Here is a 114,096-nt window from a genome sequence, read left to right on the forward strand (position 1 = left end):
ACATCACCGACCCCGTCGCCAACATCACCGCCGCGGCCAACTACGCCGCCCACCGCTACGGCTCCATCGACAACGTCAACTCCGCCTACTGAGCCCAAGCACCCCAGCACCACAGGGCCGGTGCCCGCAGCAACACCCGCTGCCGGCACCGGCCTTCGGCGTATCCGACGCCGTGCTCGTCGGCCAGCGGCGCGGCGAACGCCCGTCGTCTTCCGTTCCGTGATCGTTCAACCAACCGTCCCTTACCGCGTCGTGTGCCGTCCCTAGGGTCCTTGAGGGTTTCGAAGGGAAGGGGCTCATGGACACACGTCTCGCCATCCGGGCGCGCGGGATCACCAGGTGTTTCGGTGAGGTCGTCGCACTCGACGGCATCGATCTGGATGTGGAGCAGGGGGAGATCCACGGTCTGGTCGGACCGAACGGCGCCGGGAAGACAACGTTGTTCGGCCTCCTGCTGGGCCTGGCGGTAGCCGACAGCGGCAGCCTCGAGATCCTCGGCACACCGGTCGGGCGGGCGCTCGCCGCTCCCGACGGTGTCGCCGGATTCGTGGACGGACCCGGTCTCTACCCCTCGCTGACGGCACGGCAGAACCTCGCCGCGCTGGCCGCTCTGCGCGGCCACGGCACGCGGACGAGCGAGATCGACGACGTGCTCGACCAGGTCGGGCTCACCGATGTCGCCGACGACCGGGCCCGCGGATTCTCCCTGGGCATGCGTCAGCGGCTCGGACTCGCCGCCGCCCTGCTCACCCGGCCCCGGCTGCTCGTCCTCGACGAACCCTCCAACGGCCTCGACCCGGCCGGCAAGAAGCACGTCCACGGTGTCCTCACCCGGCTCGCGGCGGACGGAACCAGCGTCGTGCTCTCCAGCCACCGCATGGACGACCTGGAGGCGCTGTGCTCCGAGGTCACCATCATCGCCACCGGACGGATCGTGTTCTCCGGTCCGCTGAGCAAGCTGGCCGCCGAGAACCGTGAACTCGACTACCGGCTGCGCACCTCCGACCCGGAGGCCGCCCGCCGGCTGGCCGCCGACACGGCCGGGATCCGGCTCTCCGACGACGCCGGGCCACGGCGGGACGCCGAGGCGCTCGTCGTGCGCGCGCTGGTGCCCGCCCTCGACGACCTGGTGGTGCGGCTCGTGCGCGGAGGTATCGCGTTGCGCGAGCTCGCGCCCGTGGTCTCGCCGCTCGAGGCGGCGTTCCTCGCCCTCACCGAGCAGCGGGAGGACGCCCGATGACCGCGACCGTCGCCGTCGACCACCCCGCCGGCGCCCGCCCCGTCCGCGTCTCGGTGGCGCGCGGCTACCGCTTCGAACTGGTCAAGCTGGTCTCGCAGTGGCGGATCCGGCTGGCCGTCCTCGCCTGCTGGCTCGCGCCGGGCCTGTTCGTCGCAGCGGTGAGCCGGCAGAGCACACTGCCCACGGACACCCTCTTCGGCCGCTGGATGCACGCCACGGGATGGGCCGGACCGCTGGTGATGCTCGGTTTCGCGGGCACCTGGGCGCTGCCCCTGCTGACCTCACTGGTCGCCGGGGACGTGTTCGCCTCCGAGGACCGGCTGGGCACCTGGCGCCACCTGCTCGTGGCGGTCCGCTCCCCCCGGCGGATCTTCGCGGCGAAGGCACTGGCCAGCCTCACCCTCATCCTGCTGCTCGTGGCCGGGCTGGCCTGTTCGAGCGCGGCCGGCGGGCTGGCGACGGTCGGCAACCGGCCGTTGGTGGGCCTCGACGGCCATCTGCTGACGCCGTCGGACGCCGCGGCGCGGGTCCTGCTCGCCTGGCTCTGCGTCCTCGCCCCGACCCTGGCCCTCGCCGCGATCGGACTGCTCGGGTCCGTCGTGCTGGGGCGGTCGCCGATGGGACTGCTGCTGCCCGCGCTCGTCGCGCTGGCGATGCAGCTCGCGCAGATGCTGCCGCTCCCCGTCGCGGTCCGGCTCGCCCTGCCCGGCTACGCCTTCATCTCCTGGAACGGCCTGTTCACCGGCCCGGCGCAGCTCGACCCGCTGCTGATCGGGATCGCCGTCGGCCTGGTGTGGGCGGTGACCGCGACCGTGCTGGCCTATCTGCTGTTCCTGCGGCGCGACTTCACCAACCCGACCGACGACGGCTCGGGGCGCCGTGCCGTCACCGCGGCGGTCCTGCCGCTGGCCGGGCTGGTCGCCGCGGGTGTCGCGGTCGTCGCCACGTCGACGACGGCCACGGCCACGGGCTCCGGGATCACGCAGGACAAGGTGCAGCGCTCGGTCGCCACGGCGTTCGCCCACCTCTACCGCATGCAGACCGAGCAGCTCCACCGTCCTGCCGTCACCGAAGCGCAGTTGAGGGCCACGGCGGCGTGCACCAAGGGCAGCGTCAGGGTCGCCGCCGAGGGCCCCGGCAACGACTGGCGCTGCGTCGTCTCCTGGCACCTCCCCGGCGTCGAGGCCACCGGGACGGCCGTCTACCAACTCGACGTCACCGCAGACGGGCGGTTCGTGGCCGACGGCGACGGACCGAAGGAAGTCAACGGCTACTTCCTCGTGCGGACCCCGAACGGGGACGCGCCGAACCCACTTTGGCAGTTCGACGGCAACGTCGAACTTCTTCGCACCACGAAGGGATGACTCCATGCAGGTAACACGCCAGCGCCGGACTGTCGGGAGGGACCTCCTCGGCAGACGCATCGGCCGCCGGAGCACCCTCACGGCGACCGCCACCGCGGTCGTGCTCGCGGTCACCGCCGGTATCGGTTACGCCCAGACGCGGCAGTTCGGCACCGACCAGGTCGGTCAGAGCACCGACCGGGGCCAGGTCGTCTCCAGCGACCAGTACATCGCCCCGTACGGCGACCGACTCGTCATCGACAACGGCAAGATCATGTCGTCCTCGGTCAGCCCGGACGGCACCCACCTCGCGGCCTCGGTCACCGACGGCGGCGCCGCCCTGGCCATCGTCGACGTCAAGAGCTGGAAGGTGCAGCAGGTCGTCGGCACCGCCGCGTCGTCGACCCCGCGCCTGGCCGGCAACTCCGTGGGCCAGGAAGGCCCCACCTACTCCCCCGACGGCAAGCAGCTGTGGCTGGGCCAGACCGACGGCTACACCAGGTTCACGGTCAACCCGGACGGCACCGTCACCAACCCGACCTCGATCACCATCCCGGCCGACGGGTCCAAGCACGCGCTGGTCGGCGAGGCGGTGTTCTCCGCCGACGGCTCCACCGTGTACTCCGCGGTCAACGGCCAGAACCGGGTGGTCGCCATCGACGCGGCGACCGGGGCCGTCAAGCAGAGCTGGGCCGTGGGCAACGCCCCGCGCGACATGGTGCAGGTCGGCAACCGGCTCTACGTCAGCAACGAGGGCGGCCGTCCGGCCAAGTCGGGCGACACCACCATGAACTCGTACGGCACCCAGGTGCCGGCCGACCCGAAGACCGGCGCCACCACCACCGGCACGGTCAGCGTCATCGACCTGGCGAACCCGCAGGCCGCGCCGACGAGCATCGACGTCGGTCTGCACCCCACCGCCCTGTACGCCAAGGGCAAGGCGCTGTTCGTCACCAACACCGCCACCAACAACGTGTCGGTCATCGACACCGGCAAGAACAAGGTCGTGCAGACCATCAACACCCAGCCGTGGCCGGAGGCGTCGGTGGGCTACGAGCCCAACGCGGTCACGCTCACCGACGACGGACGCCTGCTGGTGACGCTCGGCCGCGCCAACGCCGTCGCCGTCTACCGGTACAAGAGCCCGCAGGAGCCGGTCGGTTACGTCGGCCTGCTCCCGACGGACTACTTCCCCGCGGAGATCACCACGGTCGGCAAGGAGGTGCTGGTCTCCAACACCCGTGGCATCGACGCCCGCCGGCCCACCACCAGTGGCGGCCACGGCACCCACGACACGACGTCGAGCGTGCAGCGGTTCACGCTGCCGGACGACAGTGTCATCAGGTCCCAGACGGCCAAGGTCTTCCAGCAGAACGGCTGGAGTGCCGGCTCGGTCAAGCTGGCCAAGGGCAGGAGCAAGGCCAAGCCGGTACCGGTCCCGCAGCGGATCGGTGACCCGTCGACGATCAAGCACGTCTTCCTGATCGTCAAGGAGAACCGGACCTACGACCAGGTCCTCGGCGACATCCCGCAGGGCAACGGCGACGCGTCGCTGACGCAGTTCGGCGAGAACGTGACGCCGAACCAGCACGCCATGGCCGAGCAGTTCGGGCTGTACGACAACACGTACGACATCGGCACGAACTCCGCCGAGGGCCACAACTGGCTGATGCAGGCCGACGATCCGGAGTACACCGAGTCCTCCGCCGGTGAGTACGCGCGCAGCTACGACACCGAGAACGACGCGCTCGGCCACCAGAAGTCCGGCTTCATCTGGACCGGTGCGCAGGCGGCCGGGAAGACCGTGCGGGACTTCGGCGAGTTCCAGTCGCTGGAGACCAAGCCGTCCGGCGCCACCTGGCAGAACCTGTACTGCGACGCCAAGGACATGGCGGCGACCGGGCAGAAGACCGCCTACCCGATACAGACGGGCTCGGCGATCCCCTCGCTCAACGACGTGTCGGTGCCCGGGTTCCCGATGTTCGACACCAGTGTCCCGGACGTCTACAAGTACGAGATCTGGAAGCAGGACTTCGAGAAGAACGGCCCGGCGAACCTGAACATGTTCTGGTTCTCCAACGACCACACGGGTGGTCCCGCGAGCGCCGCCGCCCAGGTCGCGGACAACGACCTCGCGGTCGGCAAGGTGGTCGACGAGATCTCGCACAGCAAGTACTGGAAGGACTCGGCGATCTTCGTCGTCGAGGACGACTCCCAGGCGGGCCTCGACCACGTCGACGGCCACCGTGCCCCGATCCAGATCATCAGCCCCTGGGCCCAGCACGGCACCGTCGACAGCCACTACTACTCGCAGATCACGATGATCCGCACCATCGAGCAGATCCTCGGGATCCACCCGATGAACCAGAAGGACAGCGCGGCCACCTCGATGGCCGGGGCGTTCACCAGGAAGCCGGACTACACGCCGTTCAAGGCGCTGCCCAACCGGACCTCGCTGACGGACGGTCTGAAGACCCCGCCGTCCTGTGGTGTGGACACCCCGGCACCGCAGGACCCCAAGGCGGCGGCCGTGCCGTCGTCGACGGTGCCGGCGGACAAGAAGCAGCTCGCCGCGGAGTGGGACCAGTGGAAGTCGAAGCAGCGGCTGACCGGGCCGGGCGCCGTGCCGGACTACGCCAACCCGGCGCAGATGAACCACTTCACGTGGTACCAGACGCACAACTGGAAGAAGCCCTACCCCGGCGAGGACCGGATCTTCGCGCCCGACGACGTGCCGGGCGCCTACATCCCGTCCTCGGAGTCGGACGGCTGACGTAGGAGCATCACCTCACGGTACGGGCCCCTGGCCGGCATCACCGCCGGCCAGGGGCCCGCCCGTCCTGTCCGCCGTCCGCGGCATCCGCCGGTCAGGTCATCAGGCCCGCCGCGACGGTCGCACCCAGTTCCCAGCACGCCTCGGTGTCGCTCTTGTCCGGCTCGCCGGTCACCGTCACCGCGTCCGCCGCCCGTCGCCAGCCCAGGCCGGTCGTGATCGACTCGATTCCCCGTACCGCACCCGTCACGTCGTTGCCCCCGTGGACGTAGAAGCCGAACGGCCGGCCGCGCGTGGTGTCCAGGCACGGGTAGTAGATCTGGTCGAAGAAGTGCTTGAGGGCACCGGACATGTAGCCGAGGTTCGCCGGTGTGCCCAGCAGACAGGCGTCCGCGGCCAGTACGTCGGAGGCCGTCGCGGCCAGCGCGGCCCGCCGCACCACCCGTACGCCCTCGATCTCCGGCGCCGTCGCCCCGGCGACGACGGCCTCGAACAGCGCCTGGCAGTTCGGCGACGGCGTATGGTGCACGATCAGCAAGGTAGCCACACCCCGAACCCTGCCCCGACGCCCCTCGCCCCCGCAACATCGCCGTCCGGGCCGGCTGCTCTGTCAGACGCAGGCTCTACAGTGCCGCCATGGTCCTCGCACTGCCCGATGGGTTGCCTCCCGGCCGGACCCTGGCCCGCGGCCGGATGCGGGTATGGGTCTCCGACGAGTTCCCCGAAGACGTCGAACGGCTGTGGTCCCGTCTGCTGGACGAGCAGCCGGCCACCGGGCTGGTCCCGCTTCTGTGGGCCGGGCCCCCGGGAGAGCCACTGGGCCTGGAACAGCTGGACCGGGTCGACGCCCTCTGCTTGGAGGACGTGCTGGCGGCGGACTTCGCCGAGTACCGGCGCAGGAGGCTCCCCTTCTGGACGGACCCGACGCCGCCCCCGGTTCCCGAGGGCATCGAACCGTGGCCGCACGACCCGGGACCGCCGTTCGGCCACTGGCCGGGCCTGGCGCCACCGATGCCCGTGACGCCCGCCGGCCCGACGCCCGAGGAGGCCTCGGCGAGCACCCTCGCCCGGCTCATCGACACGCGCCGGTTCGGGCTGGACCGATCCCGCCTCGTACTCGTCCCCGCCCCCCGCGGCAGTGACGCCGTGGCCTTGCTCGGTCTGGACGCGAAAGCGCCACTGCCCTTGCTCTGTGCCCTGCTGCGCAGCTGGGAGGGCCGGTACGGCGCCCGGGTGGTGGGCGTGTTCGGCGGCGAGCTCCACCTCTCGGTCGCACGCCCACCCGTCGAAGCGCCCCACACGGAACTGCTCGCCCTCGAACACGTGCTGTCGACGGCGCACAACATCGTCGACGACCCACCCACACCGTTCCCCGACTACGCCGCGAGCCTGACGGGACGGACGCACTGGTCGTTCTGGTGGGACTAGGGCCTGTCCGGCGGATCAAGGCGCAGGTAAGCGGCGGCGCCGATCGACCCGGGTGAGCGGGGGCTGGTGGGTCCAGATGCAAGGCGGAGGAGGGCGGCGACGCGATGGGGGTGCCCCCGCGCGAGCTCGTTCGAGCGTGGGGGAGTCGGCAACCGACGACAACGCCGCTGGGGGTCCCCCCACGCCGTCAAGGCAGTGGGGGAGGGCGTGCCGGCCCCCGCGTCTGCGCCATGATCCGCCGGACAGGCCCTAGGTGTGTGAGGTCCGCGGGGCATGTGAGGTCGCGGGCCGTGCGAGGTCCGCGGGGTGTGAGCTCCGCGTCACCTCTCGCCGTGTTTGGCGGTGCGTCCTCGGGCTGCCGTAAGATTCCCCGTTCGAAAGCGGGCGCGAGTCGGAGCGCCGCGTGAGCGATCAGGGAACGGCAGCGCGATGACGGTGACAGACGACGGCTCCATGGCCACGGACGAGGTGGTGTACGCGCCCGGCGGCGAGTCCGCGCACGGGCCCGGCATCGACCCCGAGCGCCTCGCCGTCTGCCTCGACGTGCTCAAGGAGCTGGACCGGCTCGAGGTCGACCACCCCGACGCCGTCACGGTGCGCCGGGCCACCTCGCACATCTACCGCGTGGTCAAGCAGCGCCGCCGCCAGGAGCGCCGCGCCGCCAAGACCGCGCACGACCGCGCCGTCACCGAGGCCACCGCCACCGGCTCCGCCGAGCGCATCGACGACGAGACCGAGGGCATCCTGCCGTCCTCCAAGGTCGAGGCGGGCAGGATCGCGGGCATACTCCAGCGCCCCCGCTCCTGCTACACCTGCAAGCAGCGCTACGTCGAGGTCGACTACTTCTACCACCAGCTCTGCCAGGCGTGCGCCGCCGAGAACCGCGCCAAGCGGGACGCCCGCGCCGACCTCACCGGCAAGCGCGCCCTGCTCACCGGCGGCCGGGCCAAGATCGGCATGTACATCGCGCTGCGCCTGCTGCGCGACGGCGCGCACACCACCATCACCACGCGCTTCCCCAAGGACGCCATCCGCCGCTTCAAGGCCATGGAGGACTCGGCGGACTGGCTGCACCGGCTGGAGGTCGTCGGGATCGACCTGCGCGACCCGGCGCAGGCCGTGGCCCTGGCCGAGCAGGTCACCGAGGCCGGCCCGCTCGACATCCTGATCAACAACGCGACGCAGACCGTACGCCGCCTGCCCTCCGCCTACGCGGCACTGGTCGAGGGCGAGACCGCCCCGCTGCCCGCCGGTGAGCTCCCCGCCCACCATGTCATCGGCGCCTTCAACTCCGGCGCCGTCGACGGCATCGCCGCGCTGCCCCTCGGCACCAGCGGCCTGGACGCCCAGAAGGTCGCCGACCTCGCCCTGGTCGCCGGCAACGCCAGCGTCGCCCGGCACCTCGACGGCACCGCCATCGACGCCGGCGGCCTCGTCCCGGACGTCGTCGACACCAACACCTGGGTGCAGACCATCGACCAGATCTCGCCGGTCGAGCTGCTCGAGACCCAGCTGTGCAACTACACCTCGCCGTTCATCCTGATCAGCGCCCTGCGCCCGGCCATGGCCGACGCCGCGAGGAAGGCGGCGAGCGGACGCGCGTACGTCGTCAACGTCTCGGCGATGGAGGGCGTCTTCAGCCGCGGCTACAAGGGGGCGGGGCATCCGAACACCAACGCCGCGAAGGCCGCGATGAACATGGTGACGCGGACCAGCGCCCAGGAGATGTTCGACACCGACGGCATCCTCATGACCTCCGTCGACACCGGCTGGATCACCGACGAGCGCCCGCACTACGACAAGCTGCGACTCGCCGAGGCCGGCTTCCACGCCCCGCTCGACCTGGTGGACGGCGCCGCCCGCGTCTACGACCCGATCGTGCGCGGCGAGGCGGGCGAGGACCTGTACGGCGTCTTCCTGAAGGACTACGCGCCCGGCAAGTGGTGAGCCGGGACCGTACGTGACTCGACGTGACGAGGCCTGACCTGCCGGGACCTGGTCCGGCCTGTACGGCGGCCGGACGGTGCCGGACCGGTCCGGTGTCAGTCGACCGCGCCCAGGCGGGTGTTGCGGGCCGCGACCAGTTCCAGGAGGGTCCGCCAGTCCTCGAGGACACCGGCGTTGGAGCCGTCGGTGCGCGCCTCCTCGCGCGCCTGGCGCAGGGTGAGGGCGTCCTCGTCGACCGGGTGGGCGCGGCGGCCCTCACCGGCCACCGCCTGCCGCCCAACCAGACGGGCGACGCGCTCGCCCAGCAGACCCCGCACCGCGTCGGCCGCGCGGGCGGCCACGGCCGCCCCGTCCTCGGCCCCGCCCCCACCCGGGGCACCGGTCGCGGAGCCGGCTTCGGGGGCCGTGGGAGCCAGCAGCCGCCCGATGCCGTGGACCAGGCCCGCCACCTGGAGCTCCTTGTCGGCCGGACGGCGCCGGCGCAGCAGTGCGGCGGTCCGCAGCGCGTGGTCGTGGAGATCGACGCGGCGGCCGTCGCGGCCGAGGCGATCGGGCGCGGCGGCGCCCCGGCAGGCGTACAACAGGTCCATCAGCTCCTCGACGCTGCGCAGCTCCATGCGTCAGTCCTCCCGCGAGACAGCCGTTGCGGTACGTCAGCAGACCATGGCCGGCTTGCGGTGGGGCCAACGGGATCTGAACTGAGCGACGCACACCGAACGGGTGAGTTCTCGACCATGTATGGTGCGACAAATCGGTTCATAAACTATCCAATGAACACGCTTGACTCCAGATAGTTACCTGGACTTTGCAGCCCTATCGAGCGGGGGGCCGCTCATTTGGTTAATCTGGAGTAGGCGGACAGCACCAAGGGGTTCCATCCAGCACCCATGGTCCGTCCCGGGGCGAGCGGGTGCACAACGGCCTGCCCGAACCCCAGTTGCCACGGCGCCACCGCGTCCGATCTGTCCTTGAGCCAGACCCGAGCGGACGTCGGGCGCCGGAGCGAAGACTGGCGTCAGACGCCCCGAGGGTGACCGACACATAAGGAGTGCGCGGTGACACCGGAAAAGACGAATCGCGAAGAAGGCCCCAAGGAACGCACGGAGCGCCGCACGCGGCGCCCCGGGGATCTCGGCAGTCTCGACGTGTGGGCCCGGTCCGCCCCCATCCGTCTGGCCGGGTACGAGGACGACCTCGCCGAGCCGCACATCCTGCCCAGCGTGGACTGACCTTCCTGGAGCCCGCCGACGCGATCGCCCACAGCGTGGGCGTGCGAGACTCGCGCCCATGCTGATCAGGGAAGCCGTCGCCGAGGACTGGCCGCGCATCTGGCCGTTCTGGCACCGCATCGTCGCCGCCGCCGAGACGTACGCATGGGACCCGGACACCTCCGAGGAGGACGCCCGGGTCCTGTGGATGAGCCCCGCCAAGCGGGTGTTCGTCGCCGAGGACGACACCGGCACGGTCGTGGGCTCCGCCTATGTCACCCCCAACTACGGTGGTCCGGCTGCCCGGGTCGCCAACGCGGGCTTCATGGCCGACCCCGACCGGGCCGGCCAGGGCATCGGCCGCGCCCTCGCCGAGCACGTCCTGACGGCCGCCAAGGCCGACGGCTACCGGGGCATGGTCTTCAACGCCGTCGTCGAGACCAACCCGGCCGTGGCGCTGTGGACCTCCCTCGGCTTCACCGTGCTCGGTACGGTCCCGCGGGCGTACGAGCACCCGCGGCACGGCCTGGTCGGCCTGCACATCATGTACAAGTCCCTGTAGCGCCGGACCCCCGGAGGGCCCCGCCGGAGGCCTGGCCCGGCCCCGGCCCCCTGGACTCCCGCCCGCCCCTGGACTCCCGGCCCCCTGTGGCCCCCGGGCCCCTGTGGCCCCCGCCCCGACGGCCCGGAGCGGCCCCTGTGGCTACCCGAGGTCCAGGCCGGCCGTTCTGGGCCAGGGGTGCGACCGCTCGATCCGCTCCGCCAGGTCCAGCAGGACGGCCTCGGAGCCCGGACGGCCCACCAGCTGCACGGCGCAGGGCGCGCCGGAGGGCAGTGTGCCGAACGGGACCGCCATCGCCGGCCAGCCGGTCAGGTTCCACGGCGGGGTCATCGGCGAGTAGGCGGTGTTGGCGAGCACATTGCGCAGCCAGCCCCGCTCGTGCCACGGCACCGATCGCGGGGAGCGGCGGGCCAGCGCCGGGGTGAGCAGCACGTCGTGCTCGGCGAAGAACGGCTCCAGCCGCTCGCGCAGCCGCTCGCGTGCGGTGCCCGTGCGCACGCCGTCGACGAACCGCCGCCCCACGGCCGCGTGCACGCGGGTGCGCCGGGTCAGCCGCCGCGGGTCCAGGCCCGCCGCGTCCACGGCCGTGCCGGCCGTCCAGTGCCGTACGGCCGTGACGCCGAGCGACATCGGGTACGGCGGGTCGGCGCGCCGCACCCGGTGCCCGGCTCCGGCCAGCAGCCGTGCCGCCTCCCGGACCGCGTCGGTGTACGGCCTGCTCACCGTGACCCCGGCCAGCGGGCTGCGCACGGACACGGCGATCGCGCGTGCCGCGTCCTGCGCACCGGGTGCCGCCTCGTCGCTCACCCCGCCGTCCGCCAGGACCGAGAGCATCAGGCGGGCGTCCCGGACCGTCGTCGCGAGCGGGCCGTTCTCCGACATGCCGAACCAGTCGCCGTCGCCGATGCCCGCCGGCACCACGCCATGCCCCGGCTTGATCGTGACCAGACCGCAGTTGGCGGCCGGGATGCGCAGGGAACCCATGCCGTCGTTGCCGAGGGCGATCGGCACCATCCCGGCGGCGACCGCAGCCGCGCTGCCGCCCGACGAACCGCCCGCCGTGCGCGAGGTGTCCCACGGGTTGCGGGCGGTGCCGTGCACGCCCTCCGTGGTGCCGAAGACGCACAGCTCGGGCACGTTGGTCAGGCCCACCACCACCGCGCCCGCCGCACGCAGCCGGGCCACGGTGACGTGGTCGGCGGCGGCGGGCGTCTCCGGGGTCGCGGCCGAGCCGAGGCGGGTGGACTCGCCGCGCACCGCGAGGTTGTCCTTCACGGCCACCGGTACGCCGGCCAGGGGCAGTCCGTCCAGGTCGGGCCGGGCCGCGACCTCGTCGGCCTCGGCCAGTGCCGCCTCGGCACGGACGGTACGGAAGGCACCGATCCGGCGGTCCAGGCGCTCGATGCGGGCGAGGTGCTCGGCCATCACCTCGCGGGGCGTGGCCCGCTTCTCGCGTACGGCGGCGGCGATCTCGGCGGCACTCAGGCCGACCCAGCTGGTCACGGGCGCTCCTCGGGAGGGGGCGGGCATGGTCGTACTCACGAGTACGTTGGGGGGAACTGTGCCCGCAGACAGCCCCTCCCGTCGAGAGGCCGGGGCACGTCGGTCCGGTCGGTGACCCGACTTCGTCGGCCGGTGGAGAGCTTCTTGCGTGTATGCGGCTCGCCCCGGCGGGTCTATGGTCGGAAGGACAGGACGAGTACGAGGGGAAGTAGTCGGCGATGGCGCAGGACGAGGCCGTGATCGGCTGCACGGGGGAGCTTCTCATCGGTACGCGTGGATCCGCCGGTCCCGGCGAGATCCTGGTGCGGGTCAGAGGCGGTTCCGAGACCTTCCTCGCCTGGTCGCAGGAACCGCTGCCGATCGGTGCGACCGTACTGGTGGTCGAATCCCGTGGATGTCGTGAGGTCGACGTCATCGAGTGGTCCGACCCGTTGGACAGGTTGCGCGAGGATTCGGCCGACGCTGGCTAAGGAGAACAAGCCCATGTTCGGTTACCGCGTTCCCGCCCCCGACGAGGCGATGCTGATCTCCGGAGGCAGGCGGGGACTGGGGGGCGCGCCGTTCCGGGTGGTGACGGGGCACGGCAAGTTCGTGCTGCCCGTCTTCCGCAAGGTCCGCTTCCTCACCCTGTCCATGTGCGAGTCCGAGGTCGTCGAGACCTGCGTCACCAAGCAGGGAATCGCGCTGCACGTCCGCGCCGTCATCGCGTTCAAGGTCGGCAACGACAACGAGAGCATCATCAACGCCGGGCAGCGGTTCCTCTCCGACCAGGACCAGATGTCGGTCCTGACCGGCCGGATCTTCGCCGGTCACCTGCGCGCCATCATCGGCTCGATGACCGTGGAGGAGATCGTCACCGAACGCCAGAAGCTCGCCGCCGAGGTGCTGGACACCTCCAAGACGGAGATGGCGAAGATCGGCCTGATCGTGGACTCGCTGCAGATCCAGTCGATCGACGACGGCGACACCGGCTACATCGACGCGATGTCCGCCCCGCACAAGGCGGCCATCCAGCGGCAGGCCCAGATCGCCCAGGCCCAGGCCAACCAGGCCGCCGCCGAGGCGGAGCAGGAAGCGGCGCGCAGGCAGGCCGAGTACGCCCGTCAGACGGCCGTGGTGAAGGCGGAGTACTCGGCGGAGGTGGACCGGGCCCAGGCGCACGCGGCCCAGGCCGGCCCGCTGGCGCGGGCGCACGCTCAGCAGGAGGTGCTCGCCGCCCAGACGGAACTGGCGCAGCGGCAGGCCAAGCTGCGCCAGCAGGAGTTGGTGGCCGAGGTCGTGAAGCCCGCGGAGGCCGAGGCCGAGCGGGTCAGGATCCTCGCCGCCGCGGAGGCGCAGCGGATGAAGGTCCAGGCCGAGGCCGCGGCGTCGTACGACCGGGTCGCGCTCGACCGGATGCTGATCGACCAGCTCCCGCTGATCGTCAAGGAGGCGGCGGGCGGCCTCTCCGGTGCCAACGTCAACGTCCTCAACGGCGCGGACGGGCTCGGCGAGATCGCGGCCGGTCTGGTCGCCCAGGGCCTGACGATCCTGGACTCGGTCCGGCAGAACCTCAACGGCCACGACGGCCAGAACCCCGGCGGGCGCCCCGAGGAGGGCAACGGCCGGCTCGAGCTGCGGGGCCCGGACACGGCGAAGCCGGACACCGACGAGAAGCAGCCGGGCGACGACTCGGCCGCCGGGGACCGGCCGCAGCCTCGGACGCCGTGAGTTCCGGACCGGGCGCGGACCGGGGCTTTTCGTGCGGCGCAGGCGCAGTGCCGCCCGAGGTCGTGCGGCGCACGCGCAGTGCCGCACGAGGTGTTCGGCATGAGGCGGACGCCTTGCGTCGGCGGTGCCGCGTGGGGTGTCCGCGCGGCGTGAGCACCCGGCACGTACCCGTGTCGGACACGGTGGCGGTGCCCGTGACACGGTGGGCACCCCGCGCCGGGGCGCACGGCCCCGTGAGTTTCACGCGTCCCGCGCCGCCCCCGTGCTCTCCCGCTCGATCAGGCGGGGCACCGGCACCCGGACCGTACGGGCCGGGCCGCCGTCCAGCAGGGCGGTCAGCTCCCGGGCCGCCGTACGGCCGAACTCCATGCTGTCCCGGGACAGGGCCGACAGCCACGGCCTGACCATCCGGCACAGGGCGGAGTCCTCCCAGGACACCACCGAAACGTCCGCGGGGACCGAGAAGCCGAGTTCGGCCGCGACGGCGACACCGGCCAGGGCCATCACGTCGTTGTCGTAGATCAGGGCCGTCGGGGGAGCGGCCGAGCGCAGGACCTGGCGGGTGACGGCGGCGCCCTCGGCGTCCGAGTAGTCGGTGGTCACCGACTCGACCCCGGTCAGTCCGCGGCGCTCGGCCTCGGCGCGCAGCGTGCGGATCCGGCGCTCGGTGTGGGCGAGGCCCGCCAGCCCGGCGATGTGCACGATCCGCCGGTGGCCGAGCCCGTACAGCCCGTCCACCACGGACGCCATCGCGCCCGCGTCGTCCGCCCACACCGTGGACAGCCCGGGGTGCCGCTCGTCCGGGGCGCCGCCGATCACCACGGCGGGCAGGCCCAGTTCGTCCAGCAGGTCCGGACGCGGGTCGTCGGTGCGCGGGTCCACCACCAGCACGCCGTCGACCCGGTGCTCGGCCCACCATCTGCGGTACACCGCGCACTCGTCGGCGACGTCCTCCACCACCTGGAACAACAGGCCCAGATGGCGCTCGGCGAGCACCTCCTGGATGCCGGAGACCAGTTGCAGGAAGAAGGAGTCCACGCCGAGCGTGTCCGCGGGGCGGGCCAGTACGAAGCCGACGGTGGCCGCGCCCTCCCCGGACAGCGCGCGGGCCGCCGTACTGGGCCGCCAGCCCAGCTGTTCGGCGACCCGGCGCACCCGGGCGCGGGTCGCCTCCGACACCCCGGGCCGGTCGTTGAGCGCGAAGGAGACGGCGCTCTCGGAGACACCGGCGCGGCGCGCGATGTCCTTCATGGTCGGCCGGCGTGCCGGGGACCGCTTGGCCGGCATGTTCCCCCTCATTTCTCAGCGGTGACGCGGTGGTGGAACAGTGATCGCTAAAGCGCTTGAGTGCCAGCACTCTAAAGCGCATTAGTCCTCGCTGGCAACTCTCCTCCTCCGCCCCTGTGACCTGCACTAATGTTCTTCTGGTCACTTTAGCGGCGCCGATTCCATTGACTTTCCGTGAACTCCGCGTGCATGGTCACTGCCGACACCCGTCGTCGACGCCGCAAGGGAGCCGTGTCACCGTGCCCATATCCCGCAGAGCACTCGCCGCCGCCGCTGTCACCGCCCTCGTCCTGCCGCTGAGCGCGTGCGGTTCGGGCGGCGACGGCGGCGGCTCGACGGACGCCTCCGGCAAGGTCGAGGGCGACATCACCTTCCAGACCTGGAACCTGCGCGCCAACTTCAAGGACTACTTCGAGGGCCTGATCGCCGACTTCGAGAAGAAGTACCCGGGCACCCATGTGAAGTGGGTGGACCAGCCCGCCGAGGGCTACGCCGACAAGATCAGCGCGGACGCGGCCGGCGGCACCCTGCCCGACGTCGTCAACGTCTCCCCGGATCTGGTCGCCCCGCTCGCCAAGGCGGGCCTCGCCCTCGACCTGGACAAGGCCGCCGCCAAGTACAAGGCGGAGTACCTGCCCGGTGCCTGGGCCGGCCACCAGATCCCGGGCATGAGCGGCACGTACGCCTTCCCCTGGTACCTGAACACCGGCCCGCTGTTCTACAACAAGACCCTGTTCGAGAAGGCCGGGCTCGACCCGAACAAGCCGCCGAAGACCTACGACGAGCTCTTCACCGACGCCCTGCGGATGGCGGACAAGTCCGGGGGCAAGGTCGCCACCCTCGCCAACATCCCCACCATCGAGGACTTCGGCCGCTACGGCGTCCCTCTGATGAACAAGGAAGGCACCGCCTTCACCTTCAACGACCCCAAGGGCGTCGAACTCCTCACCAAGTACAAGCAGTTGTACGACGCCAAGGCCCTCGACCCGCAGGCGCTGACCGCCACCCCCGAGTCGTCCGGCAAGAAGTTCCTCACCGGCGCCGTCGCCATGAACCCCGGCAGCGCCCTGGACCTGGACAACTTCAAGAAGCAGGCACCGAACCTGTACAAGAACATCGGCATCACCGACCAGATCACCAGCACCGGCCACGTCAACATGTACGTGATGGGCGTGATGGTCAACTCCAGGACCAAGCACACGCCCGCCGCGGTCGCCTTCGCGCACTACGTCACCGACGCCGAGCACCAGATGTCGTTCGCCAAGAAGGTCGCCATCTTTCCGAGCACCGCCGGGTCCCTCGACGACCCGTACTTCACCAAGGAGGACGGCACCGACGAGACCCGGGTGCGCATCGCCGCCGCCAAGTCGCTGAAGAGCGCGGTCAACTACACGCCCGTTCTGTTCAGCGACCAGATGAAGACCGCGCTGCGCAACGAGGTCGCCAAGGCGCTCCAGGGCAAGCAGAGCCCCAAGGCGGCTCTTGACAACGCTGTCAAAGCCTGTGACCAGCTTCTGAAGCAGCAGGGGTAACGCACCATGGCCACCTCGACCGTCTCCCGGACGCGCCCGTCGCGTCCGGCCCGGCACCCCGGGCGTCCGGCGAACCGGGTGCGGCGCCAGCTTCCCACCAGCCCCTGGCTGTTCGCGGCCCCCGGACTGCTGGTCACCGGCGCCTTCATCCTCTACCCGTTCGCCTCCACGGTGATCAACGCCTTCACCGACCGCCGCACCCTGATCCCGGGCCGGTTCGTCGGCCTCGCCAACTTCCGTGAGCTGCTGCACGACGACATGTTCTGGACCGGGCTGCGCAACAGCGCGCTCTACGTCCTCGGCGTCGTCCCGGCGCTGGTGATCCTGCCGCTGCTGCTCGCCCTGCTGGTGCAGAAGAACGTCCCCGGCATCACCTTCTTCCGGTCCGCCTTCTACACCCCGGTCGTCGCCTCGATCGTCGTGGTCGGCCTGATCTGGGTGTGGCTGCTGGACGAGCGGGGCCTGGTGAACTCGCTGCTGGAGACGGTCGGGGTGGGCAAGGTCGGCTTCCTCAGCGACCAGTGGCTGCTCCTGCTGAGCGCCATGGCCGTCACGGTCTGGAGGGGCCTCGGCTACTACATGATCATCTACCTGGCGGCGCTCGCCAACGTGCCGCGCGAGCTGCACGAGGCCGCCGCCGTGGACGGAGCGGGCGCGGTGCGCCGCTTCTTCACCGTCACCGTCCCGGCCGTCCGCTCCACCATGGTCCTGGTCGCCGCGCTCGCCTCGGTCTCCGCCTTCAAGGTGTTCTCCGAGGTGTACCTGATGGCCGGGCCGAGCGGAGGCCCGGCCGGTGAGGACACCACCCTGGTGATGCTCGTGCAGCGCACCGGCACCGGCCTGACCGGCCGGGTCGGCTACGCCTCCGCCATCTCGCTGGTCGTCTTCGTCGTCACCGTCGTCCTGATGCTGCTCGTGCTGCGCGCCGACCGGAGGGAGGACTCGTGAGCCTCGTCCAGAAGACCCCGGCCACCAGGACACCGGCCCCTGCCCGGCGGCCCCGCTTCACCGACGGCAACGGCCGCCGCATCCGGGCGTGGGAACTGGTCCTGCGCTACGTGCTGCTGCTCGCCGTTCTCGCCCTGACCGTCGGCCCGTTCCTGTGGCAGCTGTCCACCTCGCTCAAGGGGCCGACCGAGGACATCTTCAGCTCCCCGCCGAAGTTCCTGCCCAGCCACCCCACCCTGCACAACTACGAGCGGGTGTCCCGGACCATCCCGGTCTGGGACTACGCCCTGAACTCGCTGAAGGTCGCCGCGGCCAACGTCGTCACCAACTGCGTCGGCTCCGCCCTCGCCGGCTACGCCCTGGCCCGGCTGCGCTACCGGGGCCGCCGCGCGACCACCGTCGTCTTCGTGCTCGCGATGCTCGTTCCCGCGGAGAGCATCATCATCGCCCAGTTCACCACCATGCGCGACCTCGGTCTGAACAACACGCTCGTCGGCGTGGTCCTGCCCGGCGCCGTCGCCGCCATGAACGTCCTGCTGATGCGCAACGCCTTCCTCAACCTTCCCTACGAGATCGAGGAGGCCGCCTACGTCGACGGCGCCAACGTCTGGCAGCGGTTCCTGCGCATCGCCCTGCCGTCGGTCAAGGGCACCCTCGCCGTCGTGGCGATCTTCGCCTTCATGGGCGCCTGGGACGACTTCCTGTGGCCGCTGATCGTGCTCAGCGACCCCGCCAAGTTCACCCTGACCATCGGCCTCAACTACCTGCACGGCACCTTCGCCAACGACGAACGCCTCGTCGCCGCCGGCACGATCATCGCCGTGGCCCCGCTGATCGCGCTCTTCGCCTGCCTCCAGCGCTACTTCTTCCGCGGCGTCGGCGAGGGCGCCGTCAAGGGCTGACCACCGAGAACCACCCGGCCGTCAGCAGGGCCGGCCCCCGTACCCCACCCCGCAAGGACCCCGCATGCCTTCTGCCGTGCGCTTCGGCGTCAACTACACCCCGAGCCAGGGGTGGTTCCACCACTGGCTCGACTTCGACCTCGACGCCGTCCGCGCCGACCTGGACTCCATCGCCGCGCTCGGCCTGGACCACATCCGGGTCTTCCCGCTGTGGCCCTACTTCCAGCCCGACCGTGCCCTGATCCGCCCCCGCGCCGTGGCACAGCTCGTCCAGCTCGTCGACGCCGCCGCCGAACGCGGGCTCGACGTCAACGTGGACGGTCTGCAAGGACACCTGTCCAGCTTCGACTTCCTGCCGGCCTGGACCCGCACCTGGCACCGCCGCAACCTGTTCACCGACCCCGAGGTGCTCGACGGCCAGGCCGCCTACCTGCACACCCTGGCCGCCGCCCTCGCCGACCGCCCGAACTTCCTCGGCATGACGCTCGGCAACGAGGTCAACCAGTTCTCCGCCGGGCCCCACCCCGACCCCGACCGGGCCACCGCCGACCAGATCGACGCCTGGCTGGAGCGCATGCTCGCCGCCTGCGAGAAGGGCGCCCCCGGCAAGCTGCACCTGCACGCCGAGTACGACGCCACCTGGTACCAGGACGACATGCCCTTCACCCCGGCCCAGGCCGCCCGGCACGGCGCCCTCACGGCCGTCCACTCCTGGGTGTTCAACGGCACCGCCCAGCGCCACGGCCGCACCTCCGTCCCCACCGAGCACCACGCCGCCTACCTGATCGAGCTCAGCAAGGCCTGGGCCGACGACCCGCACCGCCCGGTCTGGCTCCAGGAGGTCGGCGCCCCCGCGCCCCTGATCCCCGCCGAGCATGCCGCCGCGTTCACCGAGGCCACCGTCGCGGGCGCCCTGGACTGTCCCGACCTGTGGGGCATCACCTGGTGGTGCTCCCACGACGTCTCCCGCGAGCTGGCCGACTTCCCCGCACTCGAGTACACCCTCGGCCTGCTCACCAACGACCGCGAACCCAAGGACATCGCCCGCAGCCTCGCCCGTGCGGCCCGCGACCACACGTACGCCCCGGCCCCGCGCACCACCGCCCTCGCCGTCCCCGCCGACCCGGCCGCCCGCTCCCGCTGCTCGCCCGGCGGCGACGTCTTCGAGGCCTTCTTCCGGCTGACCGCCGACGGCGCCCGCCCCACCACCGTCCTGGACACCCGGGCATCCGACCCGGACCACCTCGCCGCCCGCGGCATCACCGAAGTCGTCACGTCCGACCAGGTACTCCCGACCCCGCAAGGAGGCACCCGCACGTGAACCCCGAGCCCACCAGACGCACCGTCCTGATCGCGGGCGCCGTGGCCGCGTTCCTGCCCGCGCCGCTCGCGCGGGCCGCCGAGGCCGCCCCGAAGGCGACGGCCGCGCTCCAGCCGTACGCCTCCTACTGGTACCCCGACTCCCTGCCCTCCGGCAGCCCCGGTCCCGGCATCACCTGGCGCAGCCTGAAGGACTGGCGCGCCGCCACCGACCCCGACCTCGCCTTCAACGCCTCCTCCGTCCCGCTCGCCCGCCGCTTCACCCCGGCACCCGCCAACACCACCGCGCGCGCCGGACAGGCCCGCATCCAGTCCCTGGTCTCCTTCGGCCCCACCTCCTCCAACCCGTCCCAGGGCTCGGCCACCGCCGACACCTACGCCCTGACGCACTGGGCGTACATCGACGAGCTGGTGTTCTGGGGCGGCTCGTCCGGTGAGGGCCTGATCCTGGCCCCGAACGCCCCCGTCGTGGACGCGGCCCACCGCCATGGCGTCCCCGTCCTCGGCAACGTCTTCCTGCCGCCCGCCGCCTACGGCGGACAGCTCCAGTGGACCCGTGACCTCGTGCAGAGGGACGCCTCCGGCCACTACCCGCTCGCGGCGCGACTGGTCGCGGTGGCGGCGGCCCACGGCTTCGACGGCTGGTTCGTCAACGCCGAGACCGGCGGCGGCGACAGCGCGCTCGGCGCGGACATGCTGGGCTTCGTACGCGAGCTCCGGCAGCTGTCCGCGGCCAGGGGACAGCGGGTGACCTGGTACGACGCGATGACCGTGGACGGCTCGGTGAGCTGGCAGGGCGCGCTCGACAGCCGTAACGAGGAGTTCTTCCGGGCCGCCGACGACATGTTCGTCGACTTCCGCTGGAGCGCCGGATCGCTCGCCTCCTCGGCGGACGAGGCCGCACGACTGGGCCGCGACCGCTACGAGTTGTGGGCGGGCGTCGACGTGGAGTCGAACGGGTCGAACACGTCCGTGGACTGGGACGCGATCGTGCCCGCCGACCGGCCGCACGTCACCTCGATCGGCCTCTACCGCCCCGAGTGGACCCGCAACCACCTGCCCGCCGGGCACACCCCGGAGGACTTCCACGCCGCCGACGACCGGTTCTGGACCGGCCGTTCCCTCGATCCGTCCCGGCCCGACCCGGCCGACGGCTGGCGGGCGCCCGCCGTGTCCGTGGCGGACCGGTCGACGGTCGCCTCACTGCCGTTCGCGAGCACGTTCAACACCGGGCACGGACTGCGCTGGTACGAGGACGGCGAGGTCGCCTCCGGCACCCCGTGGAACCATCTCGGCCTCCAGGACCGGCTGCCGTCCCGGCGCTGGGCGGTGCGCACCGACGGGCAGCGGCCCGTCGTCCGCTTCGACTTCGCGGACGCATGGCGCGGCGGCAGCAGCGTGCTGGTGGAGGGCGCGCTCGACCGGCCCGCCGTGCTCGACCTGTACGCGACCCGGCTGCCGATCGGCCCGGACACGGTCGTGGAGCTGACCCACCGCGCGGACGCGGGAGCGGTGGGGATCGAGCTGGCCGTGGCGACCGCCGAGCCGGACGACGCGGGGGCGGCACCGCCGTACACGTACCTCCCCCTGCCGGCCGGCACCCGCGACGGCTGGCGGACCGCGACGGTCCGGCTCGCCGGCCTGTCCGGGACCGTGCACGCGATCGGTGTCCGGCTGACCGCGACCGGTGACGGAGGCCCGGTGCGCTGGCGGCTCGGCGGCCTCGCCGTCCACGGCCGCACCGTCACCGGTGCCCCGGCCGCCCCCTCCGGGCCGCGGATCACCGCCGCCTCCGGCGGTGACCTGCGCCTGGCCTGGAACCATCCGGCGCCCGGCACGGTACGCCACTACACCGTGCACCGCGTGCTGCCCGACGGCACCCGCCGCTTCCTCGGCGGCACCTGCCAGCGGGCGTACTTCGCCGGGGGCCTGACACCCGCCGCGGGCGAGCACGCCGTACGGTTCGAAGTGCGCGCGGTGGGGGAGCTGTACACCTCGTCGGCCCCCGCGGCCGTCTCCCACCCCTGGTGACCATCCGCCGAACAGTCCACCGATCCACCCGCTGACGTACGACCTACGGAGCACCCCTCATGCATGACGACCGCAGCCTGGTCGAAACCCGCCTCAAGCGCGTCCTCGACGAGCGCGTCCGCCCCGCCGTGTACCCCGAGTCCGTCCCCCTCCAGGTCGCGGTGTGGCACGCGCCCGGCGAGCCCGTGCCGGTGGCCGAGGGACTGGCCGCCGAGCCGGAGCCGATCGAGGTGGGCGCCCGCTGGGGTGCTCCGTGGGGCACCAGCTGGTTCCGGGTGACCGGGACCGTGCCGCAGGAGTGGGCCGGGCGGACCGTCGAGGCCCTCCTCGACCTCGGCTTCGACGAGAACATGCCCGGCTTCCAGTGCGAGGGCCTGGTCTACCGGCCCGACGGCACCCCGGTGAAGGGCCTCAACCCGCGCAACCAGTGGGTCCGGATCGGCGCGCCCGTCGCGGGCGGCGAGGAGGTGCGGCTGCACATCGAGGCCGCCTCCAATCCGGTCATCCTCGACTACCACCCCTTCCTGCCGACGCGGCTCGGCGACAAGGAGACCGCGGGCGGCGAACCCCAGTACACGCTGACCCGCATGGACCTCGCGGTCTTCGACGAGACCGTGTGGCAGCTGGTCGCCGACCTGGAGGTGCTGGGTGAGCTGATGACCGAGCTGCCGGTGGACTCCCAGCGCCGGTACGAGATCCTGCGTGCCGTGGACCGCGCGCTCGACGCGATCGACCTCCAGAACGTGAACGGCACGGCCGAGGTGGCCCGCGCGCGGCTGACCGGTGTGCTGTCCGCGCCCGCCGTGCCCTCCGCGCACCGCATCAGCGCGGTCGGGCACGCGCACATCGACTCGGCGTGGCTGTGGCCGCTGCGCGAGACGGTGCGCAAGGTCGCCCGTACGACGTCCAACATGACCGCCCTGCTGGAGGACGAGCCGGAGTTCGTCTTCGCCATGTCCCAGGCGCAGCAGTGGGCGTGGATCAAGGAGCACCGGCCCGAGGTGTGGGCACGGGTGAAGAAGGCGGTCGCGGACGGGCGGTTCGTGCCGGCCGGCGGGATGTGGGTCGAGTCCGACACCAACATGCCCGGCTCGGAGGCGATGGCCCGGCAGTTCGTGCACGGCAAGCGGTTCTTCCTCGACGAGTTCGGCATCGAGAACGACGAGGCGTGGCTGCCCGACACCTTCGGGTTCGCCGCCGGACTGCCGCAGATCATCCGAGCGGCCGGCTCCACGCGGCTGCTGACGCAGAAGATCTCCTGGTCGCAGACCAACAAGTTCCCGCACCACACCTTCCAGTGGGAGGGCATCGACGGCACCCGGATCTTCACGCACTTCCCGCCCGTCGATACCTACAACTGCTCCATGAAGGGCAGCGAGATCGCCCACGCGGCCCGCAACTTCAAGGACAAGGGCGTCGCCCGGCACTCCCTCGCCCCCACCGGCTGGGGCGACGGGGGCGGCGGCACCACCCGCGAGATGGTCGCCAAGGCGGCCCGGCTGCGCGACCTGGAGGGCTCGGCGCAGGTCGTGTGGGAGACCCCGAGCGCCTTCTTCGACAAGGCCGAGGCCGAGTACCCCGAACCGCCCGTGTGGGTGGGCGAGCTCTACCTGGAGCTGCACCGCGCCACCCTGACCAGCCAGGCGAAGACCAAGCAGGGCAACCGGCGCAGCGAGCACCTGCTCCGGGAGGCGGAGCTGTGGGCGGCGACGGCGGCGGTGCGGACCGGATTCCCCTACCCGTACGAGGACCTGGACCGGATCTGGAAGACGGTGCTGCTCCACCAGTTCCACGACATCCTGCCCGGCTCGTCCATCGCCTGGGTGCACCGCGAGGCCCGCGCCACGTACGAGCGGATCGCCGGCGAGCTGACCGGGATCATCGAGGCCGCCCAGCGCGCGCTGGCGGGCGAAGGCGCCACGCCGCTCGTCTTCAACGCGGCCCCGCACACCCGCGCGGGCGTCCCGGCCGGCGGCGCCGCCACCCCCGCCACCGGGGGCGGGACGCGCCTCGCGCCCCGCGCGGGCGGCGGGCACGTCCTGGACAACGGCCTGCTGCGGATCGAGATCGACGACCGCGGCCTGGTCGTCTCGGCGTACGACGTGGAGGCCGGCCGGGAGACGATCGCCCCGGGCCGGGCCGCGAACCTCCTCCAGCTGCACCCGGACTTCCCGAACATGTGGGACGCCTGGGACGTGGACGAGTTCTACCGCAACACGGTCACCGATCTGACGGACGCGGACTCGGTCACGGCCGGCGAGGACGGCGCCTCGGTGCGGATCGTACGGTCCTTCGGCGCCTCCCGGGTCACCCAGGTGCTGTCGCTGGCGGCGGGGGAGCGGCGGCTGGTGGTGGACACCGAGGTGGACTGGCACGAGACGGAGAAGTTCCTCAAGCTCGCCTTCCCGCTGGACGTGCACGCCGAACGGTACGCCTCGGAGACCCAGTTCGGGCACTTCCACCGGCCCACCCACACCAACACCTCCTGGGAAGCCGCCAAGTTCGAGGCCTGCAACCACCGGTTCGTCCACCTGGAGGAGCCGGGCTGGGGCGTGGCGATCGTCAACGACTCGACGTACGGCCACGACGTCACCCGTACCGTCCGCACCGACGGCGACCGGGGCACCACGACCACGGTCCGGGTGTCGCTGCTGCGTGCCCCGCGCTTCCCCGACCCCGAGACGGACCAGGGCGTCCACCGCTTCCGGCACGCCCTGGTGCCGGGCGCGGACATCGGTGACGCGGTGCGCGAGGGCTGGCGCCTCAATGTGCCCGAGCGGCGGCTGACCGGCGCCGGGGAGGTCGCCCCGCTGGTGACGGTGGACGACGACGCGGTGGTCGTGACGGCGGTGAAGCTGGCCGACGACGGCAGCGGCGACGTGGTGGTCCGCTTCCACGAGGCCCACGGCGGGCGGGCCCGGGCCACGCTGACGGCGGGGTTCGAGGTCGAGGACGTCACGGTGACGGACCTTCTGGAGCGGCCCCTGGCCGACTCCACGGCACCGGGGCGGGACGGTGGCCGGATCGCGGTCCGGCTGCGGCCCTTCGAGCTGGTGACGCTGCGGCTGCGCCGCGCCTGAGCCGGCCGGACAGGCTCCCGGGGAGGGCGGCACGGCCCTCGGCCGCCGTGCCGCCCTGCCCGGCCCTTGCGCGCACGGCCCCGGCCGCGATGATGGGGCGATGCGACGAAGAAGGGTCCCCGATCAGTCCTGGTCCACCGAGCCGGATCCCCTGCTCGCCCTGACGCGCCGGGAGTTGGAGTTCTACGCACGCTCCTGCGACCGCGCCCGCAGACTGCACCATGTGACGGAGCTGGGCGCGCTCGGCACCACCTCGGTGACGGTCGTCGCCGCCGGGCTGCACGCGCCCGCCTGGCTGACCGCGCTGATCGCGGGCGGAGCCGTCTTCTTCACCGGCATGCGGCAGCTGTACAGCCCCGGTTCACGCTGGGTGCTGGCGGCGCAGGCACGGGAGACGCTGCGCCGGGCCCTGGACCGCTACCTCCTGCTGCCGGAGGCCGAACGCGACGCGGCGGCCCGGCAGGCCTTGCAGAGCGTCCTCGAGGAGGTCGGCGCCAACGAGCTGCGGGAGTGGTCGCAGACGCGGGGACAGCGACCGGAACCGTCCTTGCCGGCTCCCGGCGGCTGAGCGCGGCGGCGCGGCCCTCTCCGGGCCGCCGCTACCGCCCCACCTGAGCGCGCAGCCACTCCTCCACCCCGCCCACGTGCGCGGCCGCCGCCGCCCGGGCCGCCTCCGGGTCACGGGCGGTCAACGCCCGGAAGACGGCGGCGTGTTCGCGGCGGGTGCGGGCGACGGCGCCTTCCTCCTGGTACCCGCGCCGGACCCGGGCGCGGAAGGTGCGCGAGGACAGGCCCTCCAGGATGGCGGCCATGGTCTCGTTGCCCGCGGCCGCCGCGATCTCCCGGTGGAAGGCGAGGTCGTGGGCGAGGATCTCCTCGGGGTCGTCGGTGGCCTCCATCGCCGCCAGGTGTTTCCCGACCGCGGCCAGCCGGTCCGGGGTGATCCGCGCCGCCGCCAGCGCGGTCGCGGTCGACTCCAGGATCCGCCGCACCTCCAGCAGCTCCACCAGACGCGGGCCGCGGGTCAGACCGGCCACGACGCCGAAGGTCTCCAGCAGATCGCCGGCCTCCAGCCGGGTGACGTAGATGCCGGAGCCGTGCCGGGCCTCCAGCACGCCCAGCACCGTGAGGGCGCGGATCGCCTCGCGCATCGAGCTGCGGGAGATGCCCAGTTGGGCGGCGAGGTCACGCTCGGTCGGCAGCCGCTGCCCCGGCTCCAGCAGACCGTCGGCGATCATCTCCTTGATCCGCTCGATGGCGCGCTGCGTCACGGTGCCCTTGCGCGGAACGGTCGCGGGGGCGCAGGCCGCCGCCGTCTCCCGCACCGGGCCGGTCGAGGTCTCGTCCACGCCGCTCCTCCTGTCGCCGTGCGCCGCAGTCTAGCCACCCGTGTGGTCCGACCACTGTGACGGGAAACCGAGAAGCCTTGCCGCCAGGGGGTGTTGTAGGCGCCGAGTGGTCTGATAACCATGCGGGCAACCGTCCGACCGAAAGGCCATCCGTGCCCCCGACACCCGAGCGCATCACCGCGGTCGACACCCACGACATCCGCTTCCCCACCTCACGCGAACTCGACGGCTCCGACGCGATGAACCCGGACCCCGACTACTCGGCGGCCTACGTCGTGCTGCGCACCGACGCCCCGGACGGCCTAGAGGGACACGGCTTCGCCTTCACCATCGGGCGCGGCAACGACGTCCAGGTCGCCGCGATCCACGCGCTGCGCCACCACGTGGTGGGACGGCCCGTGCAGGAGGTGTGCGCCGACCCCGGCTCGCTCTTCCGGGACCTGGTCGGCGACAGCCAACTGCGCTGGCTGGGTCCCGAGAAGGGCGTGATGCACATGGCGATCGGCGCGGTCGTCAACGCGGTGTGGGACCTCGCCGCCCGGCGCGCCGGAAAACCCCTGTGGCGGCTGCTCGCCGAGGCCGACCCGGCGTGGCTGGTGGACCAGATGGACTTCCGCTACCTCACCGACGCCCTCACCCCCGAGGAGGCGCTGGACCTGCTGCGCCGCGGCCGCCGGGGCGCGCGGCAGCGCACGGCCCGGCTGCTGGAGCACGGCTACCCCGCCTACACGACCTCCCCCGGCTGGCTCGGCTACGACGACGACAAGCTGACCCGGCTCGCCGTCCGGGCCGTCGCCGACGGCTTCCGGCAGATCAAGCTCAAGGTCGGCGCGGACCTCGACGACGACATACGGCGCTGCCGCGTGGCACGGGCGGCCATCGGCCCCGGGATCCGCATGGCCGTCGACGCCAACCAGCGCTGGGACACGGCCGAGGCGATCCGCTGGACCACGGCGCTGGCCGCGTTCGACCCGTACTGGATCGAGGAGCCCACCAGCCCCGACGACGTCCTCGCCCACGCGGCCATCCGTGCGGCCGTGGCCCCCGTGAAGGTCGCCACCGGGGAGCACGTGCACAACCGCGTCGTCTTCAAGCAGATGCTCCAGGCCGGCGCGCTCGACGTCCTCCAGATCGACGCGGCCCGCGTCGGCGGGGTCAACGAGAACCTCGCGATCCTGCTGCTCGCCGCCAAGTACGGCGTCCCGGTGTGCCCGCACGCCGGCGGCGTCGGCCTGTGCGAACTGGTGCAGCACCTGTCGATGTTCGACTACGTGGCCGTCTCCGGCACCACCGAGGACCGCGTCATCGAGTACGTCGACCACCTCCACGAGCACTTCCTCGCACCGGTGGTGATCCGCGGCGGCCACTACACGGCGCCCACCACCCCGGGCTTCTCCGCCGCCATGCGGCCGGAGTCCATAGCCCGCTACACCTACCCCGGCGGCACCTTCTGGGCCGCCGAGACCGACCCGCTCCAGCCGCGGAAGGGACAGACCGCATGAGCGACTTCACCGGACTCAGGGCACTGGTGACGGGCGGCGCCTCCGGCATCGGCCGGGCCACCGCCACGCTCCTCGCCGAGCGGGGAGCGCGCGTCGCCGTCCTCGACCTGGACCCGTCATTTGTGGACGAGCCGCTGCTCGCCTTCCGCGCCGACGTGACGGACGACGCCTCGGTGCGCGAGGCCGTCGCGGCGGCCGGCACCGAGCTCGGCGGGCTCGACGTCCTGGTCAACAACGCGGGCATCGGCGCCCAGGGCACCGTAGAGGACAACGACGACGAGGAGTGGCACCGCGTCTTCGACGTCAACGTCCTCGGCATGGTCCGCACGGCCCGCGCCGCCCTCCCGTACCTGCGCGACTCGCGGCACGCGGCGATCGTCAACACCTGCTCGATCGCCGCCACGGCCGGCCTGCCCCAGCGGGCGCTGTACAGCGCCACCAAGGGCGCCGTGTACTCCCTCACCCTCGCCATGGCCGCCGACCACCTCCGCGAGGGCATCCGCGTCAACTGCGTCAACCCCGGCACCGTGGACACCCCGTGGGTCGGCCGTCTGCTGGAGGCCGCCCCCGACCCGGCCGCCGAACGCGCGGCCCTCCAGGCCCGCCAGCCCACCGGCCGCCTGGTGACGGCCGCCGAGGTCGCGGGCGCCATCGCCCATCTCGCGAGCCCGCTGTCGGCCGCCACCACCGGCACCGCACTCGCCGTCGACGGAGGCATGCAGGGCCTGCGGCCGCGCCCGGCGGACCGGTGACCCGCCTCGGCAGCGGCGGCGTCGAGATCGGCCCGCTGGGCTTCGGCGCCGCCGCGATCGGCAACCTGTACCGCGAGGTCGGCGAGGAGCAGGCGTACGAGACCGTCGACGCGGCCTGGCGCCACGGCATCCGCTACTTCGACACGGCCCCGCACTACGGTCTCGGCCTGTCCGAGCGCCGCCTCGGCGCGGCCCTGCGCGCCCGCCCCCGGTCGGCGTACACGCTCTCCACGAAGGTCGGCCGTCTGCTGGAGCCCACGGACCGCGGCGGCGACGACCTCGCCCACGGCTTCGCCGTGCCCGCCGCCCACCGCCGCGTGTGGGACTTCAGCGCGGACGGCGTCCGCCGCGGCCTGGAGCAGAGCCTGGCACGGCTCGGCCTGGACCGCGTGGACGTCGTCTACCTCCACGACCCCGACGACCATGCCGAGCAGGCCTTCCGGGAGGGCTATCCGGCGCTGGAGGAGCTGCGCTCGCAGGGGGTGGTCGGCGCGATCGGGGCGGGCATGAACCCGTCGCGGATGCTGACCCGCTTCGTGACGGACACCGACGTGGACGTGGTGCTGTGCGCCAGCCGCTACACGCTCCTCGACCAGAGCGCGCTGGCCGACCTGCTGCCCGCCGCCGTCGAGCGAGGGGTGCCGGTGGTGATCGGCGGCGCCTTCAACTCGGGCCTCCTGGCGGACCCCAGGCCGGACGCCACCTACGACTACGCGCGGGCGCCCGCCGAACCGCTCGGCCGCGCACTGCGCATGAAGGCGCTCGCCGACCGCCACGGCGTCACCGTGCGCGCCGCGGCCCTGGCCTTCTGCTCCGCCCACCCGGCGGTGGCGAGCGTCCTGAGCGGTGCGCGCTCGGCCGCCGAAGTACGCGACTGCGCCGAGCAGTTCGCGACCCCCGTCCCCGCCGCCTTCTGGCGGGAGCTGCGGGAGACGGGGCTGCTGCCGGCCGAAGCACCCGTCCCCACCGAGGAGGGGCCCCGATGAGACTCTCGCCGAGAGCCGAGACGAGAAGCGGGACGAGAGCCGAGACCACAGCCGCGCCGAGAGCCGCGACCCGAGCAGCCGCCGGCCGGCCCGTCGTACGGGAGTCGCCGTGACCGTCGACGCCCATCATCACCTGTGGGACCTGTCCGCACGCGACCAGGACTGGATCACCGGCCCCGAACTGAGCCCGCTGCGCCGCGACTTCACGATCACGGACCTCGTGCCACAGGCGCGGGCGGCCGGAGTCGACCGCACGGTCCTCGTCCAGACGGTCACCGTGCCCGAGGAGACCCCGGAGTTCCTGGCCCTGGCCGAGGAGCACGAGCTGATCGCCGGAGTGGTCGGCTGGGTGGACCTCACCCGCCCCGACATCGCCGAGGAACTCGCCCGCCTGAGCGACCTCCCCGGCGGTCGCCGGCTCAAGGGCATACGTCACCAGGTCCAGGCCGAACCCGACCCTCAGTGGCTGCTGCGCGCGGACGTGCGCCGGGGCCTGGCCGCCGTCGCGGCCGCGGGCCTGGTGTACGACCTGGTCGTCCTGGATCACCAGCTCCCGGCCTGTGCCAGGGCCGCGGCCGACCACCCGGGCCTCACCTTCGTCCTCGACCACCTGGGCAAGCCCCCGATCGCCTCGGGCCGGCTGGAGCCCTGGGCGACGGCCGTCCGTGCGCTGGCCGCCCTGCCCAACACCGTCGGCAAGCTCTCCGGCCTGGTCACCGAGGCCGACCTCACGACGTGGACCCCCGGCGACCTGCGCCCCTACGCGGAGGTGGCCCTCGAAGCCTTCGGCCCGCGCCGCCTGATGTACGGCTCCGACTGGCCGGTCTGCACCCTCGCGGCCGGCTACTCCGACGTCCTCGCCACCGCCCAGGGTCTGACCGCCGCCCTGAGCGAGCCCGAACGCGCGGAGGTCTTCGAGGGAACGGCCACCCGCGTCTACGGGCTGTGAGCCGGTGACCCGGCCGGCCCGGCCCCGGCCCCGGTCACGGCCGCTCGGACGCCTCCGCCAGCCGCACCGGCGGCAGAAACTCCCGTACGTAGGTCCGGTCCCAGCAGGCGCCCGTCTCGCGCAGCTCCCGCCACGACGTGTAGCGGTAGCGGAACAGGCGGGCGCGGACGTACAGCGGGGGCCGGTCGGGCGGGAAGGGGGAGCGGCGCAGCAGCCGGAGGGTGTCGCGGTCGTTCTCCAGGAGCCGCTCCACCAGGGCGCCGAACCAGGCACCGGCGTACGCCGGGGACAGCGCCACGAACCACATCAGCCAGTCCAGCCGCAGGTGGTACGGCGCGAACTGGCGCGGCCAGTGCCGCGGGTCCCCCGGCTTGCCCCGGAACTCGTACTCCCGCCACTCCGCGTCCTCGGGCGGCCCGTCGTCCAGCGTGCCCTCGACCACCACCTCGTAGCGGACACGGCTGACGCTGCCGAACGCGCCGTAGGTGTTGACCAGGTGCAGCGGGTCGAAGGAGCGGTTCATGACCTGGCGGCGGGAGATCATGTTCACCACGGGGCGGTAGCTCAGGACCACGACGAGCGCGGCGACGGCCAGCACCACCACCTCGTACCACAGTGGGGCCCCGGCCACGGACGCCGGAGCGCGCCCCGGCCACTGGACGGCCGAGAGGGCCAGCACGATCGTGATCCAGTTCAGCCAGGCGAAGTTGCCCGAGAGGACCAGCCACAGCTGGGTCACGATCATCAGCGACGCCCCGGCGGTGGCGATCGGCTGCGGGGTGAACAGCAGGAAGGGCACCAGCAGTTGCGTGACGTGGTTGGCGGCCACCTCGGCCCGGTGCAGGGGCGCCGGCAGATGGTGGAAGAACCAGCTCAGCGGGCCCGGCATCGGCTGCGTCTCATGGTGGTAGTCCAGGCAGGTCAGCTTCCGCCAGCACTCGTCGCCCCGCAGCTTGATCAGCCCGGCGCCGAACTCCACACGGAAGAGGATCCAGCGCAGCAGGAACAGCACCACGACCGGCGGGGCCACCTCGTCGTTGCCCAGGAACACCGTGAGGAACCCGGTCTCCAGCAGCAGCGACTCCCACCCGAATCCGTACCAGGTCTGCCCGACGTTGACGATCGACAGATACAGCGCCCACGGCACCAGCCACAGCAGCATGCCGCCCCACAGCGGAAGCCATGAGTCCAGCCCCGCGAGCAGGGCGGCCGACACCGCGCACCCGGCCCACGCGACCGCCGCGAACAGAGCGTCGCAGTAGCGCCAGTGGAACAGGCTCGGCGCCCGCCGGAACGGCACCCGCTCGACGAACCGGGGGATCGGCAGCATGCCGCGCTCGCCGAGCAGCGCCCGGAACTGGAGGGCGGCCGTCAGGAACGCCACGAGATACACGGCGGCCAGGGCCCGCTGGAAGACCAGCCGGCTCAGCCAGTAGTCGGGTGCGATGAACCATCCCACGGCCGTGCACGCTCCTCTCCTCCATGGTGCCGCCCTCAGCCCCCGGCTCCGGGGCTCCGGCTAGCTCTCTCCCAGCTCGAAGAATCGGTCAAACCCTGGCAAGGTGGCCCCATGGCTGATCGGGGAGCGCGCACCCTGTCACCGCCGGACGACTGGCCCGTCCACCCGGACCCGATCCTGGCTCTCCACCGCATGGGTACCTTCGACTGGGACCTGGACACGGGTCTGTGCAGCCTGGACGCCATGGCCTACCGGATCTTCGACATCACCCCCGAGGAGTACGACGGCCACCCCGAGACCCTGGCCTCCCGCGTGCCCGGCGGCGAGGGACAGCGGCTGGACGCCCTGGTGGCCCGTGCGATGAAGGACGGCAGCGAGCACTACGGCACCTACGTCCGCCTGCGCCTGCGCGACGGCTCCCTGCGCTGGGCCCACACCCAGGGCTGCATCCGCCGCGACGAGAACGGCCGCCCCCGCCGGATCATCGGGATCGTCCGGGACGCGACCGACGAACTCGACGACAGCGCCGGCCGCGCCCAGCGCCAGGCCCTGGACGCCGCCCGGCGCGAGCAGACCAACGTCGTCCAGGCCACCACCGCCGCCCTCGCCCACGCGCGCACCGTCCAGGACGTCATCGACGTCGTCAAGGACAGCCACGGCCTGGCCCTCCTCGGCTCCACCAGCCTGGTCCTGGGCCTGGTCGAGGCCGGCCGGATCCGGCTCGTCGCCGAAGGACCGGAGGGCACCTCCGTACCCGGCACCCGGGTCACCCGGATCGACGAGCCCTACCCGATGAGCGAGGCGGTGCGCACCCTCAGACCCCGCTTCATCGAGTCCGCGGAGGAGTTCGCCGCCTGCTATCCCGTCCTGTGGCCGCACATCACCGGCCTGGACATCACCTCGGCCGCCTATCTGCCGCTGATCGCCCAGGCCCGCCCCATCGGCGGCATGGGCCTGCTCTACAGCGGCCGCCACGGCTTCTCCCAGGACGAGCGCAACGTCCTGGTCGCCCTCGGCAGCAGCATCGCGCAGAGCCTGCAACGGGCGATGCTCTACGAACAGGAGAAGGACCTCGCCCAGAGCCTTCAGCAGGCCATGCTGCCGCGCACCATCCCCAGCGTGCCCGGCGCGGACGTCGCCGTCCGCTACCGCTCCGGTTACGCGGGCGGCTCCCTCGGCCGGGACATCGGCGGCGACTGGTACGACCTGATCCCGCTGCCCGGAGGCCGGGTCGGCGCCGTCATCGGCGATGTGCAGGGCCACGACACGCACGCCGCCGCCGTCATGGGCCAGCTGCGCATCGTGCTGCGCGCCTACGCCGCCGAGGGCCACACCCCGGCCACCGTGATGGCCCGCGCCTCCACCTTCCTGCACGAGCTCGACACCGACCGCTTCGCGACCTGCCTGTACGCGGAGGCCGACCTGTCCACCGGCGTCGTCCAGGTGGTGCGCGCCGGGCACATCGACCCGCTGGTGCGGCTGGGGGACGGCAGCTGCGACCGGGTCGCCGTCGACGGCGGCCTGCCGCTCGGCCTGTCGGCGGAGTTCGGCAGCCTGGAGTACCCGGTCTGCGCCATGGAGCTCGACCCCGGGCACACCCTGGTGCTGTGCACCGACGGCCTCGTCGAAGTGCCCGGCGCCGATCTCGACGACGGCATGCGGGCTCTGGCGGCGTCCGTCGCCGCGGGGCCCGAGGACGTACGGGACCTCGCCGACCAGCTGATCGAGACGGCCGAGAAGCGCGGCGGCGACGACGACGTGGCGCTGCTGGTGCTGCGCCGCCGCGCGCTGACCGAGCGGCAGCCCATGGGCCGGCTCCAGCAGCACGTGGCGCCCGGCGACCCGGAGGCCCTGACGCGGGCCCGGCACATGATCCGCGCCACGGTCCGCTCCTGGGGCGCCCGGGAACGCTCCGACGAGATCGAACTGGTGGCCGACGAACTGATCACCAACGCCCTGCTGCACACCGAGGGCGCGGCCATCGTCACCCTGCGGGTGCTCAGCGGCAGCGACCGGCGGCTGCGGGTGGAGGTCGAGGACTCCTCCAGCGCCCTGCCGCGCCGCCGGGAGCCGGGGGAGCAGGGCGTCTCGGGCCGCGGTCTGCTGCTCGTCGACCGGCTCACCGACGTGTGGGGCGTGGAGGCGCGGGGCGGCGGCAAGTGCCTGTGGTGCGAGTTCGTGGTGCCGGAGAGCGCCTGAACCCGCGGGTGTGGCGCGTGGCGCCGCCGGTGCCGGGTGGCACTCTGGAGGCATGCCGGAACTGCCCGAGGTGGAAGCGCTCAAGGACTTCCTGACCGAGAACCTGGTCGGTCACGAGATCGTCCGCGTGCTGCCCGTCGCGATCAGCGTCCTGAAGACCTACGACCCTCCCGTCGGCGCCCTGGAGGGCCGCGAGGTCACCGCCGTCGCCCGGCACGGCAAGTTCCTGGACCTGGTGACCGGCGGCGGCCCGCACCTGGTCACCCATCTGGCCCGCGGCGGCTGGCTCCAGTGGAAGGACCGGCTGCCCGACGGCCCGCCGCGGCCCGGCAAGGGTCCACTGGCCCTGCGGGTCGCGCTGGAGAGCGGCGCGGGCTTCGACCTCACCGAGGCCGGCACGCAGAAGCGGCTCGCGGTGTACGTCGTACGGGATCCGCGGGAGGTTCCGGGCGTGGCCCGGCTCGGCCCCGACCCGCTGGCCGGCGACTTCGACGAGGAGCGCTTCGCCGGGCTGCTGGCGGGGGAGCGGCGGCGGATCAAGGGCGCGCTGCGCGACCAGAGCCTGATCGCGGGCGTCGGCAACGCCTACAGCGACGAGATCCTGCACGCGGCGAGGATGTCCCCGTACAAGCTGGCCGCCTCCCTCACGCCGGAGGAGACCGGACGGCTGTACGAGGCGCTGCGCACCACCCTGACCGAGGCGGTCGAGCGCTCCCGGGGCCTGGCGGCCGGCCGGCTGAAGGCGGAGAAGAAGAGCGGTCTGCGCGTGCACGGACGTACCGGGGAGCCCTGTCCGGTGTGCGGGGACATCATCCGCGAGGTCTCCTTCAGCGACTCCTCGTTGCAGTACTGCCCGACCTGCCAGACGGGCGGCAAGCCGCTGGCGGACCGCCGGCTGTCGCGGCTGCTCAAATAGGTCAGAGGCCGGGTGGCTCCGGGTCAGGCCGGGTCGAGGGTCACCAGGTGCCGCCCGTCCGCCGTGCGCACCTCGAAGCGGGCGATCTGGCCGGGATGCAGCGCCGCGCCGCCCATCACGGTGTCCGGCCGGTCCTCGTGGGCGGGGACCATCCAGGTGGTCACCGTCTGCTCGGAGCCGTCCCGGCCCACGGCGACCAGCAGACAGGAGTGCGGTCCCGCCGCGTCCTCGACCCGCAACCGCACCTCGCTGCCCCAGTCCGCGTCCGCCGCCCTGACCTCGGCCCACACCCCCGTCGTCGCGTCGGTGGCGGCGACCCGCACCGGCCCGTCCCCCTGCCGGGCGACGACCGCGGCCGCCGGCCCGCCGACGGCGAGCACCACGGAGGCGGCCAGGCCGTACAGCAGGCGCCGGCGCCCCGCCCGGTGCCGTCGCGCCACCTCGCCGACCAGCCGCTCCAGCAGCCGGGGACCGGGCTGGGCCATGGGATGCACGAAGCGCGGCGTGGCCCGCCGGTACAGCAGCAACTGCCGCGCCGTGGGGCCGAACTCGGTCACCTGCGCGGAACAGCGGGGGCACTCCATGAGGTGGTCCTCGAAGCGGAAGGCCTCCGCCTCGTCCAGCACGCCGAGCGCGTACGCGCCGACGTCGCGATGCCTTTCCAGGGACCTCATGCCGAATCCTCGCGGTGGGTGCGGGTGGGGTTACTCGTTGCTCCCACCCGTACGCACCGCACTGCCGAATCACTCAAGGCGCGCACCGAATCGTAATCAAGGGATTCGGAGCGGCCGGGCCCGCGGATTGGTCCGATCCCGGCCCTGGCCGGAAAACGTGCCCGGATCGCGTCCCCGACCGGAAAAGTCCCAAGCTAGAAAAGATGGATGGCGAGGTGCCCCAGGGGCAGTCCGAGCCGCCAGGCCGGCGTCCACACCTTCGGCCCCTCGTCCTCGCTCACCGCGCCCGCCCCGCCCGGCACCGCGTCCAGGTCGGGCGCGAGCAGTTCGGTCTCCTCCAGCCACCGCCAGGCGGCCTCGGCCAGCGCCAGGTCCGGGGAGCGGACGCCACAGGCGTGCGCGTCGGCCGCGAGGTCGGCCATCCGCTCGCGGACCCAGTCCTCCCACGGCTGGTCGTAGGCGGTCAGGGACAGCCACGTCTCCAGCTGTGAGACCACCCGGATGCCGCAGAGCTCGCCGCCGGTGTCGGACAGGAAGACGGTCAGCGCCAGCGCGTCCCGCCCGGCGCGGAACTCCACGGACGCCGGCGGCATCAGATCGCCGGTGCGCAGCAGTTCGTCGGCGATGTACTCGGCGTACAACCAGGCCATGGGGACGACCAGTTCACCGCCGTCGCCGTCCGTGCTCTCTTGACCTCTGTGCAGCATCCCTTCCTGCCTTCCTCCGGTGCGTGCGCTTCGCCCGACCCCGGCTCCTGGGACAGGCCCATCCGGAACACGGATGAGGACAGCCGATTACTCAACAGTGGTCCACAGCAAGGCGCTTTACGGAGGTTTGACCCAGCGGTCGGTTTCACCGCAGGTCGGCCGCGTATCCCGGGAGCACCCTGCGCAGGGCGCGCAGCGCGTAGTACGCACGGGACTTCACGGTACCGGGCGGAATGCCCAGGGCTTCGGCGGCTTCCGCCACACTCGCCCCCTGGAAGTACACCAGCACCAGGACTTCACGGTGCTGTGGAGTGAGTGTCTTCACAGCCTCCCGTACGTCGAGCGTCGCGGCGGCCCGCTCGGCGTGGTCGGCGATCACCCGCGTGTTCTCCAGGACCGCGTCGCCGACCTCCGGCGGCCTGGCCTGCCGGGCCCGGCGCGCGTCGATGGCGAGCCGGCGCGCGACCGTCAGCAGCCAGGGCCGTACGGAGGTGAAGGCGTCGGCGCGCAGCGCCTCGGGATGCTGCCAGGCGCGCACCAGCGTCTCCTGGAGCAGGTCCTCGGCGCGCTGCCGGTCGCCGTCGCACAGCCGCAACAGCAGGGCGAACAGCGGCCGGCCGTGCTCGCGCTGGAGCGCGGCGAGCTCGTGCTCGGCGGTCGTGGTCACGCGGGGGAGGGCGGTTCCGGCCGTCATGGCCGTATCGCAGCGCAGGGGCCCGCGCCGGGACAGGGCGCGCGCAGGGCTGTGCGACGGACGGTCGATCGCGTCGACGAACGGTTCGACGAACGGTCCGTCACGGCCCGCGCGCCCCCCGGACGGGCTAACGGCAGGTGCCCGGGCCGTTTGCGGCGGCCCCGGACTTCATACCCATTTATCTGTCTTGTCCGTCTGTTGTCTTGTCTGTCTTGTCCGTCCATAGGACTGGTACGGCGCACGAACGCAGTGGGGTGAACCGATGATCGCACGCAGGCACCTGGTGGGCCTGATCCTGACGGCCGTCCTCGCCGTGGCCGCCGCCTGCCAGGCCGACCGCCGGGACCAGGGGGATTCCGCCTCCTCGCGGGGTCAGTCCACGGCCCTCTGGCGCCCGGCCAGCACCGACCGCTTGTACGAGTAACCGAAGTAGATCACGCAGCCGATCAGGAACCACACGGCGAACCGCACCCACGTCTGCCACTGGAGGAACGTGATCAGCCAGATCGAGAAGACCACGCCCAGCGCCGGCACGAACGGCATCCACGGGGTGCGGAAGCTGCGCGGCAGATCCGGCTGCCGGTAGCGCAGCACGATCACCGCCGTGCACACCACCACGAACGCCAGCAGGATGCCGATGTTGGTCAGTTCGGCCGCCTCGCCGATCGGCAGGAACCCGGCGATGACCGCCGACGCCACCCCGACGATCCACGTGACCCGGGTCGGCACGTGCCGCGTGGGGTGCGTCTTCGCGAACCACCGGGGCAGCAGCCCGTCGCGGGACATCGAGAACCACACCCGGGTCACGCCCAGCATGAACGTGAACATCACGGTGAGGATGCCGATGATCGCGCCCACCGCGATCACGTCCGCCAGACGGCTCAGCCCCACCGACTTGAACGCGGTCGAGAAGCCGCTCTCCTTGTCGATGTCCTTGTAGTTCTGCATGCCGGTCAGCACCAGGCAGGCCAGCACGTACAGCACCATCGCGACGGCCAGCGAGTAGATGATCGCCTTCGGCATGTGCCGCTGCGCGTCCTTGGACTCCTCGGCCGCCGTCGACATGGCGTCGTAGCCGAAGACCGCGAAGAAGACGGTCGCCGCGCCGGTGAACGCCCCGCCGACCCCGTAGGGGAAGAACGGGTGGTAGTTGGCGGTGTCCACGTGGAAGACGCCCACGATGATCACCACCAGCACCACGAGCACCTTCAGCACCACGACGGCCGTCTCGAAGCGGGCCGCGTTGCGGATGCCCAGGGTCAGCAGCCAGGCGATGAGCAGACACAGGACGGCGGCGAACAGATCGACCTTGTGCCCGGACCCGGTGCCGGGCGCGCCCAGCATCCACGCGGGCAGCTTCGCGCCCATGTCCTCGATCAGGAAGCTGAAGTACCCCGAGATGCCGATGGCGACCACCGCCACGATCGCCGTGTACTCCAGCAGCAGGTCCCAGCCGATGAACCAGCCGGCGAACTCGCCGAGCACCGCGTAGCCGTAGGTGTAGGCGGAGCCCGCCTTCGGGATCATCCCCGCGAACTCGGCGTACGACAGCGCGGCGGCGGCGCTGGCCACACCGGCGACGAGGAAGGACACCAGCACCGCGGGGCCGGCCGTGCCGTTGGCCACGGTGCCGGCGAGCGTGAAGATGCCCGCGCCGATGATGCCGCCCACACCGATCGCGGTCAGCTGCCACAACCCGAGCGACCGTTCGAGTCTCGGTCCCTCGCCGGCTTCCGTCTCCTCGATGTGTTCGATGGGTTTACGCCGGAGAATGCCTTCACCCATCCGGAGCCTGGCCATGGGCCTCACCTCTTCGCAGACGGCAATCGGCTGACGGCGGATCATGATGGCTCAGCCCGGCCGAGTACGGAAGACACCACGCATGGCCCGGACGGCCCCGGCCGCGCCGCCACGACGGGCGCGAGAGCCCTACGGCACCACGGTCACCGGCCAGCGTCCCGCCTTGACCAGCCGGATCGCCACCGAGCCGATGATCCGGTGGCCGGCCTTCTCGGAGGCGCCGACGACCACCGCGTCGGCCTTCAGCTCGTCCGCGGCCTTCACCAGGCCGTTGTACGGATCGCCGCGGAAGGTGTGGAACTCCCAGCGGACCTCGAATATCCCCTTCAGCCGCTCGGAGGCCTCCCGGATCTGCTGCACCAGGTCCTCGGCGATCTCGTCGGTCGTCTCGGCCACCGGTGCCCCGAGCGCCGCCCCGGTCGACATCACCGGCTGCACGTACACGAGGGCCAGCAGGGCGCGCTGGCGCCGGGCCAGACCGGCGGCGTAGGCGGCCGCCCGCATCGATGAGTCCGAGCCGTCGACCCCGGCCACGATCACCTTCGGGCCGTCCGTGCCCCGCTCGAACCCCTGCGCGTGCCGCTCGCGCTCCTCGTGCTGTTCCGTCACACCTGCGAGGCTATCGGAAGCAGCCGTTCCGGCCGAGGCCCGGGCGACCCCGATGACCAGCGGCCCCGGGCCGCGCGGCCGGGACTCGCGCCGACTCGGCCACGCGAGTGCAATCGTGTCGCCCTACCGGTTCCGCGGCAGGCCCCCGGTCACTGATGAGTCATGCGGAAGGATCAGTTGCTCACGCGACGCCGGGCGCTGCTCGCCGGGGCGGCCGCCCTCGGGGCGGCCGGCGCGGCCGGGACGGCCGGTCTGCTGCTGTCCGGCTCCTCCGGCTCTTCCGGCACCGCGGGAGGGCCGCCCGCTCCCGCCGCGGGCGCCCAGGCGGGCAGCGCCCTCAAACCCTCCGCGTACCGCCTGCGCCCCCTGACCGGAGACGCCCCACCGCGTGCCCTGCCGCTGCCGGCCAGGGTCCGGCGCGCGCCGATCCTGCGCTTCTCCGGCCTCGGCGACACCATACTGCTGACCTTCGACGACGGCCCCAACCCGAAGTACACCCCGCGCATCCTCGACACCCTGGCCCGCTACGACGTGCGGGCCACGTTCATGGTGTGCGGCGAGATGGCCGACTGGAACCGTGACCTGCTCGCACGGATGGCCGACGAGGGCCACGTCGTCGGCAACCACACCTGGACCCACCCGCTGCTCACCCGGCTCACCCGCCGGGAGATCCGCGACGAGCTCGAGGCCACCAGCGACATCATCGAGAAGTCCTACGGCGAGCGCCCCCTGTGGTTCCGCGCGCCCTACGGCGCCTGGAACCGCGACGTCTTCCAGCTCAACGCCGAGATGGGCATGGAACCCCTGGCCTGGACCGTCGACAGCCTCGACTGGACCACCCCCGGCACCACGGCCATCGTCCGCCGGGTCGAGCGCGGCGCCGACCCCGGTGTCGTGGTCCTCTCGCACGACGCCGGAGGCGACCGCACGCAGACCGTCCGCGCGCTGCGCCGATACCTGCCCAGACTGCTGGACGAGGGCTACCGCTTCACCGTGCCCCGCCGGACGTACACCTGAGCCGGCCGCGCCCGCCCCGCCCCGCGGGTCCGGGCCGCCGTGCGGGGGCGGCGTTCAGCGGACCTGGAACAGGCGGGCGAAGACGACGACGTTTCCCGCGTATCCGGTCTGCTTGGTGTAACCGCCGCCGCAGGTGATGACCCGCAGTTCCGGTGTGCCCTTCGAGCCGTACACGCGCTCCCCGGGGAAGTCCGCCTTCTGGAACACCTCGACCCCGTACACCTCGAAGACCGCCGTCCTCCCGTCCTCCCGGTGGATGTCGATGTGGTTCCCCTTCTTCAGGGAGCCGAGCCCGTAGAACACCGCCGGGCCGTTCCTGTTGTCCACATGGCCGTCGATCACCGCGGTTCCCTTTTCCCCGGGCGTGACGGCCCCGTTGAACCAGCCGGCCAGGTTCGGGTCGTCCGGCGGCGGCGCGGCCACCCAGCCGTCCGCGTCCACGCCGACCGGCGTGACGGGCGCGTCGACCTGGATCAGGGGGATCCGCACCCGGTCGGGCACCGAGTGCGGCAGCGGCCGGGGCGCCCCGGACCCGGTCGCGGACGAGGCACCGGAGTCCCGGCCGCCGTCCGGCGCGACGGCCTTCGCGGGCTGCGGCGGACCGGCTTCGAACTCCCCCGAGCCGTTGCGGATCAGGGCGAGTCCGGTGAGCAGGGCGAGCACCATCACACCCCAGGGGACGCGCCTCGCCTCCGGCTCCCGCTCCTCCTCCTCGGCCGTGTCGGTCAGCTTGCTCACTGACATGCGCCATCCCCTCTCGAACGTGGCCGCCGCCCCGCCCTCACCGGAACGCTAGATCCCGCGCGCGCGGCCGGCGACGGGACGGAAGCGAACGGGTGGCGTCCCGGAATTCCGGTGCGCCGTCCGGGTCGTTCCGGACGGGCGTCTTCCGACAGCCCATGACCTGCGGCGACATCCGACGGGGTGAATCCCCGCCGGATCGCGGCTCACCAGGACGGCCCACACCCGAAATGCGCGGTCCGACGCGACATCTGACGGTGTGTTGGGAAGGTGCTGTCTCGCCGATCGACCGGGTACGTGTCCCGGGGCGCCTTCCGCGGAGGATCACATGCGCATGACTCGTATCCCCTTGGCGGTCCTGGTCGCCGTCGTCGCCACCGTCGGCTCGGCCGCGCCGACGGCCGTGGAGAAGAGCGGCGGCGTCCCGCGCGCCGACGCGGCGGCCGGGCCGGGACGCGGAGCCGTCACGGCCGACGCGTGCCGCGGCGGCGCGCCGACGGCGTCGCACGCGTTCGGCGCGGTGCCGACGCGGCCGGCCGCCACGGCCGGCGGTCCTGGGTCCGTCGCGTCCCTGAGTCCGCACGCGCCTGCCGTCACGTACGGCGTCGCGGTCCGCTGCGACGGCCGCGTCCCGGCCCGTCCGGCGGCCTTCACCGCGGTCGGCCGCGCCCGCGGCGGAGCCGACGGCGCCACGACCACCGGCGGCGCCACCAAGGCCGACATCGCCATCGGCGGCGGGCTGATGGGGACCGGCGTTCTCGTGGGCGCCCTCTTCTGGATGCGCGGGCGCTTCGGCAAGCGCGTCTGACGGCGGCGCCGCCACCCTCACCACGGATCCGGTCCCCGCCCGTGCGGAGGCCGGATCCGCGCCGTGCCGAGTGCCTGGTGCCGGGTCAGGCCACGCCCTCCTCGCCGGTGCGGCGGCGCGAGAGGTAGTAGGCCGCGCCGACGGAGCCCGCGATGAGCGCGGTGCCCATCCCGATCTCCTTGAGGTCGAAGCCGGCGATGGTGCCCCCCTCGCCCGCGCGGACGCCGTGCCGGAAGTGCTCCGGCCGGCCGCCCCCTCCACCCCCGCGGCCCTCGTCGTCGTAGCCGCCGCCGCCGTCGTCGGAGCCGCCGTAACCACCACCACCGCCGCCGTGAGAGCGGCTGTCCCCGCCGCCTCCGCCGTAGCCGCCGCCGTCGTCGGAGCCGCTGTCGCCGTAGGAGCGGCCCTCGCTGCCGTAGGAGTGGCCGCCGCCGCTGGCGAGGGCGGCGGGTGCGGAGAAGGTGAGGGCGCCGACGCCCAGCAGCGCGGCCGAAACGACGCGTATTACGCGCATGATGAATCCTCCGGTCCCCGAGGAGCAGCTGCGGACCTCTTCCGCGTGTGCCGGAAATGCACCTCGATGATCGAAACGCTAGGAACATGTGCACGGCGGCGCGATCGCACTCGGGCGAACGGGGCAACCGTGTGGGCCGCACAGGGGACGGCGCTCCGGCGGGCGGGGGACGGGACGGCCGTGTCGGGCCGCCGCAGGACGGCCCGACCGGGATGAAGGAATGTCAGGCTCCGTGGGGCCTGTCGTACGGTGAGGACCCGTCAGCCCCCGATGTGCGGGAACAGGTCGAGGAAGGGTGCCGTCGACGCCGAGACCCCTCTGCTGTAGGGCGCGTCGAAGTCCCAGATCAGGAAGAGCAGGAAGGCGATCAGGGCGGAGAACAGCCCGGCCAGGACCAGCTCGCGGGTCGTCCGCCGGATCTGGAGCGCGAACACCATGCCGATGGTGACCACGGCCCCGGCGATCAGCCCGAACCAGACCACGCCCGGCATCGTCGCCCCGGTCGAGTCGGCGCGTGCGGCACGGGCCTGGTCGGCCGCCGCCACCTGGTCGACGAGGGGCTGGTAGGCCTGCGCCTCGAAGTCCGAGGCCGGCCGGTAGTCGGTGACGTCCGCGCGGACCCTGTCGAGCAGCTGGTCGCCCCGCTGGGTGACCCGGCCGTGGTCCGCCATCGTCTTCCACTCGGTGGTGACGACGTGTCCGACATAGGCGTTGACATCGGCGCGAACGCGGTCGCGGACGTCCGGCGGGTAGACCCGGACGCGCTCGGAGATCTCGTGCAGCGCCTGGGCCTCCGCCTGGACGTGGTCCTGGGCGGCGACACGCGCCTCCCAGACACCGGCGATGGCCAGGCCCAGCACGATGGCGTACACCACGCCGATCCACATCGTCATGTACTCGATGACGTCCGGGGTCTCGCTGGGATCGTCGTCCTCGGCCGCCGTGCGGTGCCGTACGAGCGTGATGACGACCACCACGGCACAGGCGGCCAGCATGGCGAGGGTGAGAACAAGCCATTCCGACAACAGGTTCCTCCAGGGATCAGCGCGGACGGAGCGCGGCGACGGCGGCCAGCGCGGGCACCGCGATGAGCAGGACGTAGGTGATGGGCGACGGACCGTGCCGGGGCGTGGCCCGGTGCGGCCGCGGGTGGTAGCGCGGGTAGGTCACCGGCTTCACCGAGGGGCGGGGGCGGGGCTCGGGGTGCGAATCGGGCGTCGGGGCCGGGGCCGGTGGTGGTGGCGGGGGCGGGGGCGTCGGGCGCGGTGAGGGTGCGGGGGCGGGCCGCACGGGCGGCGGCGTCGGCTCCGGTGGCGGGGTGGGTCTCGGTTTCGCCGGCGCCGGCCGGGGGGCGGGCTTCGGCGATGGAGGTGGGGGAGGGGGCGGGGCCGGCGGAGTGGGTGTGGGGCTGGGGCTGGGCGATGGTGGCGGCGGTGTGGGCTGCCCGCACGGTGGGAGCGACGGCCAGAGGTCGCCGCCGGCCACCGACACCGCCACCGTTCCGCCCGGGCCCGTGGAGGCGTACGCGCAGGCGTCGGCGGCGGCCGGTGCGGCCGGCGCGCCCGCGCACGTCCACGCCAGGGCCACCGGCGCCAACACCCGTAGCGTCAGGCCCAGTCGGGCCGGTTTCGGTCGATGCACGACGGAGATCATGAGCCGCGGGGGGCCGGGGCACGCCGCTGCCCTCGAGGATTGCCCCGAAGAGGGGAAACGAGGTGAGCGGGGGTTTGCGGGGCCGGTCGCCGCGGCGCAACGGACGCGCACACGCGTACGGCCCACCGCAGGCCGGCCCGTGTTCGACGGCACAGGGCTCACGCGTCCCGGGAAGAAATTCGTGCCCCGGTTGAACACAACCGCCACCCGCATGCGTAACCAGTGTCGTGCGGCGGCGCAGCAGGGCGCTGCAACACCCTTGGAATCATGGGGAGTTGACGATGAACACCTCCTGGCGGAGCGCATCGCTCGTGGCGACGGCCGCGGCCGTACTGGCGCTGACGACGGCGTGCGGTCAGGACGGCGGCCCCGCGGCGGGCAGCCAGAACGTGGGTGCGACGGCCCCGGCCGGCGGATTCGGCGGCTCCGGTTCAGGCACCGGCGCGGGCTCCCAGATCGGCGCGGGCGGCGGCAACGGCTACGGCGCCGACGGACAGCAGGGCTCCGCAGGGGCGGCCGAGGCCGCCGGCCGACTGGCCGTCTCCGACAACGCCGAACTGGGCAAGGTGCTGACGGACAGCGCCGGCATGACCCTCTACCGCTTCGACCAGGACACGGCCGAACCCCCCAAGTCCAACTGCGACGCCGACTGCGTCAAGGCCTGGCCGCCCGTCCCCGCCGGCGACGCGACCGCCGGCGCCGGCATCGACAAGGCCCTGCTGGGCGAGGTCACCCGCGCCGACGGCACCAAGCAGCTGACCATCGCCGGCTGGCCCGCCTACCGCTACGCCAAGGACACCAAGGCCGGCGAGACCAGCGGCCAGGGCGTGGGCGGCAAGTGGTACGCGATGGCGCCCAACGGCAAGAAGGCCTCCCTGGCCGACCTGCCGGGCCTGTCCGTGAAGAAGACCGAACTCGGTGACATCGTCGTCGACAAGAACGGCATGACGGTCTACCGCTTCCTCAAGGACAAGGCGTGGCCGAAGTCGGTGTCCGCGTGCACCGGCGCCTGCCTGGAGAAGTGGCCGGCCGTCGCCCCGGTGTCCGCGAACGACACCAAGGGCGTCAAGAAGAAGGGCCTGATGGGCTTCACCCGGCCGGACGGGGTCAAGCAGATGACCGTGAACTGCTGGCCGATCTACACCTTCTCCGGGGACAAGGTGCCCGGGGACATCAACGGTCAGGGCGTCGGCGGCACCTGGTACGCCGTGTCCCCTGACGGGAAGCCGGTCGGCGCGCCCGCGTAGAGATCACCTCCCCAGGTCGATCGCCCACCCGACGGTGCCGGACACGGAAGGGAGGGATGACACGAACCCGGCGAAGTGCCCGACGCACAGACGCACATCCCGGCGCGCCACCGACCGGACCGCCCCCTCCGCACCGCACGGAGGGGGCGGTCCGCCGTGTTCCGGCCCGGCTCCACGACGCCTCCGGGAACCGTTCGTGATATCCGCACATCGGCGCAACCCACCGTGATCCGGGCACGGGCAGGGTGGTGTGAGCGCAGGTGGTGACCGGGAACGGATGGTCAATTTCCGTTTCCGCTCGCTCCTTTGGCGGGCGATCAGTAGCCTCAGCTCGAACACCGGATCGCCTACGTTGTGGAGAGAAGATGGAGCGTCCCGCCTGGGCCCCACGGAGCATCGACATCTCGGTGCCGAGCGTCGCTCGCATCTACGACCACTACCTGGGCGGTTCGCACAATTTCGAGGTCGACCGGGAAGCCGCCCGCAAGGCCATGGAGTTCATGCCGGGGCTCCCCAAGATCATGCAGGCGAACCGGGCGTTCATGCGCCGCGCCGTCCGCTACGCCGTGGACCAGGGCATCACCCAGTTCCTGGACATCGGCTCGGGCATCCCCACCTTCGGCAACGTCCACGAGGTCGCCCAGGCCGCGCACCCCGGCAGCCACGTCGTGTACGTCGACCACGACCCGGTGGCGGTCACCCACAGCGAGGCGGTCCTGGCGGACAACGACGCCGCCGACGTGGTCGCCGCAGACCTGCGCAAGCCCCGTGAAATCCTCGCGAGCCCCCGGTTGCAGCGGCTGATCGACCTGAATCGGCCAGTGGCGCTGCTTCTCGTTGCCATACTTCACTTCGTGGAAGACACGGACGACCCGTACGGTGCGGTCGCCGAGCTGCGCGACGCGCTCGCGCCCGGCAGCCTGCTCGTCCTCACGCATGCCTCGTACGAGGGAATCCCGCTGCCGCCGGAGCGGAGCGAGGGCGCGGTCGACGTGTACAAGGACATTCGCAATCCGCTGATCATGCGCTCGCGCGACGAGATCGCGCGGTTCTTCGAGGGGTACGACATGGTGGAACCCGGACTGGTGCCGATGCCCCTCTGGCGGCCCGAGACGGCGCCGGAGGACGAGGATCCTTATGCCTTCTCCGGATTCGCCGGCGTGGGGCGCGCCGGCGGACGAACGGGCGGGCGTACGGCGTGATCGCGGAACCGGACGGGCCGGAGGGCAGACTGCGCCGGCTGACGACGATCTGGAGCCGGGCGGTGTTCCCGGTGACCTCCACCTCGCTGACCCGCCCGGAGTTCGAGGAGCAACTGCTGCCGCTGGCCGACAGGTTGAGCCGGGCGCTGCGGGGCAGGGCCTTCGACGCCGGTGAGGGCGAGGCGGTCGGCGCCGCGCTGGTCGACGCCCACTGCACCGCCCCGGAGGCGCTCAGCCGCTCCCTGGACTGCGTGGACGCCTATCTGGTGCTGTACTGCGGCGAGGGCGGCGACCAGGAGGACCTGCGGGCGCGCTGCGCGCGGCTTCAGCACGCCATGGCGGCCGGGTTCGCGCGGGCCCTGCGCGAACGCACGCTCGCCGAGCAGGAGGCGATCGCCCAGGCCGCGCTGCGCGCCCAGGGCGTGGTCGCGCAGGCGCTGCACACCAGCGAGGCCCGCTTCCGGGCGGTGTTCGAAGGCGCGGCGATAGGCATCGGCATCGCCGACCTGGAGGGCAACGTCCTCCAGGTCAACGGCGCGCTGCTGCGCATGTTCGGCGGATCCGAGCAGAGCCTGCGGCTGCGCAACGTCCGGGACTGGACGCACGCCGAGGACGCCCCGCAGGTCTGGCGGCTGTACGAGGAGCTGGTGCGCGGGGAGCGCGAGCACTACCACGTGGAGAAGGCCTTCTACCGGCCCGACGGCACGGTCCTGTGGACCAACCTCACCGTCTCCCTGCTCCGCGACCCCGACGGCAACCCCCAGTACCAGCTGGCCCTCATGGAGGACACCACCGAGCGGCGGCTGCTCAACCTGCGGCTGCGCTACGAGGCCACGCACGACGCGCTGACCGGACTGCCCAACCGCACCCTGTTCTTCGAACGCCTGGAGAAGGCGCTGAACGCGGGCGACGGCCACCGCTTCGGCCTGTGCTACCTCGACCTGGACGGCTTCAAGACCATCAACGACAGCCTCGGGCACGCGGCCGGCGACCGGCTGCTGGTGGAGGTCGCCGACCGGTTGCAGGCGTGCGCGACCGCGCCCGGCGAGATGGTCGCCCGGCTCGGCGGCGACGAGTTCGTGGCGCTGACCACCGGACCCGACACCGAGCGCGAGGTCGACGAACTCGCCTCCCGCATCATGAACGCGCTCGTGGCGCCCATCCGCATCGAGGGCCGCGAGCTGACGGTGCGCGGCAGCATCGGCGTCGTCGAGGGCCCCGTGGGCGAGCGCAGCGCGGCGGAGGTGCTGCGCAGCGCCGACATCACCATGTACCGGGCCAAGTCGGCGGGCGGCAACCGCTTCGAGCTGGCCGATCCCGAGGCCGACGCCCGCGCCATCACCCGGCACGGGCTGACCACGGCCCTGCCGACCGCCCTGGACCGGGGCGAGTTCTTCATCGAGTACCAGCCGCTGGTGCACCTCGGCGACGGCAGCGTGCGCGGCGCCGAGGCTCTGGTGCGCTGGCTGCACCCGCAGCACGGTGTGCTCGGGCCGGACCGGTTCATCCCGCTCGCCGAGCACACCGGGCTGATCGTGCCGCTGGGCCGCTGGGTGATGGAGCAGTCGGTGCGCCAGGCCCGTGAGTGGCGTGAGCGCTACGGTGACGGGACCGAGGGCCCGTTGCGCATCAACGTCAACCTCTCGCCCTGCCAGCTCACGCACCCCGGCCTCGTCCAGGACACCGTCGACATCCTGGAACGCACCGGCGTGGCCCCCGACGCGCTGTGCCTGGAGGTCACCGAGTCGGCGCTCATCGGCGCGGACGACGACCTGCTCAAACCGCTGCGCCGGCTGGCCGAGATGGGCGTCGACATCGCCCTGGACGACTTCGGCACCGGCTACTCCAACCTTGCCAACCTGCGCCGGCTGCCGGTGAGCGTGCTGAAGCTGGACCGCTCCTTCACCCAGGGCATGCAGCAGTTCCCGGCCGATCCCGTCGATCTCAAGATCGTCGAGGGGATCGTGGCGCTGGCCCACAGCCTGGACCTCGCCGTCACGGTGGAGGGCGTGGAGACCGGCGCCCAGGCCGAACAGCTGCGCATACTGGGCTGCGACACCGCCCAGGGCTGGTACTACGCCCGCCCGGGTCCCCCGGACCGTCTGCACGAACTGGCCCTGGCGGACGCGACGGGCTGAGCGTCGGACGCGACGGGCCGACCGTCACGGGCGCGCGAACGGCGCCTCCTCGTGCTGTGGCTGTTCGCGTGCGCCCTCTGCCTGCCCGGGTACGCCGGCTTGCCCGTGTGCGCCCCGGGGCTGTCCGCAGGCGCCCTCGGACACCGCGACGGCCGCCCGGACGAGTGCCGCCGTGGCCCTCGAACGGGACTGCTGCGGCCAGGCGATCGCCACGACCGCGGGCGGGGCGTCGTCGACGGGACGGTAGACGACCCCGGGGCGCGGATAGCGGTCGGCCACGGAGGCGGGCAGCAGGCTGATCACCTCGCCCAGCGCGACGAGCGTCAGCAGTTGGGCGAGGTCGCGGCCCTTGCTCTGCTTGCCGTCGAGGAACCGGTGGAGCTCCCCGGGGCGCAGACCCAGGTCCTCGTGGGCGAGGCGGTCGCGGGCGGCAAGGGGGTCGTTCGAGGCCAGCGCGGCGACACGTGGCTCGACGGCCAGCGTCTCGCTGTCCAGGCCGGTGCGGTCGAACGGCTCGTGGACCAGGGCGACGTCGGCCTCGCCGCGGCGCAGCAGCCGGGGTGACTCCTGCCATGCGCACAGGCGGACCGTGACCGGGACCGCGGCCGGGTCGGCCGCGTAGCGTTCGAGGACCGGCTCCAGCAGACCGGCGTCGCCGTCGGCCTTCACCGCCAGGACCAGCCCGCCGGCCGGGGCTGCCGCGCGGCGCGCCCGGTGCCCGGCCGCCTCCAGCGCGTCCAGCGCGATCCGCGCCTCCGCCAGCAGCACCTCGCCGGCCGGGGTCAGCGCCACACTGTGGGTGGTCCGCTCGAACAGGGTGACGCCGAGCTCCGTCTCCAACTGGCGGATCGCCCGGGACAGGGGAGGCGGTGAGATGCCCAGCCGTTCGGCGGCGCGGGCGAAGTTGAGCTCCTCGGCGACGGCGACGAAGTAGCGCAGCGGACGGGACTCCACGTCATCCCCCTGAGATCGGTATTGCCTTCAGGGTAACGACCGGGAGCGGATCGATCCTTCAGTCGCGACGCCCCGGAGCGCAGGATCGATCCGACGAGCCATCCGTGGATCCGCCGGCCGATCTGTCGATCTGTCGATCTGTCGGTCCATGGATTCGTTCCCTTTGCGGCTTCCGGACCCTGGAGATTCCCATGATCGTAGTGACCACCCCGACCGGCCGGATCGGCCGTCAGCTCCTTGACCGTCTGCTCGACACCCCGGACACCGCGGGGCAGGTCCGGGTGATCGCCCGCGACCCGGAACGTCTGGCGCCGCGGGCACGGGGCCGCGTCGAGGTGTTCCAGGGCTCGCACGCCGATCCCGAGGTCCTCGGGGCGGCGTGCGAGGGTGCAGGCCAGGTGTTCTGGCTCGTGCCCCCGACGCCCGGTGCCGACAGCGCGGAGGAGCACTTCCGCACCTTCACGGAAGCGCTGTGCAAGGTGATCGACGCCCAGGGCGTCGCACGGGTCGTCGCCGTCTCCACACTGGGCCGCGGCGTCGCGAAGAACGCCGGCCAGATCTCGGCGTCGCTGGCCATGGACGACCGGATCAGTGCCACCGGCGTGCACTACCGTGCCCTGTGCCCGCCGTTCCTGATGGAGAACCTGCTCGGCCAGGCCGAGTCGATCCGCGATCAGGGACTGTTCCGTCTGGCCGCGGCCGAGGACCGTGTCGTACGCACCTGCGCCACCCGCGACATCGCCGCCACGGCGGCCCGGCTGCTGCTCGACGCCTCCTGGACCGGGCACGGCGACGTCCCGCTGGCCGGACCCGACGCACTGACCCCCGAGGGCATGGCCCGGGTCCTCTCCGAGGTCCTCGAGCGGCCGGTGCGCGTGCAGCGCGTGAGCATCGCGGACTACAAGGCGGCCGTGCTGCGCTCCGGTGCGTCCGAGGGCTGGGCGCAGGGCGTGGCCGACATGGCCCGGGCGCTGGAGGAACAGGGCTTCTACGGCGCCTCCCAGCCGAGCACCCCCGACACCGCGCCCACCGGCTTCCGCCAGTGGTGCGAGGAGGTGCTCAAGCCGGCCGTCCTCGCCTGACCGTGGCGGGGGCGGCACCGGGTCACCGCTCCAGCAGCATCCGCTGAAGCTCCCGGGCGGCGCGCGGGGGGGCCACGTCGCTTCGGTGGGCCAGGGCGATCGTGCGGTACAGGCCGGGACGGGCCAGCGGGGTGACGCGCAGTCCCTGCCCGGAGCGGGCGGCGACCATGTGCGGCACCACGGCGACACCGAGACCGGCCCGTACGAAGCCCAGCACGGCGTCCATCTCGCCGCCCTCGACCGCGAACTCCGGCTCGAAGCCCTCGGCCCGGCACGCGGCCACGGTCAGTTCCCGCAGGTCGTAGCCGTGGCGGAACATCACCAGGCGCTCGCCCTCAAGGTCCGCGACGCGCACCGTCCGCCGCTCCGGACCGCCGGGCACGGGCGCCTCCGGCGAGGACACCACCACCAGGTCCTCGCGCAGCAGCTCCACCGTGGTCAGCGCGGGGGACGGGGTGGGCAGCGGCAGGACCACCAGGGCCAGGTCGAGGGCGCCGCGGGCCAGTTCCCGTACCAGGTCGTGCGAGCCGCCCTCCTCCACCAGCAGCCGGATGCCGGGGTAGCGGTCGTGGAAGGCGCGCAGCACGTCCGGCAGCAGACCCGTGCACAGACTCGGGGTCGCCCCGAGCCGTACCCGGCCGCGGCGCAGCTGCACCAGCTCCTGCACCTCGTGCCGGGCGGTGTCCGCGTCGGCGAGGATGCGGCGGGCCAGCGGCAGCAGCGCCTCGCCCGCGTCGGTGAGGCTGATGTTGCCGCGCGCCCGCAGGAACAGGTCCGCGCCCAGCTCCCGCTCCAGCGCCTTGATCTGCTGGGACAGCGAGGGCTGGGCGACGTGCACCAGGTCGGCGGCCCGGGTGAAGTGCCGGGTCTCGGCGACCGCCACGAAGTACTGGAGCTGCTGGAACTGCACCAGGCCATCATAGCCATCCCCTATCGAAACAAGCCGCACCATGTCTTGGACCGATGGGGTCCTTCGGCCCTAGCGTCATGTGCATGGCTCTGGCAACGCGGACGGACCGACGGCCGTCCATGGCGCGCACCGTCTGGGACTCGACCGTCGGCAAGAAGACGGTGATGGCGGTCAGCGGCGTGATCATGCTGCTGTATCTGGTCGTCCATCTGTACGGCAACCTGAAGGTGTTCTTCGGGCTCCAGGAGATCGACGACTACGCCGTCTGGCTCCGTAACCTCGGCCGGCCGTTCATGCACCACATGTGGACGATCTGGCTGACGCGTGCCGTGCTGGTGGTCGCCGTCGTGGCCCACGCCGTCTCCGCGTACCAGCTCAGCCGGCGCGACATCGGGGCCCGTCCCAGCAAGTACGCGCACAAGAAGCCGCGGGCGACCTACGCCACGCGCACCATGCGCTGGGGCGGGGTCATCCTCGGGCTGTTCATCGTCTGGCACATCCTCGACCTGACCACCGGCACCGTGCACCCCGGCGGCTTCCAGGACGCCCACCCGTACGAGAACATCGTCGACACCTTCTCGACCTGGTACGGCAACGTCATCTACATCGTCGCGATGCTGGCTCTCGGCCTGCACATCCGGCACGGCTTCTGGAGTGCCGCCCAGACCCTGGGCGTCGGCAGCCGTAGCCGCGACCGCGCCCTGAAGGCCACCGCCAACGTTCTCGCACTGCTGCTCACGGCCGGCTTCATCTCCATTCCCGTGGGCGTCATGACCGGATTGGTGAGCTGACATGACCTCGTACCTGGAGTACACGACCGGTGATCCGGTCGCCGACACCAAGGCCCCCGCCGGCCCGATCAACGAGCGCTGGGACAAGCGCCGTTTCGAGGCCAAGCTGGTCAACCCGGCCAACCGCCGCAAGCAGACGGTCATCGTCGTCGGCACCGGCCTGGCGGGCGGCTCGGCCGGCGCCACCCTCGCCGAACAGGGCTACCGCGTCGTCCAGTTCTGCTACCAGGACTCCCCGCGCCGCGCCCACTCGATCGCCGCGCAGGGCGGCATCAACGCGGCCAAGAACTACCGCAACGACGGCGACTCGATCCACCGCCTGTTCTACGACACGGTCAAGGGCGGCGACTTCCGCTCCCGCGAGTCCAACGTCCACCGCCTCGCCCAGATCTCCGTGGAGATCATCGACCAGTGCGTGGCCCAGGGCGTGCCGTTCGCCCGCGAGTACGGCGGCCTGCTCGACACCCGCTCCTTCGGCGGCGTCCAGGTCTCCCGCACCTTCTACGCCCGCGGTCAGACGGGTCAGCAACTGCTGCTGGGCGCCTACCAGGCGCTGTCACGGCAGATCGCCGCCGGGAACATCGAGATGCACCCGCGCACCGAGATGCTGGACCTGATCGTCGTCGACGGCCGGGCCCGCGGCATCGTCGCCCGTGACCTGATCACCGGGAAGATCGACACCTACTTCGCCGACGCGGTCGTCCTCGCCTCCGGCGGCTACGGCAACGTCTTCTACCTGTCGACCAACGCCATGAACTCCAACGCGACCGCCGTCTGGCGGGCGCACCGGCGCGGCGCCTACTTCGCCAACCCCTGCTTCACCCAGATCCACCCCACCTGCATCCCGCGCACCGGCGACCACCAGTCCAAGCTGACGCTGATGAGCGAGTCGCTGCGCAACGACGGCCGCATCTGGGTGCCCAAGGCCAAGGGCGACACCCGGGCGCCGAACCAGATCCCCGAGGACGAGCGCGACTACTACCTGGAGCGCATCTACCCGTCCTTCGGCAACCTGGTGCCCCGTGACATCGCCTCCCGCGCCGCGAAGAACGTCTGCGACGAGGGCCGCGGCGTCGGCCCCGGCGGACAGGGCGTCTACCTTGACTTCGCCGACGCGATCAAGCGGATGGGCCGCAAGAAGGTCGAGGAGAAGTACGGCAACCTCTTCGACATGTACGAGCGGATCACCGCGGAGAACCCGTACGAGGTGCCGATGCGGATCTATCCCGCCGTGCACTACACGATGGGCGGCCTGTGGGTCGACTACGACCTCCAGACCACGATCCCCGGCCTGTTCGCGGTCGGCGAGGCCAACTTCTCCGACCACGGCGCCAACCGACTCGGCGCCTCCGCGCTGATGCAGGGCCTGGCCGACGGATACTTCGTCCTCCCCGCCACCATCAACGACTACCTGGCCCGCCACCCGCACCGGGACGAGGTCACCGACGGCCACCCGGTCGTCCAGGAGGTCCTGGCCGAGACCGAGGACCGGCTGAACCTGCTCCTCTCCGTCGACGGCGACCGCACCCCGGACTCCTTCCACCGCGAACTCGGCGAACTGATGTGGGAGTTCTGCGGCATGGCCCGCACCGACGAGGGCCTGCGCAAGGCGCTCGACCGGATCCCGCAGATCCGCGAGGAGTTCTGGCGGCGCATCAAGGTGCCCGGCACCGGCGAGGAACTCAACCAGTCCCTGGAGAAGGCCAACCGCATCGTCGACTACCTGGAGCTCGCCGAGCTCATGTGCCTCGACGCCCTGCACCGCTCCGAGTCCTGCGGCGGCCACTTCCGCGAGGAGTCCCAGACCCCCGACGGCGAGGCCGCCCGCAAGGACGACGAGTTCGGCTACGCGGCCGCCTGGGAGTTCACGGGTACGGGCGAGGCCCCGACCCTGCACAAGGAAGACCTGGTCTTCGAGTACGTCCACCCCACCCAGCGGAGCTACGCATGAAGCTCACCCTGCGCGTCTGGCGGCAGAAGAACGCCGACGCCGACGGCGCCATGTCCACCTACGAGGTGGACGGCATCTCGCCCGACATGTCCTTCCTGGAGATGCTGGACGTCCTCAACGAACAGCTCATCCTCTCCGGCGAGGAGCCGGTCGCCTTCGACCACGACTGCCGCGAGGGCATCTGCGGCGCCTGCAGCCTCGTCATCAACGGCGACGCCCACGGCCCGGAGCGCACCACCACCTGCCAGCTGCACATGCGGTCCTTCCAGGACGGCGACACCATCGACATCGAACCGTGGCGAGCCGCCGCGTTCCCGGTGGTGAAGGACCTGGTCGTGGACCGCTCGGCCTTCGACCGGATCATCCAGGCCGGCGGCTACATCACCGCGCCGACCGGTTCCGCGCCCGAGGCCCACGCGACACCGGTGCCGAAGGCGGACGCCGACTTCGCCTTCGAGCACGCGGAGTGCATCGGCTGCGGTGCCTGCGTCGCGGCCTGCCCGAACGGGGCCGCGATGCTGTTCACCTCCGCCAAGGTCAACCACCTCAACGTGCTGCCGCAGGGCGCCCCCGAGCGGGAGACCCGCGTGCTGGACATGGTGGCGCAGATGGACGCGGAGGGCTTCGGCGGGTGCACCCTGACCGGCGAGTGCGCCACCGCCTGCCCCAAGGGCATCCCGCTGATGTCCATCACCAGCATGAACAAGGAGTGGCTGCGGGCGACCCGCAAGGTCGCCAAGCGATAGGCGTTCGCCGACAGGGTGCGGACGGGCGGGACCGGGTGTGGTGCTCAACCCCGGTCCCGCCAGGCACCGTTGTCAGTGGCCGGCGGTAGGGTGCCCGCATGATCTTCGACAACAAGGGGAGGGAGCGGTTCCTCGACGCCGTCACGGCGTTCGAGGCCGCGGTGCTCGACCGGGACGGTGACCGGTCGACGCAGGCGTTCCAGGAGATTCACCGGAACTTCCAGCAGGCCGGCGACGAGGAGATCGCGGCGGCCGGCCCGCGCCTGGCCGCGCTGCTGTCCGAGGTCCCGCCGGGGCCGCGCGGGGTGATCGCCGTGGTCGTCGGCGCCTGCGTGGAGCGGGGAGCGGACGCGCGGCGGTGCGCCTCGTACGTCTTCGACGGGCTCGCCGGCGCGCTGGCCGACGCCGGCGAGTTCTGCGAGCGCTGGGCGGCGACCGGGGGAGGGGACTTCCCCGAGCCGGACCCCGGCGACCCGGACCCCGCCGTCGTCGAGCGGGCCGGCTGGGAAGCGGCCCAGGGCTGGTGGACGCTGCCCCAGTGGGAGATGGCGTCCGTCGCGATGCTCAACCGCCCCGAGGTGCGCACCTCGCTCGGCGACGCCCTGCGCACCCGGCTGCTGACGGCCGTACGCCCCGTCCAGGAGGCCTCCGGGCACGACTTCAAGTGCCTGGTGTACGCCCTGCTCGTGCTGGACGACGAACCACTGGTCGTCCTGCACCGCCCCACCGGAACCGGCTACGCGCTCCGCATGGGCGGCATCGGGGACAACTTCCAGCTGCACACCCTGCTCGCCGACGTCCTCGTCGGCGGCGGCCGCATACCCGGCCGGGCCCCGTCCGCCGCGGAGGCGGCCGTCTGCCGGGACCGGCCCGGGCAGGTGCCCACCACCGGCTCCTTCGACCTCGTCGCCCCGACCGGGGAATGGATCTGGAACGAGGGCACCCCCTCGGACATCCCCGTCGTGGACGGCGTACGGCTGCTCGTCCTCGACCCCCCGTCCTACCAGCGCAGCTGGCCCGCCGGCCGGTTCTTCCCGCACATGACCGGCGGCCTCGTCCTGGAGCGCGTCCTGGACCGGGAGGAGGCCGGGCGGCTGCTCGCCGGGTGCGTGACCAAGGAGCGCTGACCCTCCTCGACCCGCCGTTCAGCATCCCCACATCTGCTCTCCCGGCACAGGTCACGCCTGCGCCAACCGGCATCGGAAGAACAGGGGCGAGGGCCGTACGCCACCGGCCCCGCCGCCCCCGTCGCCGAACCGGCCCGTGCCCAGGAGAGAGCCATGACCGGCGTTTCCACCCTCCACCGTCCCCCGCAGCCCGCCGCACCCACCCGCTACACCGTCACCCTGGCCCGCGACGAGGCGGATGTACGCGCCGCCCAGCGGCTGCGCCACGACGTCTTCGCCGGCGAGATGGGCGCCCTGCTGACCGGCCCGCAGCCCGGCCACGACATCGACGCCTTCGACGCCTACTGCGACCATCTCCTGGTGCGCGAGGAGGCGACGGGCCAGGTCGTCGGCACCTACCGCCTGCTGCCGCCGGAGCGGGCCGCGATCGCCGGACGCCTGTACTCGGAGGGCGAGTTCGACCTCGCCCCGCTGGACGCGATCCGGCCCCACCTGGTCGAGGTGGGCCGCTCCTGCGTGCACCCCGATCACCGCGACGGCGCGGTGATCGGCCTGATCTGGGCGGGCATAGCCCGCTACATGGTCGACCACGGCCACGACTGGCTCGCCGGCTGCTGCTCGATCCCGCTCGCCGACGGCGGCACCCTGGCCGCCGCCACCTGGGACCGGGTCCGCGCCAGGCACCTGGCGCCGGAGGAGTTCCGGGTACGGCCCCTGCTGCCGTGGATCCCGAAGGCCGAGGTGCCCGCCGCACGCACCGAACTGCCCGCCCTGCTGCGCGGCTACCTCCGCCTGGGCGCCTGGGTGTGCGGCGAGCCCGCCCACGACCCGGACTTCGGCGTAGCCGACCTGTACGTGCTGCTGTCGATGCGCCGGATCAACGAGCGCTATCTGCGGCACTTCCTCTCCCTCGTGCCGTCCGCGCGATGAGCGTCTGGCTGCCCAGCGCGCCCTGCACCCCCAGGGCGTGCGTGGAGACGACGGGGCCGGCGGCAGCACGGCCGCGCGCCCTGCTGCGGCTGGCGGCGGTCGTGCTCCTGCTGCTCGCCGGAGTGGCGCTGGCACCGCTCGGCGGCCGGGTCCCGGCCGACTGGATCCGGCGCTGGTGCCGGGCGATCGTACGGGCCTGCGGAGTCCGGGTGCGGATCTCTGGCGCCGCCGCGCCCACCGGCGGCCTGCTGCTCGTCGCCAACCACATCTCCTGGCTCGACGTCCCGCTGCTGACCGCGGTGCGCCCGGCCCGGATGCTCGCCAAGGCGGAGATCCGCCGCTGGCCGGTGGCGGGCACGCTCGCCGCCCGCGGCGGCGCCCTGTTCATCGAACGGGACCGGCTGCGCGCCCTGCCCGGGACGGTCGCGCTGATCGCCGGCGCGCTGCGCGACGGCACCGCGGTCGCGGCCTTCCCCGAGGGCAGCACCTGGTGCGGCCGGGCCGAGGGCCGCTTCCACCGGGCCGTCTTCCAGGCCGCCCTCGACGCGGGCGTACCGGTCCAGCCGGTCCGCATCCGCTACCGCCTCGCCGACGGTACCGCCACCACCGCCCCGGCCTTCGTCGGGGACGACTCGCTGCTCGCGTCGCTGTGGCGGGTCGCGTCGAGCCGCGGCCTGACGGCCGAGGTCGACGTACGGCCCGCCATCGAACCCGGCACCCACCCGGACCGCCGCACCCTGGCCGACGCCGCCCACCAGGGTCCGCACAGGCGAACCCTGGTGGGCGCACGCGGCCCTGGTGGCGTGAACACGGGGAGCGGCGCGGCGCCTCAGATGCGGCGCACGGTGTGCAGAGACGTGGCGTAGGTGCCCGTGCCGTCGAGGAGCGAGGCGCCGCCGAGGTCGGACATGGTCGGCCCGTCGACGGTCTTGCGGCTGGACAGGAAGCGGCGCTTGCCTGCCGCGTCCGCGCCCAGATAGATCCCGACGTGGTCGACCGTGACGGTCGGGTTGTCGTCGCCGGAGTCGGCGTTGAAGAGGACGAGGTCACCGGGCTGGAGCAGGGCCGCGGCGGGCGGCTTGGTGCCGTCGGTCCGGTCGATGACGACGCCGGGCGCGTAGTCGACGATGTAGCGGGAGTTGCGCGGTATCCGCTCCCCCGAGGTGTCCGCGCCCGCCGCCATCGGCACGCCCATGTGGTAGCCGTACACCATGCGCGTGTAGCCCGAGCAGTCCAGGTTGCCGACCTGCTTGCTGGACGGACCGGTGTAGGTGCCGTCGGGGAACGTCCAGCCGACGTTCATGTACTCGTGGAAGTCGGCGCCCTCGTAGCGGTAGCCCTGCGGGTCGAGATAGCCGTAACCGGACTCGCCCAGGACCTGCTTGCCCTGCGCCGGCCCGGCCCCGGCCGTGACGGCGGGAGCGCCCCCGAGGAACATGGCGGCGTACGCGAGCACGTCCGGCACGGTGGAGCCGGCCCAGCCGCGGATCGTCTGCTCCAGCTCCGCCGTCCAGGTGCCGTCGAAGGGCTGGGGCAGCACCCGGACCCAGTCGCCGTGGGTGACGGTCGGCGGGGCGTCCCAGTTCGCGGCGTCCACCTCGAAGCGGCTCACCAGCAGCTTGACCGGCAGGTTCGTGCACCCGTCGTTGGCCAGGGCGCGCAGCCCCACCCGGCCCTTGCCGAACGTCGAGTCGCTGATGTCCACGGCCCACGCGGACGGCTCCGCCGCGTCCGAGCGCCAGGCCTTGGCCCGGATCCGGGACCCCTCGCGGCGCACCCGGATCGTCCAGTCGGTGCCCGCCGGGTTGCCCGTGGCCAGCGTGAGCGCCGGGGCGAGCTGCGTGACCGTGTCGGCGACCTCCTTCTCGAGGCGCAGCTCGACCGCTCCGGTGGTCAGGAAGGACAGCCGGGCCCGGTAGTTGTTGTGGGTGTCCTGGTAACCGAAGGACAGCGCGTACGAACAGGCCTGTCCGGTGGGCACCTTGTCGAACCGGGCCACGGACCGCACATCGACGTCGGTGATCGCGTCGTCGCGCAGGGTCGCGTGACGGCTGGCGTAGTCGGTGGTCAGGGCGATGACGCCGGTACCGGACACGACCGAGTAGTCCGTGTCGGCGGGGCCGAGCGTGGACCAGCTGCCGCCGCCCGGAGAGGTTCCCCAGTAGACGCGGTCGGCCTCCGGCAGCCTGGTGTCCGGCAGGGTGCGCCCGAAGTCGTCCACGAAGGGACGCTTGTTCTCGGCGAACGTTCTTCGCGGGCCCGGCAACAGCACGTTCCGGGCGCCGTGGGTCAGCAGCGCCACGCGTCTGCCACCGGAGGTGACCTCCGTGCGGGCCGGAGTCCCGGGCAGCACGGTGGCGGTGAGCGGCGAGGACAGCGTCACCGGCGTGAAGTAGGAGGCGTCCAGCGGGGGCAGGGTCACCGAGGAACGGGCCGAGGTCAGGCCGTCCGGTGCCGGCAGGGGGTCCACGGTCGTGGGGGCGGCGTCCGCGCGGGCGGGAGCCGCCGCCAGGCCGCTGAGCGGGACGGCGGCGGCGGTGGCGGCGAAGGCGGCGAGCAGGCCGCGACGAGAGGTGTGCGTCATGACGACCATGATCCACTATGCCCCCGGTGCGGCCGCCGTCACGGCGATCGACAAGGCCCGCAGGTGCCGGGCGCGTTGAGCCCCCGCTCGACGACAAGAAGCCTAGGCCCCCGGCGACCCCATCAGCCCCCGAGCCGCCTCGACCTGTCTCAGACCCGCGGGGAACGGCAACGCCCGTGCCGCTTCCTCCGCAGCGCCCAGTGCCTCCGCGTCCTTCGCCGCCACGGCCCACACCACCCGGGCCTCGACCTCGGCGAGCCGCTCACCGGTGCGCCGGGTGCGCTCCACCTCCTCGGCGGCGGTGCGGCGCGCCGACTCGCGCTCTCCGCGGAGGAGTTCGGCCCAGGCGGAGAGGACGGGGGCGTCCTCCCGGGCGAGGGCGGCGCGCGCCTCACCGGGACGTCCCTCCCGCAGCGCCAGTTCCGCGCGCGCGATGCGCACCTCGAACCGGGCCTGCCGGTCGTCGTGCCGTACGGCCGCCCGCTCCGCCCGGTCCAGCAGCCGCGGGGCCCGGTCGGCGGCCCCGGTGCGCATGAGCACCCGCGCCAGTGCGGCCAGCGCGTACGGCAGACACCAGTTGTCGTCCGGCTCGGCGCCCGCCACGGCCGCCTCCGCCAGGGTGCGCGCCGCGTCGAACTCCTCCAGGAACAGCCGCAGTTCGGCGAGGTTGGCCCGCTCGAACGCGGCGGACGTCGGATTGCCCGACTCCTCCGCGACCCGCAGCGCCCGCTCCCCGGTGGCCACCGCCTCCCGCAACCGCCCGGCGCGCCGCGCGTTCTCCCGCAGCGTGGACAGAGCCGCGCCGAGCAGCATCGGGTCGCCGGACTCCTCGGCGGGCGTCAGCGCCAGGTCGGCGGCCTCGCGGGCCTCGTGCAGACGGCCGGCGAGACCGAGGTTGACGGCCTGGAGCGTGTACGAGCGGGCCACCAGGCCCCGGCCCGCCGCCCCGGGCACCTGCCGCGCGGAGGCGAGTGCCCGCACCGCCGTCGCGTGCCCGTCCCCGTAGGTGCCCTGGATGCTGTGGATGAGGGCGAGGGCGAGGAAGTGGGCGGCGGCCGGGTTCGCGGCGGCGTCCGGGCCCGGCGGACGGGCGCGCAGCACCTCCTGCGCCGCGTGCGCCTCGCCCGCCTTGGCCAGCGACTCGGCCAGACGGGCCGCGGCGAGCACCGTGTCGTCGTGGTCGCCGCGCCGCGCGAACTCGGCCAGCGCCAGCCCCAGGACGTCGGCGGCCTGGGCGAAGTGGCCCATCCGGCACAGCACCTGGCTGTGGGCGAGCCGGGCGCGGGCGGCGTCCACGTCGAGCCGTGCCACCAGGTCGCGGTAGTAGCGGTCGGCGGTGTCGTTGGCGTACAGGGCCGCCGCCCGCTCGGCCGCCCGGCGCAGATACTCGGCGGCACGCGGGTCGTCGGCCCGTGCGAAGTGCGAGGCGAGGGTGTCGACGGCGTCGGGACGGCGGCGCAGCACCGTCTGCGCGAACGCCGCGTGCAACTGCCGCCGCCGTGCGACGGTCAGCTGCTCGTAGCAGGTGAGGCGGACGAGCGGATGGCGGAACGCGATCCCGGCCTCCGCGCGGCCCGCGACCACGACCTCCCGTTCCTCCACCAGTGCGACCGCGATGGCCTGTTCCAGGGCGTCGGCGACGGCCGCCGCGTCGAGGGCGGGCCGCAGGCCGTGCGCGGCGACGTCGAGGAGTTCGGGCAGCGCGGCCTCGTCGCCCGCCACCGACAGCGCCTCGACGAACCGGCGCGTGTCCCTCTCGAGCCGCCCGAGCCGTTCGCCCACCAACTGCCGGACGCCGTCGGGGGCTTCGTCGCCGACGGAACCGCCCCGCACGAGTTCGAGGGCGAACAGCGGGTTGCCGAGGGAGAGTTCCCAGACCCGGTCGAGGCGGCCGGCCGGGGCGCCGCCGTCGCGGGCCACCGCCAGACAGGCGTCCCGGTCGAGCCGGCCCACGTCCTCGCGCACGATCAGCCGGGCCCTGCGCAGCGCGGCGAGCGCCGAGCGGCGCGGGTCGCCGTCCGGCACCTCCTCCTCCCGGTACGTCACCAGGAACCGCAGCGCGGGCCCGCCGGCCGCGACCCGGCGGGCCAGATGGCTCAGCAGCTGGAAGGAGCCCTCGTCGGCGGCATGCAGATCGTCGAGGACCACGAGCACGGGCCGCGTCGCGGCGAGTTCGCCGAGCAGCCCCGACGCGGCTCGGAACAGCCGGTCCCGCTCCTCCTCCGGCGAGCGCTCGGCCTCGACTCGTACCAGCCCCAACGACGGGAGGAAGGCGGCCAGTTCGGGATACCTGGCGCCGACCCGGGCCCGCTCCCCGGCATCCCACTCGGCGAGCCAGCCGTCCAGGGCCTCGGCGAACGCCCCGTACGGCGTGTGCCCCTCGGCGTCGTGCCCGCCGCCCCACAGCACGGCGGTTCCCAAGGCGGCGGCCCGCCGCGCCGCCTCCCCGGCCAGACTGGTCTTGCCGACACCGGCTTCACCGGTGAGCAGGGTGACCGGCGGCCCGCCCGGCGCGAGCAGCCGTCGGAGGGCGTCGTCACGCCCGCGCAGCGGGCCCTCCGCGGCGGCGCGCAGCGGGGCGGGAAGCGACGGCGCGGTGAGGGCGGGCGCGGGAGAGTCGGTCAGCGCGAGCCGGTGAAGGCGCTCGGTCTCAGGTCCTGGCCGCACCCCCAGCTCGGCGTCCAACGCCTCGCGGCACACGTGGTACTGCCGCACCGCGAGCCGCCGCAGACCCTGGCCGAGATACGCCTCCATCAGGATCCGGTGGGCGGTCTCCTCGGCAGGACTCGCGGCCAGCACCTGCTCGGCCGCGCCGATGGCCTTGGCCGGGGAACCCTGCGCCATGTGCGCGGCGGCCAGTGCGAGCAGCACCTCCTCGCGCAGGGCTGCCAGTTGGTCACGCCGGGCCTGCGCCCAGCTCGCGTACCGGTCCTCGGGCAGCAGCTCCCCGGTGAACCGGCGCAGCGCGGGCTCGAGTTCACCGGCCCGCCCGGACGCGACCGCGGCCCGTGCCGCCGCCTCGGCCTCGTCGGCGTCGATCCGCACCGTGGCGGGATCGAGGCGCAGCAGCGCACCGTCGGATACCAGGTACGAGGAGCTGGCCCGCGGCGCGAGCTCGGGTTCCAGGGCACGGCGCGCGGCGTGCAGCGCGACCCGCAGACTCCCGGTCGCCGACTGCGGATCGGCGTCCGGCCAGCAGATGTCCATGGCCTGCTCACGGTGGAGCTGATGGTCGGGGACCACGGCGAGAAGCTTCACGAGAGTCTGCGCGCTGGGCCGGGTCCAGCGTTCGGCGGGCGCGGGACCGCCGTCGCGAGTCGCCGTGAAACCGCCGAAAAGGTGCAGACGCAGCAGAGGGGTGGCTGACATCGTGCTGTCCGTCTGCTGCTTGCTCATAAGGGCGCAACTTTAACCGAGCATGCTGAGGACCCCCAGGGCGAGGCCCAGGGGGTCCGGTCGGCTCAGATGCGCCGCGAGGGTCAGGAGACGGTGAAGACCGTCAGCTGGCGCACCGCGGTGTACGGCGTGTAGTAGCCGCCGTTCTCGAGTCCGGCCATCCGGTCGTAGCCGGTGGCGTCGAAGTTGAGTGAGACGACCTCGTCGATGCCGTCGCCGTCCAGGTCACCGGAGACGTACTCACGCCCGCCGAGGATGTTGCCGTAGGCGATCCGATGGACCCAGCCGTCCTTGACCTGGTCCGGGTCCATCAGGTCGAAGCCCGTGGCGCCCGAACCGATGAGGTACTTGGTCCCGTTCGGGCCGTTGAGGAAGCCGCCGGTCTCGATCATGCCCGTGGCGCTCGCGTGGTAGTCGACGCCGCCCGCCGCGAACAGCCGGACACTGGCGGTGGAGGCCAGGTACAAGCCCTCGGGACCGGTGAACCAGTTGCCGAGCGTCCAGGCGCCGCCGCCGTCGCCGGTGTGCAACACCTTGCCGGTGCGCCCGTCACGGATCTCGACGACCGAGCCGACCCGGGTCAGCCAGTTCATGGCGACCGCGTGGCCGTCCGCGTAGGGGATGTCCGGGGAGGCGAAGGTGGTGCCCCGCATCGCGATGCCGAGGACCTGCTTCCCGTTCTCCGGCTTCGGGTTCGTGTCGCTCCACATGGCCTTGCCGTCGCTGCCGCGCAGCGCGGCGACGCCGGAGGGCTTCGGGTCGGCGACCGGGTACGCGTCCCGGCTCCCGTACTGGGCGTACACCTGACCGTCGCCGACGCTGACCTCGCCGAAGACGGTGTTGTCCACGGGGGCGGCGTACGACCACAGCTGCTTGCCGCTGCCCTGGTAGGTGCGGACCTGGTCGGTCGGGACGATGATCTCGTCCTTGCCGTCGCCGTTCAGATCACCGGTGGTGACCGTCCACACGTACTGGCCCTTGCCGTCGATCACCGTGTCCACCTTGCCGGTGTCCGGCTCGACGACGGCGGTCGCGGTGTCGGCCGCGATCACCACTTCGTTCTTGCCGTCACCGTCGACATCGGCCTTGACGATCTTGTGGATCTGGCCGGGGGCGGTGGTACGCCAGAGCAGCTTCGCCTTGCCCGCGACCATCGAGGGGCCGTCGAAGGCGAACACGCCGTTGGACTGCCCGCCCGCCACGATGTCCTTCTTGCCGTCGCCGTTGACGTCCATCAGGACGGCGGACGACAGCTCGCCCTGCATCGGGTACAGCGACTTCTGGTCACCGTTGCCCAGGTTGTAGACCCGGATGTTCTGGTCGGTGTCGACCGTGCGCAGCCGCCACGTGCCCTTGTCCTTGAAAGGCTGGGCCCAGGCCTGGGAGGCGACCACGCCCTGCTTCTCCCACTCCACCGTGCCGTTCTTGCCCGACAGCACGGCCAGCCGGGCGTAGCGCGCGGAGCTCGGGTTGGAGGCGGAGTTCGATCCCTGGTCGTCCTGGTACGAGGCGACGACCTTGCCGTCGACCACCGACAGGTTCCAGGCGACGGGGCCGTCGAGGCTGTTGTCCGGGGCGCGCTTGACGGTGCGCTGCCAGGTCACGTCGGCGGTGTCACCGTCCAGCGAGCGAATGGTGTCGGCGTTGGCGAAGAGGGACGAGTCGACGGTGATCTCGTTGACCGTGTACTCGGCCCTGCTGTCTCCACGGACGTCGCCCACGACCAGTGCGGTCGGGAAGGCGTTGACCCGGCTGTCCAGCGAGGTGCGCTCACCGGTCGCGAGGTCGTAGGAGGCGATCTCGTACCGGACGCCGTCGTGGTAGTCGGACATCTCCAGCGCGACCAGACGCTCGCGGGAGGAGTCCAGGTGCAGCTGGCGCGAGTACAGGCCGTCCGTGGTCTGGTGCCACTTGACGCTGCCGTCCGCCGTGTCGATGACCAGCGTGTGGCCGGTCGCCGGGGCGGTGGTGGAGGTCTTGCGCTCGTTCCAGGAGGCGGCGACCAGACCGTTGCCCAGCGGCTCGAGGCTCGCCCAGGCGGCGCCGGTGAACTCGCCGGTGTCGTACGTCCACGTCTTCGCGGGCGTCAGCTTGCCGTCGGCGTGGTCGAAGCGGATGCCGGTCAGCGTCGAGGTGGAGCCGGCGGACGCGGAGGTGTTGTAGTACGGCGTGTCCGCGACGACGAGGGTCTGGTCGACGAGCTTGATGTTGTACGCGCCCGCGTACAGCTCGGTCCACAGCGTCCTGCCCGTGGCACCGTCGAGGATCGTGACGAACGTGCCGGTGTGCAGCGTGCTGTCGCCGTGGACGAACGGCCGGTACGGGTAGGTGCCCACGTCGGCGGTGAACGCGAGGTCGGGGACGCCGTCGCCGGTCAGGTCGCCCGTGGAGTAGCCGTCGTCGGACGCCGCGCCGAACGCGGAGACCGCGTTGAAGCCCATGGTGATACGGGCCGGGTACGGCTCCTTGGAGAAGCGCGGGGCCAGCGGCGGGAGGTTCCACTCCTTGTAGTAGGAGTTGTTGTCGCGCGCCCACACCTCCTCGCCGTCGGCGGAGCGCCGGGCGACGCGGCCCAGGGCGTTCAGCGAGAAGTAGTCGCCGTCCGTGCCGGAGACCGGGATGGTCGCCGCCATGCCGGTGGCGCCCTCGGAGAAGCCCTTGGCGGTGACCGTCGGGGTCGGCAGCGCGTCGGTGGAGCCACCGGAGTCCGTCGAGTCCGGGGTGCCGGTGTCGTCGCCGGAGGTCGCGTCCGAGTCCGGAACCGCGTTCTGCGGGTCGGACTTCCGGGCCTGGTCGCCGTACACGTCGGGCTGGATGCGCTCGGCCAGGGTGTCGGCCTGCTGGTCCGTCAGCGTCATGACGCCGCTGTCGTCCTCGGCTACGGCTGTCGCGGGGGCCACACCGAGTACGAGGCCCGCCGCCACCAGGGCGGATGCGAGGCGCACGCCTCGTCTGGAGGTCTTGGTCGTCATCACGCGGCCTTCGGGGTGAAGCGGATCGCGGACTGATCCGTGAGGGCGTTCTGGTTGAAGGAGTACTGCAGCGCGTCGGTGCCGGCCTGGTTCTCGATGCCGACGGTCGCGCTCGCGCCCTTGTCCGGAACCGACTGGTACTGGAAGGTGACCGCTCCGGTGGCCTCGGAGAACACCGCCTCGAAGGTCACACGGTCGCCCGAACCGTCGAGGAGCTGCGCCTTGTTCCACACGATCGCGAAGGTGCGCGAGCCCTTGCTGCCGGTGGTGGCCGTCTGCACGCTCGACTTGCCGTCCAGGACCAGGTCGTCCCAGAAGGGGGCGACGACGCCGTTGGGCTGCGAGGCGCTGGGCAGGGCGACGTTGGCGTAGTCGCCGAGGCGCGGCTGGAGGAAGTTCAGCAGACCGTTGGTCGTGATCGAGGTGCTGGTGTACGAGACGCCGTACACCTTGACCGGGAACGGCAGCGAGATCGTCTTGGCGTCCTCGTCCCCGCTGAGCGTGACCTTGTCGGCGCCCTTGATCCAGGAGTACGTGACCGGGGCGCAGCTGAGGGTGCCTGCGCTGTCGGTGCGGTCAGGGACCTGGACGTCCTTGGTCAGGTCGGCGGCGCCGACGGTGGCGGCGCCGGTGTAGACGCCGTTGCACCGGACCGGGGCGGCCGGCTTCACCGCTAGGTTGTAGGAGCCCTCGGCGACCTTGGCGAAGGAGTACCGGCCGTCGGCGTCGGTGGTGACGGCGTCCAGCGGCGTGCCGTTCAGTTCGACCCTCGCGCCGGGCAGCGGCTTGCCGGTGACGTCGAGGACGGCGCCGGAGACCTTGCGCGTGGGAACCGGGGTCAGCGCGATGTCCTGGGTGTAGACCTGCTGGGCGTCGAGCGTGACGTGGTCGGTGGTGCCGTCGGCGTAGCCGTAGCCGCTGAAGGTGAAGCCGTAGGTGCTCGGGGCCAGCGGCAGACGGTAGGAGCCGTCCGGGCCGGTGGTGACGGTGCGGACCGCACCGGCGGTGTCGGTGGCCTTCACGGTGATGTTCGCCAGCGCCGCGCCGGTCGACTTGTCGGTGACCTTTCCGGAGACGGTGGCCGCGGTGTGCGGGGCCTTGTCGATGGACGCGAGGATGTCGAGCTTGCCCTCGCCCCACACGTTGTTCATGCCGGCGGTGCCGCCGCAGTGCGTGTCGTCGACGTCGCGGGCGCCCTCGTCGAGGAGCGTGCGGGTCGCGTCGATGTCGCCGATCAGCGACGGGGCAGCGGACCAGAGCAGGGCCACGGCGCCCGCGAGGTGCGGGGTCGCCATCGACGTACCGGACTCGGTGTTGTACGCCGAACCCGGCCACGTGGACTGCACGTTGACACCCGGCGCCGAGATGTTCGGCTTGGCCGAGCCGTCGATCGGGGACGGGCCGAAGCCGGAGAAGTTGGCGATCTTGCCGTTCACGTCGTAGGCGCCGACACCGTAGGACTCCGTCTGCGCCCCCGGCGGGTGGGTCGTCGAGCACGTCGTGCCGTCACCGTCGTTGCCGGCCGCGAACGCCTCGAAGATGCCCGCCGCGTTCCAGGCGTTGACGATGTCCGTGTAGAAGGTGCCGTCGCCGCCCCAGGAGTTGTTGACGATGTTCGGGGCGAGGTCCGGGCGCGGGTTCTGCCCGTTGTGGTCGGTCGGCGCGAGGATCCACTGGCCGGCGGCGAGCAGGTCGTCGTCGGGGCACTCGCCCTTCGGGCCTCCGCAGGCCTTGGCGGCGATCCACTTCGCGTCCGGCGCGACACCGATGCCGTGCGCGCCGACCATCGTGCCCATGGTGTGGGTACCGTGGCCGTTGTCGTCGCAGGGCGTGCTGCTGGTGGCGCAGACGCCCATCGTGTCGTAGAAGTTGTAGTCGTTGGTGAAGGTGCCGTCGCCGTTGTTGCCCCGGTACTGCTTCACCAGGTCCGGGTGGTCGTACTGCACACCCGAGTCGACGCTGGCGATGACGATGCCCTCGCCGCGGTCGCCGTACTGGTCCCAGACCTGGTCGGCCTCGATGTCGGAGACACCCCACTCGGGGGTCTCGTCGCCGCCGGCGGACGAGTCGGTGCCCGCCGACGCGGTGCGCGTCTTGGTGACCTTGGCGTCGGACGTCTCGGTGGCGTCGAGCTTGAACGTCTGCTTCTTGACGATCGACTTCACGTCCGAGCGCTTCGCGAGCTCGTCGACGAGGGCCTTGTCACCGGTGACCTGGACCGTGTTGGCGATCCAGTAGTCCTTGTGGCCGACCTTCTTGTTGTCGAGGAAGGAGGTGAGCGACTTCTGGCTGTCCTCGGCGGTCGTCCTCAGCGCCTTGTAGGCGGCCGTGGCCTTCTTGGCGTGCGTGCGCTGCTTCTCGGCGGTCGTCAGGTCGGCCTTGTCCTTGAGGACGACGAAGAACGTCGCGTCGCCGCCCTTGGCGACGGCGCTGCTCAGGGCCGAGTCGATCTTCGCGGTGGCCGCGGCGGACGGGGTGTCGGCGGCGACGGCCGGCGTCACGCCGGTGATCAGCGCGGTCGCGGTGAACGCGGCCGCCGCCCATGCGGCGGATCTGCGCCGGGGCGGTCGGGGCAGGTGCATCGGGGCTGCTCCTCCTGGGAGGGTAAGGGGGAGCCCCAAGCTAGGAAGACGCCGTTACTGGGGAATTACTGGCTCCGGTCGCAGCGCCCGCGCCAGATAGGGCGCCGTGGCGCTCCCCTCGGCCCGGGCCACCTGAGCCGGCGGTCCCGCCGCCACGATCCGGCCGCCCGCGTCACCGCCGCCCGGCCCCAGGTCCACGACCCAGTCGGCGCCCGCGACGACGGACATGTCGTGCTCGACGACGATCACGGTGTGCCCGGCGTCGACCAGCCCGTGCAGCTGCCGCATCAACACCTCGACATCCGCGGGGTGCAGACCGGTCGTCGGTTCGTCCAGGAGGTAGAGGGTGTGGCCGCGGCGCCCGCGCTGGAGCTCACTGGCCAGCTTGATGCGCTGCGCCTCGCCGCCGGACAGCTCGGTCGCGGGCTGTCCCAGACGCAGATAGCCGAGGCCCACGTCGAGCAGGGCGCCGAGGCTGCGGGCCGCGGCCGGGGTGTCGGCGAAGAACTCCGCCGCGGACTCCACCGTCATGTCCAGCACCTCGGCGATGTTCCGCCCGCGGTACGTCACGCGGAGCGTCTCGGGGTTGTACCGGGCCCCACCGCAGTCCGGGCACGGGGTGTAGGTGCTCGGCAGGAACAGCAGCTCCACGCTGACGAACCCCTCGCCCTGGCAGGTCTCGCACCGGCCACCGGCCACGTTGAAGGAGAACCGCCCGACTCCGTGACCGAGTTCGCGGGCCGCGTCGGTGCCCGCGAACACCTTCCGTACGACGTCGAACAGCCCGGTGTACGTGGCCAGGTTGGAGCGCGGGGTACGCCCGATCGGCTTCTGGTCCACGCGGACCAGCCGCCCGACCCCGGCCAGGTCCTCCGTGATCGCCCCGACGAGCGTGGACTTGCCGGACCCCGAGACACCGGTGACCGCGGTGAACGCCCCGAACGGGAACTCGGCGCTCACCCCGCACAGGTTGTGCCGGGTGACCGGACCGACCTTCAACTGCCCGCGCGGCGGCCGGAGCCGGCGCACCGGCGCGCCGCCCCGGCCGAACAGGTAACGGGCCGTGGCCGACTCGGCCACCCCCGCCAGCTCGGCGACGGGCCCGCTGTGCAGCACCCGCCCGCCGTGCTCCCCGGCCCGCGGCCCCACGTCCACGACCCAGTCGGCGCCGCGCACCACGTCCAGATGGTGCTCCACCACGAACACCGAGTTGCCCGCGGCCTTCAACCGCCGCAACACCGTGAGCAGGGCCTCGGTGTCCGCCGGGTGCAGCCCCGCCGACGGCTCGTCGAGGACGTACACCACACCGAACAGCCCGGAGCGCAGCTGGGTGGCCAGGCGCAGCCGCTGGAGCTCACCGGCCGACAGGGTGGGAGCGGCCCGGTCCAGGCTGAGATAGCCGAGGCCGAGCTCCACGACGGGCGCGATACGGGACTTCAGGTCGTCGGTGAGGACACGGGCGGCCTCCGAGGTGCCGTGAAGGACCCCGGCCAGCTCGCTCAGCGGCAGCGCGGCCAGCTCGGCGATGGTGCGCCCCGCGAAGGTGACGGCCAGCGCCTCGGGCCGCAGCCTGCCGCCACCGCAGACCGGGCAGGGGGCCGAGACGAGGAAGCGCTCGGCCTTCGCCCGCAGCGTCGCGCTCTTCGAATCGGCGAACGTCTTCATCACATACCGGTGGGCGCTCATGTACGTGCCCTGGTAGGGCCGCTGGATACGGTCGGCCTCCCGCACCGGATGCACGGTCACCACCGGCTGCTCGTCCGTGAACAGGATCCACTCCCGCTGCTCGGCGGGCAGTTCGCGCCAGGGCCGGTCCACGTCGTACCCGAGCGCGTCCAGGATGTCCCGCAGGTTCTTGCCCTGCCAGGCACCCGGCCACGCCGCGATCGCCCCCTCGCGGATCGACAGCGAGGGGTCCGGGACCAGCAGTTCCTCCGCCGTATGGTGCACCCGCCCCAGCCCGTGGCACTCCGGGCAGGCCCCGGCCGCCGTGTTCGGCGAGAAGGCGTCCGAGTCCAGCCGCTCGGCGCCCGGCGGGTAGTCACCGGCCCGCGAGAACAGCATGCGCAGGGAGTTGGAGAGGTTGGTCACCGTCCCCACGGAGGACCGCGAGGTCGGCGCCGAACGCCGCTGCTCCAGCGACACCGCGGGCGGCAGCCCGCTGATCTCCGCGACCTTCGGCGCCCCCACCTGGTGGATCAGCCGGCGCGCGTACGGCGCCACCGACTCGAAGTACCGCCGCTGCGCCTCCGCGTAGACCGTCCCGAACGCCAGCGACGACTTCCCCGACCCCGACACCCCCGTGAACACGGCCAGCGCGTCCCGCGGCACATCGACGTCCACCCCCTTGAGATTGTGCTCACGGGCACCGCGGACGCGGACGTACGGGTCGTGGGGGGTGTGCATGGGGTCGCTCCGTACGGAGGTGCGGTGGTCGAGGGGCAAACCCCGCGATCCTATGCGAAACGCCGAGCCGGAGTTCGCACCCCCCGGCGACCCACCTCGGCTCGACGTTCCGCGGGACCAGGGAGCGTGGTCAGGCCTCCAGACGGACCGGCATCAGGATCGAGAACGTGTCCTCGTCCCCGGGCCGGCGGATCGCGACCGGGGCCGTGGGAGCGCCGAACTCCAGGATCAGCCGGTCGCGGCCGGCGGAGGCGAGCGCCTGCAGCAGGAACGCGCGGCTCACGGCGACACGGTCACCACGGTCGTCGTCCCCGTCCGCACAGACCGTCACCGTGCCGTCGTCCGCGACGGCGAGCACCGCGATGTCGCAGGAGGCGCCGTCCTTCTCGCGCACCTCACCGGCCCGGACGGGGCCTGTTTCCAGCGCCTTCCGGAAGTCCGGCACATCGACGAGGGCCCGCCGCCCGGCCGGCAGCTGAAGGAGGCGACGGTAGTCCGGGAAGTCGTGGTCGAGGCACTGGCCGGCCGTCTGACGGTCGCCCGCCTCCAGTGTCACGCGGCCGCCGTCCACGGTGAGCCGGACGGAACCCTCTCCGCTCAGCAGGGCCCGCATCGCCTCGACGAGCGGACTGGGCACGATGACCTGGACGCGGTGCTCGCCGTACCCCGTGGTGGCGGTGCGCCCCACCGCCATGCGATAGCGGTCGGTGGCCACGACCCGGAGTCCGTCGCCCTCGATGTCGAACAGGACCCCGCCCAGCATCGGCAGTTCCGGATCGGTGCTGACCGCGAAGTGGACCGCGTCCAACGCGGCGGCCAGCCCGGACGCGGCGAGGGACAGGCGGGCGGGGGCGGTGCGGAGCGATGCCATGGGGTTCTCCCTGTGGTCGAGTAGCGATCGGAGGGCGGAGAACTCACCGCGGGCATCGGACAGTCCCGCTTCGAGCCGGCGCAGGTGCGCCCGCAGCAGCTTCAGCACCAGATCGGTGTCCGCGCCGGACCAGCCGGCCAGCACCAGCCGGATGTCGGCCAGCGGCATCCCGGCCCGCCGCAGCCGGGCCAGTACCCGCGCCTCGTCGAGCTGTCCCGGCTCGTACCAGCGGTAGCCGCTCACCGGATCGACCCAGGCCGGGACCAGTACCCCGGCACGGTCGTAGAACCGCAGCGCGCTCACGCTCAGTCCGCTGTCCTGGGCCATCTCCCCGATACTGCGCATCTCGCTCTCCACACCCGCAACCCTGGGCCCTCGACCAGGTCGAGGGTCAAACCCGCCCCGGGGCCGCCGTCAGGCGCCGAAGAGCCGTGCCAGCCGCCGGTAGGAGTCCAGCAGCGCCTCGCGATCGTAGGTACTGGTGGTGAGCAGGACCTCCTGGGCGCCCGTCTCCTTCAGCACCGTCTCCAGCTCCCCGGCGACCTGTTCCCCGGTGCCCGCGAGGTGGCCGGTCAGGCCGGAGTCGTAGAAGCCGCGTTCCTTCGCGGTCATCGGCAGGGACTCGACGCGCTCGGCGGGCGGCAGCGGCGGGAACGTGCCGTGGGTGCGGGCGTGGGCCATGGACCAGGCCTCCGGGACCAGGAGCCGGCGGGCCTCCTCGGGGGTGCCGGCCACCGCGACCGAGCCGGAGATCACGACGTACGGCTCCCGCGCCCACGGGGAGGGGCGGAAGGCCTCGCGGTACCGCTCGATGCCGCGCAGCATCTTCTCCCGGTCGCGCAGGTCGCCGATGACCATGGGCAGGCCCGCGCGGGCCGCGATGGCGGCGCCCTCGCCCATCGCCAGCACGAACGGCGGCACGCGCAGACCCTCGGCGGGCCGTGCGCGCACCCCCGTCGGGGACGTGCCCTCGAACCAGCCGAGCAGTTCGGTCAGCTGCGCCGCGAAGTCCTCGGCGGCGTGCCTGTCCCGTCCCAGGGCCCTGCGGACGCCGTCGGTGAAGCCGACGGAACGGCCGAGGCCCATGTCGATGCGCCCCGGGTACAGCGACTCCAGCACACCGAACTGCCGGCCACCACCAGCGGCTGGTGGTTGGGCAGCATCACGCCGCCGGTGCCCACCCGGATCGCGCGGGTCGCGCCCGCCACGGCGGCGGCCAGCACCGTCGGCGCGGATCCGGCGACGCCGGGCACGCCGTGGTGCTCCGAGACCCAGAACCGGTGGTAGCCGAGGCGCTCCACCTCCCGCGCCAGCCGCACGGTGTCGCGCAGCGCCTCGGAGGGCGGGTGGCCCTCACGCGTGCGGGAGCGGTCCAGGACGGAGAAGCGGGTGGCCGCGATCAGGGAACTCACACCCGGTTCAACGCGGGGACGCGCCCGTGATTCTTGGGCGGCGCTGTGGGCATTCCCGTGCGGCACTGTGGGCGGCGAGCGGTGCCGTGGGGCCGGCCTGGGGTGCTCCGGGGCAAGCCGTGCGGCGCGGCGGGGTCAGCCGGAGCCGGGGGAGGTGCCGTCCGTCTCCGGGCCCCAGTACTCGGGGCCGACGCCGCGCCAGTCGATCAGCGGGGACACCGTGACCTCCGCGGGGTCGACCTCGAGGCCGGCCCGGCGCAGGAACTCGGCGACATCCGCGATGCTGTACGCCAGCCCCAGGATCTCGCCGTCCACACGGACGCGCCGGCCGCCCGTCGGCGAGGGCGGGTGCACGGTCACGGGCAGTGATCCGGACATGTTCCCAGCATCGGGCGCGGCGCCCGCCCCCGCATCCGGACGGCACGCCGTACGGAGGCGGACGGCAGCGTGTCCGCTCCGCCGGGCGGGCGCGCGCCCGAGGGGGTGCCTCGCCGATCATGCCGGGCTCGCGGTGGCTCCCTGATCCGGCCCGATCGACGAGACACCCCCTAGGCTGTGCGTGTGAAGGAGAGCAGTCAGCGGCCCGTCGCCGTGTTCGATCTGGACAACACCCTCGCCGACACGGCCCACCGGCAGCGGTTCCTCGAGCAGCGGCCCCGGGACTGGGACGCCTTCTTCGCCGCCGCGCCCCAGGATCCGCCGCTCGCCGAGGGCGTACGGCTCGCCCTGGACAGTGCCCGCGAATGCGAGGTCGTCTACCTCACCGGGCGGCCCGAGCGGTGCCGCCGGGACACCCTCGACTGGCTCGCCGCCCACGGGCTGCCCGAGGGACGCGTGCACATGCGGCGCGACGACGACCGCAGGCCGGCCCGCCGCACCAAGCTGGAGACCCTGCGCCGGCTCGCCCGTACCCGGGAGATCCGCGTCCTCGTGGACGACGACGAGCTGGTGTGCGCGGACGCCGAAGGGGCGGGCTTCCGCGTCCTGCGCGCCCGCTGGGCGGCCCCCTCCGCCGAGCTGAAGATCGCGCAGGAGCGCGAGGGGCGGACCTGACCGGTGCCGGGGCGGCCCGCCGTGACCCGGCCGCCCCCGTCCGCGTCCTGAATCTCCTCAGTCCGCGTCCTCGATCCGGAAGCCGAGCTTGAGCCCCACCTGGTAGTGCTCGATCCGCCCGTTCTCGATCTGGCCCCTGACCTGGGTCACCTCGAACCAGTCCAGGTTGCGCAGGGTCTGCGAGGCACGGGTGACGGCGTTGCGGATGGCGTCGTCCACCCCCTCGTGCGAACTGCCGACGATCTCGGTGACCCGGTAGATGTGGTTGGTCATGCGGGTGCTCCTCTCGCGGACGGCGCCGGGATGCCGGGCGCCGTGGACGGTGACGACGACTGGGGACCTCACACCCGTCGGTGACACGCCGGTGACGGGCGTGTCCCACGTCACTCCACCGTGCCGTATGCGGTGGCGGATCGCGAGATGTGCGGACTGTCACCGGTCCACCACTTGACCTACGTATTGGTCCATACCAAAATCCCAGCACGCCCGTGCGAGCCTTCTGCTCGGCCCCCCACGTCGGGATCTTCCCTGTCCACAGACAGAAGTCCACAGACAGAAAAGGACCCTTCGTGAGACGTCGCCTTCTCGCCCTCGTCTGCGCGTCCGCCTCCCTGGTCAGTGCCTGCGGTGTGCTGCCCGGCGGCGGAGGCGGGCGGCACACCGTGACCGTGTGGCTGATGCAGGGCAGCGCGTCGCAGGACTTCCTGCGCCGCTTCACCGAGGACTTCGAACGCAGCCACGACGATCTGCGCCTCGACATCCGTATCCAGCAGTGGACCGGCATCGGCCCGAAGGTGCAGGCCGCGCTCTCGGCGACTTCCGCCGACGACGGCCCCGACGTCATCGAGGTCGGCAACACACAGGTCGCCCAGTACGTGGAGGGAGGCCGGCTGACCAACCTGACCCTGGAGTCGATGCGGGACTGGGGCATGCAGGACTGGCTGCCCGGCCTCGCCGAGCCGGGGCTGGACAACTCCGCGCAGTTCGGCATCCCCTGGTACGCCGCCAGCCGGGTGGTGATCTACCGCAAGGACCTGTTCGAGAAGGCGGGCATCACCTCCCCGCCCCGCACCCGGGACGAGTGGCTCGCCGACACCCAGAAACTCGACTCGGGCGGCAACCAGGGCATCTACCTGGCCGGGCAGGACTGGTACACGCTGTCCGGCTTCATCTGGGACGAGGGCGGCGACCTCGCCAAGCAGTCCACCAACACCTGGAAGGGCACCCTGGACACCCCGGCCGCCCTGCGCGGCATGGACTTCTACCGGCGGCTGCAAGAGCTCGGGAACGGCCCGGCCGACGCCGACGAGGAGCACCCGCCGCAGGCCGATGTGTTCGCGGGCGGGAAGGTGGCGCAGATCGTGGCCGTGCCCGGCGTCGTCCAGGCCATCGTGCAGAAGAACCCCGCCCTCAAGGACGAGCTGGGCTTCTTCCCCGTGCCCGGGAAGACCGCCGGACGGCCGGGCGCGGTCTTCACCGGCGGCTCCGACTTCGTCGTACCGAGGAACACCGACGACCGGGACGCCGCCGTCGCCGTCGTCGCGGCCCTGACCGGCGCCAAGTGGGACACCGACCTGGCCCGCACGATGAACTACGTCCCCAACAAGACGACGCTCGCCCCGGCCGTCGCCGGCGAGGAGGCGGTCGCCGCCATGGCGGCCGGCGCCGCGCACGGCCGGGCGACCCCCAGTACGCCGCAGTGGGCGGCCGTCGAGGCAGACAACCCGATCAAGGAGTACATGACCAAGGTGCTCAACGGAGCCGACCCGCACACCGCGGCCCGCCAGGCCTCCCGGCGCATCACCGAACAGCTGGCCCCCGGCCTGGGCTGACCTGTCGGCCTGGATCAGCGGTGACCGGTCACCACCGGTCACCGGTCACTGGTCACCGCGCCACGCTCAGCGACAGCGCGAAGCGGTCGTCGGTGTCGGTCCACCAGCGGGTCAGGTCCAGGGCGGCGGCGGCCAGTTCGGCTTTCACCCCCTCTCGGCGGAACTTCGCCGAGACCTCGGTGCGCAGTTCCTCGCCTGGGGCGAAGTGGACGGCGAGGTCGAGGGCGGGGACCTTCACGGTCTGGGCGGTGCGGGAGCGCAGGCGCATCTCGATCCACTCGTGGCCGGCGTCCCACACCGCCACGTGGTCGAAGGCGTCCGGGTCGAAGTCGGCGCCCAGTTCGCGGTTGACGACGGTCAGGACGTTCTTGTCGAAGGCCGCCGTCACCCCGGCCGCGTCGTCGTACGCCCGCACCAGCACGGCCTCGTCCTTCACCAGGTCCGTACCGAGCAGCAGCGCGTCACCGGGGGAGAGCAGGGCCCGCACCCCGGCCAGGAAGCCGGCGCGCTCCTCGGGCAGCAGGTTGCCGATCGTGCCGCCGAGGAAGGCCAGCAGCCGGGGACCGGGCGTGTCGGGCAGCGCGAGTCCGGCGGTGAAGTCCGCGATCAGCGCGTGCACGTTCAGCCCCGGACGCTCGGCGGCCAGGGCCTGCCCGGCGTGCTCCAGCGCGCTCTCGCTGACGTCGACCGGCACGTAGCTGTGCAGGCCGGTCAGCGCGTCGAGCAGGTGGCGCGTCTTCTCCGAGGAACCGGAGCCCAGCTCGACGAGTGTGCGGGCGGGCAGCGCCGCGGCGATCTCGTGCGCCCGTTCGACGAGGATCTCGCGCTCGGCGCGGGTCGGGTAGTACTCGGGCAGTTCGGTGATCTGCTCGAACAGGTCGCTGCCGTGCGCGTCGTAGAACCACTTCGGCGGCAGGGTCTTGGGATCGGAGGTCAGGCCGTGCAGGACGTCGGCGCGCAGGGCGGCGGCCATGGCGTCCTCGGGCAGGGTGCGGGTGACGTGGAACGGACTCAACGGCTCGGCTCCTCGGATGGTGCGGATGCCAGGTCCTCGGTGAGGTCCTTGAGCGGGGTGAGCAGGACGTCCTGGCGGCTCGCCACGAGCAGTGTGCGGTCGGGGACCTGGAGCCAGCGCGGATCGTCGTCGTACGGTTCGGAGGCCACGACCGCGCTCCGGCCGGGCTCGGCGAGGTACCACAGGGTGTCGCCCCAGGCGGTCGCGGTGATCGTCCCGCCGTCGGTGAGCAGCAGGTTGAGCCGGGCGCCGGGGGCGGCCGAGGCCACCTCCGCGACGGTGTCGGCGAGCGCCTGACCCGGCTCGTCGCCGCCGCGCAGCCGGGCCAGTGCCAGTGCCCAGACGAGCGCGGAGTCGTTGCGGGCCTCCAGCGACAGCAGGTCCTGGGCCGGCAGGGTGCGGGCGAGGCCCGCGAGCGAGCCCGGCCAGCCGGGGACGGCTCCGTTGTGGCTGAACAGCCACCGGCCCGCGGCGAACGGCGCCGCCGCGGCCTCCGCGTCCGCGCCCGCCAGGGTCGCGTCCCGTACGGCGGCCAGCAGCGCGGTGGTGCGCACGACCCGGGCCAGGTCGGTGAAGGACAGGTCCGCCCACACGGGCCCGGCCCGGCGGTAGCGGGCCGGCACCGGGTCGCCCGCGGCGTACCAGCCGACGCCGAAGCCGTCGGCGTTGACCGTCCCGTACCGCTGCTGCCTGGGCGCCCACGACTGCCGGTACAGGCCGTGCGGCGGTTCCACGAGGAGCCGGCCGATCGGCTCCTCGTCTCCCACGTACGCCAGGTGACGGCACATCAGGTGTCTCCCCGCTCGGCCGAGCGGGCCGTGCGGAACCCGGAGAAGATCTGCCGCCGGACGGGATAGTCCCAGTTGCGGAACGTACCCCGGCAGGCCACCGGGTCCACGGCGAACGAACCGCCGCGCAGCACCTTGTACTCGGGCCCGAAGAACACCTCCGAGTACTCCTTGTACGGAAACGCGACGAACCCCGGGTACGGCAGGAAGTCGCTCGCCGTCCACTCCCACACGTCACCGATCAACTGCCGTACGCCCAGCGGCGACTGGCCGGCCGGATAGCTGCCGGCCGGGGCCGGGCGCAGGTGCCGCTGGCCGAGGTTGGCGTGCTCCGGGGCCGGGTCGGCGTCGCCCCACGGGTAGCGTGTCGAGCGGTCGCGGGCCGGGTCGTGGCGCGCCGCCTTCTCCCACTCGGCCTCGGTGGGCAGCCGGCGCCCCGCCCAGCGGGCGTACGCGTCGGCCTCGTACCAGCACACGTGCAGCACCGGCTCGTCGGCCGGCACGGCCTCGGTGACGCCGAAGCGGCGCCGGAGCCACTGCCCGGCGTCACGGCGCCAGAACAGCGGCGCGTCGATCTCGTGCCGCCGTATGTGGGTCCAGCCGTCCGGCGCCCACCAGCGCGGGTCGTCGTAGCCGCCGTCCTCGATGAACGCCGTGTACGCGCCGTTCGTGACCGGGGTGGTGTCGATCCAGAACGGCGCCACCTCGCGCACGTGCGCGGGCCGCTCGTTGTCCAGCGCCCACGGCTCGGTGGAGGTGCCCATGGTGAACGGGCCGCCGGGGACCAGCACTTCCGCCGGTCCGGTGAACAGAGGCGCCGGATCCGGGTCGGATGCGGTCAGGGCCTGCGGGCCCCGGCGCAGCTGATGGGTGATCAGCATCGTCTCGTCGTGCTGCTGTTCGTGCTGGGCGATCATCCCGAAGGCGAAGCCCGCCTCGGTCAGCCGCGTCCCGTGGAACGCGGTGGACTCCAGGACGTCCATCACCCGGCCGCGCACCTCGGCGGCGTACGAGCGGGCCTCGTCGGGTGCCAGCAGCGGCAGCGAGGGACGTTCGGCACGCGGGTGCTCGAAGGCGTCGTACAGGCCGTCGATCTCCGGTCGCATGGCCTCCCGGCCGCCGACCGCGCGCAGCAGCCACAGCTCCTCCTGGTTGCCGATGTGCGCGAGGTCCCACACCAGGGGGGACATCAGCGGCGAGTGCTGGGCGGTGAGATCGGGCTCCTCGACGCAGGTGGTCAGCAGGGTGGTGCGGTCCCGGGCCGTGGTGAGCGAACCGAGCACCCGCTCCCGCAGCGTCTCGGGGTCGTATGAGGGGCCGGACGCGGGCTCGGGCCCGGAGTCCCGGGTGGTGTCGGGCGCGGTGCCGGATGCGGGGTCGGTCATGTGCGGATGTCCTTCCCGTGGGGGCGACGGCGGTCCGGGCCGCGCAGTCGGTCGAGCAGGTCGTCGGCGGGAGCGCGACCCTTGAGGACGTAGCGGTCCAGGAACGTCGCGACGGCGTCGGTGACCTCGGCGGTGGCGCCGATCCGGGGCAGTGCCTCCAGGGCGGCGACGAAGCAGGCGATCGCCGCCTCGTGCAGCTCCGGGTCGGCGAGCCCGGTGCGGGCGGCGTCGGTCCACAGCGGATTGTGCGGCGCCGGCAGGGCGAGGGTCCGCTCGGCGAGCGGTTTCACCGCCCGGTACGCGGTCTCCGCCGCCTCCGGGTCGTCGAAGAGCGCCGTCGTCACCGCGAGCGGCACGATCCACCCGTCGTCGCCGGGCTGGGCGTCGATCATGCGCAGCTCCAGGTGGCCGCGCGGCCTGACCGGAGGGAACAGCGTGGTCATGTGGTACTCGAGGTCGTCTCTCGTCGGCGGCCGCGGCCGGCCCGAGCGGATCCAGTCCCGGAACGTCAGCGCCTCGGGCACCTGCCACGGCCCGCTGTCGTCGCGGACGCACATCACCGGCGCGTCCAGCACATGCCGCGCCCACGCGGTGCGCGGAGCACCGTCCAGCGGGGGAGCGCCCGCCCGGCCGGGGCCTATCTCGGTCCACAGCAGCTGCCGGGTGGAGAGCCAGCCCGTGGGCCGGCGTCCGAGCAGCGGGGAGTTGGCGAACACGGCCACCAGGACGGGGCCCAGCTGGTGTGCGAGCCACCACCGCCGCACATGGCCCAGCGGTCCCGGCTCCTCGTGGCCGGCGTCCAGGCACACCTGCACGGATGCCGTGGTGCACATCATGTGCCGGCCGGCCGGGCCGCCGCGGTCCAGGCAGGTCTCGAGGGCGTCGTAGCGCCGCTCGCGCAGGAACCTGCGGGGCGTGTGCCAGGGGTCGTGGCCGATGCCGACGAGGCGGAGGCCGCCCTCGGCCAGTACGGCACGGACGGCGTCGAGGTCGGCGGAGACGGTGCCGATGCACTCCATCAGGGAGGCGGCGGGCGGCGAGCTCAGCTCCAGCTGGCCGCCGGGTTCGACGGTGAGCGCCGACCTCAGGGGCACGGTCCGCAGTGCGGCGTAGGCCGCTTCCAGACGTTCGGGTGCGACGGGGACGTGCGGAGTACGCAGCTCGTGGACGAGCCACTCCACCTCGACGCCGACGGTGCGCGGTGGTCCGGTCTTGAAGCAGATGCCGCTGACCAGTGCCTCGACCTCGGCCTCGGTGAGGGCCGTACGGCCCTGCGTACAGCCGCTCGCCGGGGCGGCGGGCGAATCTGACATGTCGGGATCCTCCTGAGATTCCACCATGCCACCGGCCCGGGATCGGTGGGCCGGGACGGAGTCATACCGTCCCACCCAAGACCCTGCGGCCGATTCGCACAAGGGTGCAGATCGTGACAATCCTGCCCTGAAATCTCCGTTTCCGCGATGTTTGCCGGCGCTTCACGGGGCCCACAGGGAGCCTCACGTCCCAAAAACCCGTTTGCACCGCACGTTCAGGATCGCCCACGATGCGTGCATGAGCACGACGGGGGAGGCCGCGCGGCGCGCGGTCGTGGCGCGTACGGGGGTGGCGCCATGAGCGCGCGCCTGCGCGGGATCGCGCAGCAGACGGAGCAGATCGTGATGGCGGGCGCCTACCGCGCCGCCGACGGACGCGAGGTGCGGATCGCGGCGGCCGTCGAGGCCGCCCGGCAGGGCACCCGCGTGTACGGCCCGGAGCCGGTGCCCGTACCGCGCTGGACCCCGGTCGCGACGTCCGTCGAGGTCACGGGCGAGAGCAGCCTGGCGGCGGCACGACGGCTCTCCGGCCCCCCGGTGGCCGTCCTGAACTTCGCCTCGGCCCGCAACCCCGGCGGCGGCTACCTCAACGGCGCCCAGGCCCAGGAGGAGGCCCTGTGCCGCGCCTCCGCCCTGCACACCTGCCTGCTCACGGCCAGGGAGTTCTACGACCGCCATCGGGCCCGCCGTGACCCGCTCTACTCCGATCGGGTGATCCACTCACCGGCGGTGCCCGTCTTCCGCGACGACGGGCACCGGCTGCTGGACGAGCCGTACACCGCCGGCTTCCTGACCGCCGCCGCGCCGAACGCGGGGGTGCTGCTGCGCGACGCCCCGGAGCGCGCCGGTGAACTGCCGCGCGCCCTGGCCGTCCGCGCCGAGCGGGTGCTGGAGACGGCCGCCGCGCACGGCTACCGGCGGCTGGTGCTGGGCGCGTGGGGCTGTGGAGTGTTCCGCAACGACCCGGCGCAGGTGGCGAGCGCCTTCCGGGCACTGCTCAGCCCCGGCGGGCGTTTCGCGGACGCCTTCGAACACGTGGTGTTCGGGGTGCTGGACCGCACCCGGGACGGCCTGGTCCGCGAGGCGTTCGTACGAGCGTTCGCCTGAATCCGGAGCCTGGATCTCGATGTCGACCTGAGTTCGAACCCAAGTTCGAGCCTCAGCTCCAGCCGTACCGCTCCCGCAGCCGGTGCACCACCGAGTTGAAGCGCATCCGGTCCAGCGCGCACGCCTCGCGCCGCATGCCGTCCTCGTGCAGCCGCAGCACCCGGTCGACGTCCACCCAGGAGTCGCGTCCCGACCGGTCCCAAGGCCCGTTCCCGATCGGCACCCACTCCCGGTCGCCGTCGTGCGCCTTGCTGGACAGCTGGACGGCGAGCAGGGTCCCGGCCGCCTCCCGCGCCACCACCAGTACCGGACGGTCCTTGCCCCGCCCGTCGTTCTCCTCGAAGGGCACCCAGGTCCAGACGATCTCCCCGGGGTCAGGGTCGCCGTCGTGCGCGGGCGCGTACTCGGTGCGCACCCGGCCGACCGAGCGCGGGTCGGCCTCAGTGGTGGCGGTGGGGCCGTAGCGGCCCGGGACCTCGTCATCGGTGAAGGCAGTCACGGGGGCACCCTAGAGCGTGCGCGTGCGCGCCGGGACACCGGGCATGCGGTGCTGATTCCCTGTCAGGACACCTCGCTCGGCCGACGGATGCGCATGCCGGGCACGGCGCCGCCGGAGGCGACGTGCAGCGTCCTGCGCTACCCCTCTCTCCGTCGGCTCCGAGGCGTGGCCTACGATTGTTCCAAGTGAGTTTCGTAGAAAATCGCCGCAGCTGAGAAGGGGTGAGCAGGCGTGGCCACCACACGGCGGAGCCCTCGCCGGCGCGAGGTGCTGGACGTGCTGCGCGCGGCCGCCGGGCCGCTGGGCGTCACGGAGACGGCCGAGCGGATCGGGGTCCACCCCAACACCGTGCGGTTCCACCTGGACGCCATGGTGGCCGAGGGGCTGGTCGAGCGGCGGATCGAGAAGCCCTCGGGACCCGGCCGTCCCCGGACCGTCTACGTCCCGCAGCCCGGCATGGACCGCGGCGGAACGCGCGGCTACCGCCTGCTGGCGCAGATCCTGCTCAGCCAGTTGGCCTCCGGGGGTCCCGAGGCCCGGTCGGCCGCGACGGAGGCGGGCCGTGCGTGGGGGCGGTACCTGGTCGATCCGCTGCCGCCCTTCCGGGAGCCGAGCGCCGAGGAGGCGACAGGGCGTCTGGTCGCCCTGCTGGACGACCTGGGCTTCGACCCGGTGCCCGAGGGGAGCGGCACGGGGGAACCGCCGGCGCGGATCCGGCTGCGGCACTGCCCGTTCCTGGAACTGGCCGAGGAGTACGGCTCGTTGGTGTGCCCGGTCCATCTGGGGCTGATGCAGGGGGCGCTGGCCGGGCTCCGGGCCCCGCTGACCGCGACCGGCCTGGAACCCTTCGCCGAACCTGATTCCTGCCTGGCCCATATGACGTCCCTCGAGGCGCCCTGACCCCCTGAGCCCCTGACCCCCTGAGCCCTCCCGGACCCTCCTGAAGCCCCCTGAAGTCCCTGAAGTTTCTGAAGTCCCCGTGAAGTGAGCAGGCCGTGGGCCCGCGCCCCGGCAGAGAGGCACACATCGATGAACACCACGTCGGCCGCCACGGCGAGCGCGGTCACCTTCGTCTGGCTCGGCATGGTGCTGGCCATCTCCTTCCTGGAGGCACCGCTGAAGTTCCGCGCCCCCGGTGTGACCATCCCCATCGGCCTGGGCATCGGCCGACTGGTCTTCCGGGCGCTGAACCTGGTGGAGGCCGCCCTGGCCGCCGTCGTCATCGTCGCGACGGCCGTCGGCGACGCCCCGAACCGCGTCCTCGCGCTGACCGCGGCCGTGGCCGTCCTGCTCCTGGCCCAGCTGGTCTTCGTCCGGCCCCGTCTCAACCGCAGGTCCGACCGCGTCCTGGCGGGCGAGGACGACGGCCCCCGCTCGCGGGGCCACCTGGCCTACGTGGTCCTGGAGGTCGCCAAGGTCGCCGTGCTGATCGCCCTGGGAATCAGCCTGCTGACGGTGTGAGCGACGCGTGTGGGGCCCTCCGGAAGGAGGCCCCACACGTGTGCTCCGGTACGGTCCGGTCAGCTCTCGCCCCCGTCCACCGGGACCTTCTGCACCGGGGGCGGCACGCTCCCGTTCAGGGACGGCGAAGCGCCGCTCCCGCCCTGGCCGTTGCTGGTCGAGCCGTTCTGGTTCATGGACGCCAGCAGCTGGCGGGCCAGGCCCAGCCCGGTGCCGCCCATGGTGAGCGCCTTGGCGAACAGGTCGGCCATGCCGTCGGCGCCGTTGAGCAGCACCATGTTGTCGACGTTGCCGAAGGCGGAGGCGCCCGCCTGGACGATCTCCGGCCAGTTCTCGGCGAGTTGCTGGGCGACGACGGCCTCCTGGTTCTCGGCGAGGGCCGCGGCCCGGGCCTTGATGGCCTCCGCCTCCGCCAGACCCTTGGCCTTGGTCGCCTCGGCGTCCGCCAGGCCCTTCGCCTGCGCGGCCGCCGCCTCGGCCTCACCGGTGGCCCGGGTGGCCGCGGCGGTCGCCGCACCCCGGGTCTTGGTGGCCTCCGCCTCCGCGCCCGCGGCCGTCTTCACCCGGGTCGCCTCGGCCGCCGCCGCGAGCTCCGTCTCCTTGGCCTTCGCCTGCGCCGCCGAGATCCGCGCGTCCCGCTCGGCCTCGGCGAGCGTCCGCTTCTCGTACGCCTTGGCGTCCGCCGGCTTGCGTACGTCCGCCTGGAGCTGCTGCTCGCGCCGGTGCGCCTCCAGTTCGGCGACCCGCGTCTCCTGGACGACCACCTCCTGCCGGGCGCCGGCATCGGCGAGCGGGCCGGCCTGGCGGGCCTTCGCGGCCGCCTTGTCCCGCTCGGCCTGGTAGCCGGCCTGGAGGATCTCGCTGTCCCGGGTGGCCTCGGCCATCCGCGCGAACGACTGCTGCTCCGCCTCGGTGGCCAGCCGGTTGGCCTCGGCCTGCGCGATCCGCGCGTCCCGCTGGACGGCCGCCGCGTGCGGCATCGCGAGATTCTGGATGTAGCCGGTCGGGTCCTCGATCTCGTGGATCTGCAGCGAGTCCACGATCAGGCCGAGCTTCTCCATCTCCGTGCCGCAGGCCGCCCGGGTCTGCCCGGTCAGCTTCTCCCGGTCGCGGATCATGTCCTCCACCGTCAACCCGCCCACGATCGAGCGCAGATGACCGGCGAAGACGTTGTGCACCCGCTCCGACATCAGCTTCTGCTGGTCCAGGAATCGGCGGGCCGCGTTCGCGATCGACACGAAGTCGTCGCCCACCTTGAAGATGACCACGCCTCGCACCTTGAGCGGAATGCCCTGGTGGGTCACGCAGTCCACGTGCAGTTCGGTCTCGTTCAGGTCGAGCGAGAGCTTGCGCACCACCTGCACCCCGGGCAGCACCAGCGTGCCGCGCCCGGTGACGATGCGGAACCCCATGCCCTCCTCGAGGCCCTCGGTCCGGTGCTTGGAACCCGAGATGATCAGTGCCTCGTTGGGTTCGGCGACCCGCCACATCAGCTTGAACAGACCGATCAGGACGAGGACGGCGACGACCGCCACCCCCGCCACGACGCCGACGATCATCGGCATGCGCCCCCTTTGGGTTGGTGCCCGTTCGGCACCGAACGAAGGGAGTGTGCTCCTCGGCCGGCCCGCGGTGAAGACACCGGCGCGTCCTTGTTGCAATCTTGACGCGTACGGCTCTCACCTGCGCTCTCATCCGCGACGGAGCGGGCTCAACTGTCGTACACCGCCTCGACGTAGACGGTCCGGGGCGGCAGGTACTCCACCACCATCACCACCGTGCCCCGCTCGAGCCGGCCCTTGCCGTCGGCGGCGTAGGCGAGGAAGTGCTCGGCGCCGCCGCGCACCCGGACGATCACCTCGCCGACCAGCCCCGGCCCGACGGTACCGGTGACACGCCCCATCAAGCCGACCATCCCCGCGTCCTCCATGGCCGCAGCCTAGATCCTGCCGGGGCATCAGGCAGGAGGGCGGAGGGTAGGTGCTCGTACTGGTGCCCCGGGGAACCCCGGGGCACCGGACACGGCGAGGGGAAGGGGGAGCATGTCCGACGAACTGGTGCGGTTCGAGCTGGGGGAGGGCTCGGCGGGGGTGTACGTCGAGGTGGCCGAGGACGACTCCGGAGTGGAGCGCGTACGGCGGCGTGGCGGCGCCCCGCCTCAGGCGGTGGACGGATTCGAGCACGGCCTCGACCAGATCCGCGACGTGGCGGCCCGCACCCTGCGCCGGATCACCTCGATGCCGGCCGCACCGTCCACGGTGGAGCTGGAGTTCGGGGTGAAGTTCAGCGTGGAGGCGGGCGCGGTCATCGCGCGCACCGGCGTCGAGGGGCATCTGAAGGTGAAGGTGGTCTGGGAGAACGCCGCTCCGGACGGGCGGGCGAACCAGGACGAGGACGAAGAGGAGGACGAGGGGACGACGGACACACCTCACGCGACCGACGCGACCGGAGACACGGCCCAAGCCGCAGCCGCAGCCGCAGCCGACGCCTGAGCCGGCGCCCGGATCACTTCGGCATCGGATCCGTCGACTTGATCGCCACAGGGTCCGCATCCGTCGGCTCCCGGCGCATGGGAGCCACCCGCGTGGGCTGCGTCGCAGGCACGGCGTCCTCCGGGGGCCCCGCCACCTTCACCAGGCTCGGCACGGCCCCGACCCGCTCCAGCTGGCTCCGGTAGAGCGTCGTCCGCCCGGTGACCGACTGGGCGCACAGCACCGCCAGAATGCCAGGCCCGAGGAGCGAGGCGTCGCCCAGCATCTCCGCCACCATCACCAGCACCCCGAGAGGAGCGTGGGCCACGGACCCCAGACAGGCCGCCATCCCGACCGCCACCGGCACCAGCGGGCTGTGCGGAGCGATTCCGAGCGGTTCCGCCAGCCGCCACAGCGCCGCGCCCACACCGGCGCCCACCACCATGCCCGGCCCGAAGATGCCGCCCGAACCGCCCGAGCCGACCGTCAGCGCCGTACCCACGATCTTCGCCAGCGGCAGGGCCAGGACCACGGCCAGCGGCAGGTCCATCAGCAGCTGACGCTGGGTCACGGCCTCCATCAGGCCGTACCCCGTGCCCAGCACGCCCGGCACCAGCAACCCCAGCCCGCCGACCAGCAGCGCGGCGAACGTCGGCGCGGCGATCCTGGCGAGCGGCCCGCGCGCCCGTTTCTCCACCCGCGTGTGCACCGCGTAGAAGCACCCCGTGTACAGCCGGCCCGCGCCGCCCGCGACCAGCCCGACCACGGCCACCAGGGCGAACTCGCCCACGCCGCTCACCGCCTGGCCCGGGTGGGCGCCCAGCACCGGCGTGAACCCGAAGCACGCGCCGAACATCAGCCAGCCCGCGACGGAGGCGATCAGCGCCTGCGGCAGCACCTTGGCGTCCATGCCCCTGCGGTACAGCATCTCCGCCCCGAGCAGCGCCCCGCCGAGCGGCGCCCTGAAGATCGCGCCCACCCCCGAGGCGAGCCCGATCACCAGGGCCGTACGGGCCTGCTCCCGGGACATGCCGGTGCGCCGGGCGATGACCGAACCGAACGCCGCCGAGATCTGCGCGGCCGGTCCCTCCGTGCCCCCCGAGCCGCCGGAGCCGAGGGTCAGGGCCGACGCCACCAGCTTCACCACCGTCACCCGGCCGCGCATGCCCGTCGGATCCTGGTGCGCGGCGGCGATGGCGGCGTCCGTGCCGTGACCGCGCGCCTCCGGCGCCAGCCACAGGGCGAACACCGTGGCCACCAGGGCACCGCCCGCCGCCACCAACGGCACCAGCCACGGCCGGTCGGAACCCGCCAGCGTACGGAATCCGCCCTCCGCCGACGTCCGGTAGGGCCGGTAACCGGCCACCGATTCCAGCAACCAGCCGGTGCACAGGTGCAGCAGACCGAACAGCGCCGCCGCGCCCAGCCCCGCCACCGCGCCGATCAGCACCGCCGGCACCACCCAGCGCGCCGGCGAGTCGTCCGCACCGTCGGCGGGCATCAGCCGCGCGCCCCAGGACCGTAACGACCGGCGCCCCGGCCGCACTGCCGTACCACGCGCCCCCGTTTCCACTTGTACTCTCCCGCCGCCCGACACCTTCACCACGTCAGAGCCTGACGGCTGCCCGGTGCCAAGGTCAACCTCGCAGCTCCGGACGGGGGATGACGACCGGTCAGGAGGGTGACACCCTGTCGCACAACCGTCCAATCCACCACAGCGGAACCGGTGCGTCGCGCCCGAATCGCGGGCTGACCTGCCCACGTTCCTGTGGTTATCCTCAAAGTCGGTGCAAAGGACAGTCAAGGTGTGGCGGCGACAGGTGGGGGGCTGAGACCGATGCCGAGCGGGGCCGGTGAGCGCACGGCGGACATGCCGGATCTGACGGGGCTGCCCCTGGAGGAGATCCTGGAAGGCACCGACTCCGCGCTGTCCGAGGCGTTGCGCCGCGTGCTGCGGCAACTGGCCGGAGAGGAGGCGCCGGTGGCCGCCTACGACTCCGGAGGCGACACCTCCGAGGGCCCCCGCCGGGCCACCACCCCCGCTCCGTGAAGCCGGCGGACCGCGCGGAGCCCGGCCGCTGGCCCGACGACCTCCTCGACGTCGCCGCCCTGCGCACCGCCGGCACGCGCCCGCTGCCCTTCCGGGAGTTCGTCGTCAAGGTGCACAGCCGCTGCAACCTCGCCTGCACCTACTGCTACGTCTACGAGGCCGCCGACCGGCTCTGGCGGACCCAGCCGCACACCATGGCACCGCACACGGCCGAACAGGTGTGCCGGCGCATCGCCGAACACGCCGAACACCATCGGCCGGCCTCCGTGCGCGTCATCCTCCACGGCGGCGAACCGCTCCTGGCCGGCCTCCCCCTGCTGCGCGGCCTGACCCGCACCCTGCGCGCGCTCATGCCCGAGTGCACCACGGCGGAAGTGATCATCCAGACCAACGGCACCCTCCTCGACGAGGACGTGCTGCGGCTGTGCCACGAGGAGGGCATCCGGATCGCGGTCAGCCTCGACGGCACCGCCGAGATCCACGACCGCACCCGCCGCGACCACGCCGGACACGGCAGCCACGCCCGGGTCGCCGAAGCGCTGCGCCGCCTGGCCGCACCCGAGCACCGCAGCGTATGGGCCGGTCTCCTGTGCACCGTGGACGTCACCGCCGACCCGCTGGCCACCTACGAGCACCTGCTGTCGTACGACCCGCCGTCGATCCGCCTGCTGCTGCCCCTCGGCAATTGGACGAACCGGCCGCCCGGCCGCACGGACGACCCCGCCGAGACCCCCTACGGCCGGTGGCTGGCCACCGTCTTCGACCGCTGGTACGCCACCCCCGGAGCGCCGGTGCGCATCGCGTTCTTCGAGTCGCTCCTCGACCTGCTGCTCGGCGGAGTCACCCGCACCGAGACCATCGGCGGCGCCCCCTCCCAGCTCGCCGTGGTCGACACCGACGGCGCGCTCACCCTCTCCGACCAGCTGAAGTCGGCGTACGAAGGGGCCGACCGCACCGGCCTGGACGTGCACCGCCACCCGTTCGACGCGCTGCTGGACCATCCCGGGGTCGCGGCCCGCCAACTGGCGTCCGGCGCTCTGGCCGCACAGTGCCGCGCCTGCCCGGTCGGCGCGGTCTGCGGCGGCGGTCACTACCCCCACCGCTACCGCGCCGGCAACGGCTATCTCAACCCGTCCGTGTACTGCCCGGACCTGATGGCGTTGATCCGGCACGTGGCCGACGTCGTCCGCGCCGACCTCGCCCGAACCACCGGGGTCCGCCCTTGACGCACGACCGCCCGGCCGCCGCGGCGGCCGCACCCCCGCTGACGCTGCCCCACGACCTGTGGCGGCAGATCGCCCGCGGGGCACCGGACGCCGGCACCCTGCGCCTGCTGCGCACCGCCCGCGCCGGCCGCAACCTCCTGCTGCTGCGCGCCGCGCACCACGCGTCCCGCACCACGCCCGACAGCGGCGGCCCGGACTCCGGCACCGGCGCCGGCGCCTCCACCCCCGCCGCCCTGCTCGCCGCCGTGCGCCACCGGGCACCCGCCGTCTTCGACGCACTCGTCACGGACCCCGCCGCAGGTGTCCTCCTCGCCGAGGCCGTGCGCAGCGGCCGCCGCGACCCGGTGGCCGTGCTCGCCGCGGTCGCCGCACACCGGGCGGGCATCCCTTTCCGCCTGGAGCTGGCGGTGCGTCACGGCGCCGTCGAACTGCCCGGCCTGGGCCGTGCCGTCCTGGGCCGTGCCGTCCTGGACCCGGCCGCGGACATCGCGCGCGTGGAACGGGACCCGCACGGCACGACTACGATCACCGCCCCGGGCACGCCCACCGTCGTCCTGATACCCGACCCGCTGGACCCGCTGGACCCGCCGGACCCGCAGGACTGGCCGGACCCGGCCGAGTCGGCGGCGGAGCCCGCGCCCGGCTGGGAGCCGGCGCCACGGGTCCTGCTCCCGGCGCACCGCCCGGGACCGGCTCCGGTGATACGCCTGGACGCCCACGGCCCCCTGGACGTCGGCACCCCGCGCCCCCTGGGCGCGCACGAGCTCGCGCGCTGGCGGGACCGGCTCGGCGCCGCCTGGGAGGTGCTCGCCGCTCGCCATCCCGGCCACGCGGACGCCGTACGCGGCACCGTACGCGCCGTCGTCCCCCTCGACCCACGGCCGCCCGGCCCGCCCGGCCCGCCCGGCGGTACCCGTGGCGCCTGGCTGAGCGCCTCCTTCAGCGACGCCTTCGGGCTGGTGGCCCTCGCCCCGCTGGACGACCCGGCCGAACTCGCCGCAGCGCTCGTCCACGAGACCCAGCACTCCCTGCTGTACGCCCTTCAGGACCTCACCCGGCTGCTCGACGCCCCGCCCGGCGCCCTCGGGCACGCGCCCTGGAGCGACCGGCCCCGTCCGCCGTCGGCGCTGCTCCAGGGCGCCACGGCCTTCCTGGTGACCGCCGGGTTCTGGCGCCGGGAGGCCGCCCTCGGCCACCCGGACGCGCGGGCGCCGTACCAGCGGTGGCGGCGTACCGCCCGGATCGCCTGCGACGAACTGGCGCGCGGCGGCTGGCTCACCGAGAGCGGGCACCGGCTCCTGGACGCCCTGCGGGACGTCCTCGCCGAGTGGGACGACCGCCCCGGACCCAGCGGGACTTAGATCGGCGGCGGCTCGATGTCGCACTCGATGCGGACACCGGCGGCGGCCGCCCGGCTCTCCGGATGGTCCGGGCCGAGGGTCGCGAGGTAGCGCCGCCGCACCGAGGCCAGCAGTTCCTCGCCGGCCTCCGCGTCGCCCGCGGCGCTCGTGTCCAGGGCGGCGTTGGTCAGAGCGGCCAGCGTCGCCGGGTGCCGGTCGCCGTAGCGGGCCTGGAGTGCGCCGGCGCACTCCTCGCCCAGCGCCCGCGCCGCCTCCGGGTCGCCGGCCAGGGCCAGGTCGGTGGCGAGGTTGACCCGGGCGAGCAGCAGCCAGGGGTGGTCGTCGGGCAGCGCCGCGGCGAGCGCGGCCACCGTCTCCTCGTCGACCCGGCGCGCCTCGGCGTGCTGCCCGGCGGCGCGCAGGGCCGCCCCGTGGTCGACGCCCGCCGCGCCCGTCAGCGGGTGCCGCGGACCGAGCACCGCCCTGTAGCGGTGCAGGGCCTCGCCGCTGTGTTCGCGCGCCCCCTCCGGATCCCCGGTCAGCCGCAGGTCGTTGGAGATGTTCGTCAGCGCCGCCAGGGTGTCGATGTGGTCCGGGCCGAAGTGCAGCCGGTACAGCTCCAGCGCCTCCCGCGCCAGGGCCAGGCCCTGCTCCAGCTCGCCCGCCTTGCGGCAGGTCACCGACATGTTCTTGATGGCGCGCAGCGTGTGCGGGTGCTGGTCGCCGTACTGCTCGCGGTAGCGGGCGAGGGTGCTCGTCTGGAGGATCAGCGCGTCCGCGTAGCGGCCGCACTCGCGCATGTCACGGGCGACGTTGTTGATGGAGAACAGCGTCGAGCGGGCCGTGGGACCCAGGAGTTCCAGGCGGGCGTCGTGGATGCGCTCGTCCAGCGCGAGCGCCTCCTCGTACAGGCCGTTCACGCGCAGGCTCACGCTGTAGTTGTGGCCCACGGTCAGTACGTGCGGGTTCCCCTCGCCGTGGCGTCCGACGCTGCGGTCGTAGGCGTCGCGGTCGAGGGCCAGCGCCTCGGTGAAACGGCCCGCGGCGCGCAGGTCGGCGGCGGTGGCACCGGCCACGGTGAGGGTGAACTCGTCGTCGTCGCCCAGGGTGGCGCGCAGCCGCCGGAGCACGTCCTCGTTGATCCGCCGCGACTCGTCGAACTCGGCCAGCTGCCAGTGGGCGCTCGCCTGCTGACGGCGCGCCCACAGCGTCTGGACGTGGTCCGGGCCCAGCGCCGTGTGCCACACGCCGGAGATCTGGCGGGCCAGCTGGGCCGCGCCGCGGAAGTCACCGCGGGCGATCACGTAGCCGAGGATGTTCAGCGCGGTGTCGCGGGCCTCGGCGTCACCGCAGTGCAGCAGACCGGACGGTTCCAGGTGGGGCAGGATGTCGGCGTAGTTGCGCCAGTTCTGCGGGCGCTGGGAGTCCCCGGGGTCGTGGGCGCCGATGATCTGGTGGACCAGGTGGCGCAGCCGGGTGGCCTCGTCGGCGGACAGCTCGTCGCGCAGGACCCCGCCGAGCAGCCGGTGCACCTGGAGCGTGCCCGTGGCCGGGTTGACGGTCAGCAGCGAGTACTGGTTGATGGCCCGGATCGCCCTGCCCCGGGCCAGCTCGTCACGGGCGACGGGGGCGAGGTCGTCGGGCAGGTTCAGCAGCCGGGCGTCGCGCAGGAAGGACTGTGCGATGGGCTCGGGCCCGAAGAAGGCCAGCAGCCGCAGCAGTTCCAGCGCCTGCGGGTGCTGCGCGCGCAGCAGGTCCACCGAGGTGCGCCAGGTCGCCGCGACGGGCCGGACGCCGGAGGCGGTGGGTTCCTCCAGCACCTCCCTGCGGCGGTTGTCCAGCAGGTCCAGATAGGCGCCGGTGTCGATCCCGGACTGGGTCAGCGCCGCCACCGAGTGCTCGAGCGCCAGCGGCAGGTCGCCCAGCGACTCGGCGAGCCGCTCCGCCTCCTCGGGGCTGGTCCAGGGGGTGCGCCGGCGCAGGAACCCGATGCTCTCCTCCCGGGTGAACACGTCCACCTGAAGGGCGTGGACCCGCTGCGCCCAGCCGGAGTGCCGGGACGTCACCAGGACATGGCCCGCGCCGTCCGGTACGCCGAGCAGCGAGGGGATGTACGGGACGACGTCCTCGGGCGCCCCCGCGTTGTCCATCACCAGCAGCCACCGCCGGAACGGGGTCCCGGTGGACATCGCCGCCAGCACCCGGTCCACGGGGTCGCCGGGGCCCTCGGCCGCCGTGCCGAAGTCCGGGACGAGCGAGGCGAGTTGCTGTCGGATCACGGCCGGCTGCTCGGCGTCGATCCACCAGATCCGCTCGTACTCGGTGTGGTGGCGGTGCACGTACTCCACGGCCAGCCGGGTCTTGCCGACCCCGCCCATCCCGTACAGGGCGTACGGCAGGACGGCCGCCCGGTCGCCCGAGTTCAGCATGGCCCGCAGTCGGTCCAGCTCCTCCTCCCGGCCGGTGAAGTACGAGGCCTGGGGCAGCGGCATGGTCCGCGGCAGCCGCGCGGGCATCGGCGGCCGTGCCGCGGCGCCACCGCCGCCCTGCGGGTCCGGCCGGCCGACGCCCGGAGCCGGGTGCGTCGTACGGGACGAGGCGGGATCCATCGACACGACCTCCATGCGCTGAGCCGATTCCCTGGGGGGAGGAGTGGTGGGCGCTTCCTGTGCGCCGGGTGCGGCGGACCGACGCCCGCTTTCCTCCCCCTCGGCCGCCGTTCCCAAAGACGAGTGCGCCCGTGCGCGGGCCAGTGCGCCTCTGTAGGCCGGTCCGAGCGCCGCCAGGGCGGGCTCCGCCGCCGACAGCAGTTCATGGTCGGCGGCGCCCAGCCCGGCCTCGTCCAGGTCGGCGGGCGCGGCCACCAGAGTGCCCAGGAGCCCGGAGCGCGCGCCCATCACCCGTCCGGCGACCGCCGTCACCTCCTGGAGCGTGCGCAGGGTCTCGGTCCGTCCGAGGCCGCGCAGGAGCCGCTCGCGCACACCGTCCAGGAACTCGTAGCGCGGGCCGTCGCCACCCGTGCCGGCGTGCGCCGCCAGCAGCCCGCCGAGCAGGATCTCCGCGAACGGCAGCGGTCCGGCCGCCCGGCCCAGCAGCCGCTGCACCGCGCCGACCACCTCCGGCCGCAGCGGGACCATCGCGAGCTGTGCCGCGAGCTTGCGCGCCTGCGGGGAGGCGTTGCGCAGGAAGCGGCGCACCGCCTGTTCGGCGGAGACGGGCCGCGGCCGGTGGTCCGGGGCGAGCGGCGGCAGGGACTCCGGCGCCAGGCCCTGCTCGTCCACGAGCAGGGCCGTGACATCGCTGTGCGCCCGCGCCTCGCCCGTCACCATGCGCGCCCAGCCCGCGAACCAGGCGCTCTCCAGTTCGAGCACCGGGACCGGCAGCGCGCGCGGGCGCACCCACCGCCGGTTGCGGCGCAGCAGCAGGAGCGCGTTGGGCAGCCCGGCCGCCGCGGCCCGCACCCGCAGATCGCGGGGGACCGCCTCGCACAGGTCCCACAGCCTGCTGGGCAGCGGCTGGAGCACCGCGACCGGCGCCCGCCGGGCCCAGCGGTGCAGCAGCCGGGGCACGCTGCCGGACGCCCAGGCGTCGCCCACGCAGTCGCTCATCAGCAGCACCAGCCGGCGCCCCTGCGGATGGAGCAGCTCTCCGGGGTCGCGCGCGGGACCGCCCCGCTCCGAGCGCAGCCGCGCCGACTTCCCGCCGCGGGTGTCCAGCCACCAGATCCGTACGTCGGCGAACGCGCCCTGGCGGCGCAGGAGTTCGGCGAGCTCGTGCGCGACGCCGCGCCACAGGGCCATGGACACGCTCTGCTCGACGACGAGGGCGACCTCGAACCACCGGTCCGGCACGTCCACCAGCACCGGGGTCCACCGGCCCAGTTCGGCCGACCTGACCGCGGTCCGCTCGTCGTCCAGGATGTGGCGGCGGCGCGAGGGGATCCGGCGGTTGAAGGGGCGCAGGGTCCGGGCGAAGCGCAGAGGGTCGCGCAGGACGCCGGGGCGTGTGTCGGCGTCGAACAGCAGCGGGGCACCGGCCGGGGAGCCGACCGGGGAACCCATGTCGTGCAGCGGCCCGCGGGCCAGACGGGCGGAGGCCGTCCCGAGGGAGGGCACGGCGGCGGGCGTGTCCCCCGCGTCCCGCGTGTCTCCCGCGTCCCCCGGGGGGTCACGTCGGTGCCGCGCCGGATCCGCCGCCGGCGCGGCACCGGAACCACCCGGACCACCCGGACCACCCGGACCGTCCGGGCGGGGCGCGCCGGGCAGGTCGGGCTCCGGGGCGGCTTCGGGCCCGGCGGTGAGCGGAGGCCGGGAGAGCGTCTGCGCCGGGGAGCCGTCGGCGCTCGGCGTGTCCGGGAGGCGCTCGGGGGTGTACTCGGCGCTCTCCGTCGGCGCGTCCGCCCGCGCGGCCCGCTCCGACAGTAAGCCGTCGGCCGCCCCGATGCGCTCCGTCAGCCAGAGCGCCTCCGCCCACTCGCGTGCCGTCGGCGCCGGCCCCGCACGGCCGGTCATGGCGAGGAGTCCGTCGCCAGGCTGCGCCACAGCGCGGCCCGCAACTGCGTCCAGGACGCCTCGTCGGCGTCGGCGGCGCCGTTCGTCAGCATGTGCACGGTGTTCAGGAGCTGGTCGGCGGCGAGCGAACCGTCGCCGCGCTCCTTCAGGAACGAACGGACCAGCTGCCGTGTGCGCGGATCCGTCTGCGGGCCGAAGTGCGCCTCGACCATCGCCGCCAGCCGCTCCTCGTCCGGGGCGGCCAGTTCGACCTCCAGGCACCGGCGGCGGAAGGCGGGGGAGAAGGCCCGCTCCCCGTTGCTGGTGATCACCACGATCGGGAACTCCGAGCAGCGCACCCGGCCGTCGCGCACCACGACGGGCAACCCGTGGTCGGCGGTGCCCACGCTCGCCTCGCGGCGGGACTGACCGAGCCGTTCCAGCTCCCGGATGCGGAACTCGCCCTCTTCGAAGATGTGCAGCAGGTCGTTGGGCAGGTCGATGTCGCTCTTGTCCAGCTCGTCGACGAGCAGCACCCGCGGCCGCTTCCACGGCAGCAGCGCCGTGCCGAGCGGACCGAGCGTCAGATAGCGGCCCACGTCGGGCAGCGGCCCGCGCTCCGCGCCGGGCGCCCCCGCCATGGGCGTGTCCTGCACCCGGCCGATCGCGTCGTAGTCGTGCAGCCCGTCGCGCAGGCTGGTGCGGCTGACCACCGGCCACCACAGCACCCGGCCCAGGCCCAGCTCGGCGGCGATCTGGTGGGCGAGGCTCGACTTCCCGGTGCCCGGCTGCCCGGTGACCAGCAGCGGGCGGCGCAGCAGGATCGCCGCGTTGACGACGTCGACGACGGCGTGGTCCAGGGTGCCGGGCCTGCGTGAGCCCAGCTTGCGCTCGACGTCCGTGTGGTCGCCCGGGTCGGGGATGTCGAGCGGGGGGCTGTCGGTGGCCGGCCTGAAGCGCCGCCACGGCGGCGGGACGGGCAGCGGAGGCAGCGGGTCGGAGGGCGCGTGCTGCGCGCCGTTGTCCCGGAACACCCACCAGGCGGGAGGACGGGGATGCCGCGCCTCACGCCGGTCGGTCGACTCCCCGCTCATGGATGGCCACCCCCGGTCCGCGGATGCCCGAGCGCGGCCTCCGCCCCCTCCAGTCCGTCTTGGCTGTCCCACACTAGGGTGACGTGGCGATGCAGGTCCAGCTTCACCGCTGCCCCGCCGCCGCCCGGACCGACGCCCCGCAGATGTCGTACCCGGTCGGGCAGCGCATCCAACCTCCCGGCCAGCACTTTCCACAACTGCGGCCGGGCCTCGGCGTGATGGCCCTGGCGGCGCAGCGCGACGATGGCCGGGATGCCGACCTCCAGCAGCACGTACACCGGGTCCGCCGCCGGGTCGCCGTCCCACGGCGGGGGTTCCAGCAGCACGAAGCAGAACGGGGTCTCACCGTCGCGCAGCTCGGTGAGCAGCTCGTACGGGGCGGGTACGCCGCCCGGTGCGACGTAGCGCACGGCGGGCGCCTCGAAACCGCCGTCCGGGTTCGAGTGCAGCCAGGCCAGGCGCCGGTGCAGGGCGGGCCACCAGTACCGCTTGTGGAACCGGTCTCGACTGCGCACCAGCACAGTGTGATCGGCTCCGATCGGCCGCGCCACCGAACCCGCCGGGCGCACCGGGAACTGGTCCACATCCAGCCACAGCAGCGGCCTGGGGAGCAGGAACTCCACCCGCAGCCCGGCGCTCAGCTCACCCAGCCGCTCCAGCACCGTCTGGTGCAGCGCGGCGACCGTCTCCTCCAGCGCGCCGCGCGAGGTCACCCGGCAGTCGGCGAGCAGTGAGCCCGGCCCCTCCCGCGTGGCCAGCAGCCAGCCCCGCACGTGGTACTCGTCGGGGGCGGCCGGATGCGCCACGATCTCCACCAGCAGACGGGACGGGTCGAAGGGCCGCCCCACGCGTGCCGCCTCCCGGGCCCGGGCCCACTGGAGTACCTCCTGAGGGCAGCCGATGCGGTGCGCGACCTTGTCGCTCCAGTCCCGCAACTCCGCCTCCAGCGGCGGCGGCTGGCCGACCGCCACGGCCTCGACGAACGACAGCAGCGGGTGCGCCTCGTCCTCCAGCACGAGCGTGTCCTCCAGCGCGTCGAGCAGCGCCTCGGGCGCCTCGGACCCGCCGGCCTCGCCGTCGCCCGGCGGCAGGAACGGCAGGAACCGCAGGGCGACAGCCCCGAGCCGCGTACCCGGCGCGCACGTCGCGAGCAGCGCGCACAACTCCTCGCGCTCGGTGGCCGTGAGCAGCCGCTCCGGGTACAGCCGCAGGTACATCTGCTCCACCGCCGCCCACGCCAGCGTGCCGGTACGCCCGCTGCCCAGCGTGTCGAGGTAGAACCGCAGCCCGTCGGGGTAGCCGTCGCACTCCCGCAGCGTCGCGTAGAGGTCCTCCCGGAGGATTCCCGACGGCTCCCCGCCCTCCAGCGGCCCGAAGCGCTCGGCGAACGCCTCCGCGGCCCGCCGCAGCGGACGCTGGTGGCCGAGCCCAGGGATCCGCGCGATCAGACCCGCCAGCTCCCAGAACAGGTCCGTGCGCGGCGCGTCGGCACCCGTCATGACGCCGGCCCCGGCGCGCCGCGCAGCCGCAGGACGACCCGTTCGAACTCCCGCATCGGCAGCGAGCCCCGTTCGTACCAGCGCAGCGCGGCGGCGAGCCGGTCGATGCCGTCCGCGTACTGAAGGCACAGCTCGACGACCCCGCGCACGTCCTCGATCAGCACCGGCGACCGCTCGGCGAGATCGAAGATCTCGTCGCCGGTGTCCCGCAGCACGCTCTCCCGGCGCTGCGGGTCGCGCATGCTCGGCACCTTCACCAGAGCGGTCGTCAGTTCGCGGTCGGCGCCCGGCGGCCAGGCGGGCGCGGGCACGCGCGCGGGACCGCCGTCCAGCGCGTCGCCCAGCAGCGGGCAGTAGCGCACGACGGCCTCGACCGGGATCATCCAGGCGACGCGCGAGTCGGCGGGGCGCCGCGCGGCCACGACGATGCCGATGACGTCCCCGCTGTCGTCGACGACACCCGCCCCGCTGTATCCGCCCCGCACCCGCTCGTCCGCCGGGTCCAGGCTGCCCATCTGGACCCAGTCCGGGCTCAGCCCGCCCGCCCCCAGCAGCCGCGCCGTCACCCAGACGCCGGGACCGGCCGCCGAGGCCTGCCCGAACACCCGTACCTCGCGGCCCCGAGCGGGACCGCAGGGGCGCAGCCGCGCCGGGACGCAGTCGGACGGCGCCGGGCCGCTCAGCGTGAGGACCGCGACGTCCGCGCGTTCCCGGTCGGGCGGGGCCCAGCCCTGCGGCAGCACCCAGCCGTGCGACACGTCAGCGCTCAGGGACCCCGGGTGGTCGACGGCGACACGCCGTTCCCCGGGAGTCTCGCCCTCCCCCAACTCCAGTGCGGCCTGCACGACATGAGCGCATGTCAGCACCCGCTCCCCGTCCACCAGAACACCCGATCCCACCGGTGTGTTGTCCGCGCCGAGAATCCGAACACGCCATGAGTCCTCGATCGACTGCGACACCCCGCGCCCCGTTCGCTCCGCCTTTGCACGATGTTGACAGACAACCGCTTCTGGTAACAGTTGTGCGCCCGAATCCGGTTTCTGACCCCCGGGCACACGCGGGAGGCGCCGTCGCGTGCGCCGTGCACCACCCCGTCCCGATGTCGTGCCCGGTGACGGGGTGATCCACGCGCGCCGGGGGTGCGCTGGTTCCGTTCGATGCCTTCAGCGAGCCGGCAGTCTGCGCAGCCAGTCCACGCGGGCGGCCTGCGCGGCCCGGGACAGGGCCGCCCGCGGGGCGATGCCGTCGAAGCCGTGGAAACCGCCGGGCCAGACGTGGAGTTCGGCGACGCCGCCGGCCCGCCAGATGCGGGAGGCGTAGGAGACCACCTCGTCGCGGAAGGTCTCGGCCGAGCCGACGTCGAGGAAGGCCGGGGGCAGGTCAGACAGGTCCTCGGCGCGGGCCGGCGCGGCGTACGGCGACACGTCCGGCCCGCCGCGACGGTCGCCGAGCAGCGCCGTCCACGCGGTCTCGTTGGCCGTGCGGTCCCAGAGTCCGGCGCCCGCCATCTGGTGCGCGGACGGCGTGTCGTTGCGGTCGTCGAGCATCGGGGACATCAGCATCTGGCCCATCGGCCGCGGTCCTCCGGTGTCCCGCAGCAGCAGCGCCAGCGCGGCGGCGAGCCCGCCGCCGGCGCTTCCGCCGACGAGCACGATCCGGCCCGGGTCGCAGCCGAGTTCCCGCGCGTGTTCCGCCGCCCACAGCAGGCCCGCGTGCACGTCGCCGACCGGCGCGGGGTGCGGGTGCTCGGGTGCCAGCCGGTACTCCACCGACACCACGGCCGCCTGAAGCTCCTTCGCCCAGTCCAGGGCCGTGTTCACGCCGAGCCTGCGATTCCCGAGGACCATGCCCCCGCCGTGCACGTGGTAGAGGAGGGGCCGGCCGGCGCCGGCCGCCGGCGCGGTGGGCCGGCACACCAGCAGCGGGACGCCGGGCGCCCCCTCGTGCCCCGGCACGGTCGGCTCGGTCACCTCGAAGGCGCCGTCCATGGTGAGGTCGAGCCCGTCCAGGAGTTCGACGGCGGCACCCTGCCGGGCGGCCGCGATGTCCTCCGGCGCGAACCCGGGCCCCATCAGCCCCCGGGCCTCCTCCAGGGCGGCGGCGAGCTCGGGGTCGAACGGGGGCGGGACCGGCGTCATGGAGTCTCCGTGAGGTGTCGGGCGGATCGCGGTGTGCGGCGCTCGTATGCCCTGTGCCTCTACCCGCCCGCCGCGCGGACTCCGCCGCACGGCGGACATGTCCCGCCGACCGGCGGGTGGCCACCGGCCCTTCCGGCCGGACACGGCGGTGCGACCGGCCATGGAGCGCACTTGAGCACCTAGCGTCGGAAGGGCCGGAAACGGCCGGAGGCCCGGAAGCGGGGCGTACGGCCCGGCCGGAGACTCGGAAACTGGGACGTAACGGAGACACGCATGCGGGTCGGTGTGCACATCAACCGGTTCAACAACGCGGGCGGCGCGCCCGCGCTCGGCGCGGAGCTGGCCGCCGCCGGGGAGGCGGCCGAGGCCGCCGGAGCGAGTTGGCTGTCGGTCATGGACCACTACTTCCAGATGGAGTTCAACGGCGGAGCCGAGGACCCGATGCTGGAGGCCTACACCACGCTGGGCTTCCTCGCCGGCCGCACCTCCACCGTGCGGCTCGGCGCCCTGGTGACGGGGGTGACCTACCGCCACCCCGGGCTGCTCGCCAAGATCGTCACCACGCTGGACGTGCTCTCCGGCGGCCGGGCCACGCTCGGCATCGGGGCGGCCTGGTACGACCGTGAGCACCACGGGCTGGGCGTGCCCTACCCGCCGCTCGCCGAGCGTTTCGAGCGGTTGGAGGAGACCCTGCGGATCTGTCTGCGGATGTGGGACCCGGACGCCGACGGCCCCTTCGAGGGCGGGCACTACCGGCTGGCCGAGACACTGTGCGTGCCGCCACCCGTGAGCTCGCCGCACCCGGAGATCATGATCGGCGGCGGGGGCGAGAAGAAGACGCTGCGCCTGGTCGCGCGGTACGCGGACGCCTGCAACCTGATCCCCGCCTCCCCCGAGGAGCTGCGGCACAAGCTGGACGTGCTGCGCGGGCACTGCGACAGCGTGGGGCGCGACTACGACGCCGTACGCAAGACGTTCGTGTACACCGGCGAGGCGGCGACCGCGGAGGACCTCGACGCCCTGCTGCGGGACCTGGAGGGCTACGCCGGGCTCGGTGTCGACACCGTGATCCTGGCTCCGCGCCTGGGCGATCCGGCCGGCTGGATCGACCGCTTCGCCTCCCGGGCCGTCCGGCGCGTCGCCGAACTGGAGTGAGCTGGAGTGAGACCGTCCCGTGAACCCGGTGAGGGGCCCGAGCGTGCGCTCGGGCCCCTCACCGGGGTGCGTTCGAGTCGGCTCAGGCGGCGACGGCCTCGCCGGCGTGGCCGTGCAGACGGGCGACGACCTCGGTCAGCTGGGCGGCGACCTCGGCGTCGTCGACCGGGTGGGTCTCGGCGAAGCGGGTCACGGAGCCCGGGATGGACAGCTTGATGTCCTCGATGACCTTGCCGCCGGCGATGCCCACGGCCTTGCGGGCGTCGTCCTGCGCCCACACGCCGCCGTACTGGCCGAAGGCGGTGCCCACGACCGCGACGGGCTTGCCGGTGAAGGCGCCGGCGCCGTACGGACGGGACAGCCAGTCGATGGCGTTCTTCAGCACGGCCGGGATGGTGCCGTTGTACTCGGGGGAGAAGAGCAGGAAGGCGTCGGCGGCCTGGGCGGCCTCCCGCAGCCTGGCGGCGGCGGCCGGCACGCCGCCCTCGACGTCGATGTCCTCGTTGTAGAACGGAACCTCGGCCAGGCCCTCGAACAGCTCGACCTCGGCGCCCGCGGGGGCGAGCTTGACGGCGGCCTCGGCGAGCTGACGGTTGTGCGAACCGGCGCGGAGGCTGCCGACGAGCGCGAGGATACGAACAGACATGGGAACTCCAAATGGGGGGCTGAAACACTGCCGTAACGATCCGGACCGAGGTCCGTTTAATTTTCTACCAGACTAACCGGACCACGGTCCAGTTCTATTCCCGATGCTTTACGCTGGCGTCATGTCCAGCACCCTGCCGCCCTTCCCCACGCCCCAGGAGCCCGTGGAGAACACCCCGGTGCTGCTCGAGTTCGGCACCGGCGTGGACGAGCCCTGCCTGCGCGCCGACGCCGCGCGCAACCGCGCCCGGCTGCTGGACGCGGCCGCACGCCTGGTGGCGGAGCACGGCGCGGCCGGCGTCACGATGGAGGCGGTCGCCGCGGCCGCCCAGGTGGGCAAGGGCACGGTCTTCCGCCGCTTCGGTGACCGCACCGGCCTGCTCACGGCGCTGCTGGACCACTCCGAGCGGAAGTTCCAGGCGTCCATCCTGAGCGGCCCGGCGCCGCTGGGGCCCGGCGCGCCGCCGGTGGAGCGGCTGCGCGCGTTCGGCTGCGCCGCGCTGCGCCGTGCCGCCGACGACCTGGAGCTGCAACTGGCGGCGGAGCCCTGCCCCGACCGCCGCTTCCTCGTGCCGCCCCGCCAGGTGCGCTACGGCCATGTGCTGATGCTGCTGCGGCAGGCGGTCCCGGACGCGGACTGCGAACTGCTCGCGCAGACGCTGATGGGCTACCTCGAACCGGCTCTGATCCACCACCTGACCCGGCAGTGCCACATGCCGATGGACCGATTGCAGGCGGGCTGGTTCGACCTCGTCGAACGCGTGACCGGCAGCGGGGCCCACGCCGAGCACGTGTGATCCCGCCGGGAGCGTGAGACCGGTCGGCGTCGGGGTCGCACGGGCTCAGTGGTGTCCGGCGAACATCTCCAGCAGGCCCTCCGGCGCGTCCTGACGGAAGAGCAGGGCCGCACCGCGGGCCGAGTCCGCCGCCGCGGCCTCGCCGCGCGGGAACAGCCTCTCCTCGTACGCCGTCAGCGCGGCCTCCACGTCGTCCGGCCGGGCGGCCAGGAACCGGCCGAGCTCGGCGCCGTCGAGCATGGCGAGGTTGGCGCCCTCGCCCGCGAACGGGGACATCAGATGGGCCGCGTCGCCCAGCAGCGTCACGCCCGGCACACGTTCCCAGCGGTGGCCCACCGGCAGCGCGTGGATCCGCCGCGGAACCAGCGCGCCGTCGGCGTCGGCGACCAGCGACCTCAGGGCCTTGTCCCAGTCGGCGAAGTGCTCCAGGACCCGGGACCCGGCGGTCTCGGCGTCGGTGAAGTCGATGCCGTCCAGCCAGTCCTCCGGGGCCTCGAGCGCCACGTACACATGCAGGCTGCCGTCCGTCTCGCGGTGCGCGAGAAAGCCCCGGCCCGCCCCGAGCGCGAAGAAGAACCCGCCGCCCACCAGCTCTGCGGCGACGGGATGGCGTACATCGGCCTCCAGCAGGTCCACCTCGACGAACGACACGCCGGTGTAGGCGGGCCGCGCCGCGGAGACCAGCGGCCGGATCCGCGACCAGGCGCCGTCGGCGCCGACCAGCAGATCCGTGGTGAACGCCGAACCGTCCGCGAGCCTCACCTCGTGCCGGCCGCCACCCAGCGGCCGCGCGCCGGTGACCTTCGCGCCCCAGCGCACGGTGCCCTCGCGCAGCGAGCCGAGCAGCAGCTCCCGCAGCTCGCCCCGGTCGATCTCCGGCCGGCCGCCGGTGCCGTCGTCGGGCTCGTCCATGCGGACCACGGCGTCCTTGTCGAGCACCCGCGTGGCCTGGCCGCCCGGCAGCACCGACTCCCGGAACCGCTCGTGCAGTCCGGCGGCGCGCAACGCCTCCTGCCCGGAGTCCTCGTGGATGTCGAGCATGCCGCCCTGGGTGCGTGCGGCGGGGGAGGCGTCGAGCTCGAAGACGGCCGCCTCGATGCCGTGCACCTGGAGCACCCGGGCCAGCGTGAGCCCGCCGAGGCCACCGCCGATCACGGCTATCGGGTGGTGCGGGACCTGCGGGACGTGGGTCATATCGGTCGTGTGGGTCATGGAACCCTCCTCGGGGGTGACTGGACGGGCGGGGCGCAGATGGTCCGGCGGAGGGCGTTCGGCGTCCGGCCGGGGGTTCGGCGTCCGGCCGGGGGTTCGGCGCCTGGCCGGGGGTTCGGCGTCCGGGCGGGGGCGGTCACGGTCGCCCGGGGACGTTCGTGCGCTCGATGCCGTTGATCAGGGTCTGGAAGCCCCACGACAGCCGGTCCTCGGGGGCGCCGGACAGCAGGGGGCCGGCGAGGGCGGCGATGTGCGGGTGGGTGCGGTCCGACGCGCTGTGCAGGGCGTGCGCGAGCGCGTCCCACTCGGCCCGGCCGGCGGCCGAACCGTCGCCCGCCGCGTGCTCGGCGGCCGTCGCGGTGGCGTGCTGGAGCAGCAGGTCCACCCCCCACGCGGCCCGCTCGGACGCGACGCCTCCCTCGTCGAGGAGGCCGAGCAGCGTCTCGATCAGATTCAGGTAGTGCGGTCCGCTGGGCCGTGCGGTGAGCGCGGACCGGGCGAGTCCGGGGTGCTCCATGAGCATCGCCGTGTACGCCGTGAGCACCCGCTCGAGTCGCCGGCGCCAGCTGCCCTCCGCCGGCGCGGGGCCCACCGTGCCGAGCAGCTCGTCCAGCACGGCCGCGTGCAGCTCGGCGGTGTTGCGCACGTACACGTACAGCGAGGCCGGCCCGGTGTCGAGCTCGTGGGCCAGGCGCCGCATGGTCACTTTCTCCAGGCCCTCGGCCCGCAGCACGGCGACGGCCGCGCCCACGATGCCCTCCCGGGTGAGGGCGGGCTTGGCCGGGCGGTCGCGGCGGCTGCGCGGGGTGGTGGGTCGTGCGGTCATGCGACGACTGTAACGAACGCGTTCGTTGCGAACAAGTTCGTGACGAACACGTTCGACACAGGCTGTAGGCCTTCGACCCGGCCCGCGCGGCCCCGCGCGCCCCTGCCCGGTCCGGGCTCCGCGCCTTCTGCCAAGATGCGGTACGTCATGGTGCAGATACCAGAACCCGCCGCGTCCTCGTCACCCGCACCGCACTCCGTCCCCACGAGTGCGGATGTGGCCCGCCTGGCGGGCGTCTCGCGCGCGACCGTCTCCTACGTCCTGAACAACACCGGCGCCGTACGCATCAGCGAGCCCACCCGCCGCCGCGTCCACGAGGCCGCCAGGGAACTCGGGTACGTGCCCCACGCCGCCGCGCGCAGCCTGCGCGCCGGGCACACCCGGATGGTCCTGATGCCCGCCCCCGCCATCGCGCCGGGTCCGCTCTACAGCCGGTACCTCAACGAACTCCAGTGGGCGCTCGGCCGCCTGGACTACACCGTGGTGCAGCACGGGAGCGTCGGCCTGCACGGCGACGAGGCCGTCCGCGCCTGGGCCGAGCTGCGGCCGGTCGCCGTCCTGGTCCCCGGAGCCGGGATCGGCCCGGAAGGCGTCGCCGTCCTCAAGCGCTCCGGCGCCCGCGCCGTCGTCACCCTCGGGCCCGAACCCGTGGACGGCGCCCACGCCCTGCTCATGGACAACGAGAGCGTCGGCCTCCGGGCGGGCGCCCACCTCCACGCCCGCGGCCGGCGCCGGATCGGTGTGGTCGTGCCCGAGGAGAGCGGCCTCGACATCTTCTCCCGGCCCCGCCTGGCCGGCGTACGGCACGCCCTGCGCGGCACCGACGGGACCGTGACCGAACTGCCCCTCGGCTACGACGAGGAGTCCGCGGCCCGCCTCGCCGTCCGCTGGCGCGGGCTCGGCCTGGACGCGGTGTTCGCCTACAACGACGAGTACGCGATGCTGCTGATGCGCGCGCTACAGGACGCCGGCGTCCGCATCCCCGAGGACACGGCCGTGATCGGCGCCGACGACCTGATGCTCGGGCGCCTGCTGCGACCCCGGCTGAGCACCGTGCACATCGACCTGCCCTCCGGCCGCTACGTCGCCGACCTCGTCGACCGGGCCGTACGCAACCCGGGCGCGGCACCCGAACGGCGGACGGTGCTCGGCGCGACGGTGGTCCACCGCGAGTCCACCTGACCCGGGACGCGCGGAAACGGGGCCCTGACGGGCAACGGGCCGGGCCATGAGGGATGGGCCCGCCGACGAGGACGAGCCCGCTGATGAGTGAGGGCCCGCTGACGAGGACGGGCCCGTCACGAGGAAGGGCTCTACTGCCCGTCAGGGCCCGTCTGACCCTGCCCCTGCGCCTGCTGCTCGGCGACGGCCTTGCGGACCTCGTCCATGTCCAGCTTGCGGGCCTGCCCGATCACGTCCGTCAGGGCGGCCTCGGGCAGCGCGCCCGGCTGCGCGAACACGGCCACCTGGTCACGGACGATCATGAGCGTGGGAATGGACTGGATGCCGAAGGCCGCCGCGAGCTCGGGCTGCGCCTCGGTGTCCACCTTGCCGAACACCAGGTCCGGGTTGTCCTCGGCCGCCTTCTCGTAGACCGGGGCGAACGAACGGCACGGCCCGCACCAGGACGCCCAGAAGTCGATGAGAACGAACTCGTTCTCGGTGACCGTCTGGTCGAAGTTCTCCTTGGTCAGCTCCACGGTGCTGCTCATGGCGTATTCCCTCTTCCTGGTGTGGGACGTACTTCCTGGCGCGGGGACGATGCCGTCGGCACAACACGGCCGACCCTACGGGTATTCCGCGCGCGTACCCGTGTGGCCACGGCGCACACCACCCTCCAGACTGACGTCATGACGGAAACGGAAACCATCGCGTACGACGTCGTGGTGCTCGGGGCCGGACCCGTGGGGGAGAACGTGGCCGACCGCACCCGCGCGGCCGGCCTGTCCACCGCGGTCGTGGAGAGCGAGCTGGTCGGCGGCGAGTGCTCGTACTGGGCGTGCATGCCCAGCAAGGCCCTGCTGCGCCCGGTCATCGCACGCGCCGACGCCCGCCGCCTGCCCGGTCTGAGCCAGGCGGTACAGGGCCCCCTCGACGCGGCCGCGGTCCTCGCCCGCCGCGACGAGTACGCCTCCCATTGGCACGACGACGGCCAGGTGCGCTGGCTGGACGGCATCGGCGCCGACCTGTACCGCGGCCACGGCCGCCTCGCCGGTCCGCGCACGGTCGCGGTCACCGGCCCGGACGGCGGGCACGTGACGCTGACCGCCCGGCACGCCGTCGCCGTCTGCACCGGCACCGGTGCCAAGCTGCCCGACCTGCCCGGCCTCGCCGGGGTCCGGCCGTGGACCAGCCGCGAGGCCACCTCGGCGAAGCACGTGCCCGGGCGGCTGATCGTGGTCGGCGGAGGCGTGGTCGCCACCGAGATGGCCACCGTCTACCAGGCGCTCGGCTCCCAGGTCACCGTCCTGGTCCGCGGCAAGGGCCTGTTGTCCCGGATGGAGCCCTTCGCAGGCGAGCTGGTCGCCGAGGGGCTCACCGAGGCGGGCGCCGACATCCGCACCGGCACCTCGGTGGAGTCGGTGACCCGCGAGAACGGCACCGTCGTGGCCGTCACCGGCACCGGCGACCGGATCGAGGCCGACGAGATCCTCTTCGCCACCGGACGGGCCCCGCGCACCGAGGACATCGGACTGGAGACCGTCGGCCTGGAGCCGGGCTCCTGGCTCACGGTCGACGACACCCTGCGGGTGGAGGGCAGCGACTGGCTCTACGCCTGCGGCGACGTCAACCACCGTGCCCTCCTCACCCACCAGGGCAAGTACCAGGCCCGCATCGCCGGCGACGCCATCGGCGCCCGAGCCGCCGGCACGCCGCTGAGTGAACCGGACCCGTGGGGTCCGTACGCGGCCACCGCGGACCATCACGCCGTCCCGCAGGTCGTCTTCACCGACCCGGAGGCCGCCGCCGTGGGGCTGTCGCTGGCGGAGGCCGAACAGGCCGGCCACCGGGTCCGCGCCGTCGACGTGGAACTCTCCTCGGTCGCCGGGGCAGGGCTGTACGGGGACGGCTACCGTGGCCGCGCGCGCATGGTGGTCGACCTGGACGAGGGGATCCTGCGGGGTGTCACCTTCGTCGGCGCCGGCGTGGGCGAACTGCTCCACTCCGCGTCCGTCGCCGTCGCGGGACAGGTCCCGGTCGACCGGCTGTGGCACGCGGTCCCGTCCTATCCGACGATCAGCGAGGTGTGGCTGCGCCTGCTGGAGGCGTACCGCGGCTGACGGCAGCGGCGCCGGCGGCGGCCCCGGCACCGCGGCTGGAACCCTTCACCACGGCTCGAGCCCGGTCACGGCCGCTCGAGCCCGGTCACGGCCGCTCGAGCCCGGTCACGGCAGCTCGAACCCGAGGGCTCGCGCCGCCTCCACGGGGGTCGGCTGTGCCCAGCGCGCCCCCAGCGTCTCGTTAGAGGACAGGGAGCGCAGCTCGGCGCGGTCGAGGTAGAGGACGCCGTCAAGATGATCGGTCTCGTGCTGCACGATACGGGCCGGCCAGCCGGTGAACACCTCGTCCACCGGCCGGCCCCGCTCGTCCTGTGCGCGCAGCCGCACCTCGGCGTGGCGGGCCACCACCGCCTGCCAGCCCGGCACGCTGAGGCAGCCCTCGTAGAACGCGGCCCGCGCCGCGCCGACCGGTTCGTACGACGGATTGACCAGCACGCGGAACGGCTGGGGCACCCGCCCCCGTGCCCGTCGTACTTCCTCCGGAACCGGCGCCGGATCCTCCAGGACGGCGATCCGCAGGTCCACGCCCACCTGGGGCGCGGCCAGTCCCACGCCGGGCGCCGCGTGCATGGTGAGGCGCAGCGCCTCGACGAACCGGGCCAGCAGCGCCGGCTCCAGCTGGCCGTCGAACGGCTCGGCGCCGCGCCGCAGCACCGGGTGACCTGCCGTCACCACGGGCAACGGCCCGCCGGCGGCGAGAAGTTCCTCGACCCGCTCGGCAACGGGCGTGGGCGCATTCGGGCAATCCATCGCGCCAGCATGCCACGGCCCCGACCGGACCCGCCGCACCGTCACCTTCTCACTCACATGTCCGCGAACTCGCCCGCGAGCGCCGAGGCGACGCGCAGGTGCGGCGCGGCCTCCTCGTGGCGTCCCTGCCGCTGGAGGGTGCGGCCGAGCATCAGCCGGGCGTAGTGCTCCACGGGGTCGCGCTCCACGATGAGACGCAACTCCGTCTCGGCGCGGCGCAGCTGGGCCGAGTGGTAGTAGGCGCGGGCCAGCAGCAGCCGCGGTCCGGTCTGCTCCGGCACCTCCTCGACCAGTCCGGCCAGGACGCGGGCCGCGCCGGCGTAGTCCCTGGCGTCGAAGAACTGCTGCGCGCGCTCCCAGCGCTCGGCCGGAGTTCCGTGGTCGTAGTACGTCGTGTTCACGCGTGACCTCCTTCGGCGTACTGCAACCGACACGGGTGGTTGAACATTCCACCATGTGCCCGCGCCCGCCGGAGGCCGGTCAGGAGGCGAGCGCGGCCAGCTCCGCGTCGGCCCGCTCGGTGACCGTGGTCAGCACGCGGGCGGCGGCCGCCAGGTCCTCGGCGGGGATGCCGGTGTAGATACGGGCGGCGACCTCGGCCGTCTCGGCGCTCGCGCCGGCGTAGAAGGTCTGCCCGGCGTCGGTGATCCGCAGGTGCGGACCCTCGGCCGCGAGCAGCCCCTTGGTGATCAGCTGCCCGATGACCTCACGCACCTCGGCCTCGTCGGCCTTGAGGGCGGCGACGGTACGGCCCACCAGCCGGTCGCGCTCGACGGGGCCGCCGGCGATGGCGACCGGCCGCAGGGTCACCATCTCCTGGAAGGTGACGTGGTAGCGGGACAGCACCTTCTCCAGGACCGCTCGGGCGGCGTAGTGGGCCACACCGATGAGGCGGCTGTCCATGGCCGGGGAGGGGGCGGAGGCGGGGGCGGGCGTGGAGACGGGGGAGGTGGTGGTCATGACTGCTCCTTCTCGTGCTCACTGTTCTGGCTCGTGCTCACTGTTCTGGCCGAACGGATCAAGAGGTGCGTCGAGCAGGGTCGCCAGCTCGTGGGTGAACGCCTGTGCGCGTGGGCTGTCGAGGCCGCCGAGCGGCTCCAGCAGCTGCCGCAGGAGCCCCTGGACGACGTTGATCGCCTGCCGGGTGACATCCCGGCCGCGCTCGGTGAGTGCGAGCTGGACGGCGCGCGGGTCCTTCGGGTCCCGGGTGCGCTCGAGCAGCCCCGCGGACTCCAGACCGCGCGCCAGCTTCGACACGTAGAGCGGCTCCAGCCCGGTGTGGTCGGCCAGGCGCCGCTGGCTGGGTCGCAGCCCGGAGCGCTGCATGCCGTACAGCGACGCCACCACCGAGTACTGGGCGTGGGTCAGCCCCAGCGGGCCGACGGCGCGATCGACCGCCACACGCCACTTCATGGACAGACGCCAGACCAGGAAACCGGGCGTCGCGCCCGCGGATGCCGAACCCATGGCCGATACAGTACATGGCTACTATGTACATGGCTACTATATGCATCACTCCTGTCCGCGAGGTCGCCGCTTCTTCCGGGGCATCGGGAGGGGACGCGGCGGCGGCCGGCCGAGGTCGGAGACGGGCTCCACGCTTCACCGGGCGCCCGCGTGACGGACTGACGGAACCCCTCCACCGGGACTAGGTTGTGGCCATGAGCAATCTTGACCGCGAGGCGGTCCCCGCCGTGTGCGGCGGCCGTGGTTTCGTGGTGGCGGAGCCGGTGCGCGAACTCCTCAGCCCGCGCCACGTCAAGCTCGGCGAGTCCACCGAGGTCCGCAGGCTGCTGCCCAACCTGGGCCGTCGCATGGTGGGCGCATGGTGCTTCGTCGATCACTACGGCCCGGACGACATCGCCGACGAGCCCGGCATGCAGGTGCCCCCGCACCCGCACATGGGCCTGCAGACGGTGAGCTGGCTGCACGAGGGCGAGGTGCTGCACCGCGACTCGACCGGCAGCCTCCAGATGATCCGCCCGGGCGAACTCGGTCTGATGACCTCGGGCCGCGCCATCAGCCACTCGGAGGAGAGCCCCGGGTCGCACGCCCGCTTCCTGCACGGCGCACAACTCTGGGTCGCCCTCCCGGACGCCCACCGCCACACCGACCCGCACTTCGAGCACCACGCCGACCTGCCGACCGTCACGGCACCCGGCCTGACCGCCCGGCTGATCCTCGGCGACCTCGACGGCGCCACCTCACCCGGCACCACGTACACCCCGATCACCGGCGCCGACCTGGCCCTCACCCAAGGCGCGGAGGTACGCCTCCCCCTGGAGCCCGACTTCGAATACGCCGTGCTGTCCATGTCCGGCGAGGCCCACGTCGACGGCGTACCGCTGCTGCCCGGCTCGATGCTCTACCTCGGCTGCGGCCGCGGTGAACTCCCCCTGCGCGCCGAGTCCGACGCCGGCCTCATGCTCCTGGGCGGCGAGCCCTTCGAGGAGGAGCTGATCATGTTCTGGAACTGGATCGGACGGTCGCAGGAGGAGATCGTCCAGGCCCGCCGGGACTGGATGGAGGGGACGCGGTTCGGCGAGGTGAAGGGCTACGACGGGGACCCGCTGCCGGCCCCCGAGCTGCCGGCGGGGCCGCTGAAGCCACGGGGTCGGGTGCGCTGACCTGCGCAAATGAGTGACGGTCGGCGGCGGGTGGGTGACGTCCTGTCGGGTACTGGCGCGTCATCAGGTGACCTCGTGGCCCCGCTATGTGGCGCGCAGCCGTCTTGGCAGGTTTCGTGGCCGTCGAACGAACGCTGGTCTGGTCCGCAGTTGGACCATGCGTCGGCGGTGCAGTCGATGCGTTCCAGCTTGGCGTCGAATGCCGGGTCCGGGGACTCCTTCCAGGTCTTCGTCCGCTGGAAGGTGATCCCGCGGCGGGCCGGTAAGCACCGCAGCGCCTCGCGACCGATCCGAACGGGCCGGGCCATGTTCCTGCGCAGGTGATCGACCAGTTTGCGGACCGACCAGCGGGTGAAGGGCTTGCCCAGCACGGTGGGCCGGGTGGTGGCCGTCTGGATGACGAAGTCCTCGTCGTCACTGCTCAGCAGGCGGGGACGGCCTCCCGCCCACTGAGGGTTCAGACATGCAAGCCCGATCTCGTTGAAGCGGTGGATCACGTCCCGGACGGTATCCTCGTCCGCCTGGACCAGGCGCACGATCACCGGGACGGTGCTGCCACCGGCCGAGGCCAGCAGCATCATTGCCCGCCGGAACCGCACCGAGCTCGTACTGCCCCGCCGCACAATCTGCTGAAGCTTCTGCCCCTCCTGCTCCGTCAGCCTCCGGACCTTGACCGGTGGTGCCATCCCGCCTCCCCTGCTGGTTGGAAGCGTCAACGCTTCCAACCAGCACAACGAGCAACCCGGTGAACCTATACGGTCACAGCACCTAGGTGACTTAGGAAGTCGACGAACCCGAGGGCGAACCGCAACAGGCCGAGCGGTATCAGCGTGTACGCAGCATCCGGTCGGGGACGTTGCCTCCACCTCGCACGCGGCGCAGGCGGCGGCCGTCACGGCAACCTCCTTGGAGTGGCTGTCCGTTCCAGGACGTCAGAGGCGGCGGTGTCGGCCGGCGTCGGGACGGCATCGGGGTGATCCCGGCCGACCGCGGTACCGTCCGCGATCGTAGTGGCCTGCGTCAGACCCGTGTCAGGAGTATGCCGACGCGCGGGCCTGTGCACGGGTGGTGACCGGTTGATCAGGTCGGATAGGGGTCGTAGCAGTCAGGTACCGGGTGGTAGAGCACCTGCCAGGTGCGTGCATCGATGGTGCCGCTCTGCGGCAGCCCGTGGCAGCCCTGGATCCACTCGATCTTCTTCAGCATGACTGAGCGGAAGACCCCGTCAGAGGGGAGCTTGGGCGGCTGGCCTCCCCACATGTTGCTCAGGCATTGCGCTTGCTTGACCGCCGGGCCTGTCTGACCGTACGCAAGCGTGGGCCGAAACGTCGATGAGACGTACGAACACTCCCGGGGAGTGGCTGCGGCGAGCTGCGGCACAGCCAGTCCGAGAGATGAGGCTGTGCACAGCACCACGCCCAGGGTGACCAGTCTGCACTGTCGCATGCCGTGTTCCTTCCGTACCGGCCGCTTGCCGACCCCCCGAGGCCGATGGGTACCACCCCATCCTCCTCACCTTCGGCAAGGCCCGCGAGTTGCGACCCGGGCCGGCGCAGATCCAAGTTCTGTGTTCCACTGCTGCACCCGCTGCCTGCGCACAGGGGCTCGATCGCGTGCCGTGGCGCAGGGCTGCCCTGCGGGGTCGGTATCAGTCCTGGACGGCGCCGCGTTCCTTGAGCCAGTCGATGAGGATCTGGCGCTGGGTGTCGGATGCGCCCGCGATCTGGAGCGCCGTCTGCTGGGACTAGTCGGGGATGGCGTTGATGTCGGCGCCGTGCGCCAGGAGGTGCTCGGCCATCCTGCGGTGGCCGCCGTGGCATGCCTGCCAGAAGGCTGCGTCGATGTCGCTGCTGGTCGGCGGTGGGTCGGAGGCCAGGAGTTCGTCCACCTTCGCTCGGTTGCCCAGGCCGGCGGCCTCCCAGAGGCTGCCGATGTGCGCGCCCCGGTCCACGAGTAGCCGGGCCACGTGCCAGCATCCGTAGCCGACGGCGTTGGCCAGTGGTGTGCCGATCGACCCGCCGGGAGCGTCAAGATCCGCACCGCCATCGATCAGGGCGGTGGCCACGTCGGCGTCATCGCTGCTGGCCGCCCAGTGCAGCGGCGTTTCCTCGCACCGGGTGGGGTGGCGGAAGCTGGGGTCCGCTCCGGCCCGGATCAGCAGGTGCACGATCTGCGGGCCGTTGGGGAAGTAGCCCGGCCACTCGGTGGCCAGGTGCAACAGGCTCCTCAAGCCGCCTCTTCGGTCCGCCAGCGCGGCCCGGGCCAGCTGGGGGTCCTGGGCCATGAGCCGCCGGATCGTCTCGGTATCGCCCCCGCGGACGGCGAGAACCAGCTCGATGGCCCGTGGGTCGTCCGCGGGGATCTCCATGGCAGTCGTCTCATCGCTCACGGACACCATCCTCTCCCTCCGCCCGGCAACGCCAAGACGGCGTCGCCGGAGTGCATCTCGGTTCGGCGGTCGCGGCGGTCCACGGCGACCTGGCCATTCATGTCGGCTCCGATTCCGCCAGGAGGGCGCCGAAGACGGCCCGGCCGAGGGCCTCAGCATGGTCCTGGTCCACTGCCCGGCCGGTGTAGTGGGGGTGCTGTGTGGCCCAA

The 114,096-nt window shown here is 73.0% G+C and carries 97 protein-coding genes and 2 pseudogenes (1 of these 99 only partly in view); 48 read left to right on the plus strand and 51 right to left on the minus strand.

Annotated elements, in window-relative coordinates; translation table 11 throughout:
* Positions 1-298 precede the first annotated feature (298 nt).
* Genes ABZ484_RS01040 through ABZ484_RS01050 form a run of 3 tightly spaced genes read left to right on the plus strand, consistent with a single transcriptional unit; the run spans position 299 to position 5,356 of the window.
* On the plus strand, positions 299-1,240 hold the full coding sequence (locus tag ABZ484_RS01040) for an ABC transporter ATP-binding protein (protein WP_358863769.1): 942 nt from the start codon (positions 299-301) through the stop codon (positions 1,238-1,240).
* The gene (locus ABZ484_RS01045; protein WP_358863770.1) at positions 1,237-2,604 is read left to right on the plus strand and encodes an ABC transporter permease; all 1,368 of its coding nucleotides are present in this window, start codon (positions 1,237-1,239) and stop codon (positions 2,602-2,604) included. The genes ABZ484_RS01040 and ABZ484_RS01045 overlap by 4 nt, the downstream gene beginning before the upstream one ends.
* Positions 2,605-2,608: 4 nt before the next feature.
* Positions 2,609-5,356: an alkaline phosphatase family protein gene (locus ABZ484_RS01050; RefSeq protein WP_358863771.1), complete on the plus strand. Its 2,748-nt coding sequence runs from the start codon at positions 2,609-2,611 to the stop codon at positions 5,354-5,356.
* A 94-nt stretch (positions 5,357-5,450) separates the two neighbouring features.
* Here the strand turns inward: ABZ484_RS01050 and ABZ484_RS01055 are convergent, their stop codons facing one another.
* The gene (locus tag ABZ484_RS01055; protein ID WP_358863772.1) at positions 5,451-5,903 is read right to left on the minus strand and encodes a flavodoxin family protein; all 453 of its coding nucleotides are present in this window, start codon (positions 5,901-5,903) and stop codon (positions 5,451-5,453) included.
* An 89-nt stretch (positions 5,904-5,992) separates the two neighbouring features.
* Between ABZ484_RS01055 and ABZ484_RS01060 the strand changes: the two genes are divergently transcribed.
* Entirely contained in the window at positions 5,993-6,784 is a 792-nt protein-coding gene (locus ABZ484_RS01060; RefSeq protein WP_358863773.1) for a DUF4253 domain-containing protein, read from the plus strand.
* A 429-nt stretch (positions 6,785-7,213) separates the two neighbouring features.
* The gene (locus tag ABZ484_RS01065) at positions 7,214-8,731 is read left to right on the plus strand and encodes an SDR family NAD(P)-dependent oxidoreductase (RefSeq protein ID WP_358863774.1); all 1,518 of its coding nucleotides are present in this window, start codon (positions 7,214-7,216) and stop codon (positions 8,729-8,731) included.
* Positions 8,732-8,826: 95 nt separating this feature from the next.
* Here ABZ484_RS01065 and ABZ484_RS01070 read toward each other — a convergent pair whose 3' ends face one another.
* Positions 8,827-9,348, minus strand: coding sequence for a hypothetical protein (locus ABZ484_RS01070; RefSeq protein ID WP_358863775.1), 522 nt, complete (start codon positions 9,346-9,348; stop codon positions 8,827-8,829).
* Between the two features lie 438 nt (positions 9,349-9,786).
* On the opposite strand from ABZ484_RS01070, the gene ABZ484_RS01075 reads away from it, so the two are divergent.
* Together ABZ484_RS01075 and ABZ484_RS01080 are read left to right on the plus strand one after the other, a co-directional pair.
* The gene (locus tag ABZ484_RS01075) at positions 9,787-9,960 is read left to right on the plus strand and encodes a hypothetical protein (protein WP_358863776.1); all 174 of its coding nucleotides are present in this window, start codon (positions 9,787-9,789) and stop codon (positions 9,958-9,960) included.
* A gap of 58 nt (positions 9,961-10,018) precedes the next feature.
* On the plus strand, positions 10,019-10,501 hold the full coding sequence (locus ABZ484_RS01080; RefSeq protein ID WP_358863777.1) for a GNAT family N-acetyltransferase: 483 nt from the start codon (positions 10,019-10,021) through the stop codon (positions 10,499-10,501).
* A gap of 141 nt (positions 10,502-10,642) precedes the next feature.
* Here the strand turns inward: ABZ484_RS01080 and ABZ484_RS01085 are convergent, their stop codons facing one another.
* Positions 10,643-12,004: an amidase family protein gene (locus ABZ484_RS01085; RefSeq protein ID WP_358863778.1), complete on the minus strand. Its 1,362-nt coding sequence runs from the start codon at positions 12,002-12,004 to the stop codon at positions 10,643-10,645.
* A 218-nt stretch (positions 12,005-12,222) separates the two neighbouring features.
* Between ABZ484_RS01085 and ABZ484_RS01090 the strand changes: the two genes are divergently transcribed.
* On the plus strand, positions 12,223-12,474 hold the full coding sequence (locus ABZ484_RS01090) for a hypothetical protein (protein WP_358863779.1): 252 nt from the start codon (positions 12,223-12,225) through the stop codon (positions 12,472-12,474).
* A gap of 13 nt (positions 12,475-12,487) precedes the next feature.
* Entirely contained in the window at positions 12,488-13,714 is a 1,227-nt protein-coding gene (locus tag ABZ484_RS01095; RefSeq protein WP_358863780.1) for an SPFH domain-containing protein, read from the plus strand.
* 240 nt (positions 13,715-13,954) lie between these two features.
* Here ABZ484_RS01095 and ABZ484_RS01100 read toward each other — a convergent pair whose 3' ends face one another.
* Positions 13,955-15,001: a LacI family DNA-binding transcriptional regulator gene (locus tag ABZ484_RS01100; RefSeq protein ID WP_358863781.1), complete on the minus strand. Its 1,047-nt coding sequence runs from the start codon at positions 14,999-15,001 to the stop codon at positions 13,955-13,957.
* Positions 15,002-15,240: 239 nt separating this feature from the next.
* Between ABZ484_RS01100 and ABZ484_RS01105 the strand changes: the two genes are divergently transcribed.
* The 7 genes from ABZ484_RS01105 to ABZ484_RS01135 all read left to right on the plus strand — a co-directional run bounded on the left by ABZ484_RS01105 (position 15,241) and on the right by ABZ484_RS01135 (position 25,382).
* On the plus strand, positions 15,241-16,533 hold the full coding sequence (locus ABZ484_RS01105; RefSeq protein WP_358863782.1) for a sugar ABC transporter substrate-binding protein: 1,293 nt from the start codon (positions 15,241-15,243) through the stop codon (positions 16,531-16,533).
* 6 nt (positions 16,534-16,539) lie between these two features.
* On the plus strand, positions 16,540-17,481 hold the full coding sequence (locus ABZ484_RS01110) for a sugar ABC transporter permease (protein WP_358863783.1): 942 nt from the start codon (positions 16,540-16,542) through the stop codon (positions 17,479-17,481).
* The gene (locus tag ABZ484_RS01115; protein ID WP_358863784.1) at positions 17,478-18,383 is read left to right on the plus strand and encodes a carbohydrate ABC transporter permease; all 906 of its coding nucleotides are present in this window, start codon (positions 17,478-17,480) and stop codon (positions 18,381-18,383) included. Before ABZ484_RS01110 ends, ABZ484_RS01115 begins: the two co-directional genes overlap by 4 nt.
* A gap of 64 nt (positions 18,384-18,447) precedes the next feature.
* Positions 18,448-19,704: a glycosyl hydrolase gene (locus ABZ484_RS01120; protein WP_358863785.1), complete on the plus strand. Its 1,257-nt coding sequence runs from the start codon at positions 18,448-18,450 to the stop codon at positions 19,702-19,704.
* Positions 19,701-21,734, plus strand: a complete 2,034-nt coding sequence (locus ABZ484_RS01125) for an endo-beta-N-acetylglucosaminidase (protein ID WP_358863786.1) — start codon at positions 19,701-19,703, stop codon at positions 21,732-21,734. Before ABZ484_RS01120 ends, ABZ484_RS01125 begins: the two co-directional genes overlap by 4 nt.
* A gap of 59 nt (positions 21,735-21,793) precedes the next feature.
* Complete coding sequence (locus ABZ484_RS01130) at positions 21,794-24,814, plus strand: glycoside hydrolase family 38 C-terminal domain-containing protein (protein WP_358863787.1); 3,021 nt, start codon at positions 21,794-21,796, stop codon at positions 24,812-24,814.
* A gap of 100 nt (positions 24,815-24,914) precedes the next feature.
* Positions 24,915-25,382 (plus strand): DUF4231 domain-containing protein, encoded by a 468-nt coding sequence (locus ABZ484_RS01135; RefSeq protein ID WP_358863788.1) that lies wholly within the window; start codon positions 24,915-24,917, stop codon positions 25,380-25,382.
* 31 nt (positions 25,383-25,413) lie between these two features.
* Here ABZ484_RS01135 and ABZ484_RS01140 read toward each other — a convergent pair whose 3' ends face one another.
* Positions 25,414-26,139: a FadR/GntR family transcriptional regulator gene (locus ABZ484_RS01140; RefSeq protein WP_358863951.1), complete on the minus strand. Its 726-nt coding sequence runs from the start codon at positions 26,137-26,139 to the stop codon at positions 25,414-25,416.
* 176 nt (positions 26,140-26,315) lie between these two features.
* Between ABZ484_RS01140 and ABZ484_RS01145 the strand changes: the two genes are divergently transcribed.
* The 4 genes from ABZ484_RS01145 (at position 26,316) to ABZ484_RS01160 (ending at position 30,352) form a co-directional block, all read left to right on the plus strand.
* Complete coding sequence (locus ABZ484_RS01145) at positions 26,316-27,665, plus strand: enolase C-terminal domain-like protein (protein WP_358863789.1); 1,350 nt, start codon at positions 26,316-26,318, stop codon at positions 27,663-27,665.
* On the plus strand, positions 27,662-28,417 hold the full coding sequence (locus ABZ484_RS01150; protein ID WP_358863790.1) for an SDR family oxidoreductase: 756 nt from the start codon (positions 27,662-27,664) through the stop codon (positions 28,415-28,417). Before ABZ484_RS01145 ends, ABZ484_RS01150 begins: the two co-directional genes overlap by 4 nt.
* Complete coding sequence (locus tag ABZ484_RS01155; protein WP_358863791.1) at positions 28,414-29,403, plus strand: aldo/keto reductase; 990 nt, start codon at positions 28,414-28,416, stop codon at positions 29,401-29,403. The genes ABZ484_RS01150 and ABZ484_RS01155 overlap by 4 nt, the downstream gene beginning before the upstream one ends.
* Before the next feature lie 109 nt (positions 29,404-29,512).
* Positions 29,513-30,352: an amidohydrolase family protein gene (locus tag ABZ484_RS01160; protein ID WP_358863792.1), complete on the plus strand. Its 840-nt coding sequence runs from the start codon at positions 29,513-29,515 to the stop codon at positions 30,350-30,352.
* Between the two features lie 34 nt (positions 30,353-30,386).
* Here ABZ484_RS01160 and ABZ484_RS01165 read toward each other — a convergent pair whose 3' ends face one another.
* A complete protein-coding gene (locus ABZ484_RS01165; protein WP_358863793.1) occupies positions 30,387-31,811 on the minus strand; it encodes a lipase maturation factor family protein in 1,425 nt (474 codons plus the stop codon).
* Positions 31,812-31,922: 111 nt separating this feature from the next.
* On the opposite strand from ABZ484_RS01165, the gene ABZ484_RS01170 reads away from it, so the two are divergent.
* Both ABZ484_RS01170 and ABZ484_RS01175 read left to right on the plus strand, forming a co-directional pair.
* Entirely contained in the window at positions 31,923-34,010 is a 2,088-nt protein-coding gene (locus ABZ484_RS01170; RefSeq protein WP_358863794.1) for a SpoIIE family protein phosphatase, read from the plus strand.
* Positions 34,011-34,062: 52 nt separating this feature from the next.
* Positions 34,063-34,926, plus strand: coding sequence for a DNA-formamidopyrimidine glycosylase family protein (locus ABZ484_RS01175; protein ID WP_358863795.1), 864 nt, complete (start codon positions 34,063-34,065; stop codon positions 34,924-34,926).
* Between the two features lie 23 nt (positions 34,927-34,949).
* On the opposite strand, the gene ABZ484_RS01180 is transcribed toward ABZ484_RS01175, so the two are convergent.
* The 5 genes from ABZ484_RS01180 to ABZ484_RS01200 all read right to left on the minus strand — a co-directional run bounded on the left by ABZ484_RS01180 (position 34,950) and on the right by ABZ484_RS01200 (position 39,410).
* The gene (locus ABZ484_RS01180; protein WP_358863796.1) at positions 34,950-35,600 is read right to left on the minus strand and encodes a zf-HC2 domain-containing protein; all 651 of its coding nucleotides are present in this window, start codon (positions 35,598-35,600) and stop codon (positions 34,950-34,952) included.
* A gap of 194 nt (positions 35,601-35,794) precedes the next feature.
* Positions 35,795-36,307 carry a hypothetical protein gene (locus ABZ484_RS01185; protein WP_358863797.1) on the minus strand — a complete coding sequence of 171 codons (513 nt, stop codon included), beginning with the start codon at positions 36,305-36,307 and terminating at the stop codon, positions 35,795-35,797.
* A gap of 145 nt (positions 36,308-36,452) precedes the next feature.
* On the minus strand, positions 36,453-37,001 hold the full coding sequence (locus ABZ484_RS01190) for a sigma-70 family RNA polymerase sigma factor (RefSeq protein WP_358863798.1): 549 nt from the start codon (positions 36,999-37,001) through the stop codon (positions 36,453-36,455).
* Positions 37,002-37,373: 372 nt separating this feature from the next.
* Positions 37,374-38,801: an amino acid permease gene (locus ABZ484_RS01195; protein ID WP_358863799.1), complete on the minus strand. Its 1,428-nt coding sequence runs from the start codon at positions 38,799-38,801 to the stop codon at positions 37,374-37,376.
* A 129-nt stretch (positions 38,802-38,930) separates the two neighbouring features.
* Positions 38,931-39,410, minus strand: a complete 480-nt coding sequence (locus tag ABZ484_RS01200) for a universal stress protein (protein ID WP_358863800.1) — start codon at positions 39,408-39,410, stop codon at positions 38,931-38,933.
* A gap of 162 nt (positions 39,411-39,572) precedes the next feature.
* Between ABZ484_RS01200 and ABZ484_RS01205 the strand changes: the two genes are divergently transcribed.
* Positions 39,573-40,427: a polysaccharide deacetylase family protein gene (locus ABZ484_RS01205; RefSeq protein ID WP_358863801.1), complete on the plus strand. Its 855-nt coding sequence runs from the start codon at positions 39,573-39,575 to the stop codon at positions 40,425-40,427.
* A 54-nt stretch (positions 40,428-40,481) separates the two neighbouring features.
* Here ABZ484_RS01205 and ABZ484_RS01210 read toward each other — a convergent pair whose 3' ends face one another.
* Positions 40,482-41,171: a class F sortase gene (locus tag ABZ484_RS01210; protein ID WP_358863802.1), complete on the minus strand. Its 690-nt coding sequence runs from the start codon at positions 41,169-41,171 to the stop codon at positions 40,482-40,484.
* A 331-nt stretch (positions 41,172-41,502) separates the two neighbouring features.
* Between ABZ484_RS01210 and ABZ484_RS01215 the strand changes: the two genes are divergently transcribed.
* The gene (locus ABZ484_RS01215) at positions 41,503-41,976 is read left to right on the plus strand and encodes a hypothetical protein (protein ID WP_358863803.1); all 474 of its coding nucleotides are present in this window, start codon (positions 41,503-41,505) and stop codon (positions 41,974-41,976) included.
* Between the two features lie 85 nt (positions 41,977-42,061).
* Here ABZ484_RS01215 and ABZ484_RS01220 read toward each other — a convergent pair whose 3' ends face one another.
* From ABZ484_RS01220 to ABZ484_RS01230, 3 genes are all read right to left on the minus strand, one after another.
* On the minus strand, positions 42,062-42,490 hold the full coding sequence (locus ABZ484_RS01220; RefSeq protein WP_358863804.1) for a hypothetical protein: 429 nt from the start codon (positions 42,488-42,490) through the stop codon (positions 42,062-42,064).
* A gap of 260 nt (positions 42,491-42,750) precedes the next feature.
* Positions 42,751-43,515: a DUF4239 domain-containing protein gene (locus tag ABZ484_RS01225; RefSeq protein ID WP_358863805.1), complete on the minus strand. Its 765-nt coding sequence runs from the start codon at positions 43,513-43,515 to the stop codon at positions 42,751-42,753.
* A 16-nt stretch (positions 43,516-43,531) separates the two neighbouring features.
* Positions 43,532-43,660 (minus strand): hypothetical protein, encoded by a 129-nt coding sequence (locus tag ABZ484_RS01230; protein ID WP_358863806.1) that lies wholly within the window; start codon positions 43,658-43,660, stop codon positions 43,532-43,534.
* A gap of 764 nt (positions 43,661-44,424) precedes the next feature.
* Here ABZ484_RS01230 and ABZ484_RS01235 point away from each other — a divergent pair.
* From ABZ484_RS01235 to ABZ484_RS01245, 3 genes are all read left to right on the plus strand, one after another.
* Entirely contained in the window at positions 44,425-45,390 is a 966-nt protein-coding gene (locus ABZ484_RS01235) for an SCO0930 family lipoprotein (protein ID WP_358863807.1), read from the plus strand.
* A gap of 365 nt (positions 45,391-45,755) precedes the next feature.
* Complete coding sequence (locus ABZ484_RS01240; protein ID WP_358863808.1) at positions 45,756-46,592, plus strand: SAM-dependent methyltransferase; 837 nt, start codon at positions 45,756-45,758, stop codon at positions 46,590-46,592.
* Entirely contained in the window at positions 46,589-48,730 is a 2,142-nt protein-coding gene (locus tag ABZ484_RS01245; RefSeq protein ID WP_358863809.1) for an EAL domain-containing protein, read from the plus strand. The genes ABZ484_RS01240 and ABZ484_RS01245 overlap by 4 nt, the downstream gene beginning before the upstream one ends.
* Before the next feature lie 24 nt (positions 48,731-48,754).
* Here ABZ484_RS01245 and ABZ484_RS01250 read toward each other — a convergent pair whose 3' ends face one another.
* A complete protein-coding gene (locus tag ABZ484_RS01250; protein ID WP_358863810.1) occupies positions 48,755-49,684 on the minus strand; it encodes a LysR family transcriptional regulator in 930 nt (309 codons plus the stop codon).
* Positions 49,685-49,875: 191 nt separating this feature from the next.
* On the opposite strand from ABZ484_RS01250, the gene ABZ484_RS01255 reads away from it, so the two are divergent.
* Positions 49,876-50,766: an NAD(P)H-binding protein gene (locus tag ABZ484_RS01255; RefSeq protein WP_358863811.1), complete on the plus strand. Its 891-nt coding sequence runs from the start codon at positions 49,876-49,878 to the stop codon at positions 50,764-50,766.
* Between the two features lie 22 nt (positions 50,767-50,788).
* On the opposite strand, the gene ABZ484_RS01260 is transcribed toward ABZ484_RS01255, so the two are convergent.
* Entirely contained in the window at positions 50,789-51,676 is an 888-nt protein-coding gene (locus ABZ484_RS01260) for a LysR substrate-binding domain-containing protein (protein ID WP_358863812.1), read from the minus strand.
* A 119-nt stretch (positions 51,677-51,795) separates the two neighbouring features.
* Here ABZ484_RS01260 and ABZ484_RS01265 point away from each other — a divergent pair, with 119 nt between their 5' ends.
* From ABZ484_RS01265 to ABZ484_RS01290, 6 genes are all read left to right on the plus strand, one after another.
* Complete coding sequence (locus ABZ484_RS01265) at positions 51,796-52,467, plus strand: succinate dehydrogenase (RefSeq protein WP_358863952.1); 672 nt, start codon at positions 51,796-51,798, stop codon at positions 52,465-52,467.
* A 1-nt stretch (position 52,468) separates the two neighbouring features.
* Positions 52,469-54,418 (plus strand): fumarate reductase/succinate dehydrogenase flavoprotein subunit, encoded by a 1,950-nt coding sequence (locus ABZ484_RS01270; RefSeq protein WP_358863813.1) that lies wholly within the window; start codon positions 52,469-52,471, stop codon positions 54,416-54,418.
* Positions 54,415-55,164 carry a succinate dehydrogenase/fumarate reductase iron-sulfur subunit gene (locus ABZ484_RS01275; RefSeq protein ID WP_358863814.1) on the plus strand — a complete coding sequence of 250 codons (750 nt, stop codon included), beginning with the start codon at positions 54,415-54,417 and terminating at the stop codon, positions 55,162-55,164. Before ABZ484_RS01270 ends, ABZ484_RS01275 begins: the two co-directional genes overlap by 4 nt.
* A 98-nt stretch (positions 55,165-55,262) precedes the next feature.
* Positions 55,263-56,291, plus strand: a complete 1,029-nt coding sequence (locus ABZ484_RS01280; protein ID WP_358863815.1) for a hypothetical protein — start codon at positions 55,263-55,265, stop codon at positions 56,289-56,291.
* A 153-nt stretch (positions 56,292-56,444) separates the two neighbouring features.
* Positions 56,445-57,221: a GNAT family N-acyltransferase gene (locus tag ABZ484_RS01285; RefSeq protein WP_358863816.1), complete on the plus strand. Its 777-nt coding sequence runs from the start codon at positions 56,445-56,447 to the stop codon at positions 57,219-57,221.
* Positions 57,218-58,087, plus strand: coding sequence for a lysophospholipid acyltransferase family protein (locus tag ABZ484_RS01290; protein ID WP_358863817.1), 870 nt, complete (start codon positions 57,218-57,220; stop codon positions 58,085-58,087). The genes ABZ484_RS01285 and ABZ484_RS01290 overlap by 4 nt, the downstream gene beginning before the upstream one ends.
* Here the strand turns inward: ABZ484_RS01290 and ABZ484_RS01295 are convergent.
* The 8 genes and pseudogenes from ABZ484_RS01295 to ABZ484_RS01330 form a co-directional block, all read right to left on the minus strand.
* Positions 58,051-59,805: an NlpC/P60 family protein gene (locus ABZ484_RS01295; protein ID WP_358863818.1), complete on the minus strand. Its 1,755-nt coding sequence runs from the start codon at positions 59,803-59,805 to the stop codon at positions 58,051-58,053. The genes ABZ484_RS01290 and ABZ484_RS01295 overlap by 37 nt on opposite strands.
* Positions 59,806-59,907: 102 nt before the next feature.
* On the minus strand, positions 59,908-63,201 hold the full coding sequence (locus ABZ484_RS01300; RefSeq protein ID WP_358863819.1) for an AAA family ATPase: 3,294 nt from the start codon (positions 63,199-63,201) through the stop codon (positions 59,908-59,910).
* A gap of 83 nt (positions 63,202-63,284) precedes the next feature.
* Complete coding sequence (locus tag ABZ484_RS01305) at positions 63,285-66,173, minus strand: VCBS repeat-containing protein (protein WP_358863820.1); 2,889 nt, start codon at positions 66,171-66,173, stop codon at positions 63,285-63,287.
* Positions 66,173-68,755 (minus strand): S8 family serine peptidase, encoded by a 2,583-nt coding sequence (locus ABZ484_RS01310; protein WP_358863821.1) that lies wholly within the window; start codon positions 68,753-68,755, stop codon positions 66,173-66,175. Before ABZ484_RS01310 ends, ABZ484_RS01305 begins: the two co-directional genes overlap by 1 nt.
* Before the next feature lie 54 nt (positions 68,756-68,809).
* On the minus strand, positions 68,810-71,161 hold the full coding sequence (locus tag ABZ484_RS01315; RefSeq protein WP_358863822.1) for an excinuclease ABC subunit UvrA: 2,352 nt from the start codon (positions 71,159-71,161) through the stop codon (positions 68,810-68,812).
* Between the two features lie 130 nt (positions 71,162-71,291).
* Positions 71,292-72,377 carry a MerR family transcriptional regulator gene (locus ABZ484_RS01320; RefSeq protein ID WP_358863823.1) on the minus strand — a complete coding sequence of 362 codons (1,086 nt, stop codon included), beginning with the start codon at positions 72,375-72,377 and terminating at the stop codon, positions 71,292-71,294.
* Positions 72,378-72,446: 69 nt separating this feature from the next.
* Positions 72,447-73,444, minus strand: a pseudogene (locus ABZ484_RS01325) (LLM class flavin-dependent oxidoreductase).
* Positions 73,445-73,579: 135 nt separating this feature from the next.
* A complete protein-coding gene (locus tag ABZ484_RS01330) occupies positions 73,580-73,822 on the minus strand; it encodes a hypothetical protein (protein WP_358863824.1) in 243 nt (80 codons plus the stop codon).
* A gap of 183 nt (positions 73,823-74,005) precedes the next feature.
* On the opposite strand from ABZ484_RS01330, the gene ABZ484_RS01335 reads away from it, so the two are divergent.
* The gene (locus tag ABZ484_RS01335) at positions 74,006-74,497 is read left to right on the plus strand and encodes a hypothetical protein (protein WP_358863825.1); all 492 of its coding nucleotides are present in this window, start codon (positions 74,006-74,008) and stop codon (positions 74,495-74,497) included.
* Positions 74,498-74,554: 57 nt separating this feature from the next.
* On the opposite strand, the gene ABZ484_RS01340 is transcribed toward ABZ484_RS01335, so the two are convergent.
* Complete coding sequence (locus tag ABZ484_RS01340; protein ID WP_358863826.1) at positions 74,555-74,770, minus strand: dodecin; 216 nt, start codon at positions 74,768-74,770, stop codon at positions 74,555-74,557.
* A gap of 296 nt (positions 74,771-75,066) precedes the next feature.
* Between ABZ484_RS01340 and ABZ484_RS01345 the strand changes: the two genes are divergently transcribed.
* Positions 75,067-76,329 (plus strand): extracellular solute-binding protein, encoded by a 1,263-nt coding sequence (locus ABZ484_RS01345; RefSeq protein WP_358863827.1) that lies wholly within the window; start codon positions 75,067-75,069, stop codon positions 76,327-76,329.
* Between the two features lie 52 nt (positions 76,330-76,381).
* Here the strand turns inward: ABZ484_RS01345 and egtD are convergent, their stop codons facing one another.
* The 4 genes from egtD to egtA are packed head-to-tail and all read right to left on the minus strand — an operon-like array spanning position 76,382 to position 80,830.
* A complete protein-coding gene (egtD, locus tag ABZ484_RS01350) occupies positions 76,382-77,344 on the minus strand; it encodes an L-histidine N(alpha)-methyltransferase (RefSeq protein WP_358863828.1) in 963 nt (320 codons plus the stop codon).
* Positions 77,341-78,132: an ergothioneine biosynthesis protein EgtC gene (gene egtC / locus ABZ484_RS01355; protein WP_358863829.1), complete on the minus strand. Its 792-nt coding sequence runs from the start codon at positions 78,130-78,132 to the stop codon at positions 77,341-77,343. The genes egtD and egtC overlap by 4 nt, the downstream gene beginning before the upstream one ends.
* Complete coding sequence (egtB, locus tag ABZ484_RS01360; RefSeq protein ID WP_358863830.1) at positions 78,132-79,517, minus strand: ergothioneine biosynthesis protein EgtB; 1,386 nt, start codon at positions 79,515-79,517, stop codon at positions 78,132-78,134. The genes egtC and egtB overlap by 1 nt, the downstream gene beginning before the upstream one ends.
* The gene (egtA, locus tag ABZ484_RS01365) at positions 79,514-80,830 is read right to left on the minus strand and encodes an ergothioneine biosynthesis glutamate--cysteine ligase EgtA (RefSeq protein WP_358863831.1); all 1,317 of its coding nucleotides are present in this window, start codon (positions 80,828-80,830) and stop codon (positions 79,514-79,516) included. Before egtA ends, egtB begins: the two co-directional genes overlap by 4 nt.
* A 297-nt stretch (positions 80,831-81,127) precedes the next feature.
* On the opposite strand from egtA, the gene ABZ484_RS01370 reads away from it, so the two are divergent.
* Entirely contained in the window at positions 81,128-81,937 is an 810-nt protein-coding gene (locus ABZ484_RS01370) for a TIGR02452 family protein (RefSeq protein WP_358863832.1), read from the plus strand.
* 52 nt (positions 81,938-81,989) lie between these two features.
* On the opposite strand, the gene ABZ484_RS01375 is transcribed toward ABZ484_RS01370, so the two are convergent.
* The gene (locus ABZ484_RS01375; RefSeq protein WP_358863833.1) at positions 81,990-82,436 is read right to left on the minus strand and encodes a type II toxin-antitoxin system PemK/MazF family toxin; all 447 of its coding nucleotides are present in this window, start codon (positions 82,434-82,436) and stop codon (positions 81,990-81,992) included.
* A 231-nt stretch (positions 82,437-82,667) separates the two neighbouring features.
* On the opposite strand from ABZ484_RS01375, the gene ABZ484_RS01380 reads away from it, so the two are divergent.
* Positions 82,668-83,336 carry a helix-turn-helix domain-containing protein gene (locus ABZ484_RS01380; protein WP_358863834.1) on the plus strand — a complete coding sequence of 223 codons (669 nt, stop codon included), beginning with the start codon at positions 82,668-82,670 and terminating at the stop codon, positions 83,334-83,336.
* Between the two features lie 129 nt (positions 83,337-83,465).
* Positions 83,466-83,897 (plus strand): hypothetical protein, encoded by a 432-nt coding sequence (locus ABZ484_RS01385; protein ID WP_358863835.1) that lies wholly within the window; start codon positions 83,466-83,468, stop codon positions 83,895-83,897.
* A 59-nt stretch (positions 83,898-83,956) separates the two neighbouring features.
* On the opposite strand, the gene ABZ484_RS01390 is transcribed toward ABZ484_RS01385, so the two are convergent.
* A complete protein-coding gene (locus ABZ484_RS01390; protein ID WP_358863836.1) occupies positions 83,957-85,462 on the minus strand; it encodes an SPFH domain-containing protein in 1,506 nt (501 codons plus the stop codon).
* 146 nt (positions 85,463-85,608) lie between these two features.
* Positions 85,609-85,827 (minus strand): hypothetical protein, encoded by a 219-nt coding sequence (locus ABZ484_RS01395; protein ID WP_030183716.1) that lies wholly within the window; start codon positions 85,825-85,827, stop codon positions 85,609-85,611.
* Positions 85,828-85,939: 112 nt separating this feature from the next.
* Here ABZ484_RS01395 and ABZ484_RS01400 point away from each other — a divergent pair, with 112 nt between their 5' ends.
* Positions 85,940-86,389 carry a CU044_2847 family protein gene (locus ABZ484_RS01400; RefSeq protein ID WP_358863837.1) on the plus strand — a complete coding sequence of 150 codons (450 nt, stop codon included), beginning with the start codon at positions 85,940-85,942 and terminating at the stop codon, positions 86,387-86,389.
* Positions 86,390-86,402: 13 nt separating this feature from the next.
* On the opposite strand, the gene ABZ484_RS01405 is transcribed toward ABZ484_RS01400, so the two are convergent.
* Positions 86,403-87,869, minus strand: coding sequence for a chloride channel protein (locus tag ABZ484_RS01405; RefSeq protein ID WP_358863838.1), 1,467 nt, complete (start codon positions 87,867-87,869; stop codon positions 86,403-86,405).
* Positions 87,870-88,238: 369 nt separating this feature from the next.
* Here ABZ484_RS01405 and fxsA point away from each other — a divergent pair, with 369 nt between their 5' ends.
* Genes fxsA through ABZ484_RS01420 form a run of 3 tightly spaced genes read left to right on the plus strand, consistent with a single transcriptional unit; the run spans position 88,239 to position 91,005 of the window.
* Positions 88,239-88,418, plus strand: a complete 180-nt coding sequence (gene fxsA, locus ABZ484_RS01410; protein ID WP_358863839.1) for an FxSxx-COOH cyclophane-containing RiPP peptide — start codon at positions 88,239-88,241, stop codon at positions 88,416-88,418.
* Entirely contained in the window at positions 88,415-89,644 is a 1,230-nt protein-coding gene (locus tag ABZ484_RS01415) for an FxsB family cyclophane-forming radical SAM/SPASM peptide maturase (RefSeq protein ID WP_358863840.1), read from the plus strand. Before fxsA ends, ABZ484_RS01415 begins: the two co-directional genes overlap by 4 nt.
* Positions 89,641-91,005 (plus strand): HEXXH motif-containing putative peptide modification protein, encoded by a 1,365-nt coding sequence (locus ABZ484_RS01420; protein WP_358863841.1) that lies wholly within the window; start codon positions 89,641-89,643, stop codon positions 91,003-91,005. Before ABZ484_RS01415 ends, ABZ484_RS01420 begins: the two co-directional genes overlap by 4 nt.
* On the opposite strand, the gene fxsT is transcribed toward ABZ484_RS01420, so the two are convergent.
* The 5 genes from fxsT to ABZ484_RS01445 form a co-directional block, all read right to left on the minus strand.
* Positions 91,002-95,495, minus strand: coding sequence for an FxSxx-COOH system tetratricopeptide repeat protein (fxsT, locus tag ABZ484_RS01425; protein WP_358863842.1), 4,494 nt, complete (start codon positions 95,493-95,495; stop codon positions 91,002-91,004). The two genes, ABZ484_RS01420 and fxsT, sit on opposite strands and share 4 nt — an antisense overlap.
* Positions 95,492-96,568, minus strand: a complete 1,077-nt coding sequence (locus ABZ484_RS01430; RefSeq protein WP_358863843.1) for a MoxR family ATPase — start codon at positions 96,566-96,568, stop codon at positions 95,492-95,494. The genes fxsT and ABZ484_RS01430 overlap by 4 nt, the downstream gene beginning before the upstream one ends.
* The gene (locus ABZ484_RS01435; protein ID WP_358863844.1) at positions 96,565-98,067 is read right to left on the minus strand and encodes a hypothetical protein; all 1,503 of its coding nucleotides are present in this window, start codon (positions 98,065-98,067) and stop codon (positions 96,565-96,567) included. The genes ABZ484_RS01430 and ABZ484_RS01435 overlap by 4 nt, the downstream gene beginning before the upstream one ends.
* Positions 98,064-99,122, minus strand: coding sequence for a trypsin-like peptidase domain-containing protein (locus ABZ484_RS01440; RefSeq protein WP_358863845.1), 1,059 nt, complete (start codon positions 99,120-99,122; stop codon positions 98,064-98,066). The genes ABZ484_RS01435 and ABZ484_RS01440 overlap by 4 nt, the downstream gene beginning before the upstream one ends.
* Positions 99,123-99,230: 108 nt before the next feature.
* Positions 99,231-100,205, minus strand: coding sequence for an alpha/beta hydrolase (locus ABZ484_RS01445; RefSeq protein ID WP_358863846.1), 975 nt, complete (start codon positions 100,203-100,205; stop codon positions 99,231-99,233).
* A gap of 273 nt (positions 100,206-100,478) precedes the next feature.
* Here ABZ484_RS01445 and ABZ484_RS01450 point away from each other — a divergent pair, with 273 nt between their 5' ends.
* The gene (locus tag ABZ484_RS01450) at positions 100,479-101,360 is read left to right on the plus strand and encodes an LLM class F420-dependent oxidoreductase (protein WP_358863847.1); all 882 of its coding nucleotides are present in this window, start codon (positions 100,479-100,481) and stop codon (positions 101,358-101,360) included.
* 82 nt (positions 101,361-101,442) lie between these two features.
* Here ABZ484_RS01450 and ABZ484_RS01455 read toward each other — a convergent pair whose 3' ends face one another.
* Complete coding sequence (locus ABZ484_RS01455) at positions 101,443-102,006, minus strand: NAD(P)H-dependent oxidoreductase (protein WP_358863848.1); 564 nt, start codon at positions 102,004-102,006, stop codon at positions 101,443-101,445.
* 121 nt (positions 102,007-102,127) lie between these two features.
* Between ABZ484_RS01455 and ABZ484_RS01460 the strand changes: the two genes are divergently transcribed.
* A complete protein-coding gene (locus ABZ484_RS01460; RefSeq protein WP_358863849.1) occupies positions 102,128-102,802 on the plus strand; it encodes a helix-turn-helix domain-containing protein in 675 nt (224 codons plus the stop codon).
* A gap of 45 nt (positions 102,803-102,847) precedes the next feature.
* Here the strand turns inward: ABZ484_RS01460 and ABZ484_RS01465 are convergent, their stop codons facing one another.
* Together ABZ484_RS01465 and ABZ484_RS01470 are read right to left on the minus strand one after the other, a co-directional pair.
* Complete coding sequence (locus ABZ484_RS01465; RefSeq protein WP_358863953.1) at positions 102,848-103,996, minus strand: NAD(P)/FAD-dependent oxidoreductase; 1,149 nt, start codon at positions 103,994-103,996, stop codon at positions 102,848-102,850.
* A 154-nt stretch (positions 103,997-104,150) separates the two neighbouring features.
* Entirely contained in the window at positions 104,151-104,840 is a 690-nt protein-coding gene (locus ABZ484_RS01470) for a TetR/AcrR family transcriptional regulator (protein ID WP_358863850.1), read from the minus strand.
* Between the two features lie 135 nt (positions 104,841-104,975).
* Here ABZ484_RS01470 and ABZ484_RS01475 point away from each other — a divergent pair, with 135 nt between their 5' ends.
* The gene (locus ABZ484_RS01475) at positions 104,976-106,022 is read left to right on the plus strand and encodes a LacI family DNA-binding transcriptional regulator (protein ID WP_358863851.1); all 1,047 of its coding nucleotides are present in this window, start codon (positions 104,976-104,978) and stop codon (positions 106,020-106,022) included.
* Positions 106,023-106,153: 131 nt separating this feature from the next.
* Here ABZ484_RS01475 and trxA read toward each other — a convergent pair whose 3' ends face one another.
* Positions 106,154-106,552 carry a thioredoxin gene (trxA, locus tag ABZ484_RS01480; RefSeq protein WP_086731381.1) on the minus strand — a complete coding sequence of 133 codons (399 nt, stop codon included), beginning with the start codon at positions 106,550-106,552 and terminating at the stop codon, positions 106,154-106,156.
* Positions 106,553-106,690: 138 nt separating this feature from the next.
* Between trxA and ABZ484_RS01485 the strand changes: the two genes are divergently transcribed.
* Complete coding sequence (locus tag ABZ484_RS01485; RefSeq protein WP_358863852.1) at positions 106,691-108,121, plus strand: NAD(P)/FAD-dependent oxidoreductase; 1,431 nt, start codon at positions 106,691-106,693, stop codon at positions 108,119-108,121.
* 105 nt (positions 108,122-108,226) lie between these two features.
* Here ABZ484_RS01485 and ABZ484_RS01490 read toward each other — a convergent pair whose 3' ends face one another.
* From ABZ484_RS01490 to ABZ484_RS01505, 4 genes are all read right to left on the minus strand, one after another.
* Positions 108,227-108,871 carry a peptide deformylase gene (locus tag ABZ484_RS01490; RefSeq protein ID WP_358863853.1) on the minus strand — a complete coding sequence of 215 codons (645 nt, stop codon included), beginning with the start codon at positions 108,869-108,871 and terminating at the stop codon, positions 108,227-108,229.
* Between the two features lie 53 nt (positions 108,872-108,924).
* The gene (locus ABZ484_RS01495) at positions 108,925-109,272 is read right to left on the minus strand and encodes a tetratricopeptide repeat protein (protein ID WP_358863854.1); all 348 of its coding nucleotides are present in this window, start codon (positions 109,270-109,272) and stop codon (positions 108,925-108,927) included.
* A 79-nt stretch (positions 109,273-109,351) separates the two neighbouring features.
* On the minus strand, positions 109,352-109,831 hold the full coding sequence (locus tag ABZ484_RS01500; protein WP_358863855.1) for a MarR family transcriptional regulator: 480 nt from the start codon (positions 109,829-109,831) through the stop codon (positions 109,352-109,354).
* Positions 109,832-109,849: 18 nt separating this feature from the next.
* Positions 109,850-110,338 carry a MarR family transcriptional regulator gene (locus ABZ484_RS01505; RefSeq protein ID WP_358863856.1) on the minus strand — a complete coding sequence of 163 codons (489 nt, stop codon included), beginning with the start codon at positions 110,336-110,338 and terminating at the stop codon, positions 109,850-109,852.
* Between the two features lie 194 nt (positions 110,339-110,532).
* Between ABZ484_RS01505 and ABZ484_RS01510 the strand changes: the two genes are divergently transcribed.
* The gene (locus tag ABZ484_RS01510; RefSeq protein ID WP_358863857.1) at positions 110,533-111,498 is read left to right on the plus strand and encodes a pirin family protein; all 966 of its coding nucleotides are present in this window, start codon (positions 110,533-110,535) and stop codon (positions 111,496-111,498) included.
* 173 nt (positions 111,499-111,671) lie between these two features.
* On the opposite strand, the pseudogene ABZ484_RS01515 reads toward ABZ484_RS01510, so the two are convergent.
* The 4 genes and pseudogenes from ABZ484_RS01515 to ABZ484_RS01530 all read right to left on the minus strand — a co-directional run.
* Positions 111,672-112,184 (minus strand): annotated as a pseudogene (locus ABZ484_RS01515) (helix-turn-helix domain-containing protein); the annotation flags it as partial.
* 394 nt (positions 112,185-112,578) lie between these two features.
* Complete coding sequence (locus tag ABZ484_RS01520) at positions 112,579-112,944, minus strand: peptidoglycan-binding domain-containing protein (RefSeq protein WP_358863858.1); 366 nt, start codon at positions 112,942-112,944, stop codon at positions 112,579-112,581.
* A 298-nt stretch (positions 112,945-113,242) separates the two neighbouring features.
* Positions 113,243-113,887: an ankyrin repeat domain-containing protein gene (locus ABZ484_RS01525; RefSeq protein WP_358863859.1), complete on the minus strand. Its 645-nt coding sequence runs from the start codon at positions 113,885-113,887 to the stop codon at positions 113,243-113,245.
* A gap of 97 nt (positions 113,888-113,984) precedes the next feature.
* On the minus strand, positions 113,985-114,096 hold the final stretch of the coding sequence (locus ABZ484_RS01530) for an alkylmercury lyase family protein (RefSeq protein WP_358863860.1). The gene runs 857 nt beyond the window's last position; the window shows 112 of its 969 coding nt (coding positions 858-969); its start codon lies beyond the right edge, outside the window; it ends in the stop codon at positions 113,985-113,987.

The organism is Streptomyces sp. NPDC006393 (assembly GCF_040628575.1).
GTDB lineage: Bacteria > Actinomycetota > Actinomycetes > Streptomycetales > Streptomycetaceae > Streptomyces.

Excerpts from the sequence above, each read along its gene's own strand:
- ABZ484_RS01040 (WP_358863769.1), top strand. The coding sequence starts at position 299 with ATGGACACACGTCTCGCCATCCGGGCGCGCGGGATCACCAGGTGTTTC.
- ABZ484_RS01045 (WP_358863770.1), top strand. The coding sequence starts at position 1,237 with ATGACCGCGACCGTCGCCGTCGACCACCCCGCCGGCGCCCGCCCCGTC.
- ABZ484_RS01050 (WP_358863771.1), top strand. The coding sequence starts at position 2,609 with ATGCAGGTAACACGCCAGCGCCGGACTGTCGGGAGGGACCTCCTCGGC.
- ABZ484_RS01060 (WP_358863773.1), top strand. The coding sequence starts at position 5,993 with ATGGTCCTCGCACTGCCCGATGGGTTGCCTCCCGGCCGGACCCTGGCC.
- ABZ484_RS01065 (WP_358863774.1), top strand. The coding sequence starts at position 7,214 with ATGACGGTGACAGACGACGGCTCCATGGCCACGGACGAGGTGGTGTAC.
- ABZ484_RS01070 (WP_358863775.1), bottom strand. The coding sequence starts at position 9,348 with ATGGAGCTGCGCAGCGTCGAGGAGCTGATGGACCTGTTGTACGCCTGC.
- ABZ484_RS01080 (WP_358863777.1), top strand. The coding sequence starts at position 10,019 with ATGCTGATCAGGGAAGCCGTCGCCGAGGACTGGCCGCGCATCTGGCCG.
- ABZ484_RS01090 (WP_358863779.1), top strand. The coding sequence starts at position 12,223 with ATGGCGCAGGACGAGGCCGTGATCGGCTGCACGGGGGAGCTTCTCATC.
- ABZ484_RS01095 (WP_358863780.1), top strand. The coding sequence starts at position 12,488 with ATGTTCGGTTACCGCGTTCCCGCCCCCGACGAGGCGATGCTGATCTCC.
- ABZ484_RS01100 (WP_358863781.1), bottom strand. The coding sequence starts at position 15,001 with ATGCCGGCCAAGCGGTCCCCGGCACGCCGGCCGACCATGAAGGACATC.
- ABZ484_RS01110 (WP_358863783.1), top strand. The coding sequence starts at position 16,540 with ATGGCCACCTCGACCGTCTCCCGGACGCGCCCGTCGCGTCCGGCCCGG.
- ABZ484_RS01120 (WP_358863785.1), top strand. The coding sequence starts at position 18,448 with ATGCCTTCTGCCGTGCGCTTCGGCGTCAACTACACCCCGAGCCAGGGG.
- ABZ484_RS01130 (WP_358863787.1), top strand. The coding sequence starts at position 21,794 with ATGCATGACGACCGCAGCCTGGTCGAAACCCGCCTCAAGCGCGTCCTC.
- ABZ484_RS01135 (WP_358863788.1), top strand. The coding sequence starts at position 24,915 with ATGCGACGAAGAAGGGTCCCCGATCAGTCCTGGTCCACCGAGCCGGAT.
- ABZ484_RS01150 (WP_358863790.1), top strand. The coding sequence starts at position 27,662 with ATGAGCGACTTCACCGGACTCAGGGCACTGGTGACGGGCGGCGCCTCC.
- ABZ484_RS01170 (WP_358863794.1), top strand. The coding sequence starts at position 31,923 with ATGGCTGATCGGGGAGCGCGCACCCTGTCACCGCCGGACGACTGGCCC.
- ABZ484_RS01175 (WP_358863795.1), top strand. The coding sequence starts at position 34,063 with ATGCCGGAACTGCCCGAGGTGGAAGCGCTCAAGGACTTCCTGACCGAG.
- ABZ484_RS01180 (WP_358863796.1), bottom strand. The coding sequence starts at position 35,600 with ATGAGGTCCCTGGAAAGGCATCGCGACGTCGGCGCGTACGCGCTCGGC.
- ABZ484_RS01185 (WP_358863797.1), bottom strand. The coding sequence starts at position 36,307 with ATGCTGCACAGAGGTCAAGAGAGCACGGACGGCGACGGCGGTGAACTG.
- ABZ484_RS01190 (WP_358863798.1), bottom strand. The coding sequence starts at position 37,001 with ATGACGGCCGGAACCGCCCTCCCCCGCGTGACCACGACCGCCGAGCAC.
- ABZ484_RS01195 (WP_358863799.1), bottom strand. The coding sequence starts at position 38,801 with ATGGCCAGGCTCCGGATGGGTGAAGGCATTCTCCGGCGTAAACCCATC.
- ABZ484_RS01205 (WP_358863801.1), top strand. The coding sequence starts at position 39,573 with ATGCGGAAGGATCAGTTGCTCACGCGACGCCGGGCGCTGCTCGCCGGG.
- ABZ484_RS01210 (WP_358863802.1), bottom strand. The coding sequence starts at position 41,171 with ATGTCAGTGAGCAAGCTGACCGACACGGCCGAGGAGGAGGAGCGGGAG.
- ABZ484_RS01215 (WP_358863803.1), top strand. The coding sequence starts at position 41,503 with ATGACTCGTATCCCCTTGGCGGTCCTGGTCGCCGTCGTCGCCACCGTC.
- ABZ484_RS01220 (WP_358863804.1), bottom strand. The coding sequence starts at position 42,490 with ATGCGCGTAATACGCGTCGTTTCGGCCGCGCTGCTGGGCGTCGGCGCC.
- ABZ484_RS01235 (WP_358863807.1), top strand. The coding sequence starts at position 44,425 with ATGAACACCTCCTGGCGGAGCGCATCGCTCGTGGCGACGGCCGCGGCC.
- ABZ484_RS01240 (WP_358863808.1), top strand. The coding sequence starts at position 45,756 with ATGGAGCGTCCCGCCTGGGCCCCACGGAGCATCGACATCTCGGTGCCG.
- ABZ484_RS01255 (WP_358863811.1), top strand. The coding sequence starts at position 49,876 with ATGATCGTAGTGACCACCCCGACCGGCCGGATCGGCCGTCAGCTCCTT.
- ABZ484_RS01265 (WP_358863952.1), top strand. The coding sequence starts at position 51,796 with ATGGCGCGCACCGTCTGGGACTCGACCGTCGGCAAGAAGACGGTGATG.
- ABZ484_RS01270 (WP_358863813.1), top strand. The coding sequence starts at position 52,469 with ATGACCTCGTACCTGGAGTACACGACCGGTGATCCGGTCGCCGACACC.
- ABZ484_RS01275 (WP_358863814.1), top strand. The coding sequence starts at position 54,415 with ATGAAGCTCACCCTGCGCGTCTGGCGGCAGAAGAACGCCGACGCCGAC.
- ABZ484_RS01280 (WP_358863815.1), top strand. The coding sequence starts at position 55,263 with ATGATCTTCGACAACAAGGGGAGGGAGCGGTTCCTCGACGCCGTCACG.
- ABZ484_RS01285 (WP_358863816.1), top strand. The coding sequence starts at position 56,445 with ATGACCGGCGTTTCCACCCTCCACCGTCCCCCGCAGCCCGCCGCACCC.
- ABZ484_RS01290 (WP_358863817.1), top strand. The coding sequence starts at position 57,218 with ATGAGCGTCTGGCTGCCCAGCGCGCCCTGCACCCCCAGGGCGTGCGTG.
- ABZ484_RS01295 (WP_358863818.1), bottom strand. The coding sequence starts at position 59,805 with ATGACGCACACCTCTCGTCGCGGCCTGCTCGCCGCCTTCGCCGCCACC.
- ABZ484_RS01300 (WP_358863819.1), bottom strand. The coding sequence starts at position 63,201 with ATGAGCAAGCAGCAGACGGACAGCACGATGTCAGCCACCCCTCTGCTG.
- ABZ484_RS01305 (WP_358863820.1), bottom strand. The coding sequence starts at position 66,173 with ATGACGACCAAGACCTCCAGACGAGGCGTGCGCCTCGCATCCGCCCTG.
- ABZ484_RS01310 (WP_358863821.1), bottom strand. The coding sequence starts at position 68,755 with ATGCACCTGCCCCGACCGCCCCGGCGCAGATCCGCCGCATGGGCGGCG.
- ABZ484_RS01315 (WP_358863822.1), bottom strand. The coding sequence starts at position 71,161 with ATGCACACCCCCCACGACCCGTACGTCCGCGTCCGCGGTGCCCGTGAG.
- ABZ484_RS01320 (WP_358863823.1), bottom strand. The coding sequence starts at position 72,377 with ATGCGCAGTATCGGGGAGATGGCCCAGGACAGCGGACTGAGCGTGAGC.
- ABZ484_RS01330 (WP_358863824.1), bottom strand. The coding sequence starts at position 73,822 with ATGTCCGGATCACTGCCCGTGACCGTGCACCCGCCCTCGCCGACGGGC.
- ABZ484_RS01340 (WP_358863826.1), bottom strand. The coding sequence starts at position 74,770 with ATGACCAACCACATCTACCGGGTCACCGAGATCGTCGGCAGTTCGCAC.
- egtC (WP_358863829.1), bottom strand. The coding sequence starts at position 78,132 with ATGTGCCGTCACCTGGCGTACGTGGGAGACGAGGAGCCGATCGGCCGG.
- egtB (WP_358863830.1), bottom strand. The coding sequence starts at position 79,517 with ATGACCGACCCCGCATCCGGCACCGCGCCCGACACCACCCGGGACTCC.
- egtA (WP_358863831.1), bottom strand. The coding sequence starts at position 80,830 with ATGTCAGATTCGCCCGCCGCCCCGGCGAGCGGCTGTACGCAGGGCCGT.
- ABZ484_RS01370 (WP_358863832.1), top strand. The coding sequence starts at position 81,128 with ATGAGCGCGCGCCTGCGCGGGATCGCGCAGCAGACGGAGCAGATCGTG.
- ABZ484_RS01385 (WP_358863835.1), top strand. The coding sequence starts at position 83,466 with ATGAACACCACGTCGGCCGCCACGGCGAGCGCGGTCACCTTCGTCTGG.
- ABZ484_RS01390 (WP_358863836.1), bottom strand. The coding sequence starts at position 85,462 with ATGCCGATGATCGTCGGCGTCGTGGCGGGGGTGGCGGTCGTCGCCGTC.
- ABZ484_RS01395 (WP_030183716.1), bottom strand. The coding sequence starts at position 85,827 with ATGGAGGACGCGGGGATGGTCGGCTTGATGGGGCGTGTCACCGGTACC.
- ABZ484_RS01400 (WP_358863837.1), top strand. The coding sequence starts at position 85,940 with ATGTCCGACGAACTGGTGCGGTTCGAGCTGGGGGAGGGCTCGGCGGGG.
- ABZ484_RS01405 (WP_358863838.1), bottom strand. The coding sequence starts at position 87,869 with ATGCCCGCCGACGGTGCGGACGACTCGCCGGCGCGCTGGGTGGTGCCG.
- fxsA (WP_358863839.1), top strand. The coding sequence starts at position 88,239 with ATGCCGGATCTGACGGGGCTGCCCCTGGAGGAGATCCTGGAAGGCACC.
- fxsT (WP_358863842.1), bottom strand. The coding sequence starts at position 95,495 with ATGACCGGCCGTGCGGGGCCGGCGCCGACGGCACGCGAGTGGGCGGAG.
- ABZ484_RS01430 (WP_358863843.1), bottom strand. The coding sequence starts at position 96,568 with ATGAGCGGGGAGTCGACCGACCGGCGTGAGGCGCGGCATCCCCGTCCT.
- ABZ484_RS01435 (WP_358863844.1), bottom strand. The coding sequence starts at position 98,067 with ATGACGGGTGCCGACGCGCCGCGCACGGACCTGTTCTGGGAGCTGGCG.
- ABZ484_RS01445 (WP_358863846.1), bottom strand. The coding sequence starts at position 100,205 with ATGACGCCGGTCCCGCCCCCGTTCGACCCCGAGCTCGCCGCCGCCCTG.
- ABZ484_RS01450 (WP_358863847.1), top strand. The coding sequence starts at position 100,479 with ATGCGGGTCGGTGTGCACATCAACCGGTTCAACAACGCGGGCGGCGCG.
- ABZ484_RS01455 (WP_358863848.1), bottom strand. The coding sequence starts at position 102,006 with ATGTCTGTTCGTATCCTCGCGCTCGTCGGCAGCCTCCGCGCCGGTTCG.
- ABZ484_RS01460 (WP_358863849.1), top strand. The coding sequence starts at position 102,128 with ATGTCCAGCACCCTGCCGCCCTTCCCCACGCCCCAGGAGCCCGTGGAG.
- ABZ484_RS01465 (WP_358863953.1), bottom strand. The coding sequence starts at position 103,996 with ATGACCCACGTCCCGCAGGTCCCGCACCACCCGATAGCCGTGATCGGC.
- ABZ484_RS01470 (WP_358863850.1), bottom strand. The coding sequence starts at position 104,840 with ATGACCGCACGACCCACCACCCCGCGCAGCCGCCGCGACCGCCCGGCC.
- ABZ484_RS01475 (WP_358863851.1), top strand. The coding sequence starts at position 104,976 with ATGCGGTACGTCATGGTGCAGATACCAGAACCCGCCGCGTCCTCGTCA.
- trxA (WP_086731381.1), bottom strand. The coding sequence starts at position 106,552 with ATGAGCAGCACCGTGGAGCTGACCAAGGAGAACTTCGACCAGACGGTC.
- ABZ484_RS01485 (WP_358863852.1), top strand. The coding sequence starts at position 106,691 with ATGACGGAAACGGAAACCATCGCGTACGACGTCGTGGTGCTCGGGGCC.
- ABZ484_RS01490 (WP_358863853.1), bottom strand. The coding sequence starts at position 108,871 with ATGGATTGCCCGAATGCGCCCACGCCCGTTGCCGAGCGGGTCGAGGAA.
- ABZ484_RS01500 (WP_358863855.1), bottom strand. The coding sequence starts at position 109,831 with ATGACCACCACCTCCCCCGTCTCCACGCCCGCCCCCGCCTCCGCCCCC.
- ABZ484_RS01505 (WP_358863856.1), bottom strand. The coding sequence starts at position 110,338 with ATGGGTTCGGCATCCGCGGGCGCGACGCCCGGTTTCCTGGTCTGGCGT.
- ABZ484_RS01510 (WP_358863857.1), top strand. The coding sequence starts at position 110,533 with ATGAGCAATCTTGACCGCGAGGCGGTCCCCGCCGTGTGCGGCGGCCGT.
- ABZ484_RS01520 (WP_358863858.1), bottom strand. The coding sequence starts at position 112,944 with ATGCGACAGTGCAGACTGGTCACCCTGGGCGTGGTGCTGTGCACAGCC.